Here is a 114,019-nt window from a genome sequence, read left to right as displayed (position 1 = left end):
TACGAAGCTGATTTCCATCAATTTTCCGCACAACCCCACGGGCAAGATTCTTGAAAGGGACAGGTTCGATGCTTTGGTGGATCTCTGCCGCCAACACGGCATCTGGCTTTTCAGCGACGAGGTCTATCGCTGCCTCAGCATCGACGGCAAACCGCAACTTCCGGCGGCAGCCGATGTTTACGAACGCAGTCTTTCGCTTGCGGTGATGTCCAAGGCCTACGGACTTCCCGGCCTGCGTATCGGATGGATCGCCTGCCGCGATCGTGCCGTGATCTCGCGGATGGAGCGGATGAAGCATTATATTTCGATCTGCAACGCCGCTCCGAGCGAAAGTCTGGCGAAGATCGCCTTGCAGAATGCCGGCGGCATCCTTGACCGCAACAATCGCCTGATCGCCGGCAACCTCGGCAAGCTGAAGGCTTTGTTTGCCGAATTCGAGGGCCTGTTCGAATGGTACACCCCGGACGGGGGCTGCGTCGGTTATCCACGCTACAAAGGCGCCGATGGCGTGGAAAATTTTGCACGCAACCTCGTGGAAAACGCGGGTGTGCTTCTGCTGCCGGCCAGCATCTATCGCTCAGAACTCAATCCGACGCCCGACAACCGATTCCGCATCGGCTTCGGGCGCGCCAATATCGAAGAAGGCATCGCGGCGATGCGCTCCTATCTGCTGCGAAACGGTCAATAGGATACGCGATCGACCGAGATGCCATGAATCTCTCTCGCGAGCCGCAGGCGGCGCGGATGAGACCTTTGCCGCCTTGCAAAGAGCGTTACGATCGGCGCCGAATTGAGCGGCGAGCTCCGCTTCCGGCGGAAGCTGCATTGCAGTCCGCCAATTGCCTTCAAGATCGATCGTTCGCTCGATCGGACGGTACCGCGATGCCGTTCTTCGATGGCAAAGGCTCCGCCTTAAGCCAACAAGGGACTTCAAAAATCCATCTAGCGATAAGTGTCAGCGAGGAGTCTGGCGCCGCAGCTCCGTCGCCTGAGTTCGGCAGATACGCCAGCCTGCAGTACCACCCAAAACGACCGGGAGACACATAAAGCGGACCATGCCCTCTTGAGAAAAGACATGTTGTATGACAATCATACCAAATGACGGTGTAGCAAAAAGCTATTGCATGCTTCGCCGTGGACGGTATTGACCTGCTGGGGGATGCGGTAGGGCGCGGCGGGCCGGGGAATGGTTATGGAGGAAAGAATTTTGTCTGATCAGCCTGCAGCGCAAGGCGTATTCGATATCGGTATCAATGGGCGGTTGACACCATCGCAATTCGTGCTTCTTGGCATGCAGAACGTGTTCGGCATGACTGGCATGTTCGTTTTCCCCGGCATCATGGGTCGGGCTTTCAATCTACCGGCGGACCAGATCGCCTATCTCTACGGCATGACTTTCATCGTCTGCGGCATCATCACCATCCTGCAATCGGTCATCCTGTTGCGGCTGCCGATCGCGCAGGGGCCGTATGCCGGCAGCTTCGCGGCACTTTTGACCGTGGGGCATCTGCAGAGCGGCGGACTGGGTGTCGCCTATGGCTCGTTCTTCGTGGCATCGTTGATCTGGTGCGTACTGAGCCTGCCGATCCGCGGATGGAGCGTCATCGGCATTTTCGCGCGCTTCCTGCGGGTGCCGATCATCTCGGGCATGATGGTCATGCTGATTATGATCCAGATCGCCAGCGTGGCGCTGCCGAACTGGATCGGCCAGCCGACAAGCCCCGGATTTCCGACGATCAACCTGCTTTCGGGCGCCGTCGCCGTGGTCGGTATCGTCGTCGCCATGCTGTGGGGCGGCCGGCGGTTTCGCCGCATCGCCATTCTCATCGGTCTGGCGCTTGGCACGCTGTGTTATGCTCTGTTCAGCCCCATTTCGCTTGCACCCGTCGTCTCGGCGCCTCTGGTCGTGGAGCCGAAACTATTCCCCTTTGGCTATGGCGTGCGTCCGGACCTGGTCATCGTCTTCCTGCTGGTGCTCATTCCCGCCGGCATGGGCTCCATGGCGCTCTATCAGACGGTGGCGGACTGGGGTGGAGAGAAGCTTACGCCGGGGCGCATGTCGGAAGGCATTTTCGGCGTCGGCATTGGCTCGGTGGTAGCGGGCCTATTTGGCGGCTTCAGCACTATCGTCTATCCCGACAATATCGGCATGCTGCGGACCACGCGGGTTGGATCGCGCTATGCGACGCTGGCGGCCGGATTGCTGCTGATCGTCTTCGGTGGTTGCATCAAGTTCGACATGCTGCTGGTCGTCGTTCCCCTGCCGGTCATTTCGGCCGCGGCGACGCTGTTGTTCGGCATCGTCTTCATGCACGGCGTCCATATCCTGGCGCAGGTCGAGTGGGACGACCGCCGGCTAATCGCAGCCGGCCTTGCCTTCCTGGTGGGACTGGGTGGCTTGTTCCTGACGCCCGATGCGCTGCATGCCATGCCGCTGGTGCTGCAGATGATCCTGCAACAGCCGGTGATTTCCGGCGGGTTGACGCTGGTCGTCCTGCATTCACTGCTCTGTTCGGCCGCTCCGGCGCGGGAAACCGCTGTCGCTGGAGCGGAGGCCAAGGCTGTCATCAGCGGTGGTAGGGCCAGACGTTGACGTCATGCTGCCGCTGAAACGAATCGAGGCCGGCACATAAGTGGCCGGCCTCAATCGTCAGGACGCGAGGGAAACGCATCCCGCCCTTGATCGATAATTCTATGCGGCGGTAGCGTGCCTCGACATGCCGGCGCTTGGCTTGAAAGCACCCTGGGTTTGGGCGAGTTGCATGATTTCGGCCAGGATCGAGAGCGCGATGTCGGCGGCGCTCTTGCTGCCGGCAAAGAGGCCGGCGGGTCCGTGGATCCGGTTGATCTGCGCTTCGGAAATTCCCCGTTCCGCCAGTTGTCGGACCCGCAGGCGATGCGTCGCGCGGCTGCCCATCGCGCCGATATAGAAGGCGCTGGTGCCGAGCGCGGACGGCATCATCTCCAGTTCCCATTCATGGTCATGGAACATGAAAACGATGGCCGTCCGCGCATCGGCTTCCATCCTGGGAGGATGTTTCGATCCGGTGAGCGCAACTGTTTTTATTATGTGGGATGCCAGGCGCTGCAACGTCGCTTCGTCATAGGACCAGACCGCAACATCGAAGCCGTCGATCGTCGCCATGCGAGCCAGTTGCACCGTCGCCGGGCCGACACCCGCTATGATCAATTTCTTCCTCGGCTGGTATTGCCGTAGCGTCCATTCGTTCCCGACATCATCCGGCGTGGGGACTTTCATGACCGCCGGCAATCGCTTCTTCAGCCGTCCGTCGATGGCGGCGAGATCCGACTCTTTCGTCTCGACATCGAAGACCAATTCGATGGCACTGCCGCAGGGGAGCTGGATGTCGATATATTTCGAGCCGCGCCCATAGCGGACGGTCCTGTTCTTGCCTTCCGCAATTGCCTCGATCGCTTCGGCAACGACGGCGCGTTCGATGCAGCCGCCTGAGAGGTAGCCGACCCACGCGCCGGTTTCGGACACGGCCATTTGTGCGCCGATGGGCCGGGGCGAAGAGCCCTCGATTTTCACGAGTGTGACGAGCGCGACTCTTTCACCGATCTGCATCCGCTCCAGCGCAAAATCGAGCACGTAGTCGTCGAAGGCTTCCCAGCTGCCGTCAGCATTTTTCATGGGATCAGACCCTTGTCCTATCGAACGATCCATGTCTGCTGCATCGTTTCCTCCCGATCGCGCCTTTTGTTGTCAGGCAGCTTTTGCAAGCGTCTTGAGTGCGTCGGCGATCACGGCGGGTACCTCCAGAGGCGAGAAGTGCCGTACGCCTTCCATGATTTCCATCTTCGCGCCGGGAATGTGGTCAGCGAGATATTTTGCCATCTCCGGCGGTGTGGCGTAGTCCTCGGAACCGACCCTGATCTCGCAGGGGAAATCGAATTTCGGCAGAAAAGCACGCAGATCGGCTGCGCCGAGCATGGCGCATGTGGCGGCATAGGCCGGCAGTTCATTCGCCAGGAAAACCTGGATGGCGGCGTCGAGAATCTCTGGGTTCGCGTCGCGGAAGGCATCGCCGAACCAGCGGGTTTTCTGGAAGCCGACGAGGGAGGAAAGGCCTTCGTTCAGCGCCTTGTTGCCGCGCTCGGCCCAGGCGTCCGGCGCATTTTCGCCGTACCAGGCGGTTGTGTCGAACAGGCCGAGCCCATCGACACGTTTCGGATGCCGCCCGGCAAAGGCCAGGGTGACGCAGCCGCCCATGGATGCGCCTGCGACCACGGCCGAGGTCCAGCCGACATGATCCATGACGTCGGCGATGTCATCGGCAAATTGTTCGACGCTATAGGGACCCTGGGGCTTGTCGGACTTGCCGTGGCCACGGCAATCCAGGATCAGGACGTCATATGCGCCGGCAAGGGCGGCCACGGTCGAGTTCCAGAAGCTCTTGTCCATCGCAAGCGAATGCACCAGCACGCAGCGGTTTCGACCATTGCCGGGTACGAGCCGATAGGAAATGCGGGTGCCGTCACGGGTTGTGGCGAAGTCGGATTGTGTCGCTTGGGAGGTCATGTCGGTCTATTCCTGTATGAACATGGGAGGTGCTGGTGCCGTGGCAGCGGATTTTTCGGGATCCGCCCGCGACGGAAATCCTAATCGGCCGCCTTCCGCGCCGGCCCCTTTGGCAGGTTGAACATGCCGCGCGGCAGGCCCTCCATGTAGGCGAGGACTTCTTCACTGTCGATCACATCGGCATATTTGGCGTTGAGATCGCAAAGCGCGATCGCGTGGCTGGCTTCCGAGCGCTCGAAACAGGCGTTCTCGACCATCGTCACCCGATAATTGTAGCTGAAGGCGTCGACGACGGTGGCGCGGACGCAGCCGCTGGTCGCCGTCCCGGCAACGATCAGGCTGTCGCAACCGAGCAGCGTCAGGTAGCTGACCAGATTGGTGCCGTGAAAGGCGCTCGGCTTCTGTTTATAGATGACGAGATCCTGCGGGCTGGGGGCGATCTGCGGCATGATCTCGTTGCCATCCTGGTTGGTACCGGCCGGCTTCTCGCCGCTGCGGCCGTTTTTCCAGGCCCAGCCGCCGGCATCCCAATTGTCGGCCCGGCGGACACCGGTGGTGTAGATGACCGGCAATTCACGGTCATGGGCGACGTCGAGCAATTTGCGGATGATCGGCAGCGCGTCCCAGGCGGCTTCACCGCCGGACTGGCGCCAGCGCTTGACGGATTCCAATAGAGGCTCGCGGCGGTCGCCGCAAAAGGCATAGTTGACGTCGATGATCAAAAGGGCCGGCCTTTTGCCAAAGCCTTGTCGCACGCCATAGCCCGCCAGCTCGAACACGGCCTTGTCCCGCTCGGTCAGAAACTTGTCCCATATTCTTTCGCCCATGTTGTCTCTCCCTTGAAAAGACGGACCGGAGCTCCTCGTGAGCCGCACATTGCGCGATCCTGTCCGGAAACATTCGGCCCGCGGACTTGACTTATGACATGGTTCTGTTTGTATGGCAAACATACACTATGACAAGATGACATCGAATTGAAGCGGGTGGTGAACGGGCTGAGAGTTCGTAGTTGGGTCGGGTGCTCGGCGCGTTTGGAGCCTGTGAGAGGAGAATGCTGATGCTGGCGAAAACGATTATCCGCGGTGGCTGTTTTGCCGTTGCAGGTGCTCTGATGGCAGCGACTGGGTTTGCTTCAGCCGCGCAAGCCGCAGATATGTGGAAACACGGCATCGTCGAGGCGAAGGGCGATTCCGGATTTCTGTTCCAGGCCGCCGAAGGCGGCTTTGCCGCCAAGCGCAATCTCGACATCAACATGGTGGAATTCACTGGCGGCCCGACGGCGCTGAAGGCTCTGATCGCCGGTGAGCTGGATAGTTTTGAAGCAAGCCCTGTCGTTGCTTTCGCCGCCATGCATCAGCACGCGGACATCAAGATCATCGGCTGCAACTGGCCGGGCATGACCTATACGATCTTCGCCGCCAAGAATATTGCAACGCCCGCCGACCTCAAGGGCAAGGCGGTCGGTGTTTCCGCCCCTGGCTCGCTCCCAGCGCTGTTCGGCCAGCTTGCACTCGAGGCGGTCGGTATTTCCGGCAGCGATGTGCGATACGCCAATGCCGGCGGCAGCGCTGACCGTGTGCGCGCGATAAGCTCGGGCGTTGTCGCGGCTGCTGCCAGCTCCAGCGAGTTTGCCGTCAGCGCGGACATGCTCAACATCAAGCCGCTGCTGGCCGGTGCGCAAGTGACGCCGAAATTCGTCAAGGTCTGCATCATGACGACGGGCGCCAAGATCAAGGCACGCCGGCAGGACATGGTGAACTTCCTCGCATCCGAGATGGAAGGATTGACTTACGCAGTCAACAACAAGGACGCGATGATCACGCTCGCCCGAAAAGTCGCCCATCTGCCCGATAGCGACAAGACGGCTGAATTCATCTATGACGAGGCCATCAAATACAAGGCGATTGCGACGGACCTGGCGATCCCGCTCGACAATCTGCAATGGACCGACGATCAGATGGTGCGCCTCGGCGCCCTGCGGCAGAAGGCCGATATCCACAACTTCGTCGACGACAGCGTTCGTACGGAAGCCTTGGCGACCGTCAAGAAATAAGCCGATCCACCCAAGGAGGACTCTGCATGGCTCATCTGGAGGTGCAGAACATCGTCAAATCATTTCGCTCACGCTCAGGCATTGAATTCGCACGCGCCCTCGACGGTGTCTCATTCGACGTCGAGAAGGGCGAGATCATCGCGTTGATCGGCCCGAGCGGCTGTGGAAAGACCACCTTGCTGCGGATCATTATGGGTCTCGAAACGGCGACGTCGGGTCAGGTGCGCGTTGCCGGCCGGCCGATCTCGGGCTGCGGCTATGATCGCGGCATGGTATTCCAGCATGCGGAACTGCTGCCTTGGCGCAGCACGCTGAGCAATATCGGCTACGGTTTGGAGATGAAGGGCGTCAAGGAGCCGGAATTGTCCCGCGCCGCCGGCCATTATCTTGAGCTCGTCGGCCTCAATCATGCCCGCACGCTGAGGCCGCATCAGCTGTCCGGCGGCATGAAGCAGCGCGCCGGCATTGCGCGGGCGCTCGCGATTGACCCCGAGGTGCTGCTGATGGACGAACCCTTCGGCGCCCTGGACTCGCAGACGCGCGAGACGCTGCATGGCGAGCTTCTGTCCATTCATGCCAAGACCGGCAAAACCATCATCATCGTTACGCATGATCTCGACGAGGCGGTTATGCTGGCCGACCGCGTCGTCGTCATGCGCAAAGGCTCGGCCGGACAGATCGTCCCGGTCGAACTCGGCCGCGATCGGGCCGACATGCGCGCCATTCGCACGTCCGAGGAATATTCGCGGAAGCGGACGATGATTTGGGAAGCCTTGCACGACAGTGAACGGCAGGCCGCCTAAGGAGTAGGAACTATGACGACAACGGAAGCAGGAAGAACTGTTTGGAAAAAGTCTGCCGGTGACAACGCACGCTGGTCAATGCCGAGCTGGATGATCACGACCATATCGGTCATCATCGCGGTTGCGCTTTGGGAATATTTCGGCCGCAGCGCCAACCCGTTGCTAGGCACCTATCCGAGCGCCATTTTCGTCGCTTTTCTTGACATGATGCAGGATGGGAGGCTGCTTCAGGCCCTCATCGAAAGCAGCCAGCCTTTTGCGGCCGGCTATGTCGCCGCTGCCATCATCGGCATTCCTGTCGGGCTGCTGCTCGGGCGTTACCGCTTTCTGGAATCGGCTTTCGGCATCTATGTCACAGCCGGTTATGCGACGCCGCTGATCGCTCTCGTGCCGCTGATGATCCTGTGGTTCGGTCTTGGCTTCGCGGTCAAGGCCGTCATCGTTTTTCTGCTGTCCTTCTTTCCGATCTGTCTCAATACCTGGTTCGGTGTGAAGGCCGTTCCGAAGACATTGATCGAGGTCGGCACGGCTTTTTGCGCGCCGCAGACGCAGATCATGCGTGGCATCGTTCTGCCCGCGACAATCCCCTACATCATGGCCGGTCTGCGCCTCGGCATCGGCAAGGCCGTCATCGGCATCGTCATCGCCGAGTTCCAGACGGCGATTTCCGGGCTTGGCGGGATCATCATCACCTCGGCGAATGCTTTTCAGACTGCGGAGATGTTCGTGCCGATCGTGCTGATCATGGTTATCGCCGTGGCGCTGACGGCGCTGGTCGGGTGGCTCGAAAAGATCGTTGCGCCGTGGCAGAGCGAAATCGCCGGCCATGACGCGGCCTGATGCGGATCGCCTATTCCTGCCTTTTCGGAACAATAGAAAAGCCGCCGCGGGGGATTTTCGGCGGCTTTTTGCTGTGGGACAGATTTAGCCACCACCATGCTCTTCCGGTCGAAGGCATGGGGGACGTGCGTGGGGGTGAATGCCGATGCCTGGACCGGATCTATGGAATTTTTCCGTTTCCCTCTATGAGGCGACGGGCGTTTCGGATGCCTGCCTTTCCCTTCAGGACGAAAGCGACCTCGATGTCCCCGTGCTGCTGTTCGCGGCCTGGCTCGGGACCCGCTCCGTTCCGCTACCTGCCGACGATCTGGAGCGTATCGCCAAAAGCGTCGACGCGTGGCGTGAGGAAGTGGTGGTCCCGTTGCGAACGCTGCGCAAGCGGCTGAAAACCGGACCGGCGCCGGCGCCCTGCAAGCGGACCGAAGCTTTGCGCAACACAATCAAAGGCGCCGAGCTTTCGGCGGAGCGTATCGAGCTCTATGTGCTGGAGGCGGAGGGACTTGCGCTTGTGAAGGCCGATGGAGCCAATCCGCTCGAAAACATGGCCGTCGCCGTCCGCCATTATCGGGGTGGAGACATCAGCGAGCGTGCTTCTTCGCTCATCGAGACGATCGCCAAGGCTTTGCCGCTGCAGGGGCGGCCGCCTCAGATATCCTGATCTTCCTTCCAGCGCTTGACGATCGGCAGATGGATGTCGAAGAGATCAAGGGCGCGGCCGACGGTCTGGTTGACAATGTCGTCTATCGTTTGCGGCCTGCTGTAGAAGGCCGGCACTGGCGGCATGATGATGGCGCCGTTGCGCGTCGCCTGATCCATCAGGGCAATGTGACCGGCATGCAACGGTGTTTCACGCAGCAGCAGCACCACGCGCCGGCGCTCCTTGAGGCAGACATCCGCCGCGCGGACGATCAGTTCGTCATTGTAGGAATTGGCAATGCCGCTCAGCGTCTTGATCGAACAGGGAGCGACGAGCATGCCGGCTGTGCGGAAAGAGCCGGAAGAAACGGCGGCGCCGATGTCCCGATAATTATGGAGCTTGTCGGCAAGACCACGAATCTCGTCCGCGCTCATGTCCACTTCTTCCGCTGCCGTTTTCAGCGCGGAAGGCGAGATGATCGCGTGTGTTTCGACGTCGGAGATGTCCTGCAGCAGTTGAAGCGCACGCACGCCGTAGATGACGCCGGAAGCTCCGGTGATGGCTATGATGATGCGTCGCATGCGCTTCCAACCTTCTGTACCTGCATTAAAATCTAGCTGTCGCTTGCGTGCAGTGCGGAGCGAGCGGAATTGGCGACATGGGTTTCCGCGGCCGCATGCGCCGCACTTTTGTCGCGTGCGCTGATGGCGCTGACGATGCGCTGGATCTCCGTGATGCTTTGCTTTCGCCGTTCCGGCCGCACGACCGAGCGCCGGCGGAGCGGCGAGGTGAGAAGCGTCAGCTTCTTCAAGAGATCGAAGGCGATCGGATTGCGGGCGCCGGTGCATATGAGGTCGTAGAAATCCCGCTTGGTGGCGACGATTTCCTCGGCGCTGCCAGTCCGGTAGGCCGCCGTGAGTTTTTCGCTCTGTGCCTTCAGCGCGGTCACTTCCGCATCGGGTGCGTTCTCGATGAACTGCTCGATGATCAGCGGTTCCAGCACACCGCGGATGCGGTAGATGTTTTCCGCATCCGCAGGCGTCACTGTGACGACGGCGAGCCCGCGACCGTTGAGGTCGGTCAGGATGCCTTCGGCCTGCAACTGGCGCAGTGCCTCGCGCAGCGACGTGCGGGAAACGTTCAATTGCTGGCACAGATCCTTTTCGACCAGCCGCGTCCCTGGCTCGAGAAAGCCGGTCTCGATCGCCCGCCGCAGCGATTGGATGATTTTGTTCCGCAGCGGAGCGGATTCTTGTTTCAATGGCTCAAAAGGCTCGCGTTCTGTTGTGTTCATTCTATTCCCCGCTGACACCATGTCCGCAATCTTGCGCCAAACCCATTCGCGAAGGACGAGCTGACAATCCTACTGTATTGCGCGAAATAGCGATTCACCGTCAAGCGATTGTATCGAACGGGCAGGTGTTGCGCCCCTCCGTTGTTCCTCCAGCGCGCTCGTTGCGAGCGGATCATTGGCGGACACGCGCCTCTTCCTGTGTCCGCCAATGGGAATCAGCGCTTCTTTTCGATGTCGCGCACCGGCGTTTCCGGCTTCATGCCGCCCTGGCGGCGGGCATAGGTGTTTTCGCCCGTGGCGCGCCAATCACCCGTGACGGCGGCATCGGCAAAACCGCTCCAGAGATCGCTCCAGTCGCCGAGTGAATAGCCGTGCCATGGCGGCTGCGGCGAAAGGCGCGGCAATTGCAGATCCTCCCAGATCTTACGGGCACGGGTCATGTAGGGCTCGGCCGGCAGGGCGAGCGGCGGCATCGGCGCCTTCAAGGTGGCGTCGATCAGGAGAGTTCCCTCGGCGGTCTTGGCGGCGGATTTCGGGCCCAAGGACGAAGCCGCTCGCGCGGCATTGGCGCCCGTGGTGACGGTGCAGCAACGATCTGAACGCCGTGCATTTTGTGGGTTTGCCGTCCTGGCTGAGGATTGGGGTCTTCTCAATCACCAGACAGGAGGTTCCCATGACGGAGGAGAAGACGACCCCGCTGCGCGAACGGATGATCGAAGACATGCGCATCCGCGGGATGGGCGACAAAGTCCGGCAAGCCCATATTCGGGCGATCAAGGATTTCGCCGGGTTTCTGAAGCGATCTCCGGATACCGCGACACCCGACGACCTGCGCGCCTACCAATTGCACATGACCAATGCGGGCGTCACGCCGCCGACCTTCAACGCCCGCATCGTCGCGCTGAGGTTCTTTTTCGGCATCACCTGCGACCGCGAAGAGATGAAGCGGCATATGCAGTTCCGTCGGCAACCGCAGAAGTTGCCCGTTGTCTTGAGCGTTGAGGAGGTTTCCGACCTGCTTGTGGCGGCCCAGGGGCCGGGCCTGAAGTATCGAGCGGCGCTCAGCATCTCCTATGGCGCCGGACTGCGGGCCTCCGAAGTCTGCAACCTCAAGATCAGCGACATCGACAGCGATCGGATGCTGATCCATGTCGAACAGGGCAAGGGACAGAAGGACCGCAAGGTGATGCTGTCGCCCCTGCTGCTGGAACTCTTGCGCGACTATTGGCGCGAGTCACGGCCGCAGGGCTGGCTTTTTCCTGGCAAACCGAAGATCAACCCGATCTCGCCGCGGCAGCTCAACCGCGCCTTCACCGCCGCCAAAAAACTGGCCGGGATCGCCAAGCCAGCGACGCTGCACACCCTGCGGCACAGTTTTGCCACCCACCTGCTGGAAGCGAACACGGATGTGCGGGTGATCCAGGTCCTTCTGGGACACGCCAAGCTGACGACCACCGCCCGTTATATGCATGTCGCCACGAAGACGATCCGCGACACGATCAGCCCGTTCGAGACCCTGAAGAAGCTGCAGGACCAAACGCTCCGACGCGAACTGGAGTAGCGCCCGTCCGGTGATCCGGCCAAAACTGGAGATCGCCGACATCTTCCGTGCCTATGGCCCGGCGTGGCGGCGGGCCAATGCCGGGCATGTTAGCCTGACCCAGCTCAAGGTCATGGCGGCGATCGAGGCCTGCCGAACCGAGGCGCTCGGCGGGCATGTGGCAGCCTGTGCCAAATGCGGCCACCATCACATCGCCTACAATTCCTGCAAGAATCGGCACTGCCCGAAGTGCCAGGGACCCGCGGCGCGGGACTGGATGGCCGCCCGTGCCGAAGACCTGCTGCCGGTCGAGTATTTCCATGTTGTCTTCACCATCCCCGCCGAGATCGCGCAGATCGCCTATTGGAATAAGAAGACGGTCTATGATCTTCTATTCCGGGCATCGGCGGAGACGTTGACCACCATCGCCGCCGATCCCCGGCACCTTGGCGCAAACATCGGCATGACCAGCGTGCTGCACACCTGGGGGTCGGCGCTGACCCATCACCCGCATGTGCACATCGTCGTGCCCGGCGGTGGACTGTCGCCGGATGGCACGCGCTGGATTGGCTGTCGCCCGGGGTTCCTTCTGCCCATAAAGGTTCTGTCTCGTCTGTTTCGGCGGCTGTTTCTCGAAGGACTGATGGCACTCAGTCAATCCGGGGTGCTCTGCTTCTTCGGCGATCTAGCCCGGCTTGCAGAGGCGGATGCCTTCGCTGCCTGGCTTGCCCCCTTCCGCAAATCCGACTGGGTCGTCTACACCAAGCCCCCATTCGGCGGCCCCGAGGCCGTGCTGGCCTATCTCAGCCGCTACACGCACCGCGTGGCGATCTCGAACAGCCGCCTGATCAGCGCGAATGCCGAGGCGGTCACCTTCCGCTGGAAGGACTACCGCATCAAGACCGGTGACCGTCACAAGGTCATGCGGCTGGCCACCGACGAGTTCATCCGCCGCTTCCTAATCCACGTGCTGCCCGACGGATTCCACCGCATCCGCCACTACGGCCTGCTGGCCGGAGCAGGCCGCAAGGCCAATGTCGCAAAGATAAGGAAACTGCTCGGGACGGAAGCGCCATCACAGGACGACACGCCAAGCGCCGAGAGCATCCCGCTCACCCTGAGGCAGCCATGCCCAGATTGCGGCGGCCCGATGCGCATCGTCGAGATATTCCGCCGTGGCCAGCGACCCAAATCCCGTGCGCCACCCCGAAAGGACGCCGCATGACGAAACGCCTGTCACATCAGCCAAGGCCGGCCCGGATCTGCGATGCATTCCGGGGTGGCGCCGATTTGCGCCAGGCAACGCCGCACACTGCAAAACCGCCGATGCGAGGCCTACGAAAGAGGAGCACCCCAACCCCGATCGCGTCATTGCAAGCCTTCGGGGCAACCCGCTTGCACCCGACGCTCCCACCGATAGCCACCTCAGAAAACCGCAGCCGCACGCTTTCCCCATAGGCGCTCCACCCAGCCCCCGCAGGCCTCCTCCTTGGAAGGTTTTTCAACGCGGGCCGACACACGCCCAGCCGCCACCGTCACACCGCGGCCCGCATCGAAAAACCTTCACCATGGCCGCCGGAGCGGTAGGGCGTGATGTGCACGTCGTCGATCATGTTGGCACGATAAGCCAGCGACCAGAACACGGCGTCGGCATTGCGCGAATCAATGTCGTCTGAAACCGCGACGACGATCTTGCCGCACTGGGCCTGCAGCGTGGCAGCGCCCTGAAGGCCTCGCCAGATCTCCGATTGCGGTGCCCTGCGGTCGAATTCGAGGAAGATGACCTTGCGGATATTGGTCAGCGGCTCATGCATGACGACGCGCTTGATGCCTTTGACGTTCAGCACCTTCTTCAAATGGTTGAGGAAGAGGGGCTCATAGGCAACGCGCTTCAGCACGCTCGATTCGCTGGGGGTTACCTGGCTGACGATCGACACCAGCACGGGCTTACGCTTGCGCGTGATCGCCGTCACCTGCATCGACATGTTGAAGTCCTCGAGCGCGACATGGCCGTGGCTTTCGCCGAATGGCCCTTCCGGCTCCAGGAGCTCGGTGTCGATCAGGCCTTCGATGACGATCTCGGCGTCGGCCGGAACTTCGAGGTCGATCGTCTTGCAGCGTACGATGCGGATCGGCTTGCCGGTCAGGCCGCCGGCGACGCCGAGCTCATCCTGATCGATCGGCAGTTTTTGTGGGCCGGTGAAGAGAACGGCCGGCGCACAGCCGATGACGATGGCGCAGGGCATGGGCTCGCCGCGCTTCTGGTATTTCAGCCAGTGCTGGTAGCCGCCGGCGCCGCTGAGACGGCTGGCCATACGCACACCTAGGCGGTCTTCCGCCTTCAGCGCCGCTCGATATGTTCCCATGTTGCGGATGCCGTTGTCGGGGTCGCGGGTAACACAAAGCGTTGCGGTGAAATAAGGTGCACTGTCGAAGCCGGGTGTCGAGATCGGAACCGGCAGGCTGCCAAGGCCACCGCCCTCCGTCTTCAAGGCGTCGCCGGTGATGACGACTTCCTGGCAAGGGGCGTCGTCAACCATGACCGGATCGATCGGGTTTTCCATGGCGCGAACCCAGACATCGCCGATCTCGTCTTCCTCGACCCCGAGGCCGGCAGCATAGATCGCCGGCGAGGCTGCGAGAACACCGACGGCGACCGGGATGTCGTATTTTTCGCCATTGGCGCCGTGAACGTCGGTGAAAAGAAAGCCGCGCCGCTGCTCGTCGGGAAGGCCGCCCTGAAATTGCCAGCGGGCAAGCGGATGCAACTCGCTGTCCTTGTCGATCGGAACCTGGACTTTCGTCAGGAGCCCGCGGGCTTCCAGCCGTGCAATGTGCTCCTGGAGATCCAACGGAGCATTTTGCTCTTTTGTCGTCATGGAATTTACGCTCCCAAAAATGCGTCGCCGCGGCCTGAATTGGCCGCCGCCTCCCGCAGAAATCTGTCTGTGAAAACGCTCCCGAAAAGGCTCAATCGAGAAGCACCCGTGAAAACGCTCGTCTTTTCGATTGCATTACACCGCCATACTGTCATACATTATGACGAAGAGCAACAGCTTGCCGATGGCGATGAAGGTCGAAGCCGACCGGAGCATCCCGAGGTACAGCGTCAATGGGATCGAAGAGGTTTTATGGCGAGCCTACTCCAGCAAACTGCGTCGACTGATCGCGAAAGCCCACAGGAAAAAATCAGCTATCCCGCGGTGACCCCGGAGATGAAGTTGGTGCAGGAGGCGCTATTCCGCCATGTCGGCAAGCCGCTCCCGCGCAAGGAGGATAGGCGCCTCATCACCGGCAAAGGCCGCTTCTCGGATGATTTCAGCCTGCCCGGGCAGACCTATGCGGCCATGGTGCGTTCGCCTTACCCGCACGCCCGCATTCTCGGCATCGATACGTCGGAAGCGTTGGAAAGCCCGGGCGTTCTGGCGGTGCTGACAGGTCAGGACGTATTGGACGACGGGATTGCGCCGCTACCGCATAGCCCCGTTCCCTCGACGAAGTTCGATATGAAGCTCACCGCGCCGGATGGCGGCAAGCCGTTCATCGGCCCACATTATCTTCTGCCGAACGACAAGGCCCGCCATGTCGGCGAGGCCGTGGCCATGGTGATCGCCGAGACGGCGGCGCAGGCCATCGACGCGGCCGAGAAGGTCGCCGTCGACTATGAAGAACTGCCGCATGTCACAGGCACTGCGGCGGCAGCCGAACCGGGCGCACCAGCTGTTTGGGACGAGGTGCCCGACAATATCTTCATCGAGACGAAGTTCGGTGACTGGGACGCGACCGATGCCGCCTTCGCCAAGGCTGATCACATCGTCCGTGCTGATTTCCACATCGACCGCGTCACGGCTGTTACTATCGAGCCGCGCTCTTCGCTTGGCCATTTCGACGTCGAGACCGGCCGCTATACGCTGTATGCCGGCAGCGGCGGCGCGGTGCGGCAGAAGGGCGAACTGTCCAAAGTATTGGGCATCGAGCCGAAAAACCTGCGCGTCCTTTCCTTCGATGTCGGCGGCAATTTCGGCGCGCGCAATCGCGCCTATGTCGAATTCGGCCTCGTGCTCTGGGGCTCGCGCAAGGTCGGCCGTCCCGTCAAGTTCACCGCGACGCGTTCGGAAGCGTTTCTGACGGATTACCAGGGCCGAGATCTCGTGACCAAGGTCGAACTGGCCTTGACCAAGGACGGCAGGTTCCTGGCCATGCGCGCCGACAATCTCAGCAATGTCGGCATGCGCTGCGTGTCGCTTTCGCCGCTGAGTAAGGGGGCGGGCCTCATCACCGGTTGCTATGATATTCCGCATGCCGCGCTGCGCGCCCGCGCCGTGTTCACCAACACCATGTGCACGCAGGCTTATCGTAGCTCCGGCCGCCCGGAAGTCACTTATGCCATCGAGCGGCTGGTAGAGATCGCCGCCCGCGAACTCGGTTTCGATCCGCTGGAACTGCGCCGCAAGAACCTGATCCCACCGTCGGCGATGCCTTATACCAATGCCGTCGGCTCGATCTACGACAGCGGCGAATACGAAAACAACATGGACCGCGCCATGGAGATATCCGACTGGAACGGCTTCGAGGCCCGGCGTGCGGAAGCGAAGCGGCGCGGCAAGCTGCTCGGCCGCGGTTTCGCCAATTACGTCGAATCCTCCATCGGCTCGCCGAAAGAACGCGCCGAGATCGAGATCAAAAACGACGGCACCGTTGAAGTCGTCATCGGCACACAGCCGAGCGGGCAGGGCCATGAGACGAGCTTCGCCCAGGTGGTCGCCGACATGATCCAGGTGCCGGTTGAGAAAGTTTGGATCGTCTTCGGTGATACCGATATCGTCAGCGTCGGCGGCGGCTCGCATTCCGGCCGCTCGATGCGCCATGCCGGCACGGTCATGGCTATCGCGTCTGCCGATCTGCTTGCCGAAGGCCGTCGCCGCGCTGCGGAACTGTTCGAGACGGCGGTCGAATCGATCGATTTCGAGGGCGGTTATTTCAAGGTCAGCGGTACCAATGAGGCGATCGACATCTTCGCCCTCGCCCGTCAGACGCGCGAGACCGCCGGACCGCTTCGCGTCGGCCGCGACAATGAGATGCATACGCCGGTTTTCCCGAATGGCGCCGCCATCTGCGAAGTGGAGGTCGATCCCGAAACCGGTCACGTGCAGATATCAGCCTATTCCACCATCGATGATGTCGGCCGATGCATCAATCCGCTGATCGTCCATGGCCAGACCCATGGCGGTATCGCGCAGGGTGTGGGCCAGGCGATGTGGGAGCTCTGCGCCATCGATCCGACAACCGGCCAGCCGCTGGCCGGCTCGCTGATGGACTATGGCATGCCCCGTTTCGACAATCTGCCGTCTTTCAACTGCGAGATTGCCGAAGTGATCTCGCCGACCAATCCGCTCGGCATCAAGGCCGGCGGCGAGGGCGGCACTACGCCGGCGCTGGTGACCGTGACCAACGCGGTCATCGACGCCTTGAAGGATTATGGTGTCACCCAGGTTCCCATGCCGCTGACACCCTTCACCGTCTGGACAGCGATCCAGCAAGCCAGCCGCGCGGATCACGCAGTGGCGGCCGCTGAGTAATTCAGGAGCATTTTCGATTATGACCGATCTTCAAACCATCCGCATCATCGCCTTTCCCGGCGCTCCGAACCTGCCGACCTTCGCGGCTGTCGAAAAAGGCTTCTTCGCCGAAGAGGGACTTGCGATCGAGCTTACGCTGACGCCGAACTCCGTTGCGCAAGCGGAGCGCACGGCTGCCGGCGAGTTCGACGTCATCTTCACCGCATTCGACAATGTCGTCGCCTATGGCGAGGGCCAGGGGCCGGCCGGTGCCGCCGTCAATCCGGACTACGTCGTCATCATGGGTGCAACGCAGTTGGAACTTGCGATCGTCGCAGCACCTGATGTCAAAACCTATGCCGATCTCAAGGGCCGCACGATCGCGCTCGACGCGCTCTCCACCGGCTTCGCCTTCGTTCTCTACGAGATGTTTGCGCGCGCCGGTCTCAAGCCGGAAGACACCACCTTCGTGCCCGTAGGTGCGACGCCGCAGCGCTGGCAGTCGGTCAAGGGCGGCGAGCATGCCGCGACGCTCACCATCGAGCCCTTCACCAGCATCGCGCGCAAAGCGGGTTTCAACGTGCTTGGTCTTTCGACCGAAATCTTCGATAGCTACCAGGGTGGTTCCGTCGCAGCGCGGCGGTCATGGGCGAGCGCCAATCCGGAAACGGCGAAGGCCTTCATTCGCGCTTATCTCAAGGGGCTTGTCTGGACGCTCGATCCGCAGAACCGCGCCGAGGCCGAACAGATCCTGCAGGCAAAGATGCCGGAGATCCAGCCGGCCGCCCTGCAGTCGGTCATGGCAAGCCTGCTGTCGCCGCGCTCCGGCCTGACGCCGGACGCCAGGATCCTGCCCGAAGGCATGATGCGTGTCCTCGATCTGCGCTCGCGTTTCGGCAAAGGCGGCAAGGTGCTGACCGACGCGGCAAAATATCTGGACCTTTCCTATTACGAGGCCGCCACCGGCAATCGATGACAAGAACGATAGCGAAGGAGGGGATCCATGAACCTCAAGGGTGAATACCGCATCAAGGCGTCACGCAGTGATGTCTGGGCGATGATCAACGACCCGCAGGTGTTGAAGGACTGCATTCCGGGCTGTGACAGCCTTGATGGCAGCCTCGAAGACGGCTTTACCGCACGCGTCACCACAAAAATCGGACCCATCAAAGCAACCTTCGACGGTTCGGTGAAGCTCAGCAATATCCAGGCGCCGGAGAGCTACACGATTTCGGGCGAGGGCAAGGGCGGCGTGGCGGGTTTCGCCAAAGGCGGCGTGGATGTGCATCTTGCCGAGGCCGAGTGTGAAACGATCCTCTCCTATACAGCCAAGGCACAGGTCGGCGGCAAGCTGGCGCAGCTTGGCGCCCGCCTGATTGACTCGACTGCAAAGAAGCTGGCTGACGAGTTCTTCGCGAGTCTCGCTGCCCGTGCTTCGGCGCCTGCCGCCGCGGAACAAAGGTCGGCGGCACACGAAACGGTCATCGTCGATGGCAATCCGGAGCCCGTGACAGCAGTTACCGCGCCTGCTGCTGCCGCTCCGTCCTCCACTGCACAGCCGAGCGCGTCCAACAAGTCCACGCTCTTGCTCATCGGGCTTGCCGTCGTCGTGATCGCCGCCGTCGTCGTCGCCGTGGCTATCCATTGAAATAATCGAGGTTACCCATGTCCACCGTCACACTTGCCATCAACAACACGCCGCAGACTAGGGAGATCGAGGATCGCACACTGCTGGTCCATTTCCTGCGCGATCATCTGGGGCTGACCGGCACTCATGTCGGCTGTGACACGACGCAATGCGGTGCCTGCACCGTCATACTCGACGGCCGCGCCGTCAAATCCTGCACCATCCTGGCAGTCGCCGCCGACGGTAGCTCGGTGACGACCATCGAGGGGCTTGCGACAGGCGATCGGCTGCACGATGTCCAGACTGCTTTCCATGAATGCCACGGCTTGCAGTGCGGCTTCTGCACACCGGGCATGATCATGGCATCGGTCGACATGATCCGTCGCCATGATGGCGTGCTCGACGAGCAGACGATCCGTCACGAGCTCGAAGGCAATCTCTGCCGCTGCACGGGCTATCACAACATCGTTGAGGCAGTCCTGATGGCGGCGGAAAAATACCGCGGCGAGCATCACGTCGCAGCCGAGTAAGCCAGGGGAGCCGAGGCAACGCCATGTATATGTACGAGACCAAATACCATCGGCCGAAGACGCTTGCAGAGGCGGTCGAGACCTTTTCCGGTGCCAACGAGCCCGCCTATCTGTCCGGCGGCCACACGCTGATCCCGGCCATGAAGGGGCGGCTTGCCGCACCCGCCAACCTGATCGATGTGCGGCGGATACCGGAGCTTTGCGGCGTCCGCATCGAAGCCGACCGCGTCATTGTCGGCTCCGCGACTACGCACGCGGCCGTTGCGGCCTCGAAGGAGATCGCAGCGGTCATTCCGGCGCTAAGCGGTCTTGCCGGCTCGATCGCCGATGTCCAGGTCCGCCATGTCGGCACGATCGGCGGGTCGGTTGCCAATAACGATCCGGCTGCCGACTATCCGTCGGCCGTGCTCGGTCTCGATGCGACCATCCACACCGACAGGCGCGCCATCGTTTCCGACGGCTATTTTGCCGGCCTCTATACGACGGCGCTGGAAGAGGGCGAGATTCTCACCCGGCTGGAATTCAAGATTCCGGAAATTGCCGGCTACGCCAAGTTCCGCAATCCCGCCTCGCGTTATGCCCTGGCAGCAGCGTTCGTCGCCAAGCATCGCGATGGCCATGTCCGGGTTGCCATCACCGGCGCCGGCAATTCCGGCGTATTCCGCTGGACGGCAGCGGAGGACGCGTTGACGGCTCACCTCGCTCCGGAAGCCCTGAAAGGACTCCTGCCGGATCCCGCCGATATGATGGGCGATATGCACGCCTCGGCCGAATATCGCGCCCATCTCGTCGCGGTCATGACACGGCGGGCCGTTGCCAGCCTCGGTGGCGTCGAGATCAACTGACAAATAGACAGTTCGTGGCGGATGTTCCCGTTACTCTGCTGCGGCCGGCGCTGCCTGTCGCACGGAGCGTATGTTGCTGTTCGCGCTGCGGGCTTCGATGGCCGACATGAGTGCGCCCAGCTCAGTGTGCCGTTTGTCTACGGCCAGCCCGTCGACAACCGACAGACGGCGCAGGACAGTGATCCGGTTGTTCAACTGTGAAAGAATATCGGCGGCAACCCTGTTGCCGCTGCCTTCAAGCAGCCTGGCGGTGAATTCGTCCTCGACCGCCAGGATGTCTTCAGGATCCACCTGCGAGTCGAACCGATCGAGTTTTTCCCGAAGCTGCCTGACCTGCAGCTCCGTTGCGTTGCGGCTGAAACCGTCGACGACCAGCCATTCGATCGCCTGACGTACCGCGTAGATTTGCTGCGCTTCTTCAGCACTGATATTCACGACGACGCGGCCTTTGGGCGGGGTATTGACGATCATGCCCTCGGCCTCGAGATGCTGCAAAGCTTCGCGCAGCACTGTGCGGCTGATCCGCATCTCCTCGCAGATCTCGCGCTCGATCAGTTTCTGGCCTGGACGCAGCTTGCCGGAGAGGATGGATCCTCGCAGGCCGTCTGTCACCTGCTGACGTAACGAGACGGCGCGGGGTACGTTCAATCCGAGATTGGCCATCGACCGATTCCTTTCGAATATTCCCCAGGGCAACCACCCTGCTGAACATGATCTCTCGTTATATTCCATCATATATAACGTTAAGTCCAGCGCCGGGAGCGCCGCTTCGGTGTCAATCTGGATGGTGATGACGACAACTGTGGCTGGCGTGGGATAACCCCGGCCCTATCGTCTCCGTCTCGGTTCAGAAGGCGAGTTTCGTCCGGTGGCAGCATGGTGCGGCCTGCTCTCAGCTCTCGGGGATGTTTTCCCGAAAAATGACCTGCAGCCGTGGCGGATGATAGTCCATCGGCAGGCCGCGGATCGTGCGGCTCAGCATGGCGAGAGCTTCACGGGCTTCGACGCGCGGATTTTGGTCGATGACCGCGTCCAGGGTGCCGTCCAGCAAGAATGCCTTGTTGTGGTCCGTCAATTCGTGGCCGATGAAAATGATCTGGCCCGCACGGTTGGATTCGATCAGTGCCTGCCCGATGCCTTGATTGCCGGCGCCGATATTGTAGATGCCGGAAAGATCCGGATGGCGCTTCAGCAGTGAAACGGCTTCCTCATAGGCCCTCTCACGGTCGTCGCGAATTTCTCGCAGTTCGACGATTTCCAGATTTGGAAAATCCTCGCCCAGGATGTGGCGAAAGCCCATCTCCCGTTCTTCGTGGCCACGGTAGGACAGCGATCCGGCAAAAAGCGCGACTTTGTGTCTAACGCCGCCGCCGAGGAAACGGCCGAGGAGATAGCCGGCAAGGCGGCCCGCGGCGCGATTGTCGATGCCGATATAGCCGATGCGGGGTACATGCAGGATATCGGACGCAAGCGTGACGATCGAAACGCCGGAAGCAGCAAGGCTGCGCATGGCTTCGCGCACCGTCGGATGGTCAAGCGCGATGACACCGACCCCCAGTGTCTTTCCCTGCAAATCGTGAAGGGTCCGGGCCAGCGTATCGGGATTGAAGCCCTCGATCGAATGGATATGGACATCGAGATCATGCTGCCGGGCCGCCTGCCGCTCGATCTGTGCCAGAAGATTGGCGATGAATGTATTGGTGCCGGCTGGTAGGACGAAATCCAGCCGGATGCGGTTTTGCGGCGACACCGGGGTCAGGTCGGAGCCGGCGAGATAGCCGAGCCGCTTCGCCGTCTCGATCACCACCTCACGGGTTCGCTCCTTGACGCCGCTGCGATTGTTCAGCACCCGGTCCACCGTGGCGCTGGAGACACCAGCCTCGCGAGCAATGTCGGTCAATGTCGATCGCAAATCGATTCCCTTCTACGGCAATGATGGGAAATGATGTATTTCTATTCGCGGGAGATGCAAGGGGAAGATGGCTGCAGGCCTCGAATTTCGCAAACTATCCCCTTGTTCTACACTGGTTTTTTCGCGCAATTATTCCATTGTTGCTTCATTGAACCATGATACCTGCGCGCTATTCGATGAGAAATGATGTAATATGATTTGTTATGATGTTGACATCGATCATTTGTGGCGTCAATAATCCTCAGCGATCGGCAGAGGAGGAAGCTGCCGACGGGAGGGATCACCACAATGTCAAATCTGTTTCGCATGTCGCGCCGCGACTTGTTGGCGACTGGCGGCCGGGCGCTTGCCTTGACTGCCGCCGCGGGCATCGCCCCGCAATTCATCCGCCCTGGCCGCGCCTATGCTGCCGATGCTCTGGCGCCCGGCATGATTGGCGGCCCGACCGGCTTCGATGGTGCCGAGCGCTATCAGTACGGGCCGGACACGCCGGAAGGCCGCGCGATCGAGGCCATCAAGGCGATGAAGGGTGCCGGCAAGGCTCCGACCAAGATCGTTCTCGGCCTTTCCGATGGCTCGATCGGCCAGCTGACCAAGCCCTTCCCGGCAGGCGCGCCGTCGATCAAGGAGCTGTGGGAGAAGGAAACCGGCATCACGCTCGACATCGTCGGCGTGCCCAACGGCCAGGAATTCACCAAGACGATGCAGGACATCTCCACCAAGGGCGGCTCCTTCGACATCTACGCCGTCGAGTGGAACCGGCTCGGCGATCTGGCGGAAACCGGCGGCATCATCAAGATGGACGATTATGTCGCCGCTCACAAACCGGAATGGGACGATCCGCAGCGCGGCTACGTCAACGGCAAGAAGGGCGTGTCGCTGCTCAATCAATATCGCGGCTCGACCTATGGCGTATCGCTCGACGGCGACTTTCAGGTCTGGAACTACCGCACCGATCTGTTCAATGACGAGGCCGAGAAGAAGGCTTTTGCAGACAAGCACGGTTACCCGCTGGTGCCGCCGACGACCTTCAAGCAGCTCGACGAAATCGCCGCCTTCTTCCATCGCCCGGACAAGGGGCTGTTCGGCTGCACCGACCTGCGCAATCAGGGCTGGGGTTATACCAATTGGTATCAGCGCTTCACATCGATGGCCTCGCCCAATCAATATCTCTTCGGCGATGACGGCAAGGCACTGATCAATTCGGACGCCGGGCACAAGGCGACGCAGGAATATATCGACGCGCTGTCCTACCATTCCCCGGATGCGATCTCCTGGGGCTGGCCGGAACAATACGGCAATTTCGCCGGCGGCGGTGCGGCCATGACCTGTGCCTTTTCCAACCTGCCGAAATTCCTCGACAACAAATCGAACGAGGGATCGAAGATCACCGGCAAGGTCGGCTCGATGTTGCCGCCCGGCCGCGAGATCGACGGCCAACTGGTGCGCCGCTCGGTGCTCTGGCTCAATCTTTCCGCGTCAATATCGTCGCAAAGCAAAAATCCGGAAGCCTGCTATCTGCTGCTGCAATGGCTCGGCTCCAGCCGCATCTATTCATGGATGACGGCCAATCCGAGCGGCTATTTCGATCCGTTCCAGCTCGCCAACTTCGCCGACCCGCTCGTGCGCGAGACCTATCACGCCTATCACATGGATGTGGTGCGCGAGACGGTCAGCCGCACGGTACCGTCGATCAACTATCCCGGCGCCACCGCCTTCCACAATGCGCTCGATGAAAATCTGGTCGCCGCGCTGACGAAGACGAAGACCGCGGAACAGGCGATGGCCGATACCGAAAAGCAATGGACGCGGATCGCCCGCCGTATCGGCGAAGACAAGCTGATTGAGGCGATCAAGACCAACAAGCAGGCATGGCCGACCGTCGTCGACCCGTTGCAGGGCTAGGCCAGCCAGTCGCTTCGATATCCGGGCGGCTTCAGCCCGCCCGGATATTTCGGATTACTCTCAGCAGACATTGCCATGAACCGCTCTTTACCCTTCGAAATCTTCCGCTACTGCGCCATCCTGGCGGCGCTCGCGGTCACCCTCGTGCCGACCTTGTGGATGGCGTCGATGGCATTCAAGCCTATTGCCGAATGGTCGGCGAGCGGCGGCGATCTCACCTGGTGGCCGAAGCATCCGACGCTTGATAATTTCCGCTTCATTTTCGGTACGTCGACCAGCGATCTGATCGTGGCGCTCGACCGCACCGCCGGAAAGCCGATCCTGTCTTCGCTGCTGTCCGCCGTATTCGGCACGCTGATTGCCATGGTCTGCGGCACCGCGGCCGCTTATGGCCTGTCGCGTTTCGGCTCCGGACAGAACCTGCCGCTGGCGCTGATCCAGCTCAGGCTTTTTCCGCCGATGGCGGTAATGATCCCCGTCATGATCATGTGGGCCTTTCTCGGCATCATGGATAGCTGGTGGGGGCTGGCGCTGATCTACGGCATCGTCACCTTGCCCTTCGCCTTCTGGCTGATGAAGACCTTCTTCGACGATATGCCGCGCGAAATCGAAGATGCGGCATTGGTCGAGGGCTGCTCGCGCTTCCGCGTCTTCATGAAGATCACCCTACCGATGATGCGGCCTGCGCTGGCAAGCGCCGCTCTCTTTGTCTTCATCCTGAACTGGTCGGACTATCTGATCGCGCTGCTTTTGACGACGAAGGAATGGGTGACCATCCCGGTCTACATGGCCTCGCTCTCCTCGTCGATGACCGGTCAGCTCTACGGCGCCAAGGCGGCACTTGGCCTCATCGCCGCCGTGCCGCCCGTCATCATGGGCATCGCCATCCAGCGCCATCTGGTACGCGGCCTGACCTTTGGAGCGCTGAAACAATGAGCGCGCTTGCAACCGAGGAGAAAGTGCCCGTGGCAGGCAGACGCGTAGAATCGGCAGTGCACGCGGAAGATGGACGCCGCCTCGGCTTTGTGCTGACGCTGCCGGCGCAGATCCTGGTGCTGTTCATCGCGCTGTTTCCGCTGCTGATGCAGCTCTATATCAGCCTGACCGACTGGTCGCCGCTTGAAGGCACCGGCTGGTGGCGCGCCTATGAGCTCTGGAATGGCTTTGCTAACTACACCGATCTCGCCGTCGATGGTCGCTTCTGGAGTGCGCTTGGGCGCACCGCGCTGATCATGATCGTCTGCGTACCAGCCGAGTTCCTGCTCGGTCTCGGCCTTGCCATCCTGTTCATGGATGATTTTGCCGGCAAGCGGTTCTTCTATTCCGTCATGCTGATCCCGATGATGGTGGTCCCTGCCGTCGCCGGATATATGTTTTTCATGCTGTTCCAGTCGGGCGGTCCGGTCAACGACATCCTGTCTACGCTGACGGGGACACAGATCACGCTTGCCTGGCTCTCCAGCCCGGGCACGGCGCTGATCGCGGTGATGATTGCCGACATCTGGCAGTGGACGCCGCTGATGTTTCTGATCCTGCTCGCTGGTCTCGTCGGCGTGCCGGAGGACCAGATGCGGGCGGCGACCTTGCTCGGCGCTTCTTGGTGGCAACGTTTTCGCACCATCGTCCTACCGAAGATGAAGACGATCATCATCATCGCGCTCGCCATCCGCGTCATCGAGAATTTCAAGATTTTCGACACGCTCTACATCATGACCGGCGGCGGCCCCGGCGTCGCGACCGAAACGATCTCGGTCTATATCTACAAGGTCACGCAGCAGGATCTGATTTGGGGCTATGTCGCGGCCATCGCGCTCGTCATCCTGATCGTGCTCTCCATTCTCGTGTCGCTGGCGATCAGCCGGATGAACGCCGCCAAAAAGGAGGCGACGGCATGACCGCGATCCATCTTCACAATCTGGTCAAGCGTTTCGGCAGCTTCACCGCCTTGAAAACCATGGACCTCGACATTCGCGACGGCGAGTTCATGGCGCTGCTCGGACCGTCCGGCTGCGGCAAGTCGACGACCATGAACATGATTGCCGGCATGGAAAGCCCCTCGGAAGGACGCATCCTTTTCGACGGCAAGGACATGAACGGCGTTGCCATGGGCAAGCGCGGCGTCGGCTTCGTCTTTCAAAACTACGCGATCTTCACGCATATGAATGTCTACGACAATCTCGCCTACGGCCTAAAGATGCGGGGTTTGGCGCATGCGGAAATCGACCGGCGGGTGAAGGCTATCGCCGATTTCCTGCAACTGACGCCGCTTCTCAAACAGCCCTCCGCCAAACTGTCGGTGAATATCCTGCAGCGGCTGGCAATCGGGCGCTCGGCGATCATGGAACCGGCGATCTTTCTGCTGGATGAGCCGCTGTCCAATGTCGATGCCGCTTTCCGCGCGGTCATGCGCACGGAGCTGAAACATCTGCAGCGGCAGTTCAAGCAGACTATGGTCTATGTCACCCACGATCAGCTCGAGGCAATGACCATGGCTGATCGCATTGCGGTCATGGATCACGGCGTGCTGCAGCAAGTCGGCACGCCGCTCGAGGTCTACAACAATCCGGTCAATCTTTTCGTCGCCGATTTCATCGGTTCGCCGGGAATGAACCGGCTGAAGGGTACTCTGGCAGAGTCCGACCGCGGCCTCGTCGTCGATCTCGACCCTCTTGGGCACAGCGCGCCTCTATCGCCGGCCCTTGCCGCCGCAGCGCGAAAGAATGGGGTGCAGGCGGTCGTTTATGGCTTCCGGCCGGAACGGGTCTCGCTTGTCGGTCCGGGCAATGGACTGGCGCTGAAGGTCACTTTTGTCGAGCGTATCGGCGCGCGTACGGTCGTCCATCTCGGAGACGGCGAGCAGCGGGTGAAAACCGTTTTCGACAATGATGTCGGCCTGCAGGCAGGCGAAACGGCTGATATCGTCGTCGACCCGGGATCGGTGCGTCTTTTCGATGCCGAAAGCGGCATGGCGATCCGGGAGGTGTGAACGATGTCCGGCATATCCTTCCGCAATGTTACCAAGCGCTACGGCAAGACCGTCGCCGTCGCCAATGCGTCCTTCGACATCCAGGCTGGCGAATTCTTCTGCTTCTTCGGGCCGCCGCTCTCTGGCAAGTCGACGATCCTGAAATTGATCCTTGGGCTGGAGACACCCGATGAGGGCGAGGTGCTGATCGACGGTCAGCCTGTCAACCATGTTTCGCCGGCGGCGCGTAATGTCGCCATGGTGTTCCAGAACCTGGCGCTGTTTCCGCATATGACAGCGGGCGACAATGTCCGCTTTCCGCTGGTCGAGCGCAGGGTGGCGGAGCCCAAAATCCGGGAGCGTGTTGATGCCGTCGCCGCCAAGCTGCATATCGGCCACCTTCTGCACAAGCCGCCGTCACAGCTTTCTGGCGGCGAGCGCCAGCGCGTTGCCATTGCCCGCGCACTGGTCCGTGATCCCATCGCCTATCTGATGGACGACCCGATTTCAGCGCTCGATGCGCGGTTGCGCGAGGAGACGCGTGTCGAGCTGAAACGCATCCAGCGCGATCTTGGGCAGACGCTGATCTATGTCACCCACGATCAGGAGGAGGCGATGTCGGTCGCCGACCGCATGGCGATCCTGGAGCATGGCGAAATCCGCCAGATCGGAACGCCGGTCGAGATATACGATGCGCCGGTCAGCCGCTATGTGGCGCAGCTTCTCGGCGCGCCGATGATCAACATCATGGCAGCAACGACCGGCGAGCGGGTGGAAGCCGCGCAGGGCACCATTCTGTTGCCACGCGACCGGACGCCCACCGGCACCGCACGCATCGGTATTCGGCCCGAAGACCTGAAGGTCGAGCCCTGGCGGGCAGACCATGAAGGCAAGCCGGCCACGGTTTTCGAGGTCGAACCGCTTGGCGGCTATACTGTCGTGACGCTGGATACGGGCAGCGAAAAGCTACGCGCGCTGATGCGTGGCCAGCCGCAGGTGCAATTGGACAGCGCCGTCGCGCTGAGCTGCAATCCGGCAAAAATACATTTTTTCGACCAGGCGGGCGGAGCGCTTGGCCGATGAACGAAGATCGAGCATTGGGAGGAATAAATGACTGACAGCAAAGGGTTCATCCCCGATCCGCCGGTTAGGGTTCGGGACTACAGGATCGGCTGCATCGGCGCCGGGATGATCATGGCGGAATGCCATCTGGCAGCCTATAAGCAGGCCGGTTTTCCCGTCGTTGCGATTGCTTCGCGGACGCAATCCAAGGCCAAGGCGGTTGCCGAGCGCTGGAACATTCCGACCACGCATGCGACTCCGGAAGAGCTGATCGCCGACAAACTGGTCGAGATCATCGATATCGCCTTCCCGCCGGACCAGCAGCCGGACCTGATCCGCAAGGCGCTGGCAGCACCGCATATCAAGGCGATCCTGGCACAGAAGCCGCTGGCGCTGTCCCTCGATGAAGCAAAGAAATTGCGGGATGAAGCCGCCCGGGCCGGAAAGGTCCTCTCGGTCAATCAGAACATGCGCTACGACCAGTCGATGCGCGTGCTGAAGCAGATCCTCGACAAGGGCGAGCTCGGCGATGTGGTGATCGCCACGATCGAGATGCGGGCCATTCCGCACTGGCAGAGTTTCCTAGAAGACTATGACCGGCTGACGCTCGCCAATATGAGCGTACACCATCTCGACGTGCTGCGTTTCCTGTTCGGCGACCCCGAGGAAATCTTCACCGTCGGCCGCACCGACCCGCGCACGGCGTTCGAGCACAAGGACGGCATTACCGTTTCGACGCTGAAGTTTCCCGGCAATGTGCTGGCGGTGTCGATGGAGGACGTCTGGTCAGGTCCGCGCGAAGAGGGCTTCGACAGCGACATCTATATCAAATGGCGTGTCGAGGGCATGGCGGGCGTGGCGCAAGGCACGATCGGCTGGCCGGACGGTTCGCCCTCGACGCTGACCTATGCCTCGAAGAAAACCACGGGCGGCAAATGGGTCACGCCGACATGGGAGACCATGTGGTTTCCGCATGCCTTCATCGGCGTGATGGAACAACTGCAATATGCGGTCAAGACCGGCGAGGTGCCGGCGCTTTCCGTCGCCGACAACGTCAAGACCATGGCGCTGGTGGAAGCCGGCTATCGCTCGATGGACAGCGGCCGGGCGGTCAAGCTCAGCGAAATCTCGATCAACTCATGAAATCCAAGGGAGGAACCATACCATGATGCAGACAGGTATTTTCACCGGCTATTTTCCATATGGCCTGGAAGAGACCGCCCGGAAAATCCGGGCACTCGATTTCAATACCGTGCAGCTCGACATGCATTTCAAGGATGTCGACGTCTCGGCCGGCCAGATCACCAAGGACAAATGTGTTCGCATCCGCGAGACGTTTCGCGACCATAATCTGCCGATCTCCTGCATTTCCGGCTATACCAATATCATCCACCCGGACAAGGCTGAGCGCGAGCGCCGCGTCGGCTATCTCAAGGAGATCATCCGCCACTCCCAATATCTTGGCACGCCCTATGTGATCTCGGAGACCGGCACCTACAATACCGAGTCCGACTGGGTGCATCATCCGAAGAACAAGACCGAGGAAGGCTTTGAGGAATGCCGCAAGGTCATCGCCGACCTCGCCCAGCATGCCTATGACCATGGCGCGGTCTTCCTGCTCGAAACCTATGTCAACAATGTCGTCGGTTCGGTCGAGGAAACCGTCCGGATGTTCGCCCAGGTCGATCATCCCGGCCTCGGTCTGCTGATGGACCCGACCAACTATTTCGAGACCCATAATATCGACCGGATGGACGCAATTCTCAATCAGGTCTTCGACACGCTGTCGGACAAGATCAAGATCGGCCATGCCAAGGACGTCAAGCGTTCCGGCGCCGACAAGAGCGAAAAGCACGCCGATATCGGCGACGACGACGCGCTGGAAAGCCACACCTTTCGCGGCGTCGGCGAAATCGAACTGCCCGCACCCGGCCTCGGTGCGCTAAACTACGACCTCTATCTGAAGCGCCTGGCGCAGAAGCATCCGAACATCTCGATCATCATCGAGCATCTCGATGAATCGGATGTGCCGCGCGCCAAGAAGTTTCTTGACGGTAAACTGCGTGCTCTAGGTTTCTGATTATATCGCGGCCGGGTTTGATGGCCCGGCCGTCTCTTACAATACCGATAGACGGGATGACATAATGGTCGACTTATACGGAGAGACGAAATCGCGCCGCGACATCACGGCCAGCGCGGGGGCCTTGTCACAATTTGCCGGCGTGCGGCTGATGACGCTCGGCGATGGCGTCGAGCGTGGCATTCGCATGCTGGAGTTCCGCAGCGGCAGCGGCCTGCGCTTCACGGTGCTGATCGACCGTGCTTTCGATATCGCCGATTGCGACTATCGCGGCATGGCGATCGGCTGGCATTCTCCAGCCGGCTTCAAGCATCCAAGCCTTGCCGAATATGAGGGGGAGGGCGGTTTGGCTTGGCTGCGCTCCTTCTCCGGCCTGATGATAACCTGCGGCCTCGACCACATTCTCTTCATGTATGACGAGCCGGCCGATCATTATATCTACGGTCCGAGGAGGACCGTCAGCCACTCGATCCACGGCCGCATCGGCACGATCCCCGGCAAGCTCTCCGGCTACGGCGAGCGCTGGGAGGGCGACGACTGCTTTTTATGGTGCGAAGGAACGGTGTCGCAAGGCACTGTCTTTGGCGAACATCTGGAACTCGTGCGCCGCATCGAGATCAAAGTGGGCAGCAACGATATCAAGCTCACCGACCGGGTGGTCAATCGCGGCTTCTACCGGACGCCGCATATGTATTGCTACCATATCAACGCCGGCCATCCGGTGCTGGCCGAGGGCTCGCGCTATCTCGCGCCGATCAGGGACGTCGTCTGGGCGGCGCATGCCGGTGAAAACTATCGCAAGCAGGGCGTCGGTTACCACAGCATGCCCGCGCCGCAGATGAATTTCCACGAGCAGGTCTGGCAACATGAAGTGGCGGCCGATCAAAATGGCGAGGTGCCGGTTGCCCTGGTCAACGATCGGCTGGGCATCGGCTTCGAAGTGGTGACGTGCAAGGACCAGTTTCCCTGCATGTACGAGTGGCAGAACCTGCAGGCCGGACAATATGCCCTCGGAATCGAACCCTCGACCAACCATGTGCTCGGCCATGGTGCTGCGCGCGAACGCGGCGAGTTGATCTGGCTGGAGCATGGCGAGGAACGCCGCTACGATAGCACCTTCCGTATCCTGCCTGACGCGGCAGCGATTGCGGCGAGCGAAAAGCGGATCGCGGGTCTGGCAAAACAGCCGGTCGAGGAGTTTCCAGAACTGTCCGGCAACCATCTGCCGATCGGCGGGCGTTCGTGAGGAGGCGCCGGCGATGATGTCTGTCGCGAACAAGACCATTCTCTATACCGGAGCCGCCGGCGGGCTCGGCACGGAAACGACGCTGAATTTCCTGCGAGCGGGTGCCCGCGTGGTGGCGATCGACAACAATCCCGACAAGATCGCCAATCTGAAGGCGTTGGCCGAGAAGGAAGGTTTGAAGGGGCTGGCCGTGAAGGCGCTCGACCTTTCCGATCTTGCGCATCTGAGGCATCAGTTGGAGACGATCTCGGCAGAGGTCGGCGGTTTCGATGTCGTCATCAACAATGCGGCGATCTACCCCTCCAAGCCCTTCGAGGACTATACGCTCGAGGAGCATCAAGCGGTGCAGCGCGTCAATGTCGATGCCGGCATCGTCTGCGTGCAGGTCGCGCTGCCGCATATGCGCGCCAAGGGCTGGGGCCGCATCATCAATATCGCCAGCGTCACCGCCTATGGCGGTTGGGCCAACCTTTCGCCCTATGTGCAATCGAAGGGCGCGCTGATCGGGCTGACCCGCGCCTGGGCGCGGGAATTCGGCGCCTACGGCATTACCGTCAATGCCGTAGCACCCGGTGCATTCCCGACCGATGCCGAGAAAATTCATCCGGATCCCGGCGGCTATACGCGCTTTGTCTTGGATCATCAGGCAATCAAGCGGCGTGGCAGCCCCGAAGACATCGCCAATGCGTTGATGTATTTCGCCTCGGACGCTGCCTCCTTCGTGACCGGCCAGACGCTGAACGTCGATGGCGGCTGGGTGATGCATTGATGGCTGCGGATCCAGCTCAACCCATCAGATAAAGCCGAGATTGCGTTGCATGGCGGCCTGAAAATGGGCGTCAAGCGCCGCCTTGGCGGCTTTCGCATCTCGTGCCTTGCAGGCAAGGAGGATGTCGAGATGCTCGCGGAGCGTGCGCAACACTACCGGCGCGGTGAGCCTGCGGTCGAGCCGCAGCAGGCGGAGGTAGTTGTGCATGCGCCGGTAGCTTGTCTCGATCAGCGGATTGCGCAGGCTGGCGATGACCGCATTGTGCAGCATCCTTTCCAACGCCTCCACGTCTTTCATCTGGTCCGGCCCCAGCCCGTCTTTTTCGATGGTGACGATCAGGGTGATATGGCGGTCATGGATCGCGTCGATCTCTGCCTCGTCAGCCTGCTCGGCGAAAATCTCGATGGCGGCGCGCTCAAGGATGGAGCGGAACTGATATGTTGAGCGTGTCAGTTCCAGGCCGGGCCGGACGAACTGGATACCCGAACGTGGATGGATTTTCAGGATGCCTTCGGCTTCCAGCATGCGCAGCGCGTCGCGCAGGGGCGCAACAGGAACATCAACGATCTCGGAGAGTTCGCTTTGCGACACGAAGGCGCCGGCCTGCACCCTGCGCTCGAACAGCGCCTCCAATATCCGGTCGTAGGCCTCGTCGCTCAGGCGCCTGGCCGGTGACACATCCTCGGATCGATTGCTTTTTTTGTTCTCTTCGCCACTTGCACTGTTCTCGCGCTTGCCATATTACATTGCACATCTGATAGATCAGATAAACATTTTAATCGATCAAAGTCCAATCCCCATGAGCATTGCAGCTTTTCGCATCACCCGATTCCAGTTCGCCCGCGATCGCATCATCGGCGACAGCCAAGTGCGCGCCGATGATGCGAATGTAGCAGCGCTGGAACTGGTTTCCGATAGCGGCCAGGTCGGGCTCGGTTTTATCCAGACGCTTTTTTCGCCATTGCCGGACCAGGCAGAGATCGAACGCGTTTTCGCGACGGAGGTCTGGCCGGGCCTGGAAAGGCAGAGAGCGATTGCACTGGTGCACCGGGTCAATCGCCCGCGCGGCGGCAATCAGCGGGCGACATCGCTGCCCTTCCATGAGGCGCTGCAGGTAGCGCTCTGGGATCTGGCGGCGAAGGAAGTGGGGCTGCCGCTACATACCCTCCTGGGAAGCCGCCGCAACCGCGTCAAGGCCTATGCCAGCGGCCTCGATTTCCATCTGTCCGATGACGATTATCAGGCGCTCTTCGCTCATGCCGCCGCGATCGGCTATCGCGCCTTCAAGATCAAGGTCGGTCATGCCGACTTCGAGCGCGACCTGCATCGTCTGGCGCTGTTGAAGCAGGTGGTGCCTGCCAGCTCCGAGGTGATGATCGACGCCAATGAGGGGTGGTCATCCAAGGAAGCGCTGATGAAGCTGGAGGTGATCCGCCGTGCCGGCCATGATCTACTCTGGGTCGAAGACCCGATCCTGCGCCACGACTATGAGGGCCTGCGCATGCTCAGGCATGCAGTGTCCTGGACGCAGATCAACTCCGGCGAATATCTCGACCTGCAAGGCAAGCGCTTGCTGCTCGAAGCGCATGGCACCGATATTCTCAACGTCCATGGCCAGGTATCGGATGTGATGCGCATCGGCTGGCTGGCGGCAGACATGGGCATTCCGGTCAGCCTCGGCAACACCTTCCTGGAGATCGGCGTGCACATGGCCGTGGCTCTGCCGGAGGTCGAATGGCTGGAATATTCCTTCCAGAATTTCGATTATCTGGTCGATGAACCCATCGAGATTCGCGATGGTTACGCCTATGCGCCTGAGCGGCCGGGGCATGGCCTTGTTTTGAGTGAAGCCGCACGGCGCGATTGGGCGCGGCCACAGCTTTTGCCGCGCGATCAACTGGGTGAAGCACCCGCCAATCCGCGTTTAAGTCTGACGAAATAAATTTCCGGGCCGCAAGGCTCGCCATCGGTCTGTGGGAGGAACTGAGATGTTTATCAAGTTTTCGGCTATGCTTCTGGTAGGGACGGTCCTGGCGGCTGCGCCTGCAATGGCTCAGGAAATCACTGTCTGGGATTGGAAGTCCGGTGACCCTGCCGCCGCTGCCTATTACGAGAAGGCCAAGACTGATTTCGAGGCGGACCATGCCGGCGTCACCATCAAATATGTGATGCAGCCGCTCGATCAGTATTACACGCTCCTCGGCACGGCGTTGTCCTCCAATGCCGGCCCCGATCTTTTTCTGATGAATGGCGGCGCGCAAGCCAAGGCTCGCATTCCGGCGCTGTTGAAGCTCAACAACAAGGTCGCCGATCTGAAGAAAACAGTGGTCGGCTGGCCGGAATTCACCGACACCGACGGCAGCATCTATGCCGTTCCGCTGTCGATCCAGGGCTTCGTCATCTACTACAACAAGAAGCTCTATAAGGATGCAGGTCTCGATCCCGAAAACCCTCCGAAGACCTGGGCCGACCTGTCGAAAGTCTGCGCAGCGATCAAGGCGAAGGGCGCAGTTCCGTGTTTCTCCATGGGCAACAAGGAAGGTTACGGCGCCGAATTCTGGTTCTCGGAAATGGCCGCCAACGAATGGACGGCTCAGGAGCAGCAGGATTTCGCCGATGGCAAGCTGAAATGGTCGAGCCCGCAGGTGAAAGCCATCCTGAAGAGCTGGGTCGAGGCCAATAAGGCCGGCTGGTTCCAGGATGGGCCGAACTCGACCACCAAATTCATGGACGAATATGAAAGCTTCATGCGCGGCGAGGCGGCCAATACCATCGGCCTGATTTCGGATGTGGCGCATTGGAAGCAGTTCGACGATTTTCTCGGCGCTGACAATGATGGAGTCTTCCGCTTGCCGTCGCCGACGGTTGCCGCCGACAAGAAGGAAGGCGATCCGATGTTGCCCGTTTCCGGCGGTATCGGTTACGGCGTCAACAAGGCCTCGGCCAATGCCGATCTCGCCATCGAATTCGCCAGGGAATTGGCGTCGCCCGCGCCGATGCAGATTTTCTTCAGCGATACCGGCGCAATTGCCTCCAACACCGGCGTCGATACGACAAAGGTGGAAAGCCCGACCGCCAAGGCCATTCTCGGCTGGCTGAAGACTTATGGCGTGCCGACGGCCCATGCCAACGCCACCGCCAAAGAGCTGGAGGAATGGCACCGACAGAGCCAGCTGCTGTTGAACGGCGACGTAACCGTCGAGGCTGCTGCGGCGCGCATGGACTCCGTGCAGGCGGATGCTCGCAAATAGCCACAGAATGGAATGACTGGCCGGCCGGGACTGACGTTTCGGTTCGGCTGTCTTGAGAAGGAATTATTCGAGTGGGAAGCAAGGCGGAAAGACGGATCGGACTGTTGTTCGTATTGCCGGCGATTGTACTTGTCGGCCTCTTCCGCATATTTCCGCTCGCCTGGGGCTTCGTCCTTTCCTTCACCAATTCTAACGGCTTCGGCAAATCCGCCTTTGTCGGCATCGACAACTATGTCGCTGTCGCCAACGATCCTGCTTTTCGCGACAGCATTGAAAATACGCTGATCCTGATCGCCACGCTGCCGATCTGGGTGATGTTGCCGCTGCTGCTCGCAATCCTCATCCATCAGGGTGTACCGGGTGGGAAGATTTTCCGCGCCGTCTACTTCTTCCCTGCCGTTCTCTCGACGGTGATCATCGGATCGATCTTCAATGTCGTGCTGCGCTTCGATGGCAGCCTCAATGCTTTCCTCAAGGCATTCGGTCTCATCCCCGTCGATTGGCTCGGCAACGGTGCCACCGCGCTCGGCAGCCTGATCGCGGTGCAGCTCTGGGCAACCTTCGGCATGAGCCTGCTGATCTTCATGGCCGGCCTTTCCACCGTCTCCAAGGAGCTCATCGAGGCAGCGAGACTCGACGGCGCCAAACCGGTGCAGATCTGGGTTCATGTCATCATCCCGGCGCTGCGTCCGATCATCGAATTCGTCGCCGTGGTGACGACGATCGGTGTCCTGACGTCGATGTTCGGGCTGATCTATGTGCTGACCGCCGGCGGGCCGGGCACGGCAACGACGCTGCCGGAATTCTTGATCTGGCTCGAGCAGGGCAAGATGAACCAACCGGGCTATGCAGCGGCGATTTCCATGGTGTTGTTCGTGGTGATGGCGGGTCTCGCCTATCTCCAGATCCGCATCATGTCCCGCAACGCGAATTTGTGAGGGGGCGATCATGTCCATCTTGGCGAAACGGGAGAAGAGGCTGCTCTGGATTGCCTGCGTGCCGATGACGCTGCTGGCGCTCTCCTGCGTCTATCCGGTGTTCTTTTCCTTGAATAACGCGCTGAAGACCAACAAGGGCTACATCCTCGACCGTTTCGGCCTCGTGACCCAACCGACCTTCGACAATTTCGTGACCGCCTGGCAACGGGCGCATCTGAGCGACTATTTCGTCAACTCGGTCATCACCACCGGCGGTGCAGTCCTGCTTTTGCTGGTCGTCTCCTCGCTCGCCGGCTTTGCGCTTGCGATGCTGCGTTTTCCCTTCCGGCGGTTCCTGTTCATGGTGATCCTCGCTTCGCTGATGATCCCCGTGCAGGTGGTGTTGGTGCCGTTTTATCGCACGATCATCGCGCTCGATCTGGTCAATACGCGCATCGGGCTGATCATCTCCTATACCGCGTTCTTTCTGCCCTTCAGCGTCTACATGATGACTGCCTTCTATTCCCGCCTGCCGCGGGAGCTGGTCGAGGCCGCCCGAATGGACGGGGCGACCATTTTGCAGATCTGGTGGAATGTGATGCTGCCGATGGGCAAGCCGGCGTTGATTACGCTTGGCATCCTGAACACGCTTTATTGCTGGAACGACGTGCTGATCTCGCTGCTGGTCCTGCAGAAGGAGCGCACGGTCATGGTCGGCATTGCGGCGCTGCGCGGAGAATACACCACAAATGTCCCGCTGCTCACCGCGGGTATCGTGCTCGCCGCCGCCCCCATCGTCATCATCTACGTGGTTTTCCAGAGGCAGATCGTCAACGGCATCGCCGTCGGCGCCGTCAAAGGCTGAAACGGATACTTTGAATAATGTCGCAAATCGTATTGGACCATGTCCGCAAGAAATTCGGCGCCATCGACGTTCTTCATGACGTATCGCTGACCATCGAACGCGGCGAGTTCACCGTCTTCGTCGGCCCATCCGGTTGCGGAAAATCGACGTTGCTGCGAAGCATTGCCGGACTGGAGGAGATTTCCTCCGGTGACCTTTTCATCGGCGGGAAACGCATGAACGATACCGAGCCTTCGCAGCGAGGCGTCGCCATGGTTTTCCAGTCCTACGCGCTCTACCCGCACATGACCGTCGCTGATAACATGAGCTTCGGTCTGCGCATGGCCCATCGCCCGAAGGCGGAAATTGACGAAAAGGTTAAGCGTGCTGCCGCCATACTGCAACTTGAAGCGCTGCTCGACCGCAAGCCGGCAGCGCTCTCCGGCGGCCAGCGCCAACGCGTCGCTATCGGCCGCGCCATCGTGCGCAATCCGGATGTCTTTCTGTTCGACGAGCCGCTTTCCAATCTCGATGCTGAACTGCGCGTTCAGACGCGCGTCGAGATCGCCAAGCTGCACCAATCGCTCGGAAATACCATCATCTACGTCACCCACGACCAGACGGAAGCAATGACCTTGGCGCAGAAGATCGTGGTGTTGCGAGCAGGGCGCGTCGAGCAGGTCGGTCCGCCGATGGAGCTTTATGAGGACCCGGACAACGCCTTCGTCGCCGGCTTTATCGGCTCTCCCAGGATGAATTTCCTGAAGGCAAAGGTCGGCCCTGATGGCTGCGCGCTGCATTTCGGCGAAATCGAGGCTGCAGCCCCGCGTCTGACTTCGACATTGAAGCCGGGCGACATGCTGCAGCTCGGCATTCGCCCCGAACATCTGGATGAGGCTGACGGTATCGAGCTGCCGGCCATAGTCGAAGTGGTCGAGAAGCTAGGGGGCACCGCCTTCGTTCACGGCAAGCTTGCAACGGGCGAGACGATCGTCGCAGAGAAGCGCGATGTAACGGCCCGCATGGGAGACGCTCTCACGTTGCGTTTCGACATGGAAAAGACGCGGCTGTTCACCATGGACGGAATGAGAATTCGCTGATGGTTCGGCGCATGGGAATGGTGATCGGCCTCAAGCCGGAAAAGATAGCCGAATACAAGGCCTTGCATGCGGCTCCGTGGCCGGAGATGAATGCTGCGCTGACGGCGGCAAATATCCGCAATTACAGCATCTTCCTGAAGGAGCCGGAGAACCTACTTTTCGGCTATTGGGAATATCTGGGCGAAGACTTCGAGGCTGATATGGCAGTGCTTGGCGCAAAGGATGTGACGAAGCGCTGGCTTTCGTTGACCGATCCGTGTCAGCAGCCGATGGCGACGGCGCGGCGAGGAGAATGGTGGAGCTTCCTCCAGAGCGTCTTCCATCTGGATTGAGGGGATAGGCGCTATGCGTAAGCGGCGAATTACATCGGCGGGATTGGATCTGACGGAGGTCGGCTTCGGCGCGGCGGGGATCGCCGGCCTCTATGTCGAGTGCAGCGAAGAGACGGCGCAGGCGACGCTCGACCTCGCCTGGCATTCGGGCATTCGCTATTTCGATACGGCACCCTTCTACGGCGCGGGTCTGTCGGAAGAGCGTGTGGGCCGCTTCCTGGCCGGCAAGCGGCGTGACGACTATGTGATCTCCACTAAAGTCGGGCGCCTGTTGCAGCCGGCACCGGCTTCCGCCGCTTCCTCCCATGGTTTCGTCGGCGCCCATCCATGCGCGATCGAATTCGACTATTCCGGAGACGGCATCCTGCGCAGCCTCGAGGCCAGCATCAAGCGCACCGGGCTAGATCGCTTCGATATCCTCTATGTGCACGATATCGGCACCTACGCCCACGGCGAGGACGATAATGCCCGCCACATGCAGGCGTTCACACGCTCCGGCATCGCCGTTCTCGATGACCTGAAGGCAAGCAGCGTGATCAAGGGATGGGGGCTGGGTGTCAACGAAGTCGCCGTCTGTCTCGACGTGCTGGAACGGACCCATTTGGACTGCATTCTGATCGCCGGACGCTACACCTTGCTCGACAGGCGGGCGGAGGAAAGGCTCATTCCGCTCTGCGCAGAGCGCGGCACATCGCTTGTCGTCGGTGGCGTATTCAATTCTGGCATCTTGGCAACCGGGGCGGTTCCCGGCGCGCGCTTCGATTACGCGGAGGCCGATGCCGATATTCTCGAACGCGTCGGCAGAATAGAGGCGCTGGCGGCGGAGGCCGGAACCGATATCGCCACTGCCGCCCTGCAGTTCCCGCTGCAGAATCCGGCTGTGGCCTCCGTACTGATCGGTTCGGCCGATACATCGACGCTGAGACGCAATCTGACCTCGCTTTCGCGCTCCGTCGAGCCTTCGCTCTACGAAGCCTCAAGGGCATTCAGTTTGCGATGAGGCGGCCGCGCCTGGGCGGCGACATATTTGCTTTGACGAAAATCGGAGATAGCGACTAAGTAGCAGGATCGGGCGTTGAGAGGGAATCGCATGGCAGCGACCATGTTTGTCATGCGAATAGCCGGCGATGGCGTTGCTAGGAGACGGTTGGGATTGCACGGCGGTGCAGAGGCGGCTTCATGATCGAGGCTTCCCCCTCCCGACGTAAGGCGCGCCGAAAAGGAAGCGGCGTCACCATGGCCGAGGTGGCGGCTGCCGCCGGTGTCTCCATGCAGACGGTCTCGCGCTATCTGCGCTTTCCCGACACGGTGAGCGCCGAGACCCGCAGGCAGATTCAGGACGCGATCGAAAAGACGCATTATGTGCAGAATCTCGCCGCCAGCCATCTTGCGTCCATGCGCAGCAATACGGTCGCGGCTATCATACCGACGCTTTCCGCATCGGTTTTCGCCGAAACGATCCAGCATTTTTCCGAGGTGCTGCACCGCGAAGGCTATCAGATCTTTCTCGGCAACACGGATTATCGGTCCGATCGCGAAGAGGAAGTGATCCGCAGCCTGCTTGGCCGCCGACCGGACGGATTGTTTATCATCGGCACGCACCACACCCGTAACAGCATCGCACTTCTGAAGCGCGCCGGCATCCCGGTCGTCGAAGGCTGGGACATGACGTCCCGTCCGATCGACCGGCTCGTCGGTTTCTCCAACATAGCGGCGATCTCCGAAATGGCCCGTCATCTGACCAAAAGCGGCCGCAAACGTATCGTCTTCGCCGGCGTCCTGCGGAGAGGTGACAGTCGCGCTGCCGAACGCCGTGACGGTTTTGTCGCGGCGGTGAAGGCGATCTTCCGGAATGAAGAGCCGAGACTTTGCATCGTAAACGACCTGCCTCTCGAAATGGCGTCCGGAGCGGAGTTGCTCAGACGATCACGCGCCACGTTTCCGGATGCCGATGCGGTGATGTTTTCGAGCGACGTGCTGGCATCCGGCGCGCTGCTCGAAAGCGTCCGGCTCGGCATCGCAGTTCCCGACAGCCTTGCCATCACCGGCTTCGGCGACTTCGAACTGTCTCGTCATCTGAATCCGTCTCTGACGACGGTTTCCGTACCCTCCGATGAAATTGGCCAGCAGGCGGGCCGTCTCTTGCTCGAAGGCATGCGCGGCCTGCCTTCTTCCGCGAAACGCATCGACGTCGGTTTCACCCTGAAGATCCGCGGGAGCGGCTGAAACGCTGCCATGCTTTCCTTGCCGGAAAATGGGCCTGAAAAATGTTAGCGCTCACTATGGACAATTCAGAAAGAAGGCGTAGTTTGCGGGCAACGGGAAGCATGCCGAGGGAGGAATGCATTTATGGGAGTTCTGTCAGGGATACGCGTGCTCGATTGCTCGATTGCGATGGCGGGTCCCTTCGCTGCGCAGAGATTGGGCGATCTGGGCGCCGACGTGGTGAAGGTCGAGCCGGTCACCGGCGAATGGCAGCGGCATGTCTCCGCCGGCGGCGCGGGCGGCAACAAGGTCAACGTCTCCTTCCTGTCGCTCAATCGCAACAAGCGTTCGCTGGCGATCGACCTGAAATCGGCCGATGGCAAACAGGTGCTGTTGGAACTGGTGAAGACCGCCGATGTCTTCCTCCAGAACTATCGGCCGGGCGTGGCGAAGCGTCTTGGTGTGGATTACGAGTCGCTTGCGGCGATCAATCCGCGGCTCGTCTACGTCTCGATCTCGGGTTATGGCGAAGACGGCCCCTATATGAATCGTCCGGGCCAGGATTTAGTGCTGCAGGGCATGTCAGGCGCCATGCTTTCCGCCGGACGCGAGGGCGAGGCGCCCACGGCCGCCGGCCAGTATCTCGTGGACGCGATCACCGCCTACACCGCCTTTGAGGGCGCGCTTGCGGCGCTGTTCCATCGCGAACGCACCGGGGAGGGCCAGCTCGTGCAGGTCAATATGCTGGACTCGATCACGACAATCCAGATGCAGGAACTCTCGGTCTTCACCGTCGGCCACAAGCCGCAGAAGCGGTCCGCCGAACCGCATGCGCATGTCTATATCCGCGCACCCTACGGGGCATTCGCCACCAGCGATGGCTTCATCATCGTCGCCTTCCCCAAGCTCAAGACGCTTGGCGAAGTGATCGGCGAAGAGAGCTTCCTGACGATGGTCGACGAGACCGATACCTGGTCCCGTCGCGACGAAATTTTCGCCAAGACGCGTGAGAAATTGAAGGCAAAGACGACGGCCGAATGGCTGGAAGCGATGCGGGCGGCCGATATCTGGTGCGGTCCGGTCTATGGCTATGCCGATCTGGTGGAGGACGAGCAGATCAAGCACAACGGCACCTTCGTGGAATATGAACATCCGACCGAGGGGCTGGTGAAGACGCCGGGCTTCCCCATCCGCTTTTCCAAGACGCCCTCCACCGTCGAGCGTGGTGCGCCGCTTACCGGCCAGCATACTCGTGAAATCCTGAGGGAGGCGGGCTACGATGCGGCCGAGATTGCGGCGTTGGAGCGCGCCGGAGCGGTCGCTGCGGGAGAGCTGTGACATGCAGCGCCTGGAGGCTCTGACCTGGGATCATCCGCGCGGCTACAGTGCTCTTGCCGCCGCCGCGCGTTTGCAGGCCTTTGCGGAGAGCGGCCTGTCGATCGCCTGGGACAAACAACCCCTGGAAGGCTTCGAGTCCCATCCGATCGCCGATCTCTGCGCGCGCTACGATCTCGTCGTTCTCGACCATCCGCATGTCGGTGAGGCGGTTGCCGGCGAATGTTTGCGGCCGCTGGAAGAGGTTTTCGGCGCGCAAGTGATTGCGCGGATCGAGGCGGACTGCATCGGGCCGTCGCTGGCAAGCTATCGTTTTGCAGGTTCGCATTGGGCGCTGCCGCTCGATGCTGCCACACAGGTGATGGCCTGCCGGACGGATCTGACGGATGGTTTCACGCCGATCACATGGGATGAGGTGACGGCACTTTCGGCCTTGACCGGTAAGGTGGCGCTGTCGCTTGCCGGCCCGCATGCCATCCTCTCTTTCCTGTCGATTGCCGCGGCCTATGGCGAGCCGCCGGCCGCAGCCGATCCGGATATCCTGGTATCGCGCGAGACGGGGAAGGCGGTCTATGACCTGATGCTTGATCTCGCCAGCCGCAGCCCACTATCGGTGCGCGAAAAGAACCCAATCGGCATCCTTCAGCATATGGCCTTGCATGACGACGTCATTCTTTGCCCACTCGTCTATGGATACGTGAACTATGCCGCCCCCGAACAAGGCCGCCCCATCGCGTTTCATAACGCCCCGCGTCAAATGACAGGTGGCCGGCCGGGTTCGACGCTTGGCGGCACCGGTATCGGCATCTCCCGCCGATGCCCGGTAACACCAGAACTAAAGCGCCACCTTCTTTGGCTGATGAGCCCCGAGGTCCAGATCGGCTTCATTCCAAGTCATCAGGGGCAGCCTTCGCTCCGGGCGGCGTGGCAGGATGCTGGTGTCAACGCACGCTGGGGTCGGTTTTACGAAAATACCGCCGAGACGCTGGAGGCAGCCTATGTCCGCCCGCGGCACAATGGCTACATCGCATTTCAGACCCGCGCCTCCGCTTTGCTGCGGGACGCGATCGATACGTGCGCGTCGGCGCCAGGCATCATCGACCAGTTGCAAACCATGTACCGCGAACACCGCGTTGCCGGTGGCGAAAGATAGGAACCGCCATGACCGAAGACATACGATTTTCCATCGATGGGGCCATTGCCACCATCACCCTCAATCGCCCGCAGAAGCTGAATGCGGTCACGCCCGAGATGGCGAATGCCATCGTCGAAGCAGTCAAGACCTGCAATGACAGCGATACGATCCGCTGTGTCATCCTAACCGGCGCAGGGGAACGCGCCTTCTGTGCCGGGTCGGACATTCGCGAGCTCGATACCTATGAGACGCCCTGGCAGTTCCGCAACCGGCCGGACTATTGCGACGCCTTCCGCGCGCTGCTGAAACCGACCATCTGCGCCGTCAACGGCTATGCGTTCGGCGGGGGGCTTGAAACGGCCATGTCCTGCGATATCCGCATCGCTTCGGACAACGCGCAGTTTGCTGCTCCCGAGATCAAGCTCGGCTGGATCGGCGGCGGCGGGATGGCAGCGCATCTTCTCCATTCCATCGGCGCTTCCAACGCCGCATTGATGCTGATGACCGGCGATCCCATCCCAGCCGACAAGGCATTGCAATGGGGGCTTGTCAGCGAGGTTCTGCCGCCGGAACAACTTCTTTCGCGAGCCCGCGCCATTGCCGAGATCATCGCCTCTCGCGCGCCGATCGCGGCTGAAACCGCCAAGCTCAATCTTAAGGCCGCCGTCTCGATGCCTCTTGAAAAGGCGATCGAATACGAACGCGACCTGCAGACGATCTGCTTTGCAACGGCAGACGCCGCAGAAGGGCGCGCTGCTTTCAAGGAGAAGCGGCCGCCGGTCTTCACCCGAAGGTAATTTTCCGGATTACGATCATCGCATGGAGGCAGCAGATAATCGCCTGATAGTGATATCCCGCCTCACTGTGTGTTGCACGATACTCCGGGTATCTGGGTCGCAAGGGGAGGGCAGCTACGCAGATCATATCCGATTCTGTAGTAGAAGCTGCCGACCGGCGCGCCGTGTTTTGTAACCTTTTGCTCTTTGATCTCGCTCAACCGGGAAAAGAGCCCGTCAAGAGACGTCTGCTCCAGGTCCCCCTTTTTCAGCCCAAACAGAATAACATTGCGCCCCTGCACGTCGGCAGGTTTGAACCAGTATCCATACATGAGACTATCTTGACCCAACGCGCCACGACCCATGGAGGTCCGAACGGCGTCATCGTCCACGCGATCATAGAAGGCGATTTCGCTAGCGACGAAGTACTTGTCCATCCCGGCCAGCAGGACCTGCTTGCCCGTTTCCTGCTCGACGTTGCGTTCGATCAGGCCCGCTTGATGACCGAACTCCTGCCACGCGACAGGCAGCGTCCGGATGTTACCGAAGTGACCGACCAACGGGAAACCGAGGACGAGATAATGCAGCCCAAGCCCGTAGATCACCAGCATGGTCATCACGGTTGGAACCCATAGGCGACGCAGCAGGCCGTCAAATCTTGATAGGCTGCCGCCGGCTGCGACGATGGTTGCCGAGATTGCCGGCAAAAGAGCCAGCCAGAGCGGTCCCGTCCAGTTCAGCTTGACCTCATGAAAGAGGCTGAATGCGACGAAGACCGAGAGGGGAACGAGTGTATAGATCTTGATGAAGAGGGATCGGCGGCGGGCCTCGGTGTCCGTCTTCCTCTCATACGTCACGCGGTTTCTGGTCACCAGCGCTGACATCGCGGCCACCAATCCCAATGGCGTCAGCAGGATCGCGGCACTGCTGATCAGGTCAGGAAGCGAGAAGGTCTTGGCGCTTTGCAGACGCCCCGAGCTTTGGAATGCGAACGATGCCCAAGCATGTGTCGCATTCCAATAGATCACCGGTGAGAAGAGTGCAGCAGCCACCGCGGCGGCGAGATAAGGCTCTGGCCGCAGCAGCCAACGTCGCGCCCTGGCGTCAAGAAGAAGGAAGATCAGCGTGGCGGGACCGAGGAGCGCGATCGTGTATTTGGAGAGCATCCCGAGGCCCACGCACAGGCCGACACCCCACCAGGCCCGGCGCTTATCTGCTATCAGCGCACGCTCGAGAAAATAGAGCGTTCCGGCCCATGCAGCCGTCAGCGGGACGTCCGGCATCATCATGAAGCCGGTGGAAAAGAAGAACGGCAAGATGGCGACGAGCAGAACGCTGACGAACGCCGCCGACTTGCCGGACAGATTGCGCGATAACCGGAAAGCGAAAAAGCAGGTCACGATCCAGGCGAGATAAGCGCCGATACGGACACCGAACCCTGTGTTGCCAAACAGGCTTGTTCCCAGCCATATCAGCCAGGCGACCATTGGGGGGTGGTCGAGATATCCGATGTCGAGATGTTGGGAGTAATTCCAATAATAGGTTTCCTCCGGCACGAGATCGACAAGCCCGAGGAAAACCAATCGCAATGCGAGGATGTAGCCCAGTACGCCGATCGCCGCCACGCGCCATCGAACATCGGATGGCGCGCGGGTACTGGCGGATGGAAATACGAAGAAGGCATTGCCGAGATAGTTGACGATGGCGGCGGCCCCGACGCCGAGAATGATGGCGACTTGAGGGGGCCATCCGAGAAGCTCGACAGCGCCGGCAAGCATGCCGCCGCGCAGAGCGAAAGCTAGCAGGCAGACAGTCATGAAGCGGATGTAGCGTCGCCAATCCCGCTCGGGGAGGCGTGGCCCATCGCTCGCAAATGCCCATCTGGAATTCAAGATATAGTTGGAAATCGTGGCGACGGCGAAGCTGGTGACATGCGCTGCTACCAACCCGAATCCCATCCCGAACAGGATCTGGAAGAGCAGCAGGTCGAGAGCCAGGCCAATGAGGCCGACACCCGCAAAACGGGTCGCGTTTCCAAAGGAAACCGCACCTCCGGCAAGGACCATGAGACGGCGGGCATAATCTATCATGTGCCCCCATCCGATCTTCGTTTGCCCGTGTACCCGATCACGAAAGATGATCGGGACCTCCGTCAGCCGAAGGGCGTCGCCGCCTTCCGCGATGATCTCCAGACCGATCTTGAAACCGATTGCGGTTGGATCGATCGCCAGAAGCCGCTCCTTGCGCACGGCAAAGAACCCGGACATCGGATCCCGCATATCGGTCAAGGGCCAAGCCAGGGCGCCGCCGAGGCGGGACAGCAGCCGTCGGGACCGTGGCCAATCCGGTGTGGCGCCGCCCGGCACATAGCGGCTTCCGACCACCATGTCGCTCGTCCCGTCGATGATGGGTCGAACGAGATTGCGAATCTCCTCCGGCGGATGGCTCAAATCGGCATCCATGACCACGACGATGTCGCTGCTGGCATGTCTCGCCGCTGCCAGGACATCCCCAGCCAAGCCTCCCTTGCCGCCTGGGGAAATAAGCCTGATGGGCGCCTTATTCTCCCATGCCTGGACGCGCTCGATCGTGCCGTCGGTCGATCCGCCGTCGGCGATCAGGACCTCGAGCGCGATGTCGTCACCGGACTGCGAAAACAGGGAAGACAGGAGAATGTCGATATTGTCGGTCTCGTTGAGGGTCGGAACGACAACTGAAATCAATTGGTGATGTTTCATGGCATTATCAGGGGAAGCGTCTGGCTCGGATGCAAGAGCTTTGCCGGCCGGCTTCCGTGACCGATCTGAAATATTGCGGGAATGGTTCACAGGCTTACAGACGACAACAATGCGCCGGAGCGCGGGGACGCTAGAACAGTTCTAAACCAACACAGTAGGATCAGAGCGGCCGAATAATAATTTTTAGTTTGCACTTGCTTCATGAGGAATCGCTTTCTTTCCCGGCGGGCGCGACTATCGACAATGACGCTGACAGCCACCTGAAGACTATTTTTAAGTCTTTGCTAAGGCGACAGGGCCCAAACCGCGGCGATCAACCGACCGGCGCTTGGCCGGGGTGATAGGACATTATGGCCATTCAAAAGCCATAAAGCTGCGGAGGCTCGTGGCGGTACAGACGTACCAAGCGTATCTTCGCCACCCTTCGGCCAGCATGTCTGTGACAGCAGCTTTCAGCTTTGGAAAGTTGTGCTCGCCGGAATGGGTTTTAATCCACAGGACCTGAATGAGTAGGTTCGCCGCGACCAAAGCAGATTTGCGAGGTTCAATGCGATGCACCCCATCACAGACCGTGTTCCAGTTTCCATCATCATCTCGAACTACAATTATGCACGATTTCTGAGGCGCTCTATCGACAGTGCCTTGGAGCAAAGCCACGACGATACGGAGGTGATCGTCGTCGACGATGCGTCGACCGACGAAACAGCTGATGTCGTTGCTTCCTATGGATCTCGAATTAAGACGTGCCTGAGAAAGGCCAATGGCGGGCACGCTGCGGCGTTCAACACCGGTTTTGCCTCGAGCCGGGGCGAGATCGTCCTTTTCCTGGATGCCGACGATTATCTCTACCCGAACGCGGTATCCGAAATTGTCGATGCCTGGGAGGAGGATACCGTCCAGGCGCAGTTCAGATTGCACCTCGTCGATGAGGATATGCAGGTGAGAGATGTCTTCCCGCCTCAGGAACTGCCGTTCGACTCCGGCGATGTCACCCCGAAACTGCTGCAAAGGGGGCGCTATCGGACCACCGTCACCAGCGGCTTGGCTTTCAAGCGTTCGGCGCTGGATGCGGTCATGCCGGTTCCGGAGAAAGATTTCCGCCAAGGCGCCGATGGCTATCTGGTGACAGTCGCGCCTCTTCATGGAAAGGTGACGTCGATCGAATCCTGCCTAGGCGCTTACCGTATCCATGGTGCCAATCACTCCGTCTTTGCGGAGAAACTCGGCCAGCGCGCGCGCTGGCGAATGGAGCATGACTTCCATCGAATCGACGCCTTGTTGGATCAGGCAGCCGAAATCGGCCTGACGGTGCCAGAGGACGTCAATCTCCACGATCCCGTTCATTTGGAAGAACGTTTGGCATCGCTCTGTATGGACAAATCCCGGCATCCCATGGTCAGCGATTCCAGATTTGCGCTCGGCGCTGCCGGTGCCGTCGCCAGCGTGAAAATGAATGCCTCTTTCCGACGCCGTGCGATGCAGGCGGCATGGTTTTTTTCCGTCGGCGTCCTTCCCGGCCGCATGGCGAAAGCGGTTCTGTCATGGAAGCTTGTTGCCTCATCGAGGCCCGCCTTCCTCTTGCGACTTTCGAAGACCATTCGCCATGCTGTCGGATAGGGTTGGGGGCAAACACCTCGTGGCGGATGCTTTCTCTTGGAGCCGACACCAGCAAAGGTGTGAGCTTCCGTGGGTGTAAACGTCGGCCTGATATCCAGGCCGGCGTTTGAACGAGCAAAGTGCTGTGGCTAACCTGCTGCAGCTTTAACGATCTCAGCCGCATTGAGATCGCGATAGGCGGCGCCCGGATGGGGTGCTTGCAGCCGGGGGCCTTTGCTACCGAGCTTTTCTCTCAGCGTTCCCTGGCGATAGTCGGTCTTGTAGACGCCGCGCTTCTGCAGCTCGGGCACAAGCAGATCGACCGCATCCTCGAAACTTTCCGGTGTCACCGCATAGGCAAGATTGAAACCGTCGACATCGGTATCCTCGGCCCATTCCTGCAGGAGGTCGGCAACAGTTTGCGGCGAGCCGACGAAGACTGGGCCAAAGCCGCCGATGCCGACCCAATCCGCCATCTCGCGCACCGTCCAGATCTTGTCCGGATCTATGGTGGTGAAGGTTTCGACAGCGGACTGAACGGCGTTGGTATAGCGGTGCCGGAGCGGTTCGTCCGGGGCGAACTGGCCGAAGTCGATGCCCGTCCAGCCGGAAATCAGCGTCAGCGCGCCCTCATAGGAAACATATTTGCGATATTCGTCGAACTTCCGTTTCGCATCCGCATCAGTCTCGCCGAGAATCACGGTCTGCAGGTTGAAGGCGAGAATCTCGCGCGGATTGCGCCCGACCCGCGCTGCCGCCTCGCGAACATTGGCGACGTAACGCTTCAGCACCGTCTTCGACGGTGCGGCGACGAAGATGCATTCGGCATGGGCTCCGGCGAAATCCTTGCCGCGGCTGGAGGCGCCGGCTTGATAGAGCACTGGCGTACGCTGCGGCGACGGCTCGCTCAAATGAATGCCTGGCACGGTGAACTGCTTGCCGGAATGATGGATCGGATGAACCTTGTCCGGATGGGTGAAGATGCCGGTCTCGCGGTCGCGCACCACGGCGCCGTCTTCCCAGCTTCCTTCCCAGAGCTTGTAGCAGATTTCCAGATATTCCTCGGCGAGATCGTAGCGATCGTCGTGCTTCGTCTGCGCCGCCTGGCCGATATTGCGCGCACCGCTGTTCAGATAGGAGGTGACGATGTTCCAGCCGACGCGGCCCTTGGTCAGGTGGTCGAGCGTCGAGATGCGGCGGGCGAAGGTATAGGGGTGTTCGAAGGAGAGCGATGCCGTCAGCCCGAAGCCGAGATGTTCGGTCACATAGGCCATGGTCGGAATGAGCTGCAGGGGATCGTTGACGGGGACTTGAGCTGAATGGCGCAGAGCGGCGTCGACATTGCCGTTCAATACGTCGTAGACACCGAGCACGTCGGCGATGAACAGGCCGTCAAACTTGCCGCGCTCCAGCGTCTTGGCGAGATGGACCCAATAATCGAGATCCTTGTACTTCCACGACTGATCGCGCGGATGCCGCCAGAGGCCCGGCGACTGGTGACCGACGCAGTTCATGTCGAAGGCGTTCAGCCTGATTTCGCGACTCATATCGTTATTCCTGTATGTATTCGACCAGCACCTTGTCAGGCGCCGACGGTTTTCCTGTTGATGAAGCTGAAGGCCAGGACGGCAAAGATGAGCGTGCCCGTGCCGACCTGTTGCCAATAGAAGTTCAGGCCGGTCAGCAAGAGGCCATTGGCAACGATGCTAAGAAGCAGAACGCCAAGTACGGTTCCTGCGACATTCGGGCGGCCCAGCGATGAGAGCGTGGTTCCGATAAAGGTCGCGCCGATGGCGTTCAGAAGAAACGCGTTTCCGGAGGAGGGAATGTAGACCGTAACGGTCGCGGTCAGAATGAGACCTGCGACGGCCGCGATTAGCCCGGCAAGAATGAAGGTTGCGGCAATATGGCCGCCGAGGCTGATGCCGGAATAACGCACGACGCTTGGCTGGATGCCGATCGAAAGAACCACGCGGCCGAAGCGCATGCGGGTGAAGAGCATGACGGCGGCTGCGATGATAAGGACGGAGATTGCGAGCGGAACCGGAAAGCCGGCGATATAGCCATGGCCGAGAAAGCGGAAGGCCTGCGGCACGCCTGAGGGCGGCAGATAGACCGGGTTCCCGCCATTCGTCAGCAATTGCTGCACGCTGCGGCCGATGAACAATGTGCCGAGCGTTGCAAGGAATGGCGAGACCCCAATCCATGAAATCAGGAGGGCGTTAAACGCGCCGACCGCAGCACCCACTGCTAAGCCGGCCAGTAGGCCGAGCGCCACCGGTTGCCCGGCAAGTACGAGAGACACGAATGCGAAACTCGCAAAATCGACCGAAGTCCCGACCGACAGGTCGATCCCGCCGGCAGACACGGCGAAGGTCATGGCAATGGAAACAATGGCCAGCAGAGTGAAATTGTTGACCAGAATGCTTTGCAGGTTGGCAGGGGTCAGAAAGGTCGGCGTTGTTGCGGAGAAAATCGCAAAGACGGCGACGAGCGCCAGGATCAAGCCATAGCGCGCCAGAATGGTGAGAGGACGATGCGAACGGGTCTGCGACGGAAAAGCTGAATTCGAAAGCGGCATCGTCAGATCTCCCGCTTGCGCAGCAATGTCGTCGCCGAAACGACGATGAGGATGAGGAGGCCCTGAATGCCGCTGACCAGCGTGCTCGGCAGATTGAGGAGCTGGAAGCCGTTGACGAGGAATCCGACCAGCAAGGCCGACAGCAGCGTTCCGGTAATCGTCGGCACGAGCCGACGGGAGAAAACCGAGCCGAGAAGAGCGGTGATGACGACAGGCAGCAGCATCTCGCCGGAGCCGGTCGTACTGCCGCTCAGATACGAGACAGAAAGGATGCCCGCAATGCCGCCGCACAATCCGCTGGCGACGAAGGCGCCGGCGAGCAAGCGCTTGAGCGGCAACCCGGCTGCGCGCGCCGCATCCGGAAACTCGCCCACCGCATAGAGCCTCAGGCCCAGCGGCGTATTTTGCACGATCACCGCCGCAACTGCGGCAAAGCCGAGGAGCACATAGGCAAGCACCGGAATGCCGAAGCCGTCGGAGGCGGACAGTGCCGTCAGGAAATCGCTCGAAGCCGGTAGGACCGTATTTTGCGTCAGCACCAGTTCCAGACCGGCAACGATGTTCATGACGGCGAGCGTGGCGAGCAGGGGTACGATGCCGGCCAGCACGACCGCGGCGGCGTTGACTGCACCGATCGCCAGTCCAACCAGCAAGGTCGCAACGATCACCACGGGATCGCCGTAGCCAAGCTGCAGGAGACTGGCATAGACGGCTGCGCTGAGGCCCATATTGGCCGCGAGCGACAGATCGATGCCGCCGGTGACCACGTTGGCGCCGCCGGCGATCAGAACGACGGTCAACCCGATGGCGAGCACGCCCGAGATGGCTGACTGGCCGAGTACATTTCCGATATTGCCGATGCTTAGGAAATAAGGGGCAGTCAGTGAGAAGACGGCAAGGATGACGGCAAAGGCAATAAGTGAGCCGAAGCGCAAGGCAGTTGCGGCGACATTGCCGGCTGAGCGGATCGGAGTTTCCTTTGTAGCTAGATCGGCTGCGGGAGCGAACTGAATGTCAACCGACATGGCGCAATCCTTCTGACGCACCGGTCGATTCCGCCAGCACTTCATCTGTTGTGGTTTCCGAAGAGATGAATTCGCGGGTCACCCGGCCGCGGAAGAGCACGAGAATGCGATCGGTTATGCCGATCAGCTCCGGCAGATCCGACGAGAGGACGATGATACCGGCCCCACGAGCCGCAAGCTCACCGATCAAGGTATAGATTTCCACCTTCGAACCGATGTCGACGCCGACGGTCGGCTCATCGAGGAGATAGATTTCCGAATGGCGGCTCAACCATTTTGCGATCGCAACCTTCTGCTGATTGCCACCTGAAAGCGTGCGCACCAGCGTGTCGCGTCCCTGAGCCTTGATCTGAAGCCGTTTGACCAGGTCATCGGTATCACGGCGCTCGCGCTTTCGATCTAGAAGGCCTAACCGCGTATAGCGGGAAAGGCTGGACAGCGTGACGTTTTCCGCAAGGCTGAGATCGAGTGCGACACCGTGGCCGCGACGGTCTTCCGGCACCAGAGCGATTTGCTTGCCAACTGCCTGCGCGGGGCTGAGCGGTTGCGCCGGTTTTCCTGCAACCTTGATGCGACCCGAAACAGCTTTCTCCAGCCCAAACAAGGCGCGCACCAGATCTTTTGCACCGGAACCCAGAAGGCCGGTTATGCCGAGTATCTCGCCGCGACGCAGCGTGAAGCTGATGTCGGCAAAACGGTTCGGCGCTGTCAGGCTCTCGACCTTGAGAATCTCTTCGCCGAGTTCGATGCGCCGTTTTGGGAACATCTCTGCGATCTCACGCTCGACCATCAATCGCGTGATGGCGGCAGCCGAGGTCTCCGCGATCGGCACCGAGGCGACGTCGAGGCCGTTGCGCAGCACCGTTACGTGGTCACACAATTCCTCGATCTCGCCGAGGTAGTGGGAAATGTAGATGATTGTCACGCCTTCGTCGCGCAGTCGGCGGATCAGACGAAAGAGGATGTCGGCCTCCCGCCGGATCAGCGCCGCCGTCGGTTCATCGAAGACAAGCACCTTTGGCTGGTTCAGGAGCGCGCGGGTGATCTGAACGATCTGCCGTTCCGCAGTGGAGAGTTCCCCGATCAGGACGTTATTGGGCAGATTCACCCCGAAATAATTGGCCAATATCTCACGCGCGCGGCGCTGCATGCGCCGGCGGTCCAAAAGCGGCGTGCCGGCAATACGAGCTTCGCGACCGAGAAACAGCGCCTCGCCGACGGTGAAGGTCGGCACCAGCAGCCGGTCCTGGTGGATGAACTGGATTCCGAGAGACTCTGCAAGATGCGGTGTCAGATGATCGAAAGCTCGGCCTTCGATCTCGATCCGCCCTTCATCCGGCCTGTGCAATCCGGCGAGCAGCTTGATGAGCGTCGATTTGCCGGCGCCGTTCTGGCCGACCAGGCCGTGAACCGTGCCGGGCCGTATCGTGACGGAAGCCCCGGCAAGCGCCTGTGCCCCGCCAAAGTGTTTCACGATACGATCAAAGTGAATGACGTGGTCATCGGTCTTTTCGAATTGTGGAGCCAAGGCTGTCATTTCATCGATCCAATGGAGGTGAGATGATGCGGCCCCAGCCGCATCATCTGCCAGACGTTCACCCGATACCGAGCTTCTTGGTTACCTCGGCGACGTTTGTCTTGTTGGCCAGCAGTGCGGGCACATAGGTTTCTCGCGGCAAGGTCTGGCCGGCCAAAAGCTTGGCGACGTTTCGGATCGCGGTGCGGCCGATCTCGGCTGGCTGCTGGGCGGCATCGGCGCCCGCGGGCGAATTTGGATCGGCGACAAGCTGCAGGACTTCCGGGCTTCCATCGACGCCGTACGTCCTGATTTCCGTGCGCCCGGCTGCCGCGAGAGCTTGGGTCGCGCCAAGCTGTGGAATATCCCAGGCGGACCATATCGCCTTGATCGATCCCTTCTCGGGATATTTGTTGAGGATCGCGGTGATCTGCGTGAAGGCATCCTGGACCGTGTTCGGGATAACGTCCCTAAGTTCCGGCTGGATGATCTTCACTTTCGGGAAATATTTGACGACATTGACGAGCTGATCGTAGCGGATCGCGCAGGGCGTGACCCCGTAGAAGCCGTTGAAGACCACGATATTGCCTTCGCCACCGATATCGGAGACGAGCTGTAAGGCGAGGTCCTTGCCAATGCCCCAATTATCCGAGGTCGTGTTGTTGATGGAATTCGTGGAGCCGACATCGACGGTCAGTACCGGAATGCCAGCGTCACGAGCCTTTTTCAGCCACGGGTCGATGACGCTGAGAGTGCCGAGAATCTGGACGATAGCATCCGGCTTCTGCGCAATCAGCGTCTGAAGCTGCGCGACGAGCTTGCCGTCGTTGCGGCCTGCATCGACTGCGATCGGTTCGCCGCCGAGTCTTTTCACCTCTGCGATCTGAGCATTATAGGCCTGCAGATCGAAATAATGGTCTGTGCCGGTGGCGCTGATGGCGATGCGCTTACCCTTCAGCGACAAGCTATCATCATCGGCCGCAGCCGATTGCCCGGCAAAAACGCCGGTGCCTGCAAAGGTCGCGCCGGCGACGGCTGCGAGTTTCAGGATTTCCCGGCGTCCAAAGCCGGATTTTTGGTCATGGTTCATGGGGTTCCCTCTCTGCGATAATCCATAAATTATATGTATTTAATGAAATAAGGAGGAACGCTATTCCAAAAGGCGTTTGTTCGAGAGAAAAGTTCCTCGGGCGATGCTTGTAATTCAGCGCTCGCCGTTTCGCCCGAGGCCGTAGGTCAGGGCAAGGGCGCCGACGAGGACGGCGCCCTTGACGAAGTCCTGCGTGTAATAGGGGGCGTTCAGCATGGTCAGTCCGTTGAGCAGCACACCGACGAAAACGGCACCGGCGATGGTGCCAAGCACGTTCGGACGGCGCAGGCCCAATACGGCAAAGCCGATCAACGAGGCGGCGACCGCGTCCATCAGCAGCGAACCGCCGGACGAGACATCGCCCCGGCCGACGCGAGCGGCGATGACAATGCCGCCGAGCGAGGCCAGCGTGCCGGAAATGACATAGGCCAGCGTCTTCAGCCGTGTCGTCGACGCTCCGGCGAGCCGCGTCGCCACCTCGTTGCCGCCGGTGGCGAAAAGCAGGCGGCCGATGCGGGTCCGCTCCGTCAATACAAACAGCACCAGGGCGACAAGGATCATCAGGACGACTGAGACCGGCACGGTACCGAACAGGTTGTAGCGGCCGATCAGCATGAAATGCGGATCGTAACTGCCGGCAGCCTTCGAGCCGTCAGGCAGGATCAGTCCGGAGGAGATCGAGCGCCCGGCGGTCGGGATGAGCTGCAAGCCGGAGAGCAGGAACATCATCGACAGGGTCGCCAGGAGATCGGGTACCCTCAGCCGGACGATGATGAAGGCGTTGATCAGGCCGATCGCCGCACCAAAGGCCAGCACCAGCGGCACGGTTGCATAGGCGTCGAGCCGCCAGACGATCATCGCATAGCTGGCCGCCATGACACTCGATGCGGCGACTGCGCCGATCGAGAGGTCGAACCCGCCGACGGCAAGTGTCACTGTGACGCCGGCGCCAAGGATCGCGACGACGGAGACCGCCTGCAGAATGCTCATGAGATTGTTGATGTTGATGAAGGCGGGCTGGGCGGCAGTGAAGCCGATGACGAGCAAGGCGAGCAAGATGAAGACCGCGCCGGAGCGCAGGATGCCGCTGAGGGCGGTGAACCAGCCGATTGCCGGATCTGCGGGCGCCGGCTCGGTCCGATCAGCCGGTTGCGGGAAGCTGTCATTGTCCACGGATGTCATGCGGAAATGTCCTCAATAGCATGTGGGTTCGCCGCATCGGCGACGGTGCTTAGGCTGTGCCGGTCGATTGTGAGAATGCGGTCGGCGACCTCGTAGGCTTCCTCAGGGTCGGAGGTGGCGATCAATGTGGCGCGATTACTCCGGCGGCGTATGGCCTGGATGATGTCATGCCGGGCGCCGACATCGACGCCCTGGAAGGGTTCGTCGAGCAGCAGAAGCCGGCTTTGCTCCGCTTCCCAGCGGGCAAGCACCACCTTCTGTTGATTGCCGCCGGAGAGCGTCCAAACGGAGGAAAAGGGGCCCGAGGCTTTGATCCGCAGCCGCTCGATCGCCTTCTCCGCTTCCCGGCGCTCGCGGCTGCCCCAGAGGAGACCGCTCGGATACCAGCGGCCGAGATGCGGCAGGCTGATCGTGCCGGCGACCGAATTGCCGGGCCAGGCGGCAGGCATCAGCGAAGAACGGTGCCGGTCCTCCGCCGCCATGGCAACGCCGGCGGCGATCGCCTCAGCAGGACTCTTCGGTCGATAGGGTTTGCCATCGAGGTGCATATCGCCCTCGATGAGTTGGTTTAGGCCGAAGAGCGCCGAGAGGAGCCGGCTTTTGCCCGCACCGAGCACGCCGGTAATGGCGACGACTTCACCCTCGTGCAGCGAAAGATCAAATGGCGTGGCGTTGGGCAGCAGGCGTGCATGGCGCATTTCGAAGATCGGCGTGCCGCCAACGTTGCGTGCACCCGGCCGTGCCGATTGCAGTTTGCGGCCGATCATGGTTTCGATAGCTGCCGGAAAATCGATCGGACGGACAAACGAGCCCACCACCTGCCCGCCGCGCATGACGAGCGCGCGATCCGCGACCGCATCCAGATCCGCTGTGCGATGAGAGATATAAAGGATCGCCAATCCCTGGCTCTTCAGCCGCAGGAGGATATCGAACAGGCGGCTGCTTTCCTGCCCGGAGAGGCTCGCTGTCGGTTCGTCGAGGATCAGCAGATCGGCCTGATTCGCCAATGCACGCGCCACGGCCACCAATTGCCGGTCCGCCGCCGCCAGATCGCCGAAATCCCGATCAAGCGGCAGGGAGAAGCCGGCGATGTCTAGTATGGCTTGCGCCTGGGCGCGGATGCCGGCGCGCGATACGAAAAACCGCACACGACGATCGGCGAAACGAGGCAATAGCAATGCGTCCGCAACCGTCAGGCCGGGAGGTCCAACGAGATCGGTCGACTGATGGACGGTGACGATCCCCGCTTTTGTCGCTTCAGCAGGGTTTGCCGGGGCAAAGCTCCGTCCCTTGAAGGTAATCCTGCCAGCATCGGCAGGCAGTGAGCCGGATAATATTTTCACTAGCGTCGACTTTCCCGCGCCATTCGCGCCCATCAGGGCAACGATCTCGCCGCGCTTGATGGAGAGCGTCGCATCGGCAAGCGCGCGGGTTGGGCCGAAGCTGCGCGTGAGGTTTTCGACTTGGAGCAGGGGCATACAGGATTTTCCGGTTTCCCGGATAATGCCCTAGGCTGCGATTGAACTTCCAGGCACGTCATTTCCGGCACAAAGCCACAGGCGGAACAAAGAATCTCCGGAAGCCGCAAAAATCGGATCATTTAGTCTACTAAAAATATAGAGTTTATTTCTAATAGATTGACGCGCCGCCGGGAACCAGCTGCCCGTCAGACGACGCTTTCGACCGACCATAAGGAAACACGACGATGAAATCTCTCGCACGGCTCGCCCTGTCTGCCGCCGTCATTCCATTCGTCTTCATGCAGCCGGCGAATGCCGATGGCATCGCCGGTGCGCCCGCACCATTCAACAAGGGGGGCGTCAAGCTCGCGCTGATCAGCTACATCTCCGCCGGCGATTTCTTCCAGGCCTATCAGGCGGGCGCCGAAGCGCAAGCCAAGGCACTCGGCATCGATCTCCGCGTCTTCCCAGGCCGCCAGGATGCCGCCGAGCAGCGCGAGCAGATCCTCCAGGCCGTCAATCTCGGCGTCAGCGGTATCGTCATCGATCACGGCCTGCCGGAATCGCTCGGCGATGTTGTGCAGCAGGCGCTCGACAAGGGCGTTAAGATCGTCGCCTTCGATGTCAACCTCAACAATCCGAAGATCCCCCAGGTCGAGCAGAGCGATCACGAACTCGCACAGCAAGCGCTCGACCAGGTGGTGAAGGACAACGGCAAGAGCTTTGCCGCCGGCTACGTCTATGTCGCGGGCTTTGCACCGCTCGACCGTCGCAACGAGGTCTGGGACAAGTTCAGGGCCGCCAATCCCGGCGTGGTCGAAAAGGCGCGCTTCGGCAATGTCAGCGACACGACTGCCACCACCACTGCCGACCAGGCCAAGGCGGCATTGACGGCCAATCCCGATATCAAGGTGGTCTTTGCGCCCTACGACGAATTTGCCCGTGGCGTGAAGCTCGCGGCCGGCGACCTTGGCATCGCCGACAAGATCAAAATCTATTCCGCCGATGTCTCGACCGCCGATATCCAGGAGATCACCGAGCCGGGAAGCCCGTGGGTCGCGACCGTCGCCACCAATCCGGCCGTGGTCGGTGCCGTTTCCGTTCGCGCGGCCGCTCTACAGATCGCCGGCCAGGAGATTCCGCACCAGATCACCATCAAACCGACACTTCTGACCCAGGACAGCCTGCGCGCTGCTGGCGTCAAGACCATCGAGGATCTGGCCGCCAAGATCCCGGCCTTCAGCACCAGTGATGCTGCGACCGCGAGCTGGATTCCGGACAAGTTGTTCTGAGCTTCGCAACAAGACTTGTGCGGTGGCACGTTTTCGGTGCCGCCGCATCTTCATTTCAAGAGATCGATGGATCGGGAGTTTGGATATGAGCCAATCCAATGTTGTTTTCGCCACCCCCCATAGTACCGGGCGGGAAGCCCTATTGTCCACCGCGGCCGAGATTTCCGCCGATTTCGCGAAGCGTGCGGCCGAACTCGACCGCGAAGGGCTGCCGCCGCTGAAGGAAATCATCCGGCTTAAGAATTCCGGTCTGCTCAACGCGCTGCATGCGTCGCAGATCGGCGGCGGCGGTCTCAATTGGGTCGATGCGCTGAAGCTGGTGCGCATCATCGCGCGCGGCGAGAGCTCGCTGGGCCAACTTATTGGCTATCACTTCGTCAATAGCCAATATATCTATTGGGCGATCGAGGATGACGCTCGCGCCCATGCGCTCGGCGTGGAAACGGTAGCGAAAAACTATTATTGGGGCGCTGCCGTCAATCCGCGTGATCCGGGTCTGGAGCTGACCCGGCGCGGCAACACCTATGCGCTCAACGGCCGCAAATCGTTTTCGACGGCGGCCCATATCTCCGATTATATCAATGCCAACGCCGCCCTTGACGGCAAGATCGCCAGTTTCGCCGTACCGACCAATCGGCCGGGTTATGTCACCAATGACGATTGGGACAATATCGGCCAGCGGCTCTCCGATAGCGGGAGCGTCGAGTTCCGCGATTTTCCGGTCTACGAGGAGGATTTCATTGCGCTACCCTCCGAACCGGATGCGCCGCCGCCGGTGCTTTCGACCTTCAACACCCCGCTGATCCAGCTCGTCTTCGTCAATTTCTACCTTGGCACCGCCGAGGGTGCGCTCGAGGCGGCGCTCGACTATGTTCGTTCGACAACCCGGCCATGGATCACATCCGGCGTCGGGAAGGCGGCGGACGATCCCTATATCCTTGAGCGGGTCGGGGAGTTCGCTGCTGCGCTGAAAGCCTCGGTCGCGCTCGCCGATAGCGCCGCGCAGGCCGTTGAGGCGGCGCTGTCCTGCGGCAGGGAGGTCACGGCTCGTGAGCGTGGGGAAGCGGCGGCGGAAGCCTATGCGGCGAAGGTACACGCGACCAACGTTTCGCTCGACATCACCTCGCGCGTCTTCGAATTGACCGGCGCCCGCTCTACCGCTTCGCACTACCGGTTCGACCGCTTCTGGCGCAACGTCCGCACCCATACGCTGCACGATCCGGTTTTCTACAAGGCAAAGGAAGTCGGTGAGTTCGTTTTGAACGGCAAGATTCCGGCCGTCAGCCTCTATAGCTGATCAGCATCCTCCCAAGGTGCATGGAAGAAGGCCCGTTCCGGCATCGGAATGGGCCTTCTTGCTTGAGGGCTCAAAGTGCGCCGTTCTTCGGTGGCGTCACGTCGTTGAGATGATAATTGCCGACGACATGATATTTCCAGCGCACGGGATCGTGCAGTGTGTGGGTACGCGCATTGCGCCAATGGCGATCGAGATTGAGGCCGACGCGAACGGATGAGGTGCCGGCCAGTTCGAACAGCGTGTTCGACGCTTCAAGCGCGATTTCCGTCGTCAGCACCTTCGCAGCCGCGACGGCAAGCGTGGCCGAAACGACATTTGCTTCGCTTGGATCGATCTGGGCCACGTCGACCTTCTGACCGGCACGTTCGACGACAGCGGTCGCGGCCTCGAGACGAATGGCGATCTGTCCGATCTTGGCGATGGTCAAGGGATCGTCGGAGGCATGTTCGACGCCGCTGTCCATCCAGGGGCGCGACTTGGTTTTGACGAATTCGACGGTTTCGGCGAAAGCAGCGCGGGCAATGCCGAGGTCGATGCCGGCATGGATGATCTGCCCGACGGAACCGATGGTTGTCGGGCGCTCGAACCCCTTGTGATGGAAGACGACGGCATCCGCGCGCGCATAGACATTGTGGAGGATCGTTGTGCCGCTGCCGGTCGTCCGCTGGCCGAACCCGTCCCAATCGTCGATGATCTCGATTCCCTCGGTGCCGCGCGGCAGGAACGACATGGTCAGCCGGTCCTCCTCGTCCAGTGCGAAGACCGTGATCCAGTCGGCGAAAACGACACCGGTTGAATAATATTTGCTGCCATTGATCCTGTAGCCGAGCCCGTCGCGGCTGATGCGGGTATTGTAGTGGCCGACTGTCTTGGTGCCGCGTTCGGACAGCGCGTTGCCGAAGCGATCGCCGGCGAGAGCTCTGCCGAAAAAGAATTTCTTCTGCTCTTCGCTGCCGTCGGTTCGCAAGGCTTCGAGAATGTAGAAATGGTTTTGCGGTATCTGCCCGATCGAGCCATCGGCTTCGGCGAGAATGGCGGTAACCTCGGCCAGAACCGCATTGGAAACGTCGAGCCCGCCATATTCGGAGGGAACGGTGATCGAAAGCAGACCCGATTGCGACAGGGCCTCAAGCTCATGATGCGGCAGCAATCGATCAACGTCGCGATCGGAAGCCGACTCGGCAAATCGTCTGGCCAGTGCTCGCGCTGTCGCGATTGCCTCTTCTTCGGTCGTCAATTGGGTCGCCACTGGGCGAATTCGATCGGTCTGTTGCAGGGCTAAATCCATCCGCACTCTCCTAGTTCCACCGCCCCATGGGTGAAGGATATGCAGGCGAAAGGTAAGAGCTTACATTCTATAGATATAGTGCATTATAAAATGTTTTTCGGCCGGCGGCCTAAGCGTCACCCTCGCATATTAATGTTCAAGCTGGATGCTGCGGATCGATATCGTGCGTGGCGTAATCCGGTTGCCGGTACTACATTGCTTTGGATCTGATTTGGAGAGCGATGAACTTGGCGCAAAGAGCGGGCAACGCTGATCTTCCCCTGCATGGAGGCCGGGTGCCGAAATGGCTCGGCGACCGGATGACGCGTTTGGGCGCCGTGATTACCGAGGCGGTGGTTCAGCATTATGGGCGTGACGAACTATTGCGACGGTTGGCCAGTCCGTTCTGGTTCCAGTCTTTTGGCGCCGTCATGGGCATGGACTGGCATTCCTCGGGCATTACTACCAGCGTCCTCGGTGCGCTGAAACGGGGTCTGACGCCGCTTGCCGGCGACCTTGGAATCCATGTCTGCGGCGGTCGCGGTGCTCAGTCGCGCAAGACGCCGGATGAGTTGGCGGCTATCGGCAATCGTGTCGGTATCGACGGCGCGGCGCTTGCGACGACAAGCCGGCTGGTCGCCAAGGTCGACAGCGCCGCACTTCAGGACGGATTCGACCTCTATCTGCACGGCTTCATCGTGACGGACGATGGCAAATGGGTCGTCGTCCAGCAGGGAATGAACGGCGATCGGCGACAGGCACGGCGGTATCATTGGCTGTCCGAAGGGCTGACAAGCTTCCTTGATTCCCCGCATGCGGCCATCGAGGGAAGAGACCAGGGCGAGATCGTCAATCTCGCCGATAGGCGCGCCGATCAGTCACGCGCGGGTCAACTCGATTTGCTAGCCACTTTGGGGCCGGATAAGATCGTGTGCGAGTTGGCCGCGCTGCAAGCCGAGCCGACGGCAGTTGGCAAAGACCACGCGCAACCCATGCTGCCGCATTTGATCATGCCGGCACATCATGATGTGCGCGAAACCGATGTGAACATGCGGCGACTGCACGGAAATCTGGCGGCTGCCGCCGACCGTGGGCCGGTGGATTTCGAGGACCTGCTGCTGACATCGGGCGTTGGCGCAAGAACGGTCAAGGCGCTGGCAATGGTTGCGGAAGTGGTGCATGGCGCGCCGTACCGCTTCTCCGATCCCGCCCGGTTTTCGCTCGCACATGGCGGCAAGGACCGCCACCCTTTCCCGGTTCCGTTGAAGGTCTATGACGAGACCATCAGCGTGATGAAATCGGCGGTGAGAAAGGGACGGCTGGGTCGCGACGAGGAATTGCAGGCTTTGAAACGCCTGGACGATCAGTCCCGCTTGCTCGAACGATATGTCACCGGTCCCGATCTCAAGGAGATTGTTGCTGGCGAATTTGACAAGTCCGCTTTTTACGGCGGACGCAGCGTATTCGGCTGGGAGCCTCCCCCGTTGGAAGACGAGGAGGAAAGACGCCGGCAGCCGTCAAAAGGCTGACAACTGGCTTGCGCGCCAACGGGAACATAATCCCCGCTCGATTGTTGACATCCAGATGATCGGCGCAAGGAGCAGGATCATGATGACGAATGCTGCAAAAGAGCTGGCGACAGAATATTTGCGGTTGGGCGGCCATCGTCTGCTGGTGATGGACGACAACCTCTTGTCGACGAATTGCTGGGAGCCGGACCCGCCGGAGGCGGAGAACTTCTGGAGCGAGCGTATCGAGACGCTGAGCCTCAGACGCCGCAACGAGGTGATGTCTTTTCTCCCCTCGATCAATGACGTCTGACCCGGGCCGCTGCTGCTGAGACCTATGTCTGCGTCCCGCGAAGACGCTGGGCGCCAATGGCCTCCGTTGCCTCGTATGCTGAAATCGGTCGGCTCACCCGAATTAATTAACGAATGTAGTTAATTCTTTAATAATTTTGTGTTTACTAATGGAACAAAGCGCGGGGCTAACCGTTTCTGCGCCGCACCGGAGGAAACACGATGAATTTCAAAATCGTCACCGCTCAGTCCGAAGTGGAAACCGAGGACACCGGAACCTATCCGGACGGTATGGTGGAGCACAATCGTCTCGACTTTTCCTCAAGTCGCGAAAAACGTCACCGCAGATCGCACGAGCGCGACTATGGTGCCGCCAAAGAGCTTGCGCCTATTCCGGTTGGCCTGGTGTAAGCCGGATTTCACTGATGTCTTGATCCGCCCGAGAAGGTCCGGCGGCTGGCGATTTGCCGTGATAAGGCTTTGACGGTTCTACGCTTTGGCCATTCTCCTGGCTTGGCCAGGATTGCTAACTGTCAAATATAGAGCGCCGCCATCTTGCGCCAGGCACCTGCCCGGTGGGCCCGCCCGCCCCAGACATGCAGCTGATGGCTAACCTGCTTATCGACGAGAAGCCGGCTCAGGTGGCGGTTGTTGTCGAGGAAGGGATCGGCGTCCCCGATGGTGAGGACGATGTCGACCTGGCGCAGCCTTTCAAGCTGCCATTCGCTGACAAGCCCTGGAAGGAAGTGTGTCGGCGTGTGGAAATAGACATTGTCGTCGTAGTAGCCCTCGAACAGGTCGCCAAAAGATTCGACCTTTATCGTCAGATCGTAGCGGCCGGAAAAGGCGACGAGCTTGCGAAAGAGGTGAGGGTGGCGAAAGACGAGGCTGGCCGCCTGGAAAGCACCGAGGCTGCAGCCATGCACGATGGTGCATTCATGAGGGTTTTTCTGGGCCATCAGCGGCAGAACTTCGTTCAGAATATATTCTTCGAAGGCGGTGTGCCGGCGAATACGGTCGGCTGGATGGTGGTGGGATCCGTAAAAAGTTTCGGTGGCCAGGCCCTCGATACAGTAGAGCTGAAGATGGCCGGCTCGCAATTTGTCGGCAAGGCTGGCGACGATACCAAGCTGCTCATACTCCCAAAAGCGCCCGTCCCGCGTCGGAAACATCAATACCTTGGCGCCGGCATGGCCGAACACCAAAAGTTCCATGTCTCGATGCAGGCGCTGGCTGTACCAGCGCAGGTATTCTCGGTTCATGGCACCTTGAAAAATCGTCGGACTTTTTCATGAAGGAGCGCATTTTGCTCGCTGCTGCCAACATAGTCGAAATGGCCGGCATCGAGGATGAAGATTTCGTTAAATTTTGCCAACGAATTCGCGACAGCGAATTGGCAGGGCGGTGCTACTGCCGGATCGAAGAGGGCCGAAGCGACCAGCATCGGTACCTTGATGCGAGCAGCCGCGTTCGCCGCATCGAACAGGCGCAGGGTCTCCAGCACGCTTCCGTGCTTTTTCTGATAGGCCTGGACGGAATCGGCGCTGCCCACGGTTGGCAAGGTCAGCCACAGCGGCCGGTGCCCGAAGGTCGGTACGACGAGATGCCCGCGATCGATCCGCCGATCGAACGGGATCGCCAGCGCTCCGATACCGCCGCCGAAGCTGATGCCGCTATAGCCGATATGCCCCGCAAGCCAGGGATAAAGGGCAATAAGCGTCGTGACGGCGATCCATAGATCGTCGACGCAGCCGCCGATGATATAGGAAGCGGGTTTTTCGATGCCGTAAAGGACGTGGCCACCAGCATCGGCCGGTATCGGCGGACAGGCGCTGAGCGACAGCCCGCGGAAGCATGGAAACAGTATGGCTGTCTCCTCCACTGGCAGATCGAAGTCGGGCAAATCCCGCCCGCCATAGCCATGCCCGACGACGAGGCCGCGTCGCACCTCCTGATCGCGGGGAAGAAGCAGCCAGCCGCCGATCTGAAACGCGCCGGTCGATATGTAGGTCACGTCGAGAACATGCCAGTTGGGATTTTCGATTTTGCTGCGGCGGAGTTTCGGCTGTGGGTCGACCGCTATCGCGTGCCGATACCGTTCGGCCCAAAAATCGTCGAAGCCCGGGGGTGCCTCGGGCGGCGCGATCGCCAGGAGCTGCTCAAGCTTCATGCCATAGGTTGGATCGAAGGCGAAGGGGTGTGTCGTTGGAACGCTCATAGGACGCTTGTCTCGTGAAAGGATTGGCGGCGCAAGACTTCAACGTCCGCAATGCGCGCAAAACCACGTCATCGCCCGGGCGGGCCGAAGGTCGAGCGACAGCGGCGGTCGGCTTGAACAGGAGGTTTGCGCGACAACGCCTCGCGTCTTTGAGGGTGAAACGCTGCTTTCTAGGCGACCGAAGTTTTGGCCAATCCCTCCGTGCTTCCCGTCGTGCCGCCTGATGTCTCGAAGTCGAAGAATTTCTGCGTGACGAGTGCCGCTGCTCCCCTTGCCCAGGAATTGTCCTCCCAATCCGGAAGCAATGGAGGAGCGGGGCGAAAGGTGTGAATGGCCATGGTCGACCTCAGTGGCCCGAAAAGAGCATCCCCGAAGGACACGGCTTCACCGCCGACGACAATCACCTCGGGATCGGTGACGTTGACGAGATTTGCGAGTGCCTTTCCGATGCCGATGCCTGCTTCCTGAACAATGCTGGCGATCGCCGGTTCGTTCTCGTTCATGGCATCGAGCATCTCCGGCAGGCCATGGCTGCTATCGCGGTTGGTTCTTTCGCGCCAGGTGCGCAACATCGAGGGTTGCGAATAATAGGCCATGAGACAGCCACGCTTGCCGCATTCGCATAGACGGCCGTTTTCCTCGTGAACCACATGGCCGAATTTGCCGGCGGCACCATTGGCGCCGCGATAGAGCTTGCCTTCGATGATAAGGGCGCAACTGATGCCGACGCCAATCGCGAGCACCGCCATGTTGCGATGCTGCCGTCCCAGCCCGAAAAGCTGCTGGGCAATCGCATAGGCATTCGTGTCGTCTTCGAGCCAAACGGGCACCTTGACCTTCTGTGCCAGCATGGAGGCGAGAGGGACATTGTCCCAGTTATATCGATGGCTACGCACACAGGTGGCTTGTTCATTGTCGATGACGCCGGGCATCGAAATGCCGATGCCGGCAAGCCGCGCATTCGGCCGGCCGGCCGATTTGAGAAGCGAAGGAACGGCCGCCGCAAGCGTCTTGATGACGTTTTCCGGATCATGATCGGCAAGGGTGAGCCGCAGCGATGCGAGCGGGCTGGTGGCAAGGTCGGTGACGACGCACTCCGCGGAGCCGACCATCAGCTTGAAACCGATTGCCAATCCGTTGGCGTAATTGATCTCGACCGGGATCGGCCGGCGGCCGGAAAGCCCGGCGACGGCTTTGCCTTCAGCGACATGGCCCTCCTCGATCAGATCCGCGATGACGAAAGTGACCGCCGCAGGGCTGAGGCCTGTAATCGTCGCGATTTCCGCACGGCTTTTCGGCCCCTCACGCCTCAGCAGGTTGAGGATAAGCCGCCGGTTCATGGCGCGCGATGTGCTTTGGTCACCTTTCAGCTTCACGAATTCTCTTTCTTAATTTTGTAAATTAATTATTGCGTCCGTATCGAACATATGCATAACTTCCCCTGCCGATCAACATCCGGCTCGTGCGGAAGCGCGAAGAAGTCAGTCAACAGGAACATTGGTTTTTCGAACTCTGCGATCCGGGCAGCGCGCATGCGCTACCGCGGCAGGTTTATTGCGGCCAAGTACCCGGCGCTGAACGGAAACGCTTGGAGGGTGTTCCGTTCGGCTCCCTGACGGAGGATGGCAGTCAGTGTCACAAAGGGAGGAGTTCTCATGACTTTCGATTTGCTTGGAAGGCCATCAAGCCGGCGTAGTTTTCTGAAGGGCGCAGGGGTGGTTTCCGCCACCGCCTTGGCGGGCCTGCCGATGCCGGCTATTGCGCAGGCGCAGGACATCAACATCATTTCGGACGAGAGCAATGCCGATGCGCTCGCGGTCCTGCGCAAGATTGCCGATGATTTCGGTAAGCAGGCCGGCGTCAAGGTTGTGGTCAACAATATGGACCACGAGGCGCACAAGACAGCGATCCGCAATTATCTTGTCGCCGGCGCACCGGACGTCTGCTTCTGGTTTTCCGGAAACCGCATGCGCGCCTTCGTCAAGCGCGGCCTTTTCGACGATATTTCCGATCTCTTCGAGAAAGAAAAATACAAGGATGTGCTGGGTGCAGCGACAGGCGCCGTCACCGTCGACGGCAAGCAATACGGCCTGCCGACGGGCGGAACGCTGTGGGGCATGTTCTATCGCAAGGATGTCTTCAGCCAGCTCGGCACGTCGGTGCCGGCAAGCTGGGATGATTTCCTGGCCTTCGGCGCCAAATGCAAGAGCGCCAACCTGACGCCAGTTGCCATGGGCACCAAAGAATTGTGGCCTGCCGCCGGCTGGTTCGACCAGATGAATCTGCGCATCAACGGCCTCGACAAGCATATGGCGCTGATGAACGGCGAGATGAGCTATCTCGATCCGGCGCTCAAACCGGTCTTCGACCAATGGGAAACTTTGCTCAAGCAGGACTTTTTCACGCCGAACAATACGTCCTTCGGCTGGCAGGAAGCGGGCGCGCTTCTAGCGCAGAAGAAAGCGGGCATGATGAATCTCGGCGCCTTCGTCCGCTATGTCTTCCCGAAAGAAGAACTCGACCAGCTCGCTTTCGCACCATTCCCCACCATAGATCCGAAGGTCGGCCGTTTCGAGGAGTTCTCACTGAATTCGGTTCATATTCCGACGAACGCGAAGAACAAGCAGGGCGCCCGCGAGTTCCTGGCTTATTTCTACCGTCCGGAAAATCTCGGCCCCTATCTGGAGCCAGGCGGCAACGTTCCGCCGCGCAACGATCTGCCGCCGAGCAAGGATCCTCTGGTGAACGCGGCCGTCGAAGCGCTGAAGACGGTCAAGGGCACGTCGCAATATTACGACCGCGACAGTGACCCCGATATGGCGCAGGCCGGCCTCGTCGGCTTCCAGGAATTCATGGCGAAGCCCGAACGGCGCGATGTGATCCTGAAGCGGCTCGAGGGCACGCGCAAGCGCATCTACAAACTCTAAGTCTCCTCCCAGCGACCGAGAGGCGGGGCAGCCGCTCCGCCTCTCCAAACCGAAAGAGGATATAAAATGAAGACACCTTGGCGCCGCCATCGCTGGTGGCTCACCCCGACTTTGCTGATATTGCCGGCTGCCATACTCTTTTCCGTCGTGATCCTCTGGTCGGCAGTCGAGAGCCTGTGGATCAGCTTGCACGATTGGGATGGCTTCAGCCCGATGACCTGGATCGGTTTCGGCAACTATGTCGAGCTTTTCAACGATCCGCAGTTCTACGTCTCGCTGAGGAACAACGTCATCTGGCTGATCATGTTCATGGCCGCGCCGCCGCTGGGCTTGGCGATCGCCCTGCTGGTCAACCAGAAGATCCGCGGCATGCGGTTGATGAAATCGCTGTTCTTCATTCCGCTGGTACTAGCCTCGGTCGCCGTCGGTGTCGTCTTTACCTGGGTCTACACGCCGCAACTGGGGCTTCTCGCCCTGATCTTCGGTTTCTTCGGCGCGACAGCGCCGGCGGTGCTGTCAGACGAGCGTTTCGTGACGTTTGCGATCGTCATCGCCGCGCTTTGGCCGCAGATCGCTTTCTGCATGGTGCTCTACCTTGCCGGCCTCAACAATCTCAGCGAGGAACTGATCGGTGCCGGCCGGGTGGACGGGGCCAGAGGCTGGAACATGCTGCGCCATATCGTTCTGCCGCAGCTGACACAAGTCACCTTCATCGCCATTGCCGTCACTGTCGTAGGGGCGCTTCGATCCTTCGACATGGTGTCGGTCATGACCCAGGGCGGGCCGTTCGGCTCTTCGGAAGTGCTGGCCTACCAGATGTTCGAACAGTCGATCTTCTCCTACCGCTTCGGTTACGGCGCAGCGATCGCCTCAGTTCTGTTCGTGATCATGGCGGTCTTCATCGTCTGGTACCTCACACGCATCATCCGCATCGAAGAAAGAGGGGCCTGATGTATCCGCGCCCGATCCCCGAAGATGCCATTTGGCAGCGCCGATTTTATTTCATTGCCGTTCTTGCCATCCTGATCCTCTGGCTGTGCCCGCTCTTCGCCGTCATCCTCACCTCGTTCCGTTCGACGCAGGATGTGATGGGCGGCAATCTCTGGGGATGGCCGACGCAGTTCGGCTTGGTCGAGAATTACACGTCGGTCTTCACCCAGACGCCGATGGCGCGATATTTCCTGAACAGCCTGACGATCACCATACCCGCCGTGATGGGCGTGTTGACCTTAAGCACGCTCGCCGGCTTTGTGTTGGCGCGCTACCGGTTTCGCGGCAACATGCTGGTTTTCGCGCTCTTCGTCGGCGGCAATTTCCTGCCCTATCAGATCATGATGATACCGGTGCGCGACCTGATGGTGCGGATCGGTCTCTATGACACGACGGGCGCGCTGATCATTTTCCACATCGCCTTCCAGACGGGCTTTGCGACGCTGTTCATGCGCAACTTCATCGCCGCTCTACCGGATGAATTGTTCCAGGCGGCGAGGGCGGAGGGCGCTTCGCCGTTCCAGACGCTCGTTCACGTGGTGATCCCCCTGGTTCGACCAGCACTGGCCGCACTCGCCATCCTGATCTTCACCTTTGTCTGGAACGATTATTTCTGGGCTGTGGTGCTGACGGTGAGCGACACCGTCAAGCCGGTCACCGCCGGTCTTGCCAATCTGCGCGGCGAATGGGTCTCCGCCTGGAATCTGATCTCCGCCGGCACGATCGTCGTCGCGGTGCCGCCCGTCGTCATGTTCTTCCTGATGCAGCGGCATTTCATCGCCGGGCTCACCATGGGGGCGGTGAAGGGGTGATGATCTTGTCCGATGCGTTCGCCGTTCCCGCCCCTTGTGCCAATCCTTCTTCTGCGAGCCTAGAACTATGACCAGTCTCGAACTTCGACACGTCAACAAGAACTATGGCGCCTATCACGCGCTGCGCGGCATCGATCTTTCCGTCGAGCAGGGCGAGTTCATCGTCATGGTCGGCCCTTCCGGTTGCGGCAAGTCCACTCTTCTGAAATCGATCGCCGGTCTGGAAACGATCTCCTCGGGGCAGATCCTTATCAATGGCCGCGATGTCAGCAAGGCGGAGCCCGGTGACCGCGGCATTGCCATGGTGTTCCAATCCTATGCGCTCTATCCGCATATGACCGTCGCCGAGAACATGGGCTTCGGCCTGCGCATGGCCAAGCACCCCAAGACGGAGATCGACGCGGCGGTGGCACGCGCCGCCAAGATTCTCAGGATAACTGATCAGCTCGATAAGCGGCCGAAGCAGCTTTCGGGCGGTCAGCGCCAACGCGTCGCGATCGGTCGGGCGATCACGCGCTCGCCCGACGTCTTCCTGTTCGACGAACCGCTATCGAATCTCGATGCGGCGCTTCGCACGCAGATGCGCGTCGAGCTGAGCGGCCTGCATGCCGAACTCGGCGCGACAATGGTCTACGTGACGCACGACCAGATCGAGGCCATGACGATGGCGAGCCGGATCGTGGTTCTCAATCGTGGCATCATCGAGCAGGTCGGCTCGCCGCTGGAACTCTATCGCAACCCGGACAATCTTTTCGTTGCCGGTTTTCTCGGCGCACCGCGGATGAATTTCTTCCCCGTGACCGTCGATGATGTCTCGGGAAACAAAGCGACGGTCTCCGCCGCTGGCCTCGCGCCGATCGCGGTGGAACTGGCAGCTGGTGCTTCGGTGCAGAAGGGAACGACGCTGACCCTCGGCGTCCGTCCGGAAAGCATCGCCGTCCAGGAGGACGCTGTCTCTGCCGGCGCCACGATTTCCGGCCGCGTCCGCCTGGTCGAGCATCTCGGACGAGAGACCATCCTTTATGTCGACGCCGGAGCGCTGCAATGCGTCAGCTCCGAAAGCGGTACCGGCAACATCACCGTGCAGGTCGGCCATGTCGTTGGCGTTGATGCTGAGGCGCCGATCAGCCTTCGCATCGATCCGCGCGAAGTCTACCTGTTTTCCGCCAATGACGAGCGGACCATCACGGTCCGCAAGCCGATCCTCGACAAATGATCCTTCAGGAGCCCGATACCGTGTCAGTTAGCAGCAGTACCAAGGACCTTTCCGTGTGGCGTACCATCAAGACCGACAGATTTCTGGTCGGCGTGCCGCACTATCCGGAACATGTCGATGAAAGCTATTGGGAACGCGACGCCAAGCGCATGGTGGAGGCCGGCTTCAATGTCGTCCGTCTCGGCGAGTTCGCTTGGCATCTGTTCGAGCCCACGCTGGGTACGTTCGATTTCGATCTCTTCGATCGCGCCATCGCGGTCCTTGGTCGTCATGGCCTCAGCACCATCATGTGCACGCCGACCGCAACGCCGCCTCGCTGGCTAACGGCGGCTCATCCGGAAATCCTGCGCGTCGACGGCAATGGCCGGAAGATGAGCCACGGTTCGCGCCAGCATGCCGATACCGTGAGCCCGGTTTTTCGTGAGCACAGCAAGCGCATCACCAGGGCGATGGCCGAGCATTATCGCGATAATCCCTATGTTGTCGGCTGGCAGACCGACAATGAGCTCAACACCAGCATGCCGGAATCCTTTTCGCCGTCGACGCTGAAGGAATTCCAGGCGTATCTTGCGGACAAGTACGGCACGATCGACAAGCTCAATTTTGCCTGGGGCGGCGATTTCTGGGCGACGGCCTATGATGATTTCAGTCAACTGGTGCTTCCCCTGGATTTCGCGCCGACCTTCCCAAGTCCGGGGCATCTGCAGGACTACCACCGCTTCCTGGCCTTCGCGACGGCGCGTTTCCAGCACGATCAGGTGGAGATTCTGCGGGCGACCAAGGCCGATTGGTTCATCTTCCACAATCTCGGCGGCCTGCGCGATATCGACTTTCGTGGTCAGTTCTCTACTGATCTCGATTTCGTCGGATACGATATCTACCCGATGCTCTATGACGAGTTTCAGCGCATCGGCAACCACGCCAAGGTGCAGGCGCTGCATCTCGATATCTGCCGCGGTTTTTCGGGCAACTATATCGTTCCGGAACAGCAATCCGGCTTCGGCAGCCAGCCGGGCTTCTGCACGCTGACGCCGGAGCCCGGCGAGATGCGGCGCATGGCGATGTCCTCCGTTGCGCGCGGTGCCGATGGTTTGATGTTCTTCCGTTGGCGGCCGGCGCATTTCGGCGCGGAAATCTATTGGATGGGCGTTATCGATCACGACGACGTGCCTCGCCATCGCTATGACGAGGCAAAGCGTTTCGCCACCGAGATGACGATGCTCAAGGACAAGATCCTCGGCACCTACGTCCGTATGGATGTCGGCATCGCCGGTGCCGATTTCGACAATCAGGAGGCGCACAAGACCTACTCGATCGGCCTGCCGAGCCCGCAGGACGACGCGGTGTTGCTGCATCAATATTGCTACGACCGCGGCATTGCCTGCGGCTTCATCCATCCGGAAGACGATCTTTCGCGATTGAAACTGCTTTATGTTCCCCATTGGGTGATGTGGAAGGATGGCTGGACAGAACGGCTGGAGGCCTTTGCCCGCGACGGCGGCACGGTGATCATCGGCGCCCGCACCGGCACGCGTGATGAAAACAACCACGTCATCCGCGAGACCGCGCCCGGTTCGTCACTCTCGCGGTTGACCGGCGTCAAGGTCGAGGATTTTGGCCGGCTTACGGCGCCGGGCGCCAACGGCCTTTTCGATGTCATGTCCCGCTCCGGCGGATTGGTCATACCCCCCAACCGCCCGGCTGAATCTCATCGCCGCGTTCGCCGTTTCACCATCGGCAATCGCGAGCTCGAGGCCGCACATTTCTATGAGAACCTGGTGATTGCCGATGATGTCGAGGTGGTGGCGACCTGGTCGAACCGTTATGCCGAAGGGGTACCGATGGCGACCTCGCGCAATGTCGGCAAGGGCAGGGTTCTCTATCTCGGCACCTATCTGACGCCAGACCTGACGGCTGCAGCGGCCGACCGCACCTTTGCGGATGCAGGGGTTGAGCCGTTGATCGCCGATCTGCCGGGCGGTGTCGAAGTGACGATGCGCCAGAACGACGAACGGCGTCTCCTTTTCATCCAGAACTACGTCGATCAGCGCGCCGAACTGACCGGCGTGCCGGCCGGTGTCAATCTTCTTGACGGCGGCAAGCCGGTGTTGGGCGCTCTGTCGCTCGAAGCCTATGGCTGCGCGATCGTCGAGTTGAGCTGACACGAGTTTTGTGGCGCCCGATCTGTTGCCAGGGCGCCATTCAAATCAAAAGGACATATCATCATGACGAATACGGATAGAATACGCTGGGGCATCCTCGGCCCCGGCCGGATCGCCGCTGACTTCTTCGCAGGCGTGGCGCAGTCCGAGACCGGTCGTGTCGAGGCAATCGGCACGCGCAATCCCGATAAACCGGGTCTTGCCGAGAATTTTCCGGGGGCACGCATCGTCCATGGCTACGATGCCTTGCTCGCGGATCCCGCGATCGATGCCGTTTATATTGCTACACCGCATCCGAGCCACGCCGAATGGGCGATCAAAGCGGCAGAGCATGGCAAGCACGTACTTTGTGAAAAGCCGATGGGCCTTTCGGCCGCAGAGGCCGAAGCGATGCAGGAAGCCGCACATCGGGCCGGCACATTTCTCGGCGAAGCCTATATGTATCGCCTGCATCCATTGACGTCGAAGCTGGTCGAGCTGCTAAAGGCGAGGGCAATCGGCGAGGTGCGCCTGATCAAATCCAGCTTCGGCTTCGCAAAGCTGCCGTGTGATGCCAGCCATCGGTTGTTTTCGAACGATCTTGCCGGCGGCGGCATTCTCGATGTCGGCGGCTACCCCGTGTCGATGGCGCGTTTGATTGCCGGGATCGATAGCGAAACGGGTGTGATCGAGCCCGACAAGGTTTTTGCGGTCGGCCATCTCGGTGAGACCGGGGTCGACGAATGGAGTGCGGCGGTGCTGCATTTCCCGAACGGCATCATCGCCGAGCTTTCCTGCTCGGTGTCGTTGGCACAGGACAATGTCCTACGCATTTTCGGTACGCAGGGGCGGATCGAGGTTGACCAATTCTGGTTTGCCGCCGGCAAGCAGGGCGGCACGGCCACGATCCGGCTTTTCGCGGCCGATGGCACGCGGCAGGACATCCCTGTCAATGAGCCACGCCATATCTACAGCTTCGAGGTTGACGCTGCGGGAGCTGCGATCCGCGCAGGCCGCAAAGACTTTGCCTATCCAGGCATGACGCGGGCGGATACGCTCGGCAATCTGCAGGTGATGGACAAATGGCGCGCCGCAATCGGCCTCGAATATGCTCTGGAGACGCCTGCTGTCCGCACACGGACCCTTCGCGGCGATCTGCTTGCGCGCCGGCAAGACCGTGTGGCGCGCGGAAGGATCGCCGGCCTATCGAAGGAGATGTCGAAGGCCGCGCTCGGCATGATGGAGTTTTCCACTTTTCCCGGCGCATCGATCGTTCTCGATGCTTTCTTCGAGGCCGGCGGAAACCTGATCGATTCCGCCTTTCAATATGGCGGTGGCACGCAGGATCGGCTGATCGGCGAATGGATGCAAAGCCGTGGCGTCCGTGAGCAGGTGGTCATCATAGAGAAGGGAGCGCATAGCCCGCTCTGCTATCCCGATGTCATCGGCAAGCAGCTGACCGTCAGTCTGGACCGGCTGAAGAGCGACTATGTCGATATCTATTTCATGCATCGCGACAACCCGGATATTCCGGTTGGCGAATTCGTCGACGCCATGGATGCCGAAGTCAGGGCAGGGCGTATTCGCGGCCCGGTCGGCGGTTCCAACTGGACGCGCGCGCGTATGGATGAAGCGATTGCCTACGCCGAACGCACCGGCAAGACGAGGCCAAGCGTACTCTCGAACAATTTCTCGCTCGCCGACATGGTTCAACCCGTTTGGGCCGGCTGCATCGCTTCGTCCGACGCCGAGTGGAAATCGTGGCTTGCGGACCGAAAGGTCACCAATTTCGCCTGGTCGAGCCAGGCGCGCGGCTTCTTCACCGACCGCGCGGGCCGTAGCAAATTCGGCGATCCGGAATTGGCCCGTGCATGGTATTCGGAGACGAACTTCGCGCGCAGAGATCGCGCCAAAGAATTGGGAAAACGGCTTGGAAAGGATCCGATCCAGGTCGCGCTCGCCTATGTGTTGCAGCAGCCCTGGCCGGTCATTCCGCTGATCGGTCCCCGTTCGCTGGCCGAGCTCAATCACAGCCTCGGCGCCTTTGACATTCAGCTTTCTCCCGAGGAGCTGCGCTGGCTGGAAAATGGTTAGAACAGCCCGCTTGCAGGCGGAAGCATTTGCGAAAGATCGAAGGATTGAACCGAATTTGCGGTTCTTTCGATCGCGTTGGCAGTCGGTGGCGCAGAGTGCCAAAATTTTCGCTCTTTCTCACTTGAAAACGCGCTAAACCAGATCAATTCTATCGAACGCTGGAGGACCTCGGCGCCCCGGACCGGTGATCTGGTCCGGGCATGGGAGCATCGATCATCATCGTCTGCCAAGGAGGAGAACATGACGTTCCGACCGCTTCACGATCGCATTCTCGTCCACCGCGTCGAGTCTGAGGAGAAAACCAAGGGCGGCATCATCATTCCGGACACCGCCAAGGAAAAGCCGCAGGAAGGCGAAATCGTGGCCGTCGGCCCCGGCGCACGCAATGAGGCCGGCCAGATCCAGCCGCTCGATGTGAAGACCGGCGATCGCATCCTGTTCGGTAAATGGTCCGGCACCGAGATCAAGATCAGTGGTGAAGATTTGCTGATCATGAAGGAGAGCGACGTTCTGGGCATCATCGAGACCCAGGCCGCAGACAAGAGAGCCGCTTGATCAAGACTTTGCTGCCTATGGAGGAGTAAAAAATGGCTGCCAAAGAAGTCAAATTCCACACCGATGCCCGTGATCGCATGCTGCAGGGGGTGGATATTCTCGCGAATGCGGTCAAGGTGACGTTGGGTCCCAAGGGCCGCAACGTCGTGATCGACAAGTCCTACGGCGCTCCGCGCATCACCAAGGACGGCGTTACCGTCGCCAAGGAAATCGAACTCGAAGACAAGTTCGAAAACATGGGCGCACAGATGTTGCGCGAAGTCGCCTCCAGGACCAGCGATATCGCAGGCGACGGCACCACGACTGCGACCGTTCTCGCCCAGGCCATCGTTCGCGAAGGCGCCAAGGCAGTTTCAGCCGGCATGAACCCGATGGACCTTAAGCGCGGTATCGACCTTGCCGTCGACGCGGTTGTCAGGGAACTGAAGACCAGGGCGCGCAAGATCTCCAACAATTCCGAAATCGTTCAGGTCGGTACCATCTCCGCCAATGGCGATCCGGAAATCGGGCACTTTCTCGCCGAAGCGATGGAGAAGGTTGGCAACGAAGGCGTCATCACGGTTGAAGAAGCCAAGACCGCCGAAACCGAACTCGAAGTCGTCGAAGGCATGCAGTTCGACCGCGGCTACCTCAGCCCTTATTTCGTGACCAACCCGGAAAAGATGCGGGCGGAGCTGGAAGAGCCTTATATCCTGGTCCACGAGAAGAAACTCTCGAACCTGCAGGCCATGCTGCCGGTTCTCGAAGCCGTCGTTCAGACTGGCAAGCCGCTCCTCATCATCGCTGAAGACGTCGAAGGCGAAGCTCTTGCAACGCTCGTCGTCAACAAGCTGCGTGGCGGCCTGAAGATCGCTGCCGTCAAGGCTCCGGGCTTCGGCGATCGCCGCAAGGCCATGTTGGAAGACATCGCCATCCTGACGGGCGGCACCGTCATCTCCGAAGACCTCGGCATCAAGCTCGAGTCCGTTACCCTCGACATGCTCGGCCGTTCCAAAAAGGTGGTGATCGAGAAGGAAACCACCACCATCATCGATGGTGCTGGCGCCAAGTCTGACATTGAAGGCCGTGTAGCTCAGATCAAGGCTCAGATCGAAGAAACCTCTTCCGACTATGACCGCGAAAAGCTGCAGGAACGTCTTGCCAAGCTCGCCGGCGGCGTTGCCGTCATCCGCGTTGGCGGCTCGACCGAGATCGAAGTCAAGGAAAAGAAGGACCGCGTCGACGATGCATTGCACGCAACCCGTGCCGCGGTCGAGGAAGGCATTCTGCCGGGTGGTGGCGTGGCGCTCCTTCGGGCGGTCAAATCGCTCGACGGACTCAAGACCGAAAATGACGACCAGCGTGTCGGTGTCGACATCGTCCGTCGGGCCATCGAAGCGCCCGTTCGCCAGATTGCCGAGAATTCGGGCGCCGAAGGCTCGGTCGTCGTCGGCAAGCTGCGCGAGAAGGCCGATTTCTCTTTCGGCTGGAATGCCCAGACCAGCGAATATGGCGATCTCTACGCCATGGGTGTGATCGACCCCGCCAAGGTCGTGCGCACAGCGCTGCAGGATGCTGCCTCCATCGCCGGGCTTCTGGTGACGACGGAAGCGATGATTGCCGAGAAGCCGAAGAGGGAGACCAGTCCGGCCTTACCTCCAGGCGCCGGCATGGACTTCTAGAGCTCCTGATGATGGCTCGTCCGGTTGGGCGGGCCATTGTCCGTGAGGACCGACGCGACAGTCGCATAACCATCACGCCGTCCGGAGCGTCTTACCTCGGCGCCTCAAGGATGTTCGATGCAGCGATCGGAATTACAATGAATTAGCTGTTTCCATCGTTCTTCCGCGCCTTGGCGCTGTCGTTGGTGGATGACGACATCGTTTTGCCGTCGGGCTGCTGACCAAAATACGTTCCGCCAAGATGGCCGCCAGCGCTGGTATTCTTCACCTGCCGTTCGGCTCGCTTCTGGAGTTTTTGAACGTCGCTTTTGCTCATTTTTTGTCTCCATTGTTCAAGTCGTACACTTGAACAACTGGTACAGACAGGATGAGTTCCTCAGTTTTTCGAGATCGAAATCTTCACGGCAGGGCCAGCCAGCCGCCTCGAAGGTCTGCCACTGTTGGGCACGTGGTCGGAAAAAGGCGGTCCGAGGAAGGGCGGGAACCGGCAAGCCGGCTCCCCGCCGCCGGCATTATCCGCAATATAGCCGCTTCATCCCCTATTGACCGGCGCCGAAAAAGGTCATCCGGGTAAGCGCCGTGTAGTGCGATTCCGACACCATCAGAGCGACGAAGACAAGCACCAGGACTGGCGGAACCAGGATGGCGTAGATCAACGCCAGCCGTTCCCAGGCCATGTGCATGAAAACGGCGACGATCAACCCCGCCTTCAAGATCATGAACAGCAGGATCAGAAACCATCTGAGATAGCCCTGAATGCCGAGATAGTCGACGAGGTAGGAGAAGGTGCTGAGGACGAAAAGCAGTCCCCAGACCACCATGTAAAGTTTTATTGGATGCTGCTGTCCGGAATGTGCTTGTACCTTCGCCATGATGCCATCCTCACCACAGATAGAAGAATGCAAAGATGAATACCCAGACGAGATCGACGAAGTGCCAATATAATCCCATGATCTCGACGATCTCGTAATTGCCTTTGCGGCTGGTGAAGAACCCCCGCCTTTCCTGGTCGAAGTCTCCCCGCCACACCTTGCGTGCGATGATCAGAAGGAAAATCACCCCGATCGAGACGTGGGTGCCGTGAAAGCCCGTGATCATGAAAAAGGACGAACCGAACTGTGCCGCGCCCCACGGGTTTCCCCAGGGGCGGACTCCTTCCGTGATCAGCTTGGTCCATTCGAATGCCTGCATTCCGACGAATGTCGCGCCGAGGGCGGCCGTCGCCCACATCAGCGCGGCGGTCTTGCGGCGATCGCGGCGGTAACCGAAATTGACAGCCATGGCCATGGTACCGCTGCTGCTAATGAGGACGAAAGTCATGATGGCGATCAGGATCAGCGGGATTTCCGTGCCTCCGATCGTCAAGGCGAAAACCTCACTGGGATTCGGCCAGGGGACCGTGGTCGACATGCGCGCCGTCATATAGGCCAGTAGAAAACAGCCGAAAATGAAGGTATCGCTGAGGAGGAAGATCCACATCATCGCCTTGCCCCAGGAGACGTTCTTGAACGCCCGCTGGTCCGACGACAAATCAGCCGCGACGCCGCGCAGTCCCGCGGGCCGCAGAAGTGGGTCGTTTGCCGGTCTTTCTATGGATTCGGTCATCATGGAACTCCTCAAGTGACCAATTGACGGCAGAGATCGACGAAACTATTTGCCCAGCCCGCAAAGAGCGCAAAGAGGACCAGCCAGACAACAAGCATGAAATGCCAATAGATGGCGCAGAGCTCCACGCTCAGGCGGATTTTCGCCAGAGCGGGGCTGGTCCGGGCGCGGATTGTCGTCCGTCCGAGTACGAAAAGCCCACCCAGAATGTGCAGGCCATGCAGTCCGGTGATCATGTAGAAGAAGCTGTTCGATGGATTATCTGCGAGGAGATAGCCTGCCGCAACCAATTGCCGCCACGCCAGAACCTGTCCGGCGAGAAAGAGAACAGCCAATACAAACGCCACTGCAAGAGCAGTGTTCAGCATCTCGCTGCGGTCAAGATGGGCTTCCATCTTCGCCCATTGCAGAGCGGCGCCACTGGCGACGAGCGCGGCAGTATTCACCCAAAGCAGTCGTGGGATCGGTATACTCCACCAGTCGGTACCGCTCAGACGGCTAAGATAGGCGCTGATGAGGAGCGTGAACAAGGCGCCGACGACGGCGAGAAAGATGCCGAGACCGACTTTCGCCGCAGTCGCCCGTGACCCTCGCATCTCCGGCGCATCGCCTGCTAGCCCTGTTTCCAGCCAGGGCTTCGAGGTCAACCGCTGCCCTGTCATCCACCAGATGATGATGCCGAAGATACCCGCCATGAAGATGAGAATGGCGCTCATGACGACGGCCCTTCGGACAATCCGGCCGAAGCCGGCTGGTTCTGCGGCAGGAAGTCCTGGCTTGCTCCGGGGACACTGTAATCATACGGCCAGCGGTAGACGATCGGCAGCTCCTTGCCCCAATTGCCGTGAACGGGCGGCGTTTGCGGTGTCTGCCATTCCAGCGTCGTCGCTCGCCATGGATTGCCGCCTGCTTGCCTGCCCCAGCGAAGGCTCCAGGCCAGATTGAACAGGAACAGAATCTGAGCTGCCCCGACGACCAGCGCGGCAACGGTGATGAACATGTTCAGCGTATGCGCTGACGGCGGAATGAAAGCCGTTTCGCCAAGCTCGTAGTAGCGGCGCGGCACGCCCATCAAACCGAGGTAGTGCATCGGGAAGAAGATCGCATAGGCGCCTAGAAAAGTGATCCAGAAGTGGATCTGGCCCATCGTCACGTTCAGCATGCGCCCCGTGACTTTCGGATACCAATGGTGGATTGCGCCGAAGATCACCAGAATCGGCGCGACCCCCATCACCATGTGGAAATGCGCAACGACGAACATGGTGTCGGACAGCGGCACATCGACAACGACATTACCAAGAAAGAGGCCGGTCAGTCCGCCATTAATAAATGTGACGATGAACGCCAGGGCAAACAGCATCGGCAATGTCAGATGGATATCGCCGCGCCAGAGCGTCAGCACCCAATTGTAGACCTTGATGGCCGTCGGGATGGCGATGATCAACGTCGTGGTCGCGAAAAAGAACCCGAAGTTCGGGTTCATGCCGCTGACATACATATGATGCGCCCACACGACAAAGCTCAGCGCTGCGATGATGACAATCGCCCAGACCATCATCCTGTAGCCGAAGATGTTTTTGCGCGCGTGGGTGCTGATCAGATCCGAGACGATGCCGAAGGCAGGAAGTGCAACGATATAGACCTCGGGGTGGCCGAAGAACCAGAACAGATGCTGGAACAGGATGGGACTGCCGCCCCCTTGCTGCAACTGCTGGCCCATCTCGACGATGGAGGGCATGAAGAAGCTCGTGCCGAGCAAACGGTCGAACAGCATCATGACGGCGGCGACAAAGAGTGCCGGGAAAGCAAGCAGCGCCATGACGGTTGCGGTGAATATGCCCCATACCGTTAGGGGCATTCGCATCAGCGTCATGCCGCGGGTGCGTCCCTGCAGGACCGTGACGACATAGTTCAGCCCGCCCATCGTGAAGCCCATGATGAACAGGATCAACGATGACAGCATCAGGATGATGCCCCAGTCACGCCCTCCAGGCGTCCCCGATAGAAGTGCCTGTGGCGGATACAGCGTCCAGCCGGCACCCGTCGGCCCGCCAGGCGCGAAGAAGCCGGCGACCAACACGATGACCGCGAGCAGATAGAGCCAGTAGCTCAGCATGTTCGCATAGGGAAACACCATGTCGCGGGCGCCGAGCATCAAGGGGATCAAATAGTTGCCGAAACCGCCGAGGAACAGCGCCGTCAACAGGTAGATCACCATGATCATGCCGTGCATGGTGATGAACTGATAATAATGCTCCGCGTCGATAAAGGCGAAGGAACCTGGAAAGCCGAGTTGTAGGCGCATCATCCAGGACAGCACCAGCGCCACCATGCCGATCGAGATGGCGGTCAGTGAATACTGTATGGCTATGACCTTGGCATCCTGGCTGAAGACATATCTCGTCCACCAGCTTCTTGGGTGATAAAGCTCCACATCCTCGACTTCAGCGGGCAGGATGACCTGCTCATTGCCGGATCCGATGTCGACCATATTCCATCCTCCCTATTCCCTTTGATGCGGCCTTCCTCCTCAGATGCGCATGGCACTTACTTCTCCGCCGCCACCAATTTCGAGAAAGTCGGCTGTTGCTGCAGCCAGGCTTGATAGTCGGTATCGGTATCGACGACGACCGTGCCGCGCATCTGCGGATGACCAACCCCGCACATCTCCGCGCAAAGAATCTCGAAAGTTCCCGTTCGCGTCGGCGTGAACCAATAATAGGTGACCGTGCCGGGGATCATGTCCATCTTGGCCCGGAATTCCGGTACGTAGAAATCGTGAATAACGTCGATCGAGCGCAGAAGCACCTTCACTGGCTTGCCGACGGGTATATGCAGTTCGCCGCCTTCGATGATGACGTCGTCCATTCCGGCGGGATCATTCTTGTTCAAACCGAGCGGGTTGTCCGGAGTGACATTGCGCGTGTCCGCCCGACCGAGCTTTCCGTCCGCCCCCGGCAGCCGGAAACTCCATTGCCATTGCTGACTGACGACTTCGACCTCGCTGGCATCGGCCGGGACCGTGACGAACTGTTTCCATACGAACAGGCCCGGTGCGAGCATTGCAGCCACCCCAATCGCGGTTCCCCCGGCAAGCCACCATTCCAACCTCTTGTTTTCGGGCTGGTATGCCGCCTGGTTTCCGGCGCGGTGCCTGAAGCGGAGGACGCAATAGGCTATGAACAACACGACCGCCGTGAAAACGAAGCCGGTGATCCAGAACGTGATGACAATGGTGTTGTCGATATAGCTCCAATTGGATGCGATCGGCGTCCACCACCAAGGGCTCAAGAGGTGGAAGGCGATCGACCCCACCACCAGCAGAACGAGAATCAATACGACAGCCATCGTCTCCTCCCGAACCGGCCGCGAACATTTCCACAATCCCGTCGCGAAACGTTTGAGTATTATCTCATGAACGAATCGGACGGGCAATTGCAGCATTAGCAGCGGAGCATATTGACACCGCGGGAACGGATCGGCGGCGTCTGGTCGTTGAGCCGAACCCGGCCGATCCGACCGGCGACACGGGAAACAGCTCGATTACATCAGGCATTTCACTGTTTGGAGTATTGCTTCAGATAGGCGATCAGATTGGTAATCTCGGTATCATCCTTCAGCCCAACGAAGGTCATTTTCGTGCCCTTCACCTTCGCCTTAGGGTCGTGCAAATAGTCGCGGAGCGTCGCTTCGTCCCATACCAAGCCACCCTTGCCCGCCTGCTGCATCGCCGGCGAATAGGCGAAATTCGGGTGTGTTCCGGCCGTCCTGCCAAACAGACCGTTCAGCGAGGGGCCGACCTTGTTCTGGTCCGTTTCGGCGATATGGCAGATAGCGCATTTCTTGAAAATGGTCGCCCCTGCGGTGGCGTCGCCTTGCTGCGCGAGCGCGCCGAGCGGGGAAGCGATGGCAAAAAGCAGGCAAATCGGAAGAAAACGGTGAGACATGGCAATCCTCATTCTCTTCATCGCTATCCCAACCAACACGACTGTCATCTGGCAGGTCGCAACGGCTTGGAGGATGATCCGGGGGTAAATTTCCTTTACGAATTCAAGGCGTGCGGTTCGGGTAGGCGGGAACAATCAATTTTCGATATAGGTGCCAGGTCGAATGCCCGAGGATAGGCATGACGACCGCAAGGCCGGCGAAGATCGGGATCGTGCCGACGACGAGCAGTGCCGCGACGATCAATCCCCAAAGCGCAATTGGCCCTGGATTGGTAAGCGTGGCGCGTATGCTTGTGTCCACAGCCGCGACGGCGCCGATATCCCGGTCCAGCAGCAGCGGGAAGGTGACCACCGTCGTCGCCAGCACAATTACCGCGAAAACGAAACCGGCCAGGTTCCCCCAAAGCATAAGGGAGAGGCCGCGCGGCGTCGTCAGCACATCTGATAGGAAGGCGGAGATCGAGGCGAGGCCGGCCTCGTCGAAGGTCATGGTGTAGATGCGCTGCGCGACAATCAGCCAGGCGACGAAAAGCACGAACAACATGAGACCGACCGCAACGATGGACGGCAGCGCCAGCGAATGACGCACGTCCAAGGCATGATGCCAGGAGCTGTCGAGCCCCTGCTCACGGCGTCGGCTGATCTCATAGAGGCCGATGGCCGCGATCGGACCAACCAATGCAAAGCCTGACATCAGGGGATAAAGTAGCGGCAGCAGGTTGGCGCCGGAACTCCACATGACAAGAAAGACGCCCGCTATCGGATACATGAGACAGAGAAAGACGTAATGGGATGGTTTCTCTCTGAAGTCTTCCAATCCCAACTTCAGCGCATCGACAAGATCCACGACACCTATCTTGCGGACTTCCGGACGCGTGAATTCACCGCTCGCACCGGCCATGACATGGAATGTCGCCATAGCAACTCTCCTCCTCCACCCTGGTCCGGCTGGCAGTGCAAAGGCGCCCGGCAATTTTTCACCGACACGTCAAGCCGCAACCGGTGATGATAGATCTATCAAATCTTATAGCCTTTGTCGCCTGTTGCTTAAATTAGACGCTCGTCATTTTTGCCGGAACCTCTGGGACCCAGGACGCGTGATCGCGGATAGTTCTGCAAAGCGTTCGCAGCGATCTCCTCGGCTGTTGCCCTTCAGCATATCGTCAGCGCCGTCCGAGAACCTTGGTATTTCAGGGGAAGGTCGCGTTGCACCAAGGGCGCGCCGCGGAGTTCATTTTAACGCTCGAAAGCTTCTTTTAAACCGAAGCCCTTGCGCTCCCGCAGATCTAGATCGGCTTCGATATGCGAAATATGGTGGAGCATGAGATCACGTGCCGCCTCGACGTCCCTTCGTTCGATGGCGGCAATGATGTCGCCATGCTCCGCGTGACCACAGCTCGAGGCGCTCGATTGGCCGTAGAGCGCAATCACAAGCGACGAGCGCGCGACAAGCTCCTCCATGAAGCGCTGCATGATTGAATTGCCGGAGATCGTAGCGAGCATGAGATGAAAATCGCCCGATGCCTTGATCTCGGCGCGGCGTGCGGACTGGCCACGTTCGCTCATAAGCCGCCCTTCTTCGAGCAGGAGTTGCTTCAGGTGCTGAACCTGCAAGGGTGTGATCCTCTTCGCCGCTTCGCTGAGAATACCCGGCTCCACCAGACGACGGGCGGCGAAGATCTGCCGGGCTTCGTCCGGCGAAGGATAGGCGACGAAAGCGCCGCGGTTTTTCTCGACGCTGACAAGCCCTTCATAGGACAGGGCCTGCAGAGCGGCGCGCGCTAGCGTCCGGCTGACGTTGAACAGATTGCCGACATCACTTTCCGAAAGTTTCGTGCCCGGTGAAAGCCGGCGCTCGACGATCGCTTCGCGAATGGCATCGCGGATCTGCTGTGCGCCGGTTTCAGTGGAATCGTTTGAGGTCAGGAGCGCGTCGGCTGGGGAATTCATGAAATTGGATACCTGATAATCGATGCGATGATATCCGTGTTCGTCGCGAAAGTTAAACGGAATTTGTCGCAAAATTGAGGATTAATTGTATACGATTTAATGCCTATATTGCAGACGAAAGCCTATTTCATGTGCAGACAGGTGTTTGCCTCTCATGAGGCAATTTTCTGAGTCCGCAGCAAAAAACCATGAATCACAAAGAGTTGGTGCACTGCACCAGAACTGGCACAGCAGATGCATTGTCTTTCTCGAACAGAGGGAGACACGATGTCGAAAGCGGCAGAGATCGATATAGCATCCGTTTCGAAGGTCTATGGCACGACGACCGCCGTGCATGCCATAAGCCTGAAGATTCCGGCCGGCTCCTATTGCTGTTTTCTGGGGCCATCCGGCTGCGGCAAGACGTCAACCCTACGCATGATCGCGGGCCATGAAAGCATCTCGTCGGGCGATATCCGTCTAGGAAATATCGTTGTCACCGATTTCCCGCCTGCCAAGCGCGGAACGGCGATGATGTTCCAGTCCTATGCGCTCTTTCCGCATCTCGATCTCATCGACAATGTCGCTTTCAGCCTGAAGATGAAGGGCGTGGACAAGGACGACCGCCGGGCCAAGGCGCTTGACATGCTGAAGCTGATGCAGATGGAAGCCTATGCCACACGGCGTCCAGCACAGCTTTCCGGTGGGCAGCAGCAACGTGTGGCGCTTGCCCGCGCTCTGATTACCGATCCCGAGGCCCTGCTTCTCGACGAGCCGCTGTCAGCGCTCGATCCGTTTCTGAAGATCCGCATGCGCGCCGAGCTGAAGAAGCTGCAGAAGACGCTGGGCATCACCTTCGTGCATGTGACGCATAGCCAGGAAGAGGCCATGGCGCTCGCCGATATCATCGTCATCATGAACGATGGCAGGATCGAGCAGGCGGCTGCGCCCCGTCAAGTCTTCGAGCGCCCGGCGACGGCTTTCGTCGCCCGCTTCATGGGCGATCACAACGTACTCTCCGGCCGGGTGGCATCCAGCGAAAACGGTGTGCTGACGATGGTCGTGCCCGAGGGGCAGGCTTTTTCGGTGCGCGGAACCGGCCGGGACGTGGGCGAAGCTATCGATATCGGCATCCGCACCGACCGTGTACGCCTGCAGGAGGCCTCCGAAAAGACCCTCGGCTTCAACGGTATCGTCTCCAACATCGAATATCGCGGCGCGTCGGTGAAAATCACCGTCATCGGCGCGGGCAGCGACGACTTCACGGTCATCGCGAGCGACGGCGATTACTTCGCCAAACCGGTATCGGTCGGCGATGCGGTGTCTCTGAGCTGGGCCCTGGAGGACGCGATCCTCCTTGGCCGGGTTTCCGCATAACTCGTAAGCATCACAAAAGGGGAACTGACATGACGACTGAAACGAAGACAACCAAGCCGGCAAAGGGAATCTCCCGCCGTTCGCTTTTGAAGACCGGCGCTGCCGCCGCCGGCGCGATCGCCGGCTCCGGCCTCATCACCGGCTTTCCGACCATCTGGGCGCAATCGAACATCACGCTTCGCCAGTTCGGCACCGGCGTTTCGAACATCAATGCGATCGCCGAGAAGTGCAAAGCCGATCTCGGCATCACGCTGGAGATGACGGCGACCGATTCCGACGCCGCCGCCCAGCGCGCCGTTACCCAGCCGGACAGCTATGACATAGCCGACATCGAATACTGGATCGCCAAGAAGGTCTTCCCGACCGGCGTCATGCAGCCGATGGACGTCAAGAAGCTCAAATATTACGACAAGATCGTGCCGCTGTTCATCAACGGCAAGCTGAAGCCGGACAGTGTCATCGCCCAGGGCACGGCGCCGCACACGGTCGGCTTCGTCGAAGCGCAGGGTTCAAAGAAATTCGCCAAGGAGCCGACGCAGTGGATGACGATGGTTCCGACCATCTACAATGCCGACACCTTGGGCATCCGTCCGGACTTGACCGGCCGTCCGATCACGAGCTGGGCCGACATCCTCGATCCGGCCTTCAAGGGCAAGACCGCAATCCTCAACATCCCGTCGATCGGCATCATGGATGCTGCAATGATCATGGAAGCTGCCGGCAAGATCAAATACGCCGATAAGGGCAACATGACGAAGGCGGAGATCGACAAGACGATTGACTTCCTGATCAAGACCAAGGGTGACGGCCAGTTCCGCGCCTTCTGGAAGTCCTTCGACGAAAGCGTCAACCTGATGGCGTCGGGCGAAGTCGTCATCCAGTCGATGTGGTCACCGGCCGTTGCCGCCGTTCGTTCGAAGGGCATCCCTTGCACCTTCCAGCCGCTCAAGGAAGGTTATCGCGCCTGGGGCGGCGGTCTCGGCCTCGCCTCGCACCTCAAGGGCGCACAGCTCGATGCGGCCTATGAATATATCAACTGGTACACGTCCGGCTGGGTCGGCGGTTATCTCAACCGCCAGGGTTACTACTCGGCCTGCATGGAAACGGCCAAGCAATTCATGTCGGCCGACGAATGGGGTTACTGGATCGAGGGCAAGCCGGCGCAGGGCGATATCTTGTCTCCTGAAGGCAAGGTCATGGAGAAGGCCGGCGCCGTTCGCGACGGCGGCTCGTTCGAAGCCCGTATGGGCGCGGTCGCCTGCTGGAACTCCGTGATGGACGAAGACCGCTATATGGTCCGCCGCTGGAACGAGTTCATCGCCGCCTAAGTATCGCCCCCCAATCCAATCCTCTCCCCGCAAGCGGGGGGAGGAAGCCGCTAACGGAGAGACCGGAACATGGCGACGATCGCTTCATCGGAAACAGACCAGGCAATACGGAAAGCAGGTGGTGGTTTCGGCGTGCCGCTATGGCTCATCTCCTATCTGCAGGCAGCGCCGCTCTTTCTGATCCTGGGTTTCTTCTTCCTCCTGCCGATCACGATGATCGGCGTCGTCAGTTTCTGGGACTATGATTTCGCCGGTCTCTATCCCGCCTTCCTGACCACGAACTACACCGATACGCTGGGTTCGTGGGTCACCTGGAAGACCTATCTCAACACCCTGAAATTCACCGCCATCGTCTGGGCATTGACGCTGGTGATCGGTTTCTGGGTCGCCTATTTCCTCGCCTTCCATATCCGCCGCACGTCGACGCAGATGATCCTCTTCCTCGTCTGCACCGTGCCTTTCATGACGTCGAACATCATCCGTATGATCTCCTGGATCCCGGTGCTCGGGCGCAACGGTCTCGTCAATTCGACCCTGATCCAGATGGGGCTCATTCCGAAGCCGATCGAATGGCTTCTCTATTCCGATTTTGCCGTCGTGCTCGCCATGGTGCATCTTTATACGCTGTTCATGGTGACGCCGATCTTCAACACGCTGATGCGCATCGACCGCTCGCTGTTCGAAGCGGCGCGCGACGCCGGCGCCAGCGGCTGGCAGGTCCTTTGGAACGTCGTGATCCCGCTTGCCAAGCCCGGTATGGCGATCGGCACGATCTTTGTTGTTACGCTGGTCATGGCGGATTTTTCGACCGTGCAGGTCATGTCCGGCGGCCAGAGCGCCTCCATCGCGCTGATGATGAAAAATCAGATGTCGCTGCTGCAATACCCGGCCGCGGCTGCGAATGCTGTCGTGCTGCTGATCCTCGTCCTGCTGATGGTCTCCGCCATCCTGCGGGTCGTCGATATCCGCAAGGAGCTTTGAGATGAACCGCGAAAAACGCAGCCTGGAATTCTATGTCCTGGCGATCTTTTTCATCGTCTTCGTGCTGTTCCTTTATGGGCCTCTTTCGGCGATCCTCATCCTCTCCTTCCAGGGACCGGATGGCGGCCTGACCTTCCCGTTGAACGGTGTCTCGCTGCATTGGTTTGCAAACCTGTTTGAGAAACAGGCGGTCGGCGATTTCGGCGCCTCCTTCCGTCGATCCTTCATGCTCGGGCTGATGGTGATGATCGTTACTGTCGTCGTCTCGCTGCTCGCGGGCCTGGCCTTCCGCCGCGGCTTCCGCGGGGCGTCGCTGCTGTTCTACGCGACGGTTGCCAGTCTCGTGGTTCCGTCCATCATCATTTCCCTCGGCATCGGCGTCGTCTTCCAGCAGGGCGGTCTTGCTCCGGCCTGGTATTCCTCCGCCTTCGGCGCACATCTGACCTGGACTCTTCCCTTCGGCGTGCTGATCATGTTCGCCGTCTTCAACCGTTTTTCGCCGGCTTACGAGGAGGCCGCTCGCGATCTCGGGGCGACTTCATGGCAGACCTTCCGCTACGTCGTGCTGCCGATGATCGCGCCGAGCCTGATCGGCGTCGGTCTGTTCGGCTTCACGCTGTCCTATGACGAGTTCGCGCGCACGTTGATGACATCCGGCACCTACAACACGCTGCCCCTGGAGATCTACGGCATGACCACCAACGTCACCACACCCGTGCTTTATGCGCTGGGAACGGTGACGACCCTCTTTTCCTTCACCATCATTCTCGTGGCGCTCGGCATCATGGCCATGCTTGGCCGCCGGCAGGCCAAGAAAAGCTGAGATCATGCGTTTATTGCTCATCAATCCGAACACCAGTGCGTCGATGACCGAAAAGGCCGCGATTACCGCCCGCGCTGTCGCTGCGTCGGGGACAGAAATCATTGCCGCCACCTCACGGACGGGACCAGCCTCTATCGAGGGATATTATGACGGCGCCCTTGCCGTTCCCGGCCTTCTGAGCGAACTCAAGGAGCGGCAGACGACGGGTTATGATGCCGCGATCGTCGCCTGTTTCGATGATACGGGTCTCGACGCGGCGCGCACGTTTTCGGATGTCCCTGTTCTCGGGCTTTGCGAATCCGCCGTCGCGACGGCCGGCTTTCTCGCCCAGCGCTTCACGGTCGTGACAACGCTGGAGCGTTCGCGGGTCCTGATCGACAACCTCATCCAACGTTACGGCATGGGCGGGCGGGCAAAGGTGCGTGCCTCCGATATCGCCGTACTGGAACTCGAGGATGCCGCATCCGGCGCGATCGGCAAGCTGCGGTCTGAAATCGAACGAGCGCTGGAAGAAGACGGAGCAGAAGCGATCGTGCTCGGTTGCGCCGGCATGACCGATCTTGCGCGCGAGTTGCAGGAGATCTACGGCGTGCCGGTGATCGACGGCGTCGCGGCGGCCGTCAAACAGGCGGAAGCTCTGGTGTCGCTCGGCCTTTCCACCAGCAAGCGCGGCTCCTACGCCTCTCCACTGCCAAAGCCTTTCAGCGGTGCGATGAGCGATTTCACGCCAATGTCAGCCTCCGGTTGACCTACGGCCGATTCGTTCGACAAGGCATCCATCAAAGAAGAGCGCGATATCCGAATGACCGGCAGGATTGTCAATCGGCGAATCGACGCCAGCGATCGCCGCTGACGAAGACAGATGGCGCGTCCTTACGGCGTCCAACGACCGATGTGTGCGGCTATGTAGCGCCATAGCCGATTAGCGGCCGGCCCGTGTGGTCTGTCCCTGCGGCGGGCGGCCACCAGATCGATGCGGCCGCCCTTGAAGTCGGCATTGGTAAAGTCGATGAGGAGGCCTTGGCGTATTTCCTCTTCGACCAGGAAATGCGGCATGTGTCCCCAGCCCATCGCATTCAGGATCACCTGTTTCTTCATGAGCTGATCGCTGACGGTGAGATATCTTGCACCTCTAAGGACGTAGTAGTCTTTCGGTGGCGAATGGCGGGCCGTATCACGGATGATGCATTGCACGAGGTCTTGAAGATGAGGCGGCGTGATCTGTTCGGGTAGAAGAGCCGGGGAATACTTCCGGTGCGATAACGGGAACAAGGTCGACGGAGGAGAGGTCGATGTAGTCGAACAAGGGGTCGCTCTTGTCTATGTGATGAAAGATCAAATCGGCCTCGTCGTCCGCGAGCCGCTCCCAGGGTCCTGAGATCGCTTCGAAATAGAGATCGAGACGGGTCGCAGGATTGTCTATCGAAAAATTTCGCAGGCATTGCAGCGTCGGCTCAAGTGGGCAGAGGTCGCCGACAACCACCCGCAATGCCGTTTCTTCTCCCATGGCAAGCTGCTTCCCGAATGTGCCGAGGCCATCGGCCTGTCGCAAGAGATTTTGCGCCTTGGCATGAAAAGCACGGCCTCTTTCTGTCAGGACTACGCGATAGCCGCTGCGGTCGAGAAGTGGAAAGCCGAGTTGCACCTCCAGATTTCTTACGGCGGCGACCACGGTCGGATGGGTGCGCAGCAGCCGATCGGCGGCAGCCTGAAAGCTGCCTTCTGTGGCAACCGCATCAAAACACTTCAACTGCTGCAACGTAATGCCATTCATTGTAGATTTTCTCTAAAAAGATTGCTCGAATTTCGAACAATATATCTACGAAACTCTCCGATAAAAAGGCTTTGTCCAAACAAGGGAGAAAGTCATGAAAGCCATAAGGTTCAAGGAATATGGGGGACCGGATGTCCTCGAAATAATCCATCAAACGGATCCCGAGCCGACAGAGGGAACCATCGTCATCGCCGTGCGTGCATTTGGTCTCAATCGCGCCGAGACGTATATGCGCAGCGGCAAGTGGGGTGAGGTCGCGAAGATCAGCGGCATCGAATGCGTTGGAGAAATCCTGCATGATCCGAGTGGCCGATTTGAAATCGGGACCAAGGTTGCCGCGCTGATGGGTGGTATGGGACGCAGCATCAATGGCAGCTATGCCGAGCAGACACGTGTTCCCGCAGCTAATGTCGTACCGATCAAATCGAGACTGTCGTGGGCGGACCTCGCCGCCATTCCTGAATCCTATGCGACAGCGTGGACATGTCTGCATCGCAATCTCACGATCGCCGATGGACAGACACTTCTAATCAGAGGTGCAACCTCCGCACTCGGCCAGGCTGCGATCAACATTGCCGCCGCTGCAGGCGCCATTGTTATTGCGACGACGCGCCGGCCGGAACGGCTGTCGGGCCTTCGCGATCTTGGCGCACACCAAGCTGTCTTGGACGAGCCGTCGCTCAGCGAGACCATACGCCGGCATTATTCATCGGGCCTCGACGCTGTCCTCGATATCGTCGGCACGTCAACCCTGCTGGATTCACTGAAGATGGTGCGACGGGGCGGCCATCTCTGCATGGCAGGTTTTCTTGGCGGCGGCAGCGGTATCGACGCGTTCGATCCGCTGTCGCATATGCCGAGCGGCGTTCAGCTCAGTTTTTTTGCCAGCTTCATGTTCGGTACGCCAGACTTCGAACTTGATGACGTTCCCTTGCAAGCCATCGTCGAACAGGTGGAGGCCGGCATCTACAATGCCAAGCCGGCTCGGACTTTTGACTTTCATGACATTCGCGAAGCGCATCGTCTTATGGAGGGTGACGGTGCCATGGGAAAGCTTGTCGTTGTTGTCTGATCGTCTAAACCTGTCGAGCTTCGGGCACAGCAACTCTTTCCTGTACCTTTCTTCCAATCCAGGACTGGCCTGATCACGGGCGTAGATCGGTGGTGGGGCTACAGATCCAGATGGCGCAATTGCGTGTATCCTTCGACGGCACATAGCTTTGTTCAGCGAAGCCGTTGCCAAGGCAAACATTGGAATTGGCGACGGCGCGGTCATAGAGCAGAGGACCGGAACCCCGGGACGGCGGATACTGCAGGATAACCGCGCGGTTCGCCCGAACGAAGGACTGGATTTCAGCGCACGACCTCGTGTCGGTTCGCAGCCGCTCGATTGCGGACGCCGGAGAGGCTGCGAAGACCGCGAGCGCGGCAAGCACGGTGATTTGAGCTTTCATCTGCGTTCTCCCTCTGTGACAGGCGAACTTTCCCACCGATCCGGTCGGCCGGCACCCCGTTCCTTGCTTTCAAACCAAACCATCTCCTTTTATGCGGCGTCTGTCACCACCATAAGCAGTCGAAAGCGCTATCTGGGGTAGTTGCGTTCCGGCGGCTTTGTAACTCGACGGATTCGATTGCGGGGCAAGAACCGGAGTTTTGACGCCGCCGGACCGGCCTATCCCTTTGTTCAGGTCATCGACCGAGATCGGTGATCCCTGCTGGATAGATCAAGAAGGAAATCCACATGAGCAAAGAAGAAGACAACAAGGCCATCGTTGCGCGTTGGTTCACCGAATTCTGGGGTGAGACCTGCAACCTGTCTGTCGTCGACGACATCGCCGCGCCGGACATGTTGCTGAAATACTCGCTGCATGAGCCGCGTCGTGGCCGTGACGATATCAAGGCCTTTATGACTGATTTTCGCACGGCATTCCCGGATCTCAATTTCTGGGGCACAGCCGATCTCATTGCCGAAGGCGACTATGTCGTCGGCCAGTGGGAAGGCGGCGGCACCCACAACGGTCCGGCGTTTGCCGACTTTCTGGTCGGTTCGCTGCCGGCTGCAACCGGACGCAAGATGCGCTTCACCGGCACCACGATCCTGCGCATCGAGAACGGCAAGATCGCCGAGGAAATCGGCCTCGATGACGGTGTGACGGCGCTCGCGCAGCTTGGCCTCATCAAGGCCGCCTGATGGAGAGGCCGCCGCCCATCGTTCCGGGCGGCGACCTCCTGTGGTCTCTGGTCACGCAGGAATCGGGTGGCCGCGCGGCTCTTCGACTGCCAAGAATGGTGTCCTTGCGCTGGATAATACAGGGACGAACGATATGACCGTGATGCCCAGAAACCGGACGACTTTTACACAAACAGCGGTGGCCGATGATCCGCGTTGGGCACGCATTGTCACCCGTGACCGGTCTGCCGATGGTCATCTCTGGTACTCGGTGGCGACGACCGGCGTCTATTGCCGGCCGTCCTGTCCGTCGCGAACCGCAAACCCCAGGAACGTGCAACTGCATGACTCGCTGGAAGCTGCCAAAGCGACCGGTTTTCGCGCCTGCAAGCGATGCAATCCGGATGGCCCTTCCACGGATGATGAGAACGCCGCGATCGTCGCGCGCGTTTGCCGCTTGATCGAAGAGAGCGAGGAAGAACCGTCTCTGAACGAGCTCGCGGACGCTGCCGGACGCAGCGCCAGCTATTTTCACCGGCTGTTCAAATCGGCAACCGGCCTGACGCCCAAGGACTACGCCTCGGCACATCGTGCCGCCAAGGTGCGCGAAGGCCTTGCAAACGGCAACAGCGTGACCGAAGCGATCTACGATGCCGGGTTTAATTCGAGCGGGCGTTTCTACGAAAAATCCACCGATATGCTCGGAATGACGCCGACCCAATATCGATTGGGAGGTGCCAACGAGGATATACGTTTTGCGGTCGGTCAATCGTCCCTGGGCGCGATCCTGGTGGCGTCGAGCAAAAGAGGCGTGGCGGCCATTCTCCTCGGCAGCGATCCCGATGCGCTGGTGCGCAATCTTCAGGATCGTTTTCCCAACGCCAATCTGATCGGCGCCGATGGCGATTACGAAGCCCTTGTGGCGCGCGTTGTCGGTCTCGTGGAAGCGCCCGGTCTCGGGATCGACTTGCCGCTTGATGTTCGCGGAACGGCCTTTCAGCGGCGCGTTTGGCAGGCCTTGCAGCAAATACCGGCTGGCCAGACTGTTTCCTACGCGAAGGTTGCCCTCCGGATCGGCTCGCCCAAGGCGGTGCGCGCCGTTGCCGCAGCATGCGCGGCCAATAATCTGGCCGTCGCGATCCCGTGCCATCGGGTGGTGCGGAACGACGGTTCGCTTTCCGGCTGCGCCTGGGGCGTGGAGCGAAAACGTGTTCTGCTTGATCGTGAAGCGGCCGAAGGCCGCTGAGGACCCGATGAGCATCTCCCCGCGTCGCACCGCTGCATCGCGATATCTCTGGCGCACGCCGCGCGAGCGAGGCAATATTCTCCCATGAGCGCTCCGCTTCAGAATCGCGTGACCCCCTTTGGCGATATCGTTGCCATTTCGCAACGAGGACTGTTTACGGGCAATCGCGGTATCATCCACGATCCGGCTACCAAAACGTTGCTGAACAAACGCTGGTCGACCAAGGCATGGCTGGTTTGCACTTGCGAATACAAAGGCCGCCGCCGAGATGTCATGGCCAGCCGGAGCTGGACCGAACTCTTCTTTCTCGATGAGGCCGTGGCATTGGCAGCCGGCCATCGTCCTTGTTTCTTCTGTCGGCGCGATGCCGCTAAAAAATTCCGCGCGGCGTGGGCGGGCGCGAGGGGACAGGCCGAGCCCTCGGTAACCATCATGGATGCCGTCCTCCACAGCGAACGCACGGAGCGCGGGCGCAAGCGGATACACCCGCTTCCGGGACCACACTCTCAGCTGCCGGATGGTACGGTTGTCGCGGCAGACGGTTCGGCTTACACGATTGCCAATGGCCGAGCTTTTCGCTGGGCAGAGCATGGCTATGAGCCGCCACAGGAACTCACCCACGCCGACGGCATGCTGACCCCGCCGTCGACATTCATGGCGCTTCGGGCAGGCTATCGGCCGATCCTTCACCCCATGATCGGGACGTTCCGATAGGCTCAACACGACCGGCCCGTTTGACCCCGATGGAACTGCTGACCGCCAGTCCGAGGCTACCGGCATGGCTAAAACGAGATTGTTTTCCCCGAAGAGATAATCGACGGTGAATCACCAATAGCCGAGAAAAGTTGTCGATTTGAAAGCAAGGACCGGAGTGAGGGCCGACGTCTGCAGCTCTACTGTCGATGATCATAAGGATCATCGAGCTAAGCAAATGAACCTCATCAACACCGATACCTCATCGCGGCGCGAGCTGCTGACGACGAGGACAGACATCCAAAACGCTATCGCCTATTCGATCGGCGATAGCACCTTAGGCAAAATTCTCGTCGCACGCAGCGCCGTCGGGGTCTGTGCTATCCTGATCGGATCGGACGACGATGCGCTAACGAATGATCTCGCCGTCTGCTTTCCGACGAATAAACTGATCTCGGACGAACCGCGCCTCTGCGACGACATCGACAAGGTTGCCCAGTTCATCGAAAGACCGGAAGCCGGGTTGGATCTGCCGCTCGATATGCGGCGTGGCACGCCGTTCCAGCGCCGGGTGTGGGATGCTCTTCGCGCAATTCCATGCGGCGCCATGGTAACCTACGCCGCGCTTGCCCGACGCATCGGCGAGCCGAAGGCAGCCCGCGCGGTTGCCAGCGCCTGTGCGGCAAACGCAATCGCTTTGGGCATACCCTGCCACCGGGTCGTCCGCAGCAATGGCACGTTGTCGGGCTATCGCTGGGGCATCGAGCGAAAGCGTGCTCTCATCGAGAAGGAGGCTAGAGCATGAATGCCCATTCCAAACTTGATCCATCGGCCTCCGCCGCGGAGGCGCGGGTCGCTGCCTATGATTGGCAGAAGCTGTCGGAAGAACTGAGCGGGTACGGCTGCGCGGTTATGGAGAGGTTGCTGTCGCCTGAGGAATGCCGGGCGATTGCCGATCTTTATCCGCAGGAGGAGCATTTCCGCAGCCATATTCACATGGCGCGCCATGGCTTCGGCAAGGGCGAATACCGCTATTTCAAATATCCGTTGCCCGACCTGCTTGGCGGTCTGCGCACGGCACTTTATCCGCGGTTGGCCGAGGTTGCCAACGACTGGAACGGCCGCATGGGTATCGATCAGCGTTACCCCGCAAACCATGCTGCGTTACTCAAGCAATGCCATGATGCGGGCCAGACGCGGCCGACGCCATTGCTGTTGCAATACGTCCCGGGCGACTTTAACTGCCTGCACCAGGACCTCTATGGCGACCTCGCATTTCCGCTGCAGGTGGCGATCCTGCTTTCCGAACCGGGGAGGGATTTCACGGGCGGCGAGTTCGTCCTGACGGAACAGCGCCCGCGGATGCAAAGCCGCGTCGAGGTGGTGCCGTTGCGCCAGGGCGACGCGGTCGCCTTTGCGGTCCACAATCGTCCGGTTCAGGGCTCCAAGGGGAGCTACCGCGTCAACCTCCGGCACGGCGTCAGCCGTCTTCGATCAGGCATGCGCCATACGGTCGGGATCATCTTTCACGATGCGAAATAATCAGCTCAGTCGCCTAACGAAGGCAGCTGAGGCCCGTTTCTGCGTCAAAAAGATGTATCGCTTCATCGTCGAAGGATAGCGTTAGCTTACGGTTGTTTCCGATTGACGTGCGCGGAGGAAGACAAGCGGTCAACCGCTGATCTCCGGCGAGGGCGGTGACGACGAGTTCGGGGCCGGTCAGCTCCGCTATTTCAGGCATAGCCTCGATCGACAGAGCGGCTTGTTCCAGGCGCAATGCCTCCGGCCGTATGCCGAGAACAAGCTGCTGGCCTTCTTCCACCTTACCCTTGAAGCGATCGGGAAGCCGCAGATACGTGCCTGCGCCTTGCAACTCCAACCCTTCGCGGCGAAGCGTCGTCTTCAAAAGGTTCATAGGCGGTACGCCGACGAAGGTTGCGACATAGAGCGTTGCAGGGCTGTTGTAGATCTCCTCCGGCGTGCCCAACTGTTCGATCTTTCCATCCCGCATGACCGCGATCCGGGTGGCGAGCGTCATCGCCTCGATCTGATCGTGGGTGACATAGACGATCGTCGTCTTCAGCATCTGATGAAGACGTTTGAGTTCCGTGCGCATTTCCATGCGCAGTTTGGCGTCGAGGTTCGAAAGCGGCTCATCGAAAAGGAAGACTTCCGGCTTGCGCACCAGTGCTCGGCCGATTGCGACGCGCTGCCGCTGGCCACCGGAAAGCTGGCTTGGCTTGCGGTCCAGCAGATTTTCGATCTGGAGCAGTTTCGCCGCCTCGCGCACGGCCTTGTCGCGCTCTGCCGCCGGCACTTTGCGCATCTCAAGGCCGAAGCCGATATTGCGATGGACCGTCAAGTTTGGATAGAGCGCATAGGATTGGAACACCATGGCGATGTCGCGGTCTTTGGGGTGCACGCCAAGAACCGAGCGAGAGCCTATCCGCACGTCACCGCTGGTCGCCTCGGCAAGACCGGCGATGATGTTCAGCAGCGTGGACTTACCGCAGCCGGAGGAGCCGAGCAGCACCAGGAATTCGCCGCTTTCAAGCGAGATGTCGATGCCTTTCAGTGTCTCGACTTGACTATAGGTCTTGCGAATATTCTGGATTTCGAGCGCGCTCATCGCATGGTCTCCGCGGAAGCCTTGAGCTTGCCGTAGCTACGGGGAAGGGTGGAAATGGCGCGTGAGGCGACCTCAGTTCCAGCCGTCAAGGAGATCGAAAGTGGCTCGCCGCGGGCAAGCGCCGCCAGGAACGCGGCATTGAAGACATCGCCGGCGCCGATCGTATCCACGACTTTCACGTTGGGGGCGGTGGCTACAACGAATTCGCCCCGCTGATCGATGGCGATCGCGCCATCGGGACCACGTTTGACGACGACAACAGCCCCATCCGGCATATGCGAGCGAAGCTGGCGTGCAGCGTCTGCCGGATCATCGAGACCTGCGAGCGTGGTTGCTTCGACCTCATTCAACAGGGCGACGCCGCAACGCGACAGCCATCCAAGCGCGGCGGCGCAGTTTTCGTCTGTCCAACCATCGAGCGGCCATCCGGTATCGAGGGCGACAGTGATCCGGTGTTCATCGGCCCAATTGAACAAGGCGTCGTAGTCTTGGGTCAGGTCGTCGGTCAGGAAGGAGCCACAGAGCAGAGCGTAGCCGCCGGAAAGCTTCGGCCCGTCGAGAACGGCAAGGACGTCTGCAAGGCTGAGACGTGGCAGGTGACCGCGGGTCGTAAAAAAGGTCCGTTCGCCGTCGGGATGGGTAATGCCCACCGAAAGCGTCGTCGGCTCCGGCCGCACCGGCCAATGCGCCGCGCGTTCGCCAAAGGCTTCGCTCAGCCAGCGACCAAACTGATCGCTGCCGACATTCGCGGCGATCTCGAAGCTGACGCCAAGCCCATCCCACGCGAGCGCGCTATTTCCGGCTGCACCGCCGACACGCAGTTCGTCATGGTCGACGATGATTTCGGTGCCTGCCTTCGGCCAAGGCGCCGCAGGCCCAAGAATCAAGTCGACATTGACATTACCGATGACTGCAAGCGGCTTCATTCATTCACTCCGCGTGATTTTCGTCGAGCGGACCGGCGTTCCGGCATTGTCGACGCGGGCTTCGGCAAAAGCGATCATCAGCCGTTGTGCGACGGGCAACATGGCGAAGATCGCCGCGAGGCCGCTTGCGGGCTCGAAGCGGAGCGTCACTGCTCCCGCCACCGGCTCCTCGCCGGATGCATCGAAGACGACGGTCGGAGCACCGGTTTCCACGGCGGAGACGATCATCGCGGTGACAAGGCCTGCCGTATTGTCCCGCCCACGGAACAGAACGACGCCCATGTTCGGTCCGAGCATTTCCATCGGCCCGTGCCGAAGCTGCCCGCCTTCGAGCGAGAAACATGGGCGGCGAGACAGCTCCGTCAAACCAAGTGCGAGCGCTTCCGCGACGCCCTGCAATCTGCGGCCAGAGGTAACGACTGTTTGGACGTTCGCGAGTGCGGAGAGTGCGGTGGTGATGTCGATGTCTTGAGGCGATTTCAAAACGGCAAGCGCTGCTGTCGGATCTTCACCAAGCGCTGCAAGGATTGCGAGATGCAGGGCAAAGGTGACAGTCAGGCTGCGTGTTGCAGCGAAGGCCAATTCCGTGCCGCCGGCGCCGACTAGGGACGGTGCAGTCTTTGCCAGGAATGAGTGGCCTTCCAGCGTCAACCCGAATGTCTCGTCCCTACCGCCGGCCTCATTGAACCAACGGACCACTTCGGCGCTTTCACCGGATTGCGAGGTAACGAAGATCGTCCGGCCGTTCAGCAACAGCGGCTGGCCGAGCTGTTCGGATAGCGGTAGCGCGATCGCATCGATGCCCAGAGTGCGATAGAGCGGTTCGACCGCGCGGTTGACGGCGTGCGATCCACCCATGCCGAGCAGCAGGAGCTTGCCCGTTCTCTTCAGCGAGGCGGCCGCCTTTGCAGCCATTTCGGAAGCGCCTTCGTAGGAGGCAATGGCATCCGCATGCTGGCGCGCCATTTCGCGATCGATTGCAACAAGTCCCGTCGGTCGTGTTTTTTGTTCGGTCATGGTCACCCCTTGACGCCGCCGCTTGTCAGCCCCGAAATCAGGGCGCGTTGCATGACGAGACCGACCAGCACCGGGGGCAGGGCGGCAAGCACACCGGCGGTCGCAATCAGTCCGTAATCAGATACACGGCCGCCAGCCAGATCGGCTATGGCGACGGTCAGGGTCTTCGCCCGCTGGTCTGATGTAAAGAGCAGCGCATAGAAGAATTCATCCCAGGCCAGCAGGAATGCGAAGAGCGCTGATGTCGCAATCACCGGCATCGCAAGCGGCAGCGTAATGATCTTCAGCGTCTGGAACAGGCCGGCGCCGTCGATCATGGCAGCGGATTCGATTTCTCTTGGAATGGAATCGAAACCGGATTTCATCAGCCAGGTCGTGAACGGCGCGAGGATGGTGAGATAGACAAGCGCAAGCCCGAAGACGTTGTTCAGCATGCCGAGATAGGCAAGGCCCATATAGAGCGGCACAGCGAGCGCCACCGGCGGCAGCATGTAGGTGGCGATCACCATGGACAGCGACCAGCCGACCGACGGCGTGCGCGATACGGCCCAGCCAGCCGGGATGGCCAGCGCAATGGCGGCGATTGTCGCCATGCCGGCGACCTCGATACTGTTGCGCAGCGAGGAAGTGAAGGCGGCGCCAGTGCTGTTCTCGATCGTCGAGAACAACAACCGGTAACGGGAAAAATCGGTCGTTTGCGGCCACCAGCGCAACGGCTTCGCCGCGAGATCGGCCGCCGGCGAGATGCTCATGACGAACAGCCAGAGGATCGGCGCGAGAATGACGGCGGCCAGCACGATCGCGGAGACGTAGATGAATAGGGTGAAGATCGGGTTTTTGCGTTCCATTAGGCAGCACTCCCCACCGTCTTACGCACCAATGCGGCATAGCCGGCGGCGAGCACCGTCACCAGCAGCGTCACCATCAGTGCCAGCGAGGCGCCGGATCCAGCCCGCTGAAAGGAGAAGGCTTCCTGATAGACAAGGATCGACAATGTGCGTGTGCTGTTCGCGGGGCCGCCGCGCGTCATGACCCAGATGATATCGAAGACTTTGAAGGCTTCGATGGTCCGCAGCACCAGCGCCACCATCAGCGGACCGGCGAGATATGGCAGGATCACGAAGCGAAAACGCGCTATCGGCCCGGCGCCGTCGACCAGCGAGGCAGCAGTGATTTCCCGCGGAACAGCCTGCAGCGCCGCCAAAGCGATCAGCGCGACGAGGGGAAAATTCTTCCAGCAATCGGCGACGATCAGCGCCGCCAGCGCGGTGCCCGGTTCCCCCAGCCAGGAACGATAGGCATCAATCAGACCAAGCTGCGTCAGCGCAGCATTCAAGGCACCATATTCCGGATTATAGATCAGCCGCCATAGTGTCGCATTCACGACGGTCGGTAGTGCCCAAGGCAGGATCATCAGTGCGCGCAGCGCCGTGCGGCCACGGAATTCCTGATTGAGCAGCAATGCGGCAAGCACGCCGATCACCATCTCGGCGGCAACGGAAATGATCGCAAACAAGGCGGTCGTGACGAGGGTCCGCTGGAAGTTCGAACCGGACAACATCTTTGTAAAGTTATCGATCCCGACGAAATTGCCTTCGGTGCCGACAAGCTTGGCATCGGTGAAGGAGAGACGGACGGTATCGACCAAGGGCCATCCAATGACGGCGATCATGACCACGAGGAGCGGCAACATCAAAAGCCACGCGCGGGTTGTCATCCAGGTGCCGGACATTCAGGGCCACTCTTTTTATTCGTCGGGCTGGATTGAAAACGGGCGGCACTTTGCGCCGCCCGTCTTAGGCGACCTTAGAGACCGCTGTTAGCGGCAGCCGATTTCAACGCATCTTCCGGCGAGGACTGGCCGAGCAGTGATTCCTGGATCGCTTGTTGAAGCGCCGTCGAAAGCTCCTGGTATTTCGGCGTCGTCGGGCGCGGGTACATGGCGGCGAGGCCGACCTTTGCCGCCGCGATCAGTTCTTCCTGTCCCTTCGTGACGGCAGGGTCCTGATAGGAGGACGCCCAGATCGGCAGGCTGAGCTTGGCATATTGGTTCTGCGTCGGCTGCGAGGTCATGAAGCTGATGTATTTCCAGGCTTCGTCCGGATGTTTGCTGGCGGTCGTGACGCCGAGGCCCATCGAACCGTTCACGGCAGAGGCTTCGCTCTTACCGGCAACGCCCGGAGCCGGTACGACACCAACCTTGCCGGCCACTTTGCTGTCCTTCGGATCGTTCGCCATGTTGTACATGTAAGTCCAGTTCAGCGCGAAAGCAGCGTCGCCGTTTTCGAAGACCTTGCGGACGTCTTCCTCAAGAAATTCCTTGGAGTTCGGATTGGTAAGGCCGGACGTATAGCTTGAAACCATGTATTTCAGGGCATCGAGACCACCGCCTGTCTGGAAGGCGGGCTTGCCGTCCTTCAGGAAGTCTCCCTTATAGGCGCTGACGAGTGTCGTGTAGTCGCAGATGGCGGCTTCGGCCTGCGACCAGCTCCAGGCAATCGGCGTCGCCAGCAGTCCCTTGTCCTTGATCGTTTTTGCCTGTTCGGCGAGCTCATCCCAGGTCTTCGGTGGGTTCTTGATGCCGGCTTTTTCCAGGATTTCCTTGTTGTAGAACAGATATTTCGTATCGAGAATCCACGGCATGCCGAAATATTTGCCGTCATATTGAACCGTGGTCCAGGCGCCGGGCAGCACGCCCTTTTTCATGTCGTCGGTGATGCGCGAGGACACGTCGACGAGCACTTTGTTCGTCGCGTATTCGGCCGGCCAGATCACATCGAAGAGGACGACGTCATAGCCGCCGCCGGAGCCCTGTGCCAGCACGGTCTTGTCGTGCAGGCCCTCATAAGGAACAAACTCGAGGTTGACCTTGATATCGGGATTGGCCTTGGTGAAGGCGTCGGTCATGGCGCGCACGTCGGCTTCGCTATAGGCGGCCTGTGCCATAAAAAGTGCGTTGATCGTCGTTTCGGCAAATGCATGCGATGCAAAGGACATGCCGATCAGCGCGGCGCCGAGCAGCGTCTTGTGTATGGATTTCAACATTACACCCTCCAGTTTTTTGACTTTCCGGATTTCCGATGGCGGCTCTGCGTCGCGACCGGTTGTTGAAAAGGCAGCCGGGATCGGATGCCTCGTTCCTGTTGGATCATCGTCAGGGCCTCGTTCGGCCGGGTTGTTCCCGTGAAACTCTTTGGTTTCTTATTAAGTCAATTGTCTTGACTTAATTACTTCTTCAATACTCTACTGGTGTCAAGAGGGAATTGCACATGAACGATACCCGCCCGATCCGCGCCAAGAGCGGCACCAATCACGAAGGCACCAGTGCCCATAACCGTCGGGTGATGATCGATGCCTTGCGCGTCAATGGAGCGCTCTCCCGCGCGGATCTGGCGCGTGCAACGCGGCTGACGAAACAAACGGTTTCCAACATTATCGAGGAGCTCGAACGCGACGGCCTCGTGACATCGATGCAGACGGTGCGCAACGGCCGCGGGCAGCCTTCGACACCCTATGCCTTGGTTCCGGAAGGAGCGTTTGCCATCGGTCTCCAAATCGACCGGCATATGACAAGGGCGATTGCCGTCGATCTCGTCGGAAATGTGCTGGTACGACTGGAGGCGAAGCTTCCCTCGGGCGGGCCGACGACAGGCATCAGGGTCATTCTCGATCTTGTTGCCGCCGTCCGGCGCCGTCTGGCGGTCATCGCAACCCAATCCGAACAGAGGCTCGTCGGGCTCGGCGCGGCGATGCCGGGCCCCTTCGGCCTCGCCGGAAACGGTGATGATCCCTGGATGATGGAGGCCTGGCAAAAATTTCCGCTGCTTGAAACCCTTGCCCTCGGCACCGGTCTCGACGTCAGCATCCAAAACGACGCTGCCGCAGCCACGATCGCCGAAAGAATGGTCGGCGCAGCGCATGGGCTGGATCATGCGGTTTGCCTCTATATCGGCTATGGCATCGGTGCAGGCCTTATTCTTGGCGGCGAGCTCTATACCGGTGCGAACGGCAATGCCGGCGAAATCGGGATGGCCTTGCTGTCCGTCGGCGGCAAGTCGACGCCGCTCGAACATCGCGCTTCGCTCGCTTCGCTCTACCAATATCTATCCTTCGATCCGGCTGATCCGGATATCTATGCCAAGATCGGCGACCTCGTGTCCGCTGAGGATCGCAGGATCGTTGAATGGATCGAAGCGGCTGCATCCGATCTGAGATGGAGCGTGCACCTGATCGAAACCGTCTTCGATCCGCAGACCGTCATTCTATGCGGCAGCGCACCGCAGATTCTGGTGGATCGGCTGATCGCCGCCATGGGACCATTGCTGCCGTCGCTCGCCGAGCGCCCGGATCGGACAGTTCCGCGCTTGCAGGTTGGCATGGCCGACCCTTGGTCCGTCGCACTCGGCGCCGCCGCCGGACCGATCAGCCTGGAATTCGATCCACGCTATGCCGCAATTTTGAAAGACTAGCCGCCGCTGCCATCAATGCTGATATGGATCTCGAGACAGTAATCCACTAATTGACTGACAACGTTCATAAATTTCGCCATACCTACTTTTCCGCTCGCTGCAGAAGGATACGCATCTCCTCGAAACGCCGCTTGCGGTCGGCATCGTTATCATTGGGCGTATAGCAGGTGGTCGATACACAGAACTTGGCAAGATCATGGGGTTTGTCAGCTTTATTGAATTCGCATTCGAACGTATCCGTCATCTCGGCGGACGCTGTTCCTTGCCGCATGGAATAGGTCATACGCACGCCTAGCGGCTTGAGTTCAGGAAAGGACTGAACCGTGCCGATTGTGAGTCCATCCGACAAGAAGAAGTTTTTGGCTACTGTTTTACACGTCGCTTCAAGATCGGGTGATTGCGCTAAAGCCACTGTCGGAAACAAAGTAAGGCCAAGTAAAACTATGCGCTTAAACATGAGAATCTCCTCCGAACGCGCTATAGATTGACTTAGCGTACAGACGGCAAAGACAAGGGACATAAGCCGCCGTAGTCACGGGTCTGTTGCGCGTGCCGCTGAAGTGATGTCGGACGTCGAGCACCGGCAAGGACCCGATTCAGGTCGCCCTTGTGCTTAACCAGCCCCGGCTTGTATCGGAGGAGGAGGCGCTACGGCTGGAAGACGGACGAGCCGATGTTATCGGCTTCCGGGAGAGGGCGAGGATTGTTGTCGCTGCCTCGGCGTCAGGTCGCGTCAAGATAGGGTTTCAATGGCATGTCATCGTGCCTGGGCACCGCTTGCCTTTCAATCATATGGTGGATTGCAGGCGGCTGTTCGCCACGATGCAGCGCGTCCAGCCGCTCAGCGATCTCGGCATCTGCATATGTCTGGCGCTGGCTGTGTCGAACATACTCTATCCAAGTCGGTAAGTGATAGCTTTCCGTCCATATGTTCGGTTTTTCGAGGTCGCGAAGCAGCGCCCATTGTTTTGCACCATCGCGAATTCTTGCTCTGCGCCGCAGGGACATCATGGTCAGGAATTCCGGGATATCCTGCTGATCGATATTGTAGTCCACCATGACCATGATCGGCCCGCTCCTCGATCGCAAATCAAGCTGCAATTGGGGTTCGCTGAACATGTTTGCTGGATCGAGATTAAGGGACTCAAAATCGGGCTGTTGCAGCAGAATGCCAAGCAGGCCGCCGAAAACCAGGGCGGCACTTGCGATGAGGAGTGCGCCGGAAACGCCGTTGATGTCGGCAATTGCGCCCCAGGCCCAGCTTCCCGCTGCCATGCCGCCGAAGGTGGCGGTCTGATAGAGCGAGAGCGCGCGTCCGACAACCCATCGCGGCGTCGACAGCTGGACGGTGACGTTGAACAGGGAGAAGGCCTGCACCCACGCGACGCCCGCGGGCATGAGAAGCAAACAGCTCAGCCACACCTGGTGGCTCAGGGCCAGAAGGGCGCAGCTGGCGGCCAGCGTGAGGAAGGCGCCGCGGATTACCCATTCATTGCTCAAGAATTCGCGAATGCGTCCGATAAGCAGCACACCGCATATGGCACCCAAGCCGAAGAAGCCGAGCATCACGCCGTAAGTAATTGCAGTACCCTTGACCTGGTCGCGCGCCACGAGCGGCAACAAGGCAAGAATGACAATCGCGGTCAAGCCGAACACAAATCCGCGACACATGACCTTAAGAAGGTTCGGTGACATCAAGACGTAGCGGAAGCCCGCCGACATTGCGCTACCGAAAGGTTCGCGCGGTAGCGCGTTCCGGGAGGCATCTTTCTTCCAGCGCCATAAGGCGAAAATGAGCGCGAAATAACAGAAGACATTGAAAAGAAAAGCGAAGGGGGCGCCCGCGGTCGCAACGATGATGCCGCCGATCGCCGGGCCTATGCTGCGCATGAGATTGTAACTCATGCTGTTGAGCGCAACGGCGCCCGGCAGATGATCGCGTGGAACGACGTCACCCATCGAAGCTTGCCACGACGGATTATGGAGAGCGCCGCCGCAGCCGATCAGGAACGTGAAGCTGAGAAGCAGCCAGGGCGTCAAGACGTGGGTATAGGAAAGCACCACCAGCGTCGCGGACACGCTCAGCATCAATAACTGCGCGACCAGCATGATCCGCCTTCGGTCGAAATTGTCGGCCAGCGCTCCGGCGGCGAGCGAGAAGATCATCACCGGTAACGTCGTCGAGGACTGAACCAGTGCCACCATCCCATGGGACGTGGCCAAGCTGGTCATGAGCCAGGCAGCACCGACGCCTTCGACCAAGCCCCCAAGATTCGAAATAAGCGTTGCCGACCAAAGCGAGCGGAATGTCTTGGATTGAAACGCAATGAGCGGAGAGGTCTTGCTGGGCATGTCGACATATCTTTGGCTGGTTGTCTCGCTCCACGGGCGCAACGCAGCAGATGCGCGGCCGAGTCGAAATCGAGCCTATCGCGATTTGCTAAATATAGGAACGATAGTAGAAAAATATTCTCGGAAATTTGGCTTGAATTATAGGTTGTGACCTGCTGCCTCGACGGTTGCAAGTGCGTTATCGCACTGAACCGCGCTGCCTGGGGCGGGCCTATCGGCGTCGAATTGCAAGGCAGACTGAGAGGCCACGGCGTAGCGCACCGGTCGCCTGGAGCGATCCGTCACGGCTCCCGGGCCTCATCCTTATAACGGTTGAAGATCTTGTAGCCGGTCTTGCGCGAGATGCTGAACTCTCGGCACACATCGCTCATCCCTTCGCCCTCAATCAGCCGGGCGACAAATCGAAGACGCTCCTCCATCACCGAAGTTTCTCTCCACGGCATCAACACCTCCCGCCAAAAAGCGGAAAGTGTTACCCATGTGTCCGGTACAAAACGTCACTTATCTCTCAGGTCAGGCAGCTTGGAAAAGCTCGTTGATGCAACGGGATAGCGGGGGTCGGAGTTCAAATTAGCTCAAGGCCTACCGCCATTTCCAAAAGTGCCATAGCGGGCGACTGTCGTAACGTCGCCGCTCTATAAGGCTTTTCGAACTTACTCTGCCACCATCAAACGTTCATGCTTAGCAATAGGCTAAGCACTGCGAAATGAAAACGTAATTTTCTACCCAGGGCGGGTGCACTACAGCTGCGATGAGAAACCACACAAGGCCCGGAAATGGGAAAAGGACGCAGCTATGCCAGTTGAAATCGTGGACACTCTAGTTGTCGGTGCCGGCCAAGCTGGAGTTGCCATGAGCGAACACCTGAGCAAGGCCGGTGTTTCTCACCTTGTGCTTGAGCGCAGCCGGATTGCCGAGCGCTGGCGCACGGAACGGTGGGATTCTCTGGTTGCCAATGGACCGGCGTGGCACGACCGTTTCCCTGGGATGGCGTTTCCCAATTTGGATCCAGACAGCTTTCCACAGAAGGAAGCGGTTGCCAATTACTTCGAGGCTTACGCCAAGCAGATCGATGCTCCCATTCGCTGCGGTGTAGACGTAAGAAGCGTCGAAAGACATGTTGGTCGCCCCGGCTTCCGGGTGGAAACCTCCGATGGTGTGATAGAGGCCCAGAATATTGTTGCTGCGACCGGAGCTTTCCAGGTTCCTGTCGTTCCCGCGCTTATTGCGAAAGCGCCCGATATCATACAGATGCATTCGACCAAATATCGCAATCCCGGGCAATTGCCGGATGGTGCTGTTCTCGTTATCGGCGCGGGCTCGTCGGGGACGCAGATAGCTGAGGAGCTCCTGCTGGCAGGACGGCGCGTCTATCTGTCCGTCGGCCCACATGATCGCCCCCCGCGTGCCTATCGCGGTCGCGATTTCTGCTGGTGGCTTGGGGTACTCGGAAAATGGGATGCCGAAACGCCTGGTCCTGGCACCGAACACGTGACGATCGCGGTGAGCGGCGCGCGCGGCGGCTACACGATTGACTTTCGTCGCCTAGCTGGCCAGGGGATGACCTTGCTCGGCCGTGCGGTTTCCTTCGATGGAGCCGCGCTGGCTTTCTCGGAAGACCTTGCCCAAAACCTGGCACGCGGCGATGCCAACTACACGGCCTTGCTGGATGAGGCCGATGACTATGTGGAGCGAAACGGCATCGACCTGCCGGAAGATCCGGAAGCCCGCAGGATCGCGCCAGAGCCCGATTGCGTGGCTAATCCAATCCTCAGCCTCGATCTCAGGCAAGCCGGCATCCGCACGGTCATCTGGGCGACTGGCTTCGCATCGGACTACAGCTGGCTGAAAGTAGATATATTTGATGAGCGTGGCCGCCCGAAGCATCAGCGAGGCGTTTCGGCCGAGCGTGGCATCTACTTCCTCGGCTTGCCATGGCAATCGCGCAGGGGATCAAGCTTCATCTGGGGCGTCTGGCACGATGCTAAGCATCTTGCCGACTGCATCTCGACCCAGCGCAAGTATGATGAATATCGCCCTTCGAACCGAAGCGGCGAGTGACAGCTGACCTAAGCTTTTGTCGCTGTGCTAGCGACCGCCGCCACTAAAGCATTTTCTCTATTCCGAGGAGTTCAAGCATGGTTCACACCCGCATCCGCAAGTTCAACACGAAAGACACCTACCCCGAGCAGAAGCTGGACAATGATCTCTGCCAGACGGTCGTCGCCAAGGGCACGATGGTCTTCGTCCGCGGTCAGATAGGTCAGGATCTCGACACGTCTGCCAGCGTCGCTATCGGCGACGTTTCTGGCCAATCCGAACAGGCCATGGCCAACATCAAGATGCTTCTGGAAGAGGCCGGCTCCTCGCTCGATCATGTCTGCAAGATCACCATCTACATCGTCGACCCGCGCTATAGAGAAGCCGTCTATCGTGTTGTCGGCAAGTGGCTAAAGGGCGTCTTCCCTGTCTCGACGGGCATCGTCGTCTCTGCGCTTGCCCGTCCCGAATGGTTGGTGGAAGTCGACGCCATCGCCGTCATCCCGGAATAAAGGTATCGCCCCATGACCTTCTCCATCGCCGCCCGCTGTGCAGAAACCGGTATGTTCGGTCTCGCTATCTCCTCCTCGTCTCCGGCGGTGGCGGCACGCTGTTCGCATACACGTGCCGGCGCTGGTGTCGTCGCCAGCCAGAACATTACCGATCCAAGCCTGGGGATCTCGGGTCTGGAAATGCTGGCAATGGGCGCAACGGCCGAGGAGGCCCTGGGGCGCCTCGTGTTGTCGACGCCCTTTGCCGCCTATCGGCAGCTGGCCATCGTTGATGCACAAGGCAACGTTGCCGGGCATTCCGGCGAGCGGACGCTGGGTGTCCACGCGCTGGCGAAAGGAACAGGCCGCATTGCCGCCGGCAATTTGCTGGCGAATCCCGATGTGCCCCAGCGCATGATCGCAGCCTTCGAAGCGGCCAACGGCGACTTGCCATCGCGGCTGGTTCAAGCCCTCGCTGCCGGTCTTGAGGCGGGCGGAGAAGCAGGGCCGGTGCGCTCGGCAGGGCTGAAGGTCGTGCGCAATGTCGCCTGGCCGATCGTCGATCTTCGGGTGGACTGGCATGACCAACCGATTGAGGCCCTACAAGGTCTCTGGTCTGTCTACGAGCCGCAGATGGAAGATTACGTCAAGCGCGCGCTCGACCCCAATGCGGCGCCGTCCTTCGGTGTACCCGGGGACGAATAGTACCCCGATCGTTGCTTGTTCTTTTGGCTAGCGGATTTATAAAGGCGCGATGAGATACACCCTGCGCCAGATCGAATATTTCATTGCGACTGCGGAGACAGGAAGTATCACGCTGGCGTCGGAGCGGCTGAACATCTCCCAGCCATCGATTTCGACGGCGATCACCCATCTTGAGACCGAGCTGCAAACGCAGCTTTTCGTGCGCCATCATGCGAAGGGGCTTTCGCTGACGCCCGCCGGGCGGCTGATGTTGGTTGAGGCGAAGCAACTCGTGGAGCAGGCGGAAAACATCTATACCGTTGCCTCGGAGGTGAACGATAAGATCAGAGGCCAGCTGTCGCTCGGCTGCATGGTCACACTGGCTTCGATGATCATGCCGGAGCTTTCGCACTCTTTCACATCCGCCTTCCCGGAAACCCGGATCATTCAGACCGTTAGCGACCATGAGGAGCTGCTGGAAAAACTGCAGCATGCTGAGATCGACGTCGCGTTGAGTTACGATCTTCTCATTCCTGAAGGCTTCGACTTCGTTCCGCTGGCCACACTGCCGCCGCACATCCTGGTCGCGGAGGAGCACCCTTTCGCGCGCTATTCTTCCGTTAGCCTTGACGAACTCGTCGATGCGCCCTTGATCCTGCTGGATCTGCCCATCAGCCGCGAATATTTCCTCGGCCTATTTGCGAAATCAGGCGTCGAGCCGACAATCGTCATGCGCTCGGCATATCAGGATATTATCCGCACTATGGTGGCAAACGGTTACGGCTATACGATCGCCAATGTTCGCCCCCGGTCGCAGCTGGCTATGGACGGCCGGCCATTAGTACGTGTTCCAATCTCCGGCGGTCAGAAGCCAATGGTTGTCGGAGTCATCACGCTGAATCAGAGCCGCAAGTCACGGTTGATCGAGATGTTTCAGCAGCACTGCCAGTCCTTCGTGTCGGATGACTATATCCCTGGAATGGTTGCGCCCGCCATGGAGCGACGCAAGGTGTCGGACTGATCCGACCTGCCAAGTTTTTGATGAAGCGTCGCCTCGGAAAAAGATCGTTTCTCTGCGCTCGGCCGAGTGCCAAGATCGATCGCAATAGCTTTTCCGGCCATGGTCTAGTGTCGCTCGACCATAAAAGGCTGGTCTTCCATAGATTGCCTGTGCAGAAATACCTTGGAGACATAACGTGAATTCAGACAAGCTTATGAATGGTGACTTCGCGGCACTGATCGCGGAAATGACGAACGAGGAAAAAGTCGCCCTTCTGGCTGGGCATCGCATGTGGAAGACCAAGGCGATCGAGCGCCTGGGCATTCCGAACATTGTCATGACCGACGGCACCTACGGCGTGCGCTACTCAATCCATCAGATCGACAACGACCAGGCCGGCGGCGTCGACTTCTCCGCTTTCCTCAACGTTGTCGGCCAGCGGGCCAGCCATGTCGAAGTGGCATGGGGTGCGATGAAGCAGGCCACCTGCTTCCCCAACGGCTCCAGCCTCGGCTGCTCGTGGGATGTCGATCTCGCTCACGAGCTCGGTACGGCATTGGCTATGGAATGCCAGGAATTCGGCGTTCATCTGCTGCTCGGCCCGGGCATTAACATCCGTCGCACGCCGCTCGGCGGCCGCTCCTACGAATATTATGCCGAAGATCCGGTTGTCAGCGGTGATTTCGCCGCCGGCGTCATCAACGGCTTGCAGGAAAATGGCGTCGGCGCCTCGCTGAAGCACTTCGCCTGCAACAATTCCGAAGTCGAGCGCACGTCGATGGATTCCGTCGTCGACGAGCGTGCGCTGCGCGAAATCTATCTGAAAGGCTTCCAGCGGGCGATTGCCAAGAGCAAGCCGTGGACTGTCATGAGTTCCTATAATCGTCTGAACGGTGTTCAGGCCGCCGAGGATCATTGGCTGTTGACGAAGGTGCTGCGTGAAGAGTGGGGTTACGAAGGCCTCGTGGTTTCCGACTGGCACGGCATCAAGGATCGCCCAGCGTCGCTCAAGGCCGGCAACGACCTAGATATGCCTGAGAGCGAAACCCGCAAGAGCGATCTGTTACAAGCCATAGAAGCAGGCACGGTGGATATGGCCGTCGTCGACGAAGCGTGCGCGCGGGTGTTGGCGCTGGTGCGCGCCGGCAAGCTCGGCGAACGTCGCGACACCGTGTTTGACCGCGAAGCGCATCACAAGCTGGCCCGCCGCATGGCGGCGGAATCAATGGTCCTCCTCAAGAATGACGATCAGGTGCTGCCGATCACGCCTGCCAAGGTCAAACGGATGGTGGTGATTGGCGAAGGCGCCGGCGTTCCGGTCATCCAGGGCTCGGGTTGTGCGACCACGACGCCGACCCTCGTCGATGTCCCGATCGATGAGATCGTCAAGCTGGCTGGCGATGCGATCAAGGTTGATCAGTACCGCGGCACCAGCGAGGCGGAAGGCGAGCGTCCGGCATTGATCGCGGAGGCCGTCGAGGGTGCACGTGGCGCCGATGTCGTGGTCATCTTCGTCTGTACCGAAAACGGTTATGACGGCGAAGGTTCGGACCGCACCACTCTCGATCTTGCGCCGGGCCATGATGCGCTCGTGAGCGCCGTTGCTGCCGTCAACCCGAATGTCGTCGTTGCCATAGCGAGCCCGGACGCAGTGGTCATGCCGTGGATCCCGGAAGTCAAGTCGATCGTCGAGATGTTCTTCTCGGGCCAGGCTACCGGTGGCGGCATTGCCGATATTCTCTTCGGTGTCGCCAATCCTTCGGGCAAGCTGACCACCACCTTCCCGAAGCGCATACAGGACATGCCTTCATATCTCAGCTATCCCGGCGAGAACGGCCGCCACTACTACAGCGAAGGCATCCATGTCGGCTATCGCTGGTACGATGCGCGCGAGATCGAGCCGCAATATCCCTTCGGCTTCGGCCTCAGCTACACCAGTTTCGCCTATTCGGACCTGAAACTGGACCGCTCGGAGCTGAATGCCGGCGAGGAGGTCGTCGCGAGCTTCACGGTGACCAACACCGGCCCCGTCGCCGGCAAGGAGGCCACACAACTCTACGTCAGCTACGGCAAGCCGAGACTGCAACGGCCGAAGCGCGAGCTGAAGTCCTTCGCCAAGGTGCAGCTAGAGCCCGGTGAATCAAAGCGCGTGATACTGACGATCCCCGCTGCTGATTTCGCGCTCTACGATTCCGGAAAGGGCCGCTGGATCCTCGATGACGATGCGGTTCAAATCGAAATCGGTTCGTCCTCGCGCGACATTCACCTGACAGCGCCGCTGCAGATCCGCTCGCGTGCCTCGCGCCACCGCGAAGTGAAGTGGGACACGCAGCCGGTGTTCGTGCTCGCCAACCCGATTGCACGGGCCAAGTTCAACGAGTTCCTGCAAAAGCATCTGTCGATCGACGAGGCTGCCGCGGACCGCATGTTGGAGCATTGCGCCAACTCCTTCTTCGGCATGTTCACCACCTTCGACCGGCGCTTCCGCCAAGCTTTTCCGAAGGCGGACATTGCCGCTCTTTTGGCCGACATCAACAAGACGATGGCCGATGAAGAGACGATAGTGAACTAGTGCGCCATTGAAGACAGACCATGATGGAGGGCTCGCAGCGAATGCGGGCCTTCCTCTTTTGGGGGCACACCTTGAATACGCTTGACTTACTCGATCGCCTTGTCGCCTTCCCGACCGTCAGCGCCGACAGCAATCTGCCGCTTGTCGATTTTGTCCGCGGCTATCTGACCGACCGCAGTTTTGAGTGCCGCCTTGTTCCCGACGGCAGCCGAGAAAAGGCGAACCTGTTCGCCAGCATCGGACCGAAACAGGACGATGGTATCGTCCTCTCCGGCCACACGGACGTGGTTCCGGTTGCAACACAGGCGTGGACATCGGATCCTTTCAAGCTGACGCGGCGGGGCACGCGACTACATGGCCGAGGTTCCACCGACATGAAGGGCTTCCTTGCCAGTGTGCTCGCAG

The 114,019-nt window shown here is 60.1% G+C and carries 107 protein-coding genes and 1 pseudogene (2 of these 108 only partly in view); 65 read left to right on the top strand and 43 right to left on the bottom strand.

The window, feature by feature from the left end; translation table 11 throughout:
• On the top strand, nt 1-688 hold the 3' portion of the coding sequence (locus CCGE525_RS33290) for an aminotransferase class I/II-fold pyridoxal phosphate-dependent enzyme (RefSeq protein ID WP_120708418.1). The gene continues 449 nt to the left of window position 1, outside the view; the window shows 688 of its 1,137 coding nt (coding positions 450-1,137); its start codon lies off the left edge, out of view; its stop codon occupies nt 686-688.
• A 519-nt stretch (nt 689-1,207) separates the two neighbouring features.
• Nucleotides 1,208-2,593: a uracil-xanthine permease family protein gene (locus CCGE525_RS33285; protein ID WP_245472244.1), complete on the top strand. Its 1,386-nt coding sequence runs from the start codon at nt 1,208-1,210 to the stop codon at nt 2,591-2,593.
• Between the two features lie 99 nt (nt 2,594-2,692).
• Here CCGE525_RS33285 and CCGE525_RS33280 read toward each other — a convergent pair whose 3' ends face one another.
• From CCGE525_RS33280 to CCGE525_RS33270, 3 genes are all read right to left on the bottom strand, one after another.
• Nucleotides 2,693-3,655 (bottom strand): XdhC family protein, encoded by a 963-nt coding sequence (locus CCGE525_RS33280; RefSeq protein ID WP_120708416.1) that lies wholly within the window; start codon nt 3,653-3,655, stop codon nt 2,693-2,695.
• A 72-nt stretch (nt 3,656-3,727) separates the two neighbouring features.
• Entirely contained in the window at nt 3,728-4,543 is an 816-nt protein-coding gene (locus tag CCGE525_RS33275) for an alpha/beta fold hydrolase (protein WP_120708415.1), read from the bottom strand.
• A gap of 80 nt (nt 4,544-4,623) precedes the next feature.
• The gene (locus tag CCGE525_RS33270) at nt 4,624-5,370 is read right to left on the bottom strand and encodes an isochorismatase family protein (protein WP_120708414.1); all 747 of its coding nucleotides are present in this window, start codon (nt 5,368-5,370) and stop codon (nt 4,624-4,626) included.
• A gap of 230 nt (nt 5,371-5,600) precedes the next feature.
• On the opposite strand from CCGE525_RS33270, the gene CCGE525_RS33265 reads away from it, so the two are divergent.
• The 4 genes from CCGE525_RS33265 (at nt 5,601) to CCGE525_RS33250 (ending at nt 8,897) form a co-directional block, all read left to right on the top strand.
• The gene (locus tag CCGE525_RS33265) at nt 5,601-6,596 is read left to right on the top strand and encodes an ABC transporter substrate-binding protein (protein WP_162950375.1); all 996 of its coding nucleotides are present in this window, start codon (nt 5,601-5,603) and stop codon (nt 6,594-6,596) included.
• A gap of 26 nt (nt 6,597-6,622) precedes the next feature.
• Nucleotides 6,623-7,399: an ABC transporter ATP-binding protein gene (locus tag CCGE525_RS33260; RefSeq protein WP_120708412.1), complete on the top strand. Its 777-nt coding sequence runs from the start codon at nt 6,623-6,625 to the stop codon at nt 7,397-7,399.
• A gap of 12 nt (nt 7,400-7,411) precedes the next feature.
• Nucleotides 7,412-8,239, top strand: a complete 828-nt coding sequence (locus CCGE525_RS33255; RefSeq protein WP_120708411.1) for an ABC transporter permease — start codon at nt 7,412-7,414, stop codon at nt 8,237-8,239.
• Between the two features lie 145 nt (nt 8,240-8,384).
• A complete protein-coding gene (locus CCGE525_RS33250) occupies nt 8,385-8,897 on the top strand; it encodes a TIGR02444 family protein (protein WP_245472243.1) in 513 nt (170 codons plus the stop codon).
• Here the strand turns inward: CCGE525_RS33250 and CCGE525_RS33245 are convergent.
• The 3 genes from CCGE525_RS33245 to CCGE525_RS33235 all read right to left on the bottom strand — a co-directional run bounded on the left by CCGE525_RS33245 (nt 8,885) and on the right by CCGE525_RS33235 (nt 10,712).
• Nucleotides 8,885-9,457 carry a UbiX family flavin prenyltransferase gene (locus tag CCGE525_RS33245; protein ID WP_120708409.1) on the bottom strand — a complete coding sequence of 191 codons (573 nt, stop codon included), beginning with the start codon at nt 9,455-9,457 and terminating at the stop codon, nt 8,885-8,887. The two genes, CCGE525_RS33250 and CCGE525_RS33245, sit on opposite strands and share 13 nt — an antisense overlap.
• A gap of 32 nt (nt 9,458-9,489) precedes the next feature.
• A complete protein-coding gene (locus CCGE525_RS33240; RefSeq protein ID WP_120708408.1) occupies nt 9,490-10,170 on the bottom strand; it encodes a GntR family transcriptional regulator in 681 nt (226 codons plus the stop codon).
• Between the two features lie 215 nt (nt 10,171-10,385).
• Nucleotides 10,386-10,712, bottom strand: a complete 327-nt coding sequence (locus CCGE525_RS33235; protein ID WP_342637446.1) for a hypothetical protein — start codon at nt 10,710-10,712, stop codon at nt 10,386-10,388.
• Nucleotides 10,713-10,843: 131 nt separating this feature from the next.
• On the opposite strand from CCGE525_RS33235, the gene CCGE525_RS33230 reads away from it, so the two are divergent.
• Nucleotides 10,844-11,731: a tyrosine-type recombinase/integrase gene (locus CCGE525_RS33230; RefSeq protein ID WP_120703950.1), complete on the top strand. Its 888-nt coding sequence runs from the start codon at nt 10,844-10,846 to the stop codon at nt 11,729-11,731.
• Nucleotides 11,732-11,741: 10 nt separating this feature from the next.
• Entirely contained in the window at nt 11,742-12,935 is a 1,194-nt protein-coding gene (locus tag CCGE525_RS33225) for an IS91 family transposase (protein ID WP_120703951.1), read from the top strand.
• Between the two features lie 310 nt (nt 12,936-13,245).
• Here CCGE525_RS33225 and CCGE525_RS33215 read toward each other — a convergent pair whose 3' ends face one another.
• The gene (locus CCGE525_RS33215) at nt 13,246-14,589 is read right to left on the bottom strand and encodes a UbiD family decarboxylase (protein ID WP_245472242.1); all 1,344 of its coding nucleotides are present in this window, start codon (nt 14,587-14,589) and stop codon (nt 13,246-13,248) included.
• Nucleotides 14,590-14,841: 252 nt separating this feature from the next.
• On the opposite strand from CCGE525_RS33215, the gene CCGE525_RS33210 reads away from it, so the two are divergent.
• Genes CCGE525_RS33210 through CCGE525_RS33190 form a run of 5 tightly spaced genes read left to right on the top strand, consistent with a single transcriptional unit; the run spans nt 14,842 to nt 20,270 of the window.
• Nucleotides 14,842-17,289: a xanthine dehydrogenase family protein molybdopterin-binding subunit gene (locus tag CCGE525_RS33210; protein WP_120708407.1), complete on the top strand. Its 2,448-nt coding sequence runs from the start codon at nt 14,842-14,844 to the stop codon at nt 17,287-17,289.
• Nucleotides 17,290-17,308: 19 nt separating this feature from the next.
• On the top strand, nt 17,309-18,244 hold the full coding sequence (locus CCGE525_RS33205) for an ABC transporter substrate-binding protein (RefSeq protein ID WP_120708406.1): 936 nt from the start codon (nt 17,309-17,311) through the stop codon (nt 18,242-18,244).
• A gap of 27 nt (nt 18,245-18,271) precedes the next feature.
• Nucleotides 18,272-18,916 (top strand): SRPBCC family protein, encoded by a 645-nt coding sequence (locus tag CCGE525_RS33200; protein ID WP_120708405.1) that lies wholly within the window; start codon nt 18,272-18,274, stop codon nt 18,914-18,916.
• Between the two features lie 17 nt (nt 18,917-18,933).
• The gene (locus CCGE525_RS33195) at nt 18,934-19,425 is read left to right on the top strand and encodes a (2Fe-2S)-binding protein (RefSeq protein ID WP_120708404.1); all 492 of its coding nucleotides are present in this window, start codon (nt 18,934-18,936) and stop codon (nt 19,423-19,425) included.
• A gap of 29 nt (nt 19,426-19,454) precedes the next feature.
• Nucleotides 19,455-20,270, top strand: a complete 816-nt coding sequence (locus tag CCGE525_RS33190; RefSeq protein ID WP_120708769.1) for an FAD binding domain-containing protein — start codon at nt 19,455-19,457, stop codon at nt 20,268-20,270.
• A 30-nt stretch (nt 20,271-20,300) separates the two neighbouring features.
• Here CCGE525_RS33190 and CCGE525_RS33185 read toward each other — a convergent pair whose 3' ends face one another.
• The gene (locus CCGE525_RS33185; protein ID WP_162950374.1) at nt 20,301-20,933 is read right to left on the bottom strand and encodes a GntR family transcriptional regulator; all 633 of its coding nucleotides are present in this window, start codon (nt 20,931-20,933) and stop codon (nt 20,301-20,303) included.
• Nucleotides 20,934-21,162: 229 nt separating this feature from the next.
• Nucleotides 21,163-22,182 (bottom strand): LacI family DNA-binding transcriptional regulator, encoded by a 1,020-nt coding sequence (locus tag CCGE525_RS33180; protein WP_120708402.1) that lies wholly within the window; start codon nt 22,180-22,182, stop codon nt 21,163-21,165.
• Nucleotides 22,183-22,470: 288 nt separating this feature from the next.
• On the opposite strand from CCGE525_RS33180, the gene CCGE525_RS33175 reads away from it, so the two are divergent.
• The 9 genes from CCGE525_RS33175 (at nt 22,471) to CCGE525_RS33135 (ending at nt 32,209) form a co-directional block, all read left to right on the top strand.
• Nucleotides 22,471-24,087, top strand: a complete 1,617-nt coding sequence (locus tag CCGE525_RS33175; protein WP_120708401.1) for an extracellular solute-binding protein — start codon at nt 22,471-22,473, stop codon at nt 24,085-24,087.
• 75 nt (nt 24,088-24,162) lie between these two features.
• Complete coding sequence (locus tag CCGE525_RS33170) at nt 24,163-25,023, top strand: carbohydrate ABC transporter permease (protein WP_120708400.1); 861 nt, start codon at nt 24,163-24,165, stop codon at nt 25,021-25,023.
• Entirely contained in the window at nt 25,020-25,982 is a 963-nt protein-coding gene (locus CCGE525_RS33165) for a carbohydrate ABC transporter permease (RefSeq protein WP_120708399.1), read from the top strand. Before CCGE525_RS33170 ends, CCGE525_RS33165 begins: the two co-directional genes overlap by 4 nt.
• Nucleotides 25,979-27,073 (top strand): ABC transporter ATP-binding protein, encoded by a 1,095-nt coding sequence (locus tag CCGE525_RS33160; protein ID WP_120708398.1) that lies wholly within the window; start codon nt 25,979-25,981, stop codon nt 27,071-27,073. Before CCGE525_RS33165 ends, CCGE525_RS33160 begins: the two co-directional genes overlap by 4 nt.
• Before the next feature lie 3 nt (nt 27,074-27,076).
• The gene (locus CCGE525_RS33155) at nt 27,077-28,135 is read left to right on the top strand and encodes an ABC transporter ATP-binding protein (protein ID WP_120708397.1); all 1,059 of its coding nucleotides are present in this window, start codon (nt 27,077-27,079) and stop codon (nt 28,133-28,135) included.
• 27 nt (nt 28,136-28,162) lie between these two features.
• The gene (locus CCGE525_RS33150) at nt 28,163-29,257 is read left to right on the top strand and encodes a Gfo/Idh/MocA family protein (protein ID WP_120708396.1); all 1,095 of its coding nucleotides are present in this window, start codon (nt 28,163-28,165) and stop codon (nt 29,255-29,257) included.
• A gap of 22 nt (nt 29,258-29,279) precedes the next feature.
• Nucleotides 29,280-30,194, top strand: a complete 915-nt coding sequence (locus CCGE525_RS33145) for a sugar phosphate isomerase/epimerase family protein (RefSeq protein ID WP_120708395.1) — start codon at nt 29,280-29,282, stop codon at nt 30,192-30,194.
• 64 nt (nt 30,195-30,258) lie between these two features.
• The gene (locus CCGE525_RS33140; RefSeq protein ID WP_120708394.1) at nt 30,259-31,440 is read left to right on the top strand and encodes an aldose 1-epimerase family protein; all 1,182 of its coding nucleotides are present in this window, start codon (nt 30,259-30,261) and stop codon (nt 31,438-31,440) included.
• 16 nt (nt 31,441-31,456) lie between these two features.
• Nucleotides 31,457-32,209 carry an SDR family NAD(P)-dependent oxidoreductase gene (locus CCGE525_RS33135; protein ID WP_120708768.1) on the top strand — a complete coding sequence of 251 codons (753 nt, stop codon included), beginning with the start codon at nt 31,457-31,459 and terminating at the stop codon, nt 32,207-32,209.
• A gap of 24 nt (nt 32,210-32,233) precedes the next feature.
• On the opposite strand, the gene CCGE525_RS33130 is transcribed toward CCGE525_RS33135, so the two are convergent.
• Entirely contained in the window at nt 32,234-32,869 is a 636-nt protein-coding gene (locus CCGE525_RS33130; RefSeq protein WP_120708767.1) for a GntR family transcriptional regulator, read from the bottom strand.
• A gap of 139 nt (nt 32,870-33,008) precedes the next feature.
• Between CCGE525_RS33130 and CCGE525_RS33125 the strand changes: the two genes are divergently transcribed.
• From CCGE525_RS33125 to CCGE525_RS33075, 11 genes are all read left to right on the top strand, one after another.
• The gene (locus CCGE525_RS33125) at nt 33,009-34,151 is read left to right on the top strand and encodes an enolase C-terminal domain-like protein (RefSeq protein ID WP_120708393.1); all 1,143 of its coding nucleotides are present in this window, start codon (nt 33,009-33,011) and stop codon (nt 34,149-34,151) included.
• 46 nt (nt 34,152-34,197) lie between these two features.
• Nucleotides 34,198-35,460, top strand: coding sequence for an ABC transporter substrate-binding protein (locus CCGE525_RS33120; RefSeq protein ID WP_120708392.1), 1,263 nt, complete (start codon nt 34,198-34,200; stop codon nt 35,458-35,460).
• 71 nt (nt 35,461-35,531) lie between these two features.
• The gene (locus CCGE525_RS33115) at nt 35,532-36,398 is read left to right on the top strand and encodes a carbohydrate ABC transporter permease (RefSeq protein WP_245472240.1); all 867 of its coding nucleotides are present in this window, start codon (nt 35,532-35,534) and stop codon (nt 36,396-36,398) included.
• Between the two features lie 10 nt (nt 36,399-36,408).
• Nucleotides 36,409-37,242 (top strand): carbohydrate ABC transporter permease, encoded by an 834-nt coding sequence (locus tag CCGE525_RS33110; RefSeq protein WP_120708391.1) that lies wholly within the window; start codon nt 36,409-36,411, stop codon nt 37,240-37,242.
• 17 nt (nt 37,243-37,259) lie between these two features.
• The gene (locus CCGE525_RS33105; RefSeq protein WP_120708390.1) at nt 37,260-38,321 is read left to right on the top strand and encodes an ABC transporter ATP-binding protein; all 1,062 of its coding nucleotides are present in this window, start codon (nt 37,260-37,262) and stop codon (nt 38,319-38,321) included.
• Nucleotides 38,321-38,653: an L-rhamnose mutarotase gene (locus tag CCGE525_RS33100; protein WP_120708389.1), complete on the top strand. Its 333-nt coding sequence runs from the start codon at nt 38,321-38,323 to the stop codon at nt 38,651-38,653. Before CCGE525_RS33105 ends, CCGE525_RS33100 begins: the two co-directional genes overlap by 1 nt.
• Nucleotides 38,654-38,666: 13 nt before the next feature.
• Entirely contained in the window at nt 38,667-39,653 is a 987-nt protein-coding gene (locus tag CCGE525_RS33095; RefSeq protein ID WP_120708388.1) for an aldo/keto reductase, read from the top strand.
• A gap of 179 nt (nt 39,654-39,832) precedes the next feature.
• Nucleotides 39,833-40,879, top strand: a complete 1,047-nt coding sequence (locus tag CCGE525_RS33090; RefSeq protein ID WP_120708387.1) for a LacI family DNA-binding transcriptional regulator — start codon at nt 39,833-39,835, stop codon at nt 40,877-40,879.
• Between the two features lie 123 nt (nt 40,880-41,002).
• Nucleotides 41,003-42,196, top strand: coding sequence for a CaiB/BaiF CoA transferase family protein (locus CCGE525_RS33085; RefSeq protein ID WP_120708386.1), 1,194 nt, complete (start codon nt 41,003-41,005; stop codon nt 42,194-42,196).
• Between the two features lies 1 nt (nt 42,197).
• Entirely contained in the window at nt 42,198-43,346 is a 1,149-nt protein-coding gene (locus CCGE525_RS33080) for a type 2 periplasmic-binding domain-containing protein (RefSeq protein ID WP_120708385.1), read from the top strand.
• 8 nt (nt 43,347-43,354) lie between these two features.
• Nucleotides 43,355-44,125: an enoyl-CoA hydratase/isomerase family protein gene (locus tag CCGE525_RS33075; protein ID WP_120708384.1), complete on the top strand. Its 771-nt coding sequence runs from the start codon at nt 43,355-43,357 to the stop codon at nt 44,123-44,125.
• Between the two features lie 62 nt (nt 44,126-44,187).
• Here the strand turns inward: CCGE525_RS33075 and CCGE525_RS33070 are convergent, their stop codons facing one another.
• Entirely contained in the window at nt 44,188-46,842 is a 2,655-nt protein-coding gene (locus CCGE525_RS33070; RefSeq protein ID WP_120708383.1) for a glycosyltransferase family 39 protein, read from the bottom strand.
• A gap of 552 nt (nt 46,843-47,394) precedes the next feature.
• On the opposite strand from CCGE525_RS33070, the gene CCGE525_RS33065 reads away from it, so the two are divergent.
• Nucleotides 47,395-48,459: a glycosyltransferase gene (locus tag CCGE525_RS33065; RefSeq protein WP_120708382.1), complete on the top strand. Its 1,065-nt coding sequence runs from the start codon at nt 47,395-47,397 to the stop codon at nt 48,457-48,459.
• 128 nt (nt 48,460-48,587) lie between these two features.
• On the opposite strand, the gene CCGE525_RS33060 is transcribed toward CCGE525_RS33065, so the two are convergent.
• The 7 genes from CCGE525_RS33060 to CCGE525_RS33030 all read right to left on the bottom strand — a co-directional run bounded on the left by CCGE525_RS33060 (nt 48,588) and on the right by CCGE525_RS33030 (nt 57,310).
• Nucleotides 48,588-49,985 carry an LLM class flavin-dependent oxidoreductase gene (locus CCGE525_RS33060; protein ID WP_120708381.1) on the bottom strand — a complete coding sequence of 466 codons (1,398 nt, stop codon included), beginning with the start codon at nt 49,983-49,985 and terminating at the stop codon, nt 48,588-48,590.
• A gap of 35 nt (nt 49,986-50,020) precedes the next feature.
• A complete protein-coding gene (locus CCGE525_RS33055; RefSeq protein WP_120708380.1) occupies nt 50,021-51,019 on the bottom strand; it encodes an ABC transporter permease in 999 nt (332 codons plus the stop codon).
• Between the two features lie 2 nt (nt 51,020-51,021).
• A complete protein-coding gene (locus CCGE525_RS33050) occupies nt 51,022-52,044 on the bottom strand; it encodes an ABC transporter permease (protein WP_120708379.1) in 1,023 nt (340 codons plus the stop codon).
• Nucleotides 52,034-53,581, bottom strand: a complete 1,548-nt coding sequence (locus CCGE525_RS33045) for a sugar ABC transporter ATP-binding protein (protein WP_120708378.1) — start codon at nt 53,579-53,581, stop codon at nt 52,034-52,036. The genes CCGE525_RS33050 and CCGE525_RS33045 overlap by 11 nt, the downstream gene beginning before the upstream one ends.
• Before the next feature lie 58 nt (nt 53,582-53,639).
• Nucleotides 53,640-54,650, bottom strand: a complete 1,011-nt coding sequence (locus CCGE525_RS33040) for a sugar ABC transporter substrate-binding protein (RefSeq protein WP_120708377.1) — start codon at nt 54,648-54,650, stop codon at nt 53,640-53,642.
• Nucleotides 54,651-54,764: 114 nt separating this feature from the next.
• On the bottom strand, nt 54,765-55,832 hold the full coding sequence (locus tag CCGE525_RS33035; protein WP_120708376.1) for an ABC transporter permease: 1,068 nt from the start codon (nt 55,830-55,832) through the stop codon (nt 54,765-54,767).
• On the bottom strand, nt 55,829-57,310 hold the full coding sequence (locus CCGE525_RS33030; protein WP_120708375.1) for a sugar ABC transporter ATP-binding protein: 1,482 nt from the start codon (nt 57,308-57,310) through the stop codon (nt 55,829-55,831). Before CCGE525_RS33030 ends, CCGE525_RS33035 begins: the two co-directional genes overlap by 4 nt.
• 227 nt (nt 57,311-57,537) lie before the next feature.
• Between CCGE525_RS33030 and CCGE525_RS33025 the strand changes: the two genes are divergently transcribed.
• Both CCGE525_RS33025 and CCGE525_RS33020 read left to right on the top strand, forming a co-directional pair.
• A complete protein-coding gene (locus CCGE525_RS33025) occupies nt 57,538-58,584 on the top strand; it encodes a substrate-binding domain-containing protein (protein WP_120708374.1) in 1,047 nt (348 codons plus the stop codon).
• Between the two features lie 85 nt (nt 58,585-58,669).
• On the top strand, nt 58,670-59,881 hold the full coding sequence (locus CCGE525_RS33020) for an acyl-CoA dehydrogenase family protein (RefSeq protein ID WP_120708373.1): 1,212 nt from the start codon (nt 58,670-58,672) through the stop codon (nt 59,879-59,881).
• 70 nt (nt 59,882-59,951) lie between these two features.
• On the opposite strand, the gene CCGE525_RS33015 is transcribed toward CCGE525_RS33020, so the two are convergent.
• Nucleotides 59,952-61,169, bottom strand: coding sequence for an SfnB family sulfur acquisition oxidoreductase (locus CCGE525_RS33015; RefSeq protein ID WP_120708372.1), 1,218 nt, complete (start codon nt 61,167-61,169; stop codon nt 59,952-59,954).
• Nucleotides 61,170-61,396: 227 nt separating this feature from the next.
• Here CCGE525_RS33015 and CCGE525_RS33010 point away from each other — a divergent pair, with 227 nt between their 5' ends.
• The 3 genes from CCGE525_RS33010 to CCGE525_RS33000 all read left to right on the top strand — a co-directional run bounded on the left by CCGE525_RS33010 (nt 61,397) and on the right by CCGE525_RS33000 (nt 63,358).
• On the top strand, nt 61,397-62,677 hold the full coding sequence (locus CCGE525_RS33010; protein WP_120708765.1) for a DUF763 domain-containing protein: 1,281 nt from the start codon (nt 61,397-61,399) through the stop codon (nt 62,675-62,677).
• Between the two features lie 79 nt (nt 62,678-62,756).
• Nucleotides 62,757-62,969, top strand: a complete 213-nt coding sequence (locus tag CCGE525_RS33005) for a hypothetical protein (RefSeq protein ID WP_120708764.1) — start codon at nt 62,757-62,759, stop codon at nt 62,967-62,969.
• 200 nt (nt 62,970-63,169) lie between these two features.
• Nucleotides 63,170-63,358 (top strand): hypothetical protein, encoded by a 189-nt coding sequence (locus CCGE525_RS33000; protein WP_120708371.1) that lies wholly within the window; start codon nt 63,170-63,172, stop codon nt 63,356-63,358.
• Nucleotides 63,359-63,480: 122 nt separating this feature from the next.
• Here CCGE525_RS33000 and CCGE525_RS32995 read toward each other — a convergent pair whose 3' ends face one another.
• From CCGE525_RS32995 to CCGE525_RS32985, 3 genes are all read right to left on the bottom strand, one after another.
• On the bottom strand, nt 63,481-64,209 hold the full coding sequence (locus CCGE525_RS32995; protein WP_120708370.1) for an esterase family protein: 729 nt from the start codon (nt 64,207-64,209) through the stop codon (nt 63,481-63,483).
• Nucleotides 64,206-65,165, bottom strand: a complete 960-nt coding sequence (locus CCGE525_RS32990; RefSeq protein ID WP_120708369.1) for an acetylxylan esterase — start codon at nt 65,163-65,165, stop codon at nt 64,206-64,208. The genes CCGE525_RS32995 and CCGE525_RS32990 overlap by 4 nt, the downstream gene beginning before the upstream one ends.
• Before the next feature lie 170 nt (nt 65,166-65,335).
• The gene (locus CCGE525_RS32985) at nt 65,336-66,541 is read right to left on the bottom strand and encodes an ROK family transcriptional regulator (RefSeq protein ID WP_120708368.1); all 1,206 of its coding nucleotides are present in this window, start codon (nt 66,539-66,541) and stop codon (nt 65,336-65,338) included.
• 279 nt (nt 66,542-66,820) lie between these two features.
• Between CCGE525_RS32985 and CCGE525_RS32980 the strand changes: the two genes are divergently transcribed.
• The 8 genes from CCGE525_RS32980 (at nt 66,821) to groL (ending at nt 77,561) form a co-directional block, all read left to right on the top strand.
• Nucleotides 66,821-68,092 carry an ABC transporter substrate-binding protein gene (locus tag CCGE525_RS32980; RefSeq protein ID WP_120708367.1) on the top strand — a complete coding sequence of 424 codons (1,272 nt, stop codon included), beginning with the start codon at nt 66,821-66,823 and terminating at the stop codon, nt 68,090-68,092.
• A gap of 66 nt (nt 68,093-68,158) precedes the next feature.
• Nucleotides 68,159-69,043: a carbohydrate ABC transporter permease gene (locus CCGE525_RS32975; protein WP_120708366.1), complete on the top strand. Its 885-nt coding sequence runs from the start codon at nt 68,159-68,161 to the stop codon at nt 69,041-69,043.
• Complete coding sequence (locus tag CCGE525_RS32970) at nt 69,043-69,894, top strand: carbohydrate ABC transporter permease (protein WP_120708365.1); 852 nt, start codon at nt 69,043-69,045, stop codon at nt 69,892-69,894. Before CCGE525_RS32975 ends, CCGE525_RS32970 begins: the two co-directional genes overlap by 1 nt.
• 67 nt (nt 69,895-69,961) lie before the next feature.
• Nucleotides 69,962-71,110 (top strand): ABC transporter ATP-binding protein, encoded by a 1,149-nt coding sequence (locus tag CCGE525_RS32965; RefSeq protein WP_120708364.1) that lies wholly within the window; start codon nt 69,962-69,964, stop codon nt 71,108-71,110.
• Nucleotides 71,107-73,272: a beta-galactosidase gene (locus CCGE525_RS32960; protein WP_120708363.1), complete on the top strand. Its 2,166-nt coding sequence runs from the start codon at nt 71,107-71,109 to the stop codon at nt 73,270-73,272. The genes CCGE525_RS32965 and CCGE525_RS32960 overlap by 4 nt, the downstream gene beginning before the upstream one ends.
• A gap of 63 nt (nt 73,273-73,335) precedes the next feature.
• A complete protein-coding gene (locus tag CCGE525_RS32955; protein WP_120708362.1) occupies nt 73,336-75,345 on the top strand; it encodes an aldo/keto reductase in 2,010 nt (669 codons plus the stop codon).
• A gap of 240 nt (nt 75,346-75,585) precedes the next feature.
• A complete protein-coding gene (gene groES / locus CCGE525_RS32945) occupies nt 75,586-75,900 on the top strand; it encodes a co-chaperone GroES (RefSeq protein ID WP_120708360.1) in 315 nt (104 codons plus the stop codon).
• A 32-nt stretch (nt 75,901-75,932) separates the two neighbouring features.
• Nucleotides 75,933-77,561: a chaperonin GroEL gene (gene groL, locus CCGE525_RS32940; protein ID WP_120708359.1), complete on the top strand. Its 1,629-nt coding sequence runs from the start codon at nt 75,933-75,935 to the stop codon at nt 77,559-77,561.
• 142 nt (nt 77,562-77,703) lie between these two features.
• Here groL and CCGE525_RS38570 read toward each other — a convergent pair whose 3' ends face one another.
• The 9 genes from CCGE525_RS38570 to CCGE525_RS32900 all read right to left on the bottom strand — a co-directional run bounded on the left by CCGE525_RS38570 (nt 77,704) and on the right by CCGE525_RS32900 (nt 85,063).
• Nucleotides 77,704-77,877, bottom strand: coding sequence for a hypothetical protein (locus CCGE525_RS38570; RefSeq protein ID WP_162950373.1), 174 nt, complete (start codon nt 77,875-77,877; stop codon nt 77,704-77,706).
• A gap of 223 nt (nt 77,878-78,100) precedes the next feature.
• Complete coding sequence (locus CCGE525_RS32935; protein WP_120708358.1) at nt 78,101-78,433, bottom strand: cytochrome C oxidase subunit IV family protein; 333 nt, start codon at nt 78,431-78,433, stop codon at nt 78,101-78,103.
• A gap of 10 nt (nt 78,434-78,443) precedes the next feature.
• A complete protein-coding gene (locus CCGE525_RS32930) occupies nt 78,444-79,166 on the bottom strand; it encodes a heme-copper oxidase subunit III family protein (protein WP_120708763.1) in 723 nt (240 codons plus the stop codon).
• Nucleotides 79,167-79,177: 11 nt separating this feature from the next.
• On the bottom strand, nt 79,178-79,882 hold the full coding sequence (locus CCGE525_RS32925) for a cytochrome c oxidase subunit 3 (protein ID WP_120708357.1): 705 nt from the start codon (nt 79,880-79,882) through the stop codon (nt 79,178-79,180).
• Nucleotides 79,879-81,657, bottom strand: a complete 1,779-nt coding sequence (locus CCGE525_RS32920) for a cbb3-type cytochrome c oxidase subunit I (RefSeq protein ID WP_120708356.1) — start codon at nt 81,655-81,657, stop codon at nt 79,879-79,881. The genes CCGE525_RS32925 and CCGE525_RS32920 overlap by 4 nt, the downstream gene beginning before the upstream one ends.
• A 56-nt stretch (nt 81,658-81,713) precedes the next feature.
• Nucleotides 81,714-82,514 carry a cytochrome c oxidase subunit II gene (locus CCGE525_RS32915; RefSeq protein WP_120708355.1) on the bottom strand — a complete coding sequence of 267 codons (801 nt, stop codon included), beginning with the start codon at nt 82,512-82,514 and terminating at the stop codon, nt 81,714-81,716.
• Between the two features lie 209 nt (nt 82,515-82,723).
• Entirely contained in the window at nt 82,724-83,113 is a 390-nt protein-coding gene (locus CCGE525_RS32910) for a c-type cytochrome (RefSeq protein ID WP_120708354.1), read from the bottom strand.
• A 103-nt stretch (nt 83,114-83,216) separates the two neighbouring features.
• Nucleotides 83,217-84,032, bottom strand: a complete 816-nt coding sequence (locus tag CCGE525_RS32905; protein ID WP_120708353.1) for a DUF2189 domain-containing protein — start codon at nt 84,030-84,032, stop codon at nt 83,217-83,219.
• Nucleotides 84,033-84,349: 317 nt separating this feature from the next.
• Nucleotides 84,350-85,063 carry a GntR family transcriptional regulator gene (locus CCGE525_RS32900; RefSeq protein WP_245472239.1) on the bottom strand — a complete coding sequence of 238 codons (714 nt, stop codon included), beginning with the start codon at nt 85,061-85,063 and terminating at the stop codon, nt 84,350-84,352.
• Between the two features lie 267 nt (nt 85,064-85,330).
• Between CCGE525_RS32900 and CCGE525_RS32895 the strand changes: the two genes are divergently transcribed.
• The 5 genes from CCGE525_RS32895 (at nt 85,331) to CCGE525_RS32875 (ending at nt 90,299) form a co-directional block, all read left to right on the top strand.
• Nucleotides 85,331-86,419 (top strand): ABC transporter ATP-binding protein, encoded by a 1,089-nt coding sequence (locus CCGE525_RS32895; protein WP_120708352.1) that lies wholly within the window; start codon nt 85,331-85,333, stop codon nt 86,417-86,419.
• A 29-nt stretch (nt 86,420-86,448) separates the two neighbouring features.
• Nucleotides 86,449-87,747 carry an ABC transporter substrate-binding protein gene (locus tag CCGE525_RS32890; protein WP_120708351.1) on the top strand — a complete coding sequence of 433 codons (1,299 nt, stop codon included), beginning with the start codon at nt 86,449-86,451 and terminating at the stop codon, nt 87,745-87,747.
• 69 nt (nt 87,748-87,816) lie between these two features.
• On the top strand, nt 87,817-88,728 hold the full coding sequence (locus CCGE525_RS32885) for an ABC transporter permease (protein WP_120708350.1): 912 nt from the start codon (nt 87,817-87,819) through the stop codon (nt 88,726-88,728).
• A gap of 1 nt (nt 88,729) precedes the next feature.
• On the top strand, nt 88,730-89,551 hold the full coding sequence (locus CCGE525_RS32880; protein WP_120708349.1) for an ABC transporter permease: 822 nt from the start codon (nt 88,730-88,732) through the stop codon (nt 89,549-89,551).
• Between the two features lie 4 nt (nt 89,552-89,555).
• Entirely contained in the window at nt 89,556-90,299 is a 744-nt protein-coding gene (locus tag CCGE525_RS32875; RefSeq protein ID WP_120708348.1) for an aspartate/glutamate racemase family protein, read from the top strand.
• 125 nt (nt 90,300-90,424) lie between these two features.
• Here CCGE525_RS32875 and CCGE525_RS39255 read toward each other — a convergent pair whose 3' ends face one another.
• Both CCGE525_RS39255 and CCGE525_RS32870 read right to left on the bottom strand, forming a co-directional pair.
• The gene (locus tag CCGE525_RS39255) at nt 90,425-90,649 is read right to left on the bottom strand and encodes a LysR substrate-binding domain-containing protein (RefSeq protein WP_245472238.1); all 225 of its coding nucleotides are present in this window, start codon (nt 90,647-90,649) and stop codon (nt 90,425-90,427) included.
• Nucleotides 90,650-90,725: 76 nt separating this feature from the next.
• Nucleotides 90,726-91,325 carry a LysR family transcriptional regulator gene (locus CCGE525_RS32870; RefSeq protein WP_245472237.1) on the bottom strand — a complete coding sequence of 200 codons (600 nt, stop codon included), beginning with the start codon at nt 91,323-91,325 and terminating at the stop codon, nt 90,726-90,728.
• Between the two features lie 94 nt (nt 91,326-91,419).
• Between CCGE525_RS32870 and CCGE525_RS32865 the strand changes: the two genes are divergently transcribed.
• A complete protein-coding gene (locus CCGE525_RS32865; protein WP_120708347.1) occupies nt 91,420-92,397 on the top strand; it encodes a zinc-binding dehydrogenase in 978 nt (325 codons plus the stop codon).
• A 73-nt stretch (nt 92,398-92,470) separates the two neighbouring features.
• On the opposite strand, the gene CCGE525_RS32860 is transcribed toward CCGE525_RS32865, so the two are convergent.
• Nucleotides 92,471-92,779, bottom strand: a complete 309-nt coding sequence (locus tag CCGE525_RS32860; RefSeq protein ID WP_120708346.1) for a hypothetical protein — start codon at nt 92,777-92,779, stop codon at nt 92,471-92,473.
• Nucleotides 92,780-93,066: 287 nt separating this feature from the next.
• Between CCGE525_RS32860 and CCGE525_RS32855 the strand changes: the two genes are divergently transcribed.
• From CCGE525_RS32855 to CCGE525_RS32835, 5 genes are all read left to right on the top strand, one after another.
• Entirely contained in the window at nt 93,067-93,516 is a 450-nt protein-coding gene (locus CCGE525_RS32855; protein WP_120708345.1) for an ester cyclase, read from the top strand.
• A 133-nt stretch (nt 93,517-93,649) separates the two neighbouring features.
• Nucleotides 93,650-94,741, top strand: coding sequence for a bifunctional DNA-binding transcriptional regulator/O6-methylguanine-DNA methyltransferase Ada (gene ada, locus CCGE525_RS32850; protein WP_120708344.1), 1,092 nt, complete (start codon nt 93,650-93,652; stop codon nt 94,739-94,741).
• An 84-nt stretch (nt 94,742-94,825) separates the two neighbouring features.
• Nucleotides 94,826-95,455 (top strand): hypothetical protein, encoded by a 630-nt coding sequence (locus CCGE525_RS32845; protein ID WP_120708343.1) that lies wholly within the window; start codon nt 94,826-94,828, stop codon nt 95,453-95,455.
• 217 nt (nt 95,456-95,672) lie between these two features.
• On the top strand, nt 95,673-96,239 hold the full coding sequence (locus tag CCGE525_RS32840) for a methylated-DNA--[protein]-cysteine S-methyltransferase (RefSeq protein ID WP_120708342.1): 567 nt from the start codon (nt 95,673-95,675) through the stop codon (nt 96,237-96,239).
• The gene (locus CCGE525_RS32835; protein WP_120708341.1) at nt 96,236-96,976 is read left to right on the top strand and encodes a 2OG-Fe(II) oxygenase; all 741 of its coding nucleotides are present in this window, start codon (nt 96,236-96,238) and stop codon (nt 96,974-96,976) included. Before CCGE525_RS32840 ends, CCGE525_RS32835 begins: the two co-directional genes overlap by 4 nt.
• 13 nt (nt 96,977-96,989) lie before the next feature.
• Here CCGE525_RS32835 and CCGE525_RS32830 read toward each other — a convergent pair whose 3' ends face one another.
• The 6 genes from CCGE525_RS32830 to CCGE525_RS32805 form a co-directional block, all read right to left on the bottom strand.
• A complete protein-coding gene (locus tag CCGE525_RS32830; RefSeq protein WP_120708340.1) occupies nt 96,990-98,063 on the bottom strand; it encodes an ABC transporter ATP-binding protein in 1,074 nt (357 codons plus the stop codon).
• Nucleotides 98,060-98,989, bottom strand: coding sequence for a PfkB family carbohydrate kinase (locus CCGE525_RS32825; RefSeq protein WP_120708339.1), 930 nt, complete (start codon nt 98,987-98,989; stop codon nt 98,060-98,062). Before CCGE525_RS32825 ends, CCGE525_RS32830 begins: the two co-directional genes overlap by 4 nt.
• Complete coding sequence (locus CCGE525_RS32820) at nt 98,990-100,006, bottom strand: SIS domain-containing protein (RefSeq protein WP_120708338.1); 1,017 nt, start codon at nt 100,004-100,006, stop codon at nt 98,990-98,992.
• Nucleotides 100,007-100,008: 2 nt separating this feature from the next.
• Nucleotides 100,009-100,854 (bottom strand): carbohydrate ABC transporter permease, encoded by an 846-nt coding sequence (locus CCGE525_RS32815; RefSeq protein WP_120708337.1) that lies wholly within the window; start codon nt 100,852-100,854, stop codon nt 100,009-100,011.
• On the bottom strand, nt 100,854-101,738 hold the full coding sequence (locus CCGE525_RS32810; protein ID WP_120708336.1) for a carbohydrate ABC transporter permease: 885 nt from the start codon (nt 101,736-101,738) through the stop codon (nt 100,854-100,856). Before CCGE525_RS32810 ends, CCGE525_RS32815 begins: the two co-directional genes overlap by 1 nt.
• Nucleotides 101,739-101,812: 74 nt before the next feature.
• Nucleotides 101,813-103,051, bottom strand: a complete 1,239-nt coding sequence (locus tag CCGE525_RS32805) for an extracellular solute-binding protein (protein ID WP_120708335.1) — start codon at nt 103,049-103,051, stop codon at nt 101,813-101,815.
• Between the two features lie 224 nt (nt 103,052-103,275).
• Here CCGE525_RS32805 and CCGE525_RS32800 point away from each other — a divergent pair, with 224 nt between their 5' ends.
• Nucleotides 103,276-104,475: an ROK family transcriptional regulator gene (locus CCGE525_RS32800; RefSeq protein WP_120708334.1), complete on the top strand. Its 1,200-nt coding sequence runs from the start codon at nt 103,276-103,278 to the stop codon at nt 104,473-104,475.
• A gap of 82 nt (nt 104,476-104,557) precedes the next feature.
• Here CCGE525_RS32800 and CCGE525_RS32795 read toward each other — a convergent pair whose 3' ends face one another.
• From CCGE525_RS32795 to CCGE525_RS32785, 3 genes and pseudogenes are all read right to left on the bottom strand, one after another.
• On the bottom strand, nt 104,558-104,932 hold the full coding sequence (locus CCGE525_RS32795; RefSeq protein WP_120708333.1) for a hypothetical protein: 375 nt from the start codon (nt 104,930-104,932) through the stop codon (nt 104,558-104,560).
• Nucleotides 104,933-105,198: 266 nt separating this feature from the next.
• Complete coding sequence (locus tag CCGE525_RS32790; protein ID WP_120708332.1) at nt 105,199-106,827, bottom strand: MFS transporter; 1,629 nt, start codon at nt 106,825-106,827, stop codon at nt 105,199-105,201.
• Nucleotides 106,828-107,076: 249 nt separating this feature from the next.
• Nucleotides 107,077-107,270 (bottom strand): annotated as a pseudogene (locus tag CCGE525_RS32785) (helix-turn-helix domain-containing protein); the annotation flags it as partial.
• Between the two features lie 352 nt (nt 107,271-107,622).
• On the opposite strand from CCGE525_RS32785, the gene CCGE525_RS32780 reads away from it, so the two are divergent.
• The 6 genes from CCGE525_RS32780 to argE all read left to right on the top strand — a co-directional run.
• Nucleotides 107,623-108,888, top strand: a complete 1,266-nt coding sequence (locus CCGE525_RS32780; RefSeq protein WP_120708331.1) for a flavin-containing monooxygenase — start codon at nt 107,623-107,625, stop codon at nt 108,886-108,888.
• A 77-nt stretch (nt 108,889-108,965) separates the two neighbouring features.
• Entirely contained in the window at nt 108,966-109,379 is a 414-nt protein-coding gene (locus tag CCGE525_RS32775) for a RidA family protein (RefSeq protein WP_120708330.1), read from the top strand.
• A gap of 12 nt (nt 109,380-109,391) precedes the next feature.
• On the top strand, nt 109,392-110,063 hold the full coding sequence (locus CCGE525_RS32770) for a DUF1028 domain-containing protein (RefSeq protein ID WP_120708329.1): 672 nt from the start codon (nt 109,392-109,394) through the stop codon (nt 110,061-110,063).
• A 49-nt stretch (nt 110,064-110,112) separates the two neighbouring features.
• Complete coding sequence (locus CCGE525_RS32765) at nt 110,113-111,063, top strand: LysR family transcriptional regulator (protein ID WP_120708328.1); 951 nt, start codon at nt 110,113-110,115, stop codon at nt 111,061-111,063.
• A gap of 193 nt (nt 111,064-111,256) precedes the next feature.
• Nucleotides 111,257-113,614: a beta-glucosidase family protein gene (locus CCGE525_RS32760; RefSeq protein ID WP_120708327.1), complete on the top strand. Its 2,358-nt coding sequence runs from the start codon at nt 111,257-111,259 to the stop codon at nt 113,612-113,614.
• Nucleotides 113,615-113,685: 71 nt separating this feature from the next.
• Nucleotides 113,686-114,019, top strand: the start of a protein-coding gene (gene argE, locus CCGE525_RS32755; protein WP_120708761.1) for an acetylornithine deacetylase. Its footprint extends 776 nt past the window's final position; 334 of the gene's 1,110 nt are visible here — the first part of the coding sequence; the start codon lies at nt 113,686-113,688; the stop codon falls past the right edge of the window.

Source organism: Rhizobium jaguaris, assembly GCF_003627755.1.
Taxonomy (GTDB): domain Bacteria; phylum Pseudomonadota; class Alphaproteobacteria; order Rhizobiales; family Rhizobiaceae; genus Rhizobium; species Rhizobium jaguaris.
This window is presented reverse-complemented; position numbering and strand designations above follow the sequence as displayed.

Excerpts from the sequence above, each read along its gene's own strand:
- CCGE525_RS33280 (WP_120708416.1), bottom strand. The coding sequence starts at position 3,655 with ATGAAAAATGCTGACGGCAGCTGGGAAGCCTTCGACGACTACGTGCTC.
- CCGE525_RS33275 (WP_120708415.1), bottom strand. The coding sequence starts at position 4,543 with ATGACCTCCCAAGCGACACAATCCGACTTCGCCACAACCCGTGACGGC.
- CCGE525_RS33270 (WP_120708414.1), bottom strand. The coding sequence starts at position 5,370 with ATGGGCGAAAGAATATGGGACAAGTTTCTGACCGAGCGGGACAAGGCC.
- CCGE525_RS33265 (WP_162950375.1), top strand. The coding sequence starts at position 5,601 with ATGCTGGCGAAAACGATTATCCGCGGTGGCTGTTTTGCCGTTGCAGGT.
- CCGE525_RS33260 (WP_120708412.1), top strand. The coding sequence starts at position 6,623 with ATGGCTCATCTGGAGGTGCAGAACATCGTCAAATCATTTCGCTCACGC.
- CCGE525_RS33255 (WP_120708411.1), top strand. The coding sequence starts at position 7,412 with ATGACGACAACGGAAGCAGGAAGAACTGTTTGGAAAAAGTCTGCCGGT.
- CCGE525_RS33250 (WP_245472243.1), top strand. The coding sequence starts at position 8,385 with ATGCCTGGACCGGATCTATGGAATTTTTCCGTTTCCCTCTATGAGGCG.
- CCGE525_RS33245 (WP_120708409.1), bottom strand. The coding sequence starts at position 9,457 with ATGCGACGCATCATCATAGCCATCACCGGAGCTTCCGGCGTCATCTAC.
- CCGE525_RS33240 (WP_120708408.1), bottom strand. The coding sequence starts at position 10,170 with ATGAACACAACAGAACGCGAGCCTTTTGAGCCATTGAAACAAGAATCC.
- CCGE525_RS33230 (WP_120703950.1), top strand. The coding sequence starts at position 10,844 with ATGACGGAGGAGAAGACGACCCCGCTGCGCGAACGGATGATCGAAGAC.
- CCGE525_RS33215 (WP_245472242.1), bottom strand. The coding sequence starts at position 14,589 with ATGACGACAAAAGAGCAAAATGCTCCGTTGGATCTCCAGGAGCACATT.
- CCGE525_RS33210 (WP_120708407.1), top strand. The coding sequence starts at position 14,842 with ATGGCGAGCCTACTCCAGCAAACTGCGTCGACTGATCGCGAAAGCCCA.
- CCGE525_RS33205 (WP_120708406.1), top strand. The coding sequence starts at position 17,309 with ATGACCGATCTTCAAACCATCCGCATCATCGCCTTTCCCGGCGCTCCG.
- CCGE525_RS33200 (WP_120708405.1), top strand. The coding sequence starts at position 18,272 with ATGAACCTCAAGGGTGAATACCGCATCAAGGCGTCACGCAGTGATGTC.
- CCGE525_RS33195 (WP_120708404.1), top strand. The coding sequence starts at position 18,934 with ATGTCCACCGTCACACTTGCCATCAACAACACGCCGCAGACTAGGGAG.
- CCGE525_RS33190 (WP_120708769.1), top strand. The coding sequence starts at position 19,455 with ATGTACGAGACCAAATACCATCGGCCGAAGACGCTTGCAGAGGCGGTC.
- CCGE525_RS33185 (WP_162950374.1), bottom strand. The coding sequence starts at position 20,933 with ATGGCCAATCTCGGATTGAACGTACCCCGCGCCGTCTCGTTACGTCAG.
- CCGE525_RS33175 (WP_120708401.1), top strand. The coding sequence starts at position 22,471 with ATGTCAAATCTGTTTCGCATGTCGCGCCGCGACTTGTTGGCGACTGGC.
- CCGE525_RS33170 (WP_120708400.1), top strand. The coding sequence starts at position 24,163 with ATGAACCGCTCTTTACCCTTCGAAATCTTCCGCTACTGCGCCATCCTG.
- CCGE525_RS33165 (WP_120708399.1), top strand. The coding sequence starts at position 25,020 with ATGAGCGCGCTTGCAACCGAGGAGAAAGTGCCCGTGGCAGGCAGACGC.
- CCGE525_RS33160 (WP_120708398.1), top strand. The coding sequence starts at position 25,979 with ATGACCGCGATCCATCTTCACAATCTGGTCAAGCGTTTCGGCAGCTTC.
- CCGE525_RS33155 (WP_120708397.1), top strand. The coding sequence starts at position 27,077 with ATGTCCGGCATATCCTTCCGCAATGTTACCAAGCGCTACGGCAAGACC.
- CCGE525_RS33150 (WP_120708396.1), top strand. The coding sequence starts at position 28,163 with ATGACTGACAGCAAAGGGTTCATCCCCGATCCGCCGGTTAGGGTTCGG.
- CCGE525_RS33145 (WP_120708395.1), top strand. The coding sequence starts at position 29,280 with ATGATGCAGACAGGTATTTTCACCGGCTATTTTCCATATGGCCTGGAA.
- CCGE525_RS33140 (WP_120708394.1), top strand. The coding sequence starts at position 30,259 with ATGGTCGACTTATACGGAGAGACGAAATCGCGCCGCGACATCACGGCC.
- CCGE525_RS33135 (WP_120708768.1), top strand. The coding sequence starts at position 31,457 with ATGTCTGTCGCGAACAAGACCATTCTCTATACCGGAGCCGCCGGCGGG.
- CCGE525_RS33125 (WP_120708393.1), top strand. The coding sequence starts at position 33,009 with ATGAGCATTGCAGCTTTTCGCATCACCCGATTCCAGTTCGCCCGCGAT.
- CCGE525_RS33120 (WP_120708392.1), top strand. The coding sequence starts at position 34,198 with ATGTTTATCAAGTTTTCGGCTATGCTTCTGGTAGGGACGGTCCTGGCG.
- CCGE525_RS33110 (WP_120708391.1), top strand. The coding sequence starts at position 36,409 with ATGTCCATCTTGGCGAAACGGGAGAAGAGGCTGCTCTGGATTGCCTGC.
- CCGE525_RS33105 (WP_120708390.1), top strand. The coding sequence starts at position 37,260 with ATGTCGCAAATCGTATTGGACCATGTCCGCAAGAAATTCGGCGCCATC.
- CCGE525_RS33100 (WP_120708389.1), top strand. The coding sequence starts at position 38,321 with ATGGTTCGGCGCATGGGAATGGTGATCGGCCTCAAGCCGGAAAAGATA.
- CCGE525_RS33095 (WP_120708388.1), top strand. The coding sequence starts at position 38,667 with ATGCGTAAGCGGCGAATTACATCGGCGGGATTGGATCTGACGGAGGTC.
- CCGE525_RS33090 (WP_120708387.1), top strand. The coding sequence starts at position 39,833 with ATGATCGAGGCTTCCCCCTCCCGACGTAAGGCGCGCCGAAAAGGAAGC.
- CCGE525_RS33085 (WP_120708386.1), top strand. The coding sequence starts at position 41,003 with ATGGGAGTTCTGTCAGGGATACGCGTGCTCGATTGCTCGATTGCGATG.
- CCGE525_RS33080 (WP_120708385.1), top strand. The coding sequence starts at position 42,198 with ATGCAGCGCCTGGAGGCTCTGACCTGGGATCATCCGCGCGGCTACAGT.
- CCGE525_RS33075 (WP_120708384.1), top strand. The coding sequence starts at position 43,355 with ATGACCGAAGACATACGATTTTCCATCGATGGGGCCATTGCCACCATC.
- CCGE525_RS33070 (WP_120708383.1), bottom strand. The coding sequence starts at position 46,842 with ATGAAACATCACCAATTGATTTCAGTTGTCGTTCCGACCCTCAACGAG.
- CCGE525_RS33065 (WP_120708382.1), top strand. The coding sequence starts at position 47,395 with ATGCACCCCATCACAGACCGTGTTCCAGTTTCCATCATCATCTCGAAC.
- CCGE525_RS33060 (WP_120708381.1), bottom strand. The coding sequence starts at position 49,985 with ATGAGTCGCGAAATCAGGCTGAACGCCTTCGACATGAACTGCGTCGGT.
- CCGE525_RS33055 (WP_120708380.1), bottom strand. The coding sequence starts at position 51,019 with ATGCCGCTTTCGAATTCAGCTTTTCCGTCGCAGACCCGTTCGCATCGT.
- CCGE525_RS33050 (WP_120708379.1), bottom strand. The coding sequence starts at position 52,044 with ATGTCGGTTGACATTCAGTTCGCTCCCGCAGCCGATCTAGCTACAAAG.
- CCGE525_RS33045 (WP_120708378.1), bottom strand. The coding sequence starts at position 53,581 with ATGACAGCCTTGGCTCCACAATTCGAAAAGACCGATGACCACGTCATT.
- CCGE525_RS33040 (WP_120708377.1), bottom strand. The coding sequence starts at position 54,650 with ATGAACCATGACCAAAAATCCGGCTTTGGACGCCGGGAAATCCTGAAA.
- CCGE525_RS33035 (WP_120708376.1), bottom strand. The coding sequence starts at position 55,832 with ATGACATCCGTGGACAATGACAGCTTCCCGCAACCGGCTGATCGGACC.
- CCGE525_RS33030 (WP_120708375.1), bottom strand. The coding sequence starts at position 57,310 with ATGCCCCTGCTCCAAGTCGAAAACCTCACGCGCAGCTTCGGCCCAACC.
- CCGE525_RS33025 (WP_120708374.1), top strand. The coding sequence starts at position 57,538 with ATGAAATCTCTCGCACGGCTCGCCCTGTCTGCCGCCGTCATTCCATTC.
- CCGE525_RS33020 (WP_120708373.1), top strand. The coding sequence starts at position 58,670 with ATGAGCCAATCCAATGTTGTTTTCGCCACCCCCCATAGTACCGGGCGG.
- CCGE525_RS33015 (WP_120708372.1), bottom strand. The coding sequence starts at position 61,169 with ATGGATTTAGCCCTGCAACAGACCGATCGAATTCGCCCAGTGGCGACC.
- CCGE525_RS33005 (WP_120708764.1), top strand. The coding sequence starts at position 62,757 with ATGATGACGAATGCTGCAAAAGAGCTGGCGACAGAATATTTGCGGTTG.
- CCGE525_RS33000 (WP_120708371.1), top strand. The coding sequence starts at position 63,170 with ATGAATTTCAAAATCGTCACCGCTCAGTCCGAAGTGGAAACCGAGGAC.
- CCGE525_RS32995 (WP_120708370.1), bottom strand. The coding sequence starts at position 64,209 with ATGAACCGAGAATACCTGCGCTGGTACAGCCAGCGCCTGCATCGAGAC.
- CCGE525_RS32990 (WP_120708369.1), bottom strand. The coding sequence starts at position 65,165 with ATGAGCGTTCCAACGACACACCCCTTCGCCTTCGATCCAACCTATGGC.
- CCGE525_RS32980 (WP_120708367.1), top strand. The coding sequence starts at position 66,821 with ATGACTTTCGATTTGCTTGGAAGGCCATCAAGCCGGCGTAGTTTTCTG.
- CCGE525_RS32975 (WP_120708366.1), top strand. The coding sequence starts at position 68,159 with ATGAAGACACCTTGGCGCCGCCATCGCTGGTGGCTCACCCCGACTTTG.
- CCGE525_RS32970 (WP_120708365.1), top strand. The coding sequence starts at position 69,043 with ATGTATCCGCGCCCGATCCCCGAAGATGCCATTTGGCAGCGCCGATTT.
- CCGE525_RS32965 (WP_120708364.1), top strand. The coding sequence starts at position 69,962 with ATGACCAGTCTCGAACTTCGACACGTCAACAAGAACTATGGCGCCTAT.
- CCGE525_RS32960 (WP_120708363.1), top strand. The coding sequence starts at position 71,107 with ATGATCCTTCAGGAGCCCGATACCGTGTCAGTTAGCAGCAGTACCAAG.
- CCGE525_RS32955 (WP_120708362.1), top strand. The coding sequence starts at position 73,336 with ATGACGAATACGGATAGAATACGCTGGGGCATCCTCGGCCCCGGCCGG.
- groES (WP_120708360.1), top strand. The coding sequence starts at position 75,586 with ATGACGTTCCGACCGCTTCACGATCGCATTCTCGTCCACCGCGTCGAG.
- groL (WP_120708359.1), top strand. The coding sequence starts at position 75,933 with ATGGCTGCCAAAGAAGTCAAATTCCACACCGATGCCCGTGATCGCATG.
- CCGE525_RS38570 (WP_162950373.1), bottom strand. The coding sequence starts at position 77,877 with ATGAGCAAAAGCGACGTTCAAAAACTCCAGAAGCGAGCCGAACGGCAG.
- CCGE525_RS32935 (WP_120708358.1), bottom strand. The coding sequence starts at position 78,433 with ATGGCGAAGGTACAAGCACATTCCGGACAGCAGCATCCAATAAAACTT.
- CCGE525_RS32930 (WP_120708763.1), bottom strand. The coding sequence starts at position 79,166 with ATGACCGAATCCATAGAAAGACCGGCAAACGACCCACTTCTGCGGCCC.
- CCGE525_RS32925 (WP_120708357.1), bottom strand. The coding sequence starts at position 79,882 with ATGAGCGCCATTCTCATCTTCATGGCGGGTATCTTCGGCATCATCATC.
- CCGE525_RS32920 (WP_120708356.1), bottom strand. The coding sequence starts at position 81,657 with ATGGTCGACATCGGATCCGGCAATGAGCAGGTCATCCTGCCCGCTGAA.
- CCGE525_RS32915 (WP_120708355.1), bottom strand. The coding sequence starts at position 82,514 with ATGGCTGTCGTATTGATTCTCGTTCTGCTGGTGGTGGGGTCGATCGCC.
- CCGE525_RS32910 (WP_120708354.1), bottom strand. The coding sequence starts at position 83,113 with ATGTCTCACCGTTTTCTTCCGATTTGCCTGCTTTTTGCCATCGCTTCC.
- CCGE525_RS32905 (WP_120708353.1), bottom strand. The coding sequence starts at position 84,032 with ATGGCGACATTCCATGTCATGGCCGGTGCGAGCGGTGAATTCACGCGT.
- CCGE525_RS32900 (WP_245472239.1), bottom strand. The coding sequence starts at position 85,063 with ATGAATTCCCCAGCCGACGCGCTCCTGACCTCAAACGATTCCACTGAA.
- CCGE525_RS32895 (WP_120708352.1), top strand. The coding sequence starts at position 85,331 with ATGTCGAAAGCGGCAGAGATCGATATAGCATCCGTTTCGAAGGTCTAT.
- CCGE525_RS32890 (WP_120708351.1), top strand. The coding sequence starts at position 86,449 with ATGACGACTGAAACGAAGACAACCAAGCCGGCAAAGGGAATCTCCCGC.
- CCGE525_RS32885 (WP_120708350.1), top strand. The coding sequence starts at position 87,817 with ATGGCGACGATCGCTTCATCGGAAACAGACCAGGCAATACGGAAAGCA.
- CCGE525_RS32880 (WP_120708349.1), top strand. The coding sequence starts at position 88,730 with ATGAACCGCGAAAAACGCAGCCTGGAATTCTATGTCCTGGCGATCTTT.
- CCGE525_RS32875 (WP_120708348.1), top strand. The coding sequence starts at position 89,556 with ATGCGTTTATTGCTCATCAATCCGAACACCAGTGCGTCGATGACCGAA.
- CCGE525_RS39255 (WP_245472238.1), bottom strand. The coding sequence starts at position 90,649 with ATGAAGAAACAGGTGATCCTGAATGCGATGGGCTGGGGACACATGCCG.
- CCGE525_RS32870 (WP_245472237.1), bottom strand. The coding sequence starts at position 91,325 with ATGAATGGCATTACGTTGCAGCAGTTGAAGTGTTTTGATGCGGTTGCC.
- CCGE525_RS32865 (WP_120708347.1), top strand. The coding sequence starts at position 91,420 with ATGAAAGCCATAAGGTTCAAGGAATATGGGGGACCGGATGTCCTCGAA.
- CCGE525_RS32860 (WP_120708346.1), bottom strand. The coding sequence starts at position 92,779 with ATGAAAGCTCAAATCACCGTGCTTGCCGCGCTCGCGGTCTTCGCAGCC.
- CCGE525_RS32855 (WP_120708345.1), top strand. The coding sequence starts at position 93,067 with ATGAGCAAAGAAGAAGACAACAAGGCCATCGTTGCGCGTTGGTTCACC.
- ada (WP_120708344.1), top strand. The coding sequence starts at position 93,650 with ATGACCGTGATGCCCAGAAACCGGACGACTTTTACACAAACAGCGGTG.
- CCGE525_RS32845 (WP_120708343.1), top strand. The coding sequence starts at position 94,826 with ATGAGCGCTCCGCTTCAGAATCGCGTGACCCCCTTTGGCGATATCGTT.
- CCGE525_RS32840 (WP_120708342.1), top strand. The coding sequence starts at position 95,673 with ATGAACCTCATCAACACCGATACCTCATCGCGGCGCGAGCTGCTGACG.
- CCGE525_RS32835 (WP_120708341.1), top strand. The coding sequence starts at position 96,236 with ATGAATGCCCATTCCAAACTTGATCCATCGGCCTCCGCCGCGGAGGCG.
- CCGE525_RS32830 (WP_120708340.1), bottom strand. The coding sequence starts at position 98,063 with ATGAGCGCGCTCGAAATCCAGAATATTCGCAAGACCTATAGTCAAGTC.
- CCGE525_RS32825 (WP_120708339.1), bottom strand. The coding sequence starts at position 98,989 with ATGAAGCCGCTTGCAGTCATCGGTAATGTCAATGTCGACTTGATTCTT.
- CCGE525_RS32820 (WP_120708338.1), bottom strand. The coding sequence starts at position 100,006 with ATGACCGAACAAAAAACACGACCGACGGGACTTGTTGCAATCGATCGC.
- CCGE525_RS32815 (WP_120708337.1), bottom strand. The coding sequence starts at position 100,854 with ATGGAACGCAAAAACCCGATCTTCACCCTATTCATCTACGTCTCCGCG.
- CCGE525_RS32810 (WP_120708336.1), bottom strand. The coding sequence starts at position 101,738 with ATGTCCGGCACCTGGATGACAACCCGCGCGTGGCTTTTGATGTTGCCG.
- CCGE525_RS32805 (WP_120708335.1), bottom strand. The coding sequence starts at position 103,051 with ATGTTGAAATCCATACACAAGACGCTGCTCGGCGCCGCGCTGATCGGC.
- CCGE525_RS32800 (WP_120708334.1), top strand. The coding sequence starts at position 103,276 with ATGAACGATACCCGCCCGATCCGCGCCAAGAGCGGCACCAATCACGAA.
- CCGE525_RS32795 (WP_120708333.1), bottom strand. The coding sequence starts at position 104,932 with ATGTTTAAGCGCATAGTTTTACTTGGCCTTACTTTGTTTCCGACAGTG.
- CCGE525_RS32790 (WP_120708332.1), bottom strand. The coding sequence starts at position 106,827 with ATGCCCAGCAAGACCTCTCCGCTCATTGCGTTTCAATCCAAGACATTC.
- CCGE525_RS32780 (WP_120708331.1), top strand. The coding sequence starts at position 107,623 with ATGCCAGTTGAAATCGTGGACACTCTAGTTGTCGGTGCCGGCCAAGCT.
- CCGE525_RS32775 (WP_120708330.1), top strand. The coding sequence starts at position 108,966 with ATGGTTCACACCCGCATCCGCAAGTTCAACACGAAAGACACCTACCCC.
- CCGE525_RS32770 (WP_120708329.1), top strand. The coding sequence starts at position 109,392 with ATGACCTTCTCCATCGCCGCCCGCTGTGCAGAAACCGGTATGTTCGGT.
- CCGE525_RS32765 (WP_120708328.1), top strand. The coding sequence starts at position 110,113 with ATGAGATACACCCTGCGCCAGATCGAATATTTCATTGCGACTGCGGAG.
- CCGE525_RS32760 (WP_120708327.1), top strand. The coding sequence starts at position 111,257 with ATGAATGGTGACTTCGCGGCACTGATCGCGGAAATGACGAACGAGGAA.